The organism is Pseudomonas sp. Irchel s3h9, from assembly GCF_900187475.1.
In the GTDB taxonomy this organism is placed as follows: domain Bacteria; phylum Pseudomonadota; class Gammaproteobacteria; order Pseudomonadales; family Pseudomonadaceae; genus Aquipseudomonas; species Aquipseudomonas neuropathica.
Map to the genome: position 1 here is coordinate 56,141 of NZ_FYDH01000018.1, position 90,659 is coordinate 146,799.

The following is a 90,659-nucleotide window of genomic DNA, read 5'->3' on the forward strand; positions in this document are numbered from 1 at the left end:
GCTTGCTCGACATGCGCCCGCCGCTGCCGCGACTTTTATCGAACAATTGCACGGTATGCCCGGTCTCTGTCAGAGCCTGGGCGGCGGAAAGTCCGGCGATGCCGGTGCCGATGATTGCGATAGGTACAGTCATAGGGGCCTCGTTTACCTTTCTGTACAGACTACGCCGTGGATGAAACCTGTACAATTTTGTTTTTTGGTATAACTTCTAGCGTTCTCGATCTGACAGCTTGGCCTATGGTTAAACAATAGAGCCTGCCCGATAGAAAAGATCCCTGCTTTTAAAAATAGACTAGTGATCCGGGTTAAACGCCACGCGAGGAAGATGTCATGCGCATATTGCTGACCGGCGGTACTGGTTTGATCGGACGTGCGCTCTGCCGATACTGGTTGGAGCAGGGGCATCGCTTGACGGTGTGGAGCCGCAAACCGGAGAAAGTCGCGAAAATCTGTGGTGCGCAGGTGCGGGGTATTGCGCGTCTGGAAGACCTTGGCGAAGAGCCTGTGGACGCGATCATCAATCTTGCCGGTGCGCCGATTGCCGATCGGCCGTGGACCCATCGACGCAAAGCGTTGCTGTGGAGCAGCCGTATCACGCTCACGGAAACCCTGTTGACCTGGCTCGACACGCGCGCGCAGAAACCAGCGTTGCTGATCTCCGGATCAGCCATTGGCTGGTATGGCGATGGCGGTGAGCGCGAATTGACTGAAGATTCGCCGCCGGTGATCGACGACTTCGCCAGTCAGTTGTGTATTGCCTGGGAGGAAACCGCACAGCGTGCCGAGACACAAGGCATTCGCGTGGTGCTGGTGCGAACGGGTCTGGTGCTGTCGGCCGAGGGCGGCTTTTTGTCGCGCTTGCTGTTGCCGTTCAAACTCGGGCTCGGCGGGCCTTTGGGCAATGGCCGGCAGTGGATGCCGTGGATTCATATCAACGATCAAATCGCCCTGATTGATTTTCTTCTGCATCGTGATCAGGCCAGTGGTCCTTATAATGCGTGCGCGCCGAAACCTGTGCGCAATCGCGAATTTGCCAAGACGCTGGGCAGCGTGTTGCACCGCCCGGCGTTCATGCCGATGCCGACCCTGGCGCTGAAGGTCGGCCTCGGTGAGATGTCATTGCTGTTGCTCGGCGGCCAGAAGGCTATGCCGGCACGCTTGCTGGAAGCGGGTTTCACTTTCCAGTTCACGGATTTACGCGCGGCCCTGGACGATCTTTCCAGCCGCCTCTGAAATAGGACGTTGCATGACCGATCACGCCTTGCTTCTGGTCAACCTGGGTTCCCCGGCCTCAACCTCAGTGGCCGATGTGCGCCGCTACCTCAATCAATTCCTGATGGACCCGTACGTGATCGACCTGCCGTGGCCGGTGCGGCGTTTGCTGGTGTCGCTGATCCTGATCAAGCGCCCGGAGCAGTCGGCCCACGCCTATGCGTCGATCTGGTGGGACGAAGGTTCACCGCTGGTGGTGCTCAGCCGGCGCCTGCAAGAGCAGATGAAGGCGCAATGGAAGCAGGGGCCAGTGGAGCTGGCGATGCGTTATGGTGAGCCGTCGATTGAAACCTGCCTGCTGAAACTGGTTGCGGCGGGGCACAAGCGCATCACGCTGGCACCGCTGTATCCACAGTTCGCCGACAGCACCACGACCACAGTGATCGAAGAAGCCAAGCGGGTGATCCGCGAAAAGAAACTCGACGTGCAACTGTCGGTGCTGCAGCCGTTCTACGATCAGCCGGAATACCTGGATGCGCTGGTCGAAAGCGCCCGGCCGCATCTGCAGCAGGATTACGATCACTTGCTGCTGAGCTTCCACGGTCTGCCTGAGCGGCACCTGACCAAACTCGATCCGACCGGCAATCATTGCTTCAAGAATGAAGACTGCTGCAAGAACGCCTCGCCTGCGGTATTGGCGACCTGTTATCGCGCGCAATGCCTGCGTACTGCGGCGTTGTTCGCTGAGCGCATGGGCCTGCCGGATGGCAAATGGTCGGTATCGTTTCAGTCGCGTCTGGGCCGGGCCAAGTGGATCGAACCCTACACCGAGGCACGGCTGGATGAGCTGGCGAAAAGCGGCGTGAAGAAAATACTGGTGATGTGCCCGGCGTTTGTCGCCGATTGCATCGAGACGCTGGAAGAGATTGGTGATCGCGGCAAGGAACAGTTCCGCGAAGCGGGGGGCGAAGAGTTGGTGCTGGTGCCGTGCCTGAATGACGACCGGCAATGGGCTAAGGCGTTGGCAACCCTCTGCGAAAGAGCGCCGCTGGCCCTGTGATGATCGTTCCCACGCTCCGCGTGGGAATGCAGCCCGTGACGCTCCGCGTCACTGGACGCAGAGCGTCCCTAGAGGCATTCCCACGCAGAGCGTGGGAACGATCAGATCTAAAGGCTTAGATCAGCGGCTCATCCGCCTTCTTGTTCTTCCAGCCATCATTGCCCGGCAGAATCAGGTTCAGCGCAATCGCCACCACCGCGCACAACGCGATGCCTTTGAGGCCGAAGTCGTCTGGACCGGTGCCGGTGCCGACCAGCACACCGCCAATGCCGAACACCAGCGTCACCGACACGATCACCAGATTGCGCGCCTCGCCCAGATCGATCTTGTGACGGATCAGGGTGTTCATCCCCACCGCCGCGATCGAGCCGAACAGCAAGCACAGAATCCCGCCCATCACCGGCACCGGAATGCTCTGCAGCAGCGCGCCGAACTTGCCAATGAACGCCAGGCTGATAGCGAAGATCGCCGCCCAGGTCATGATTTTCGGGTTGTAGTTCTTGGTCAGCATCACTGCGCCAGTCACTTCCGCGTAGGTGGTGTTTGGCGGGCCGCCGAACAGACCGGCGGCGGTGGTGGCAATGCCGTCACCGAGCAGGGTGCGATGCAGGCCGGGCTTCTTCAGATAGTCGCGACCGGTCACGCTACCGACGGCAATCACGCCACCGATGTGTTCAATGGCCGGAGCCAATGCCACTGGAACGATGAACAGAATCGCCTGCCAGTTGAATTCCGGCGCGGTGAAGTGCGGGATCGCAAACCATGGCGCTGCGGCAATCTTCGCGGTATCAACGACACCGAAATAGAACGCCATGGCAAAACCGACCAGCACGCCGGAAATGATCGGCACCAGACGGAAAATGCCTTTACCGAACACAGCGACGATCAGCGTGGTCAGCAGCGCCGGCATCGAGATCATCATTGCGGTCTGGTAGTGGATCAGTTCCGAACCGTCGCCAGCCTTGCCCATCGCCATGTTCGCGGCAATCGGCGCCATGGCCAGGCCGATGGAAATGATCACTGGACCAATCACCACCGGTGGCAGCAAGCGGTCGATAAATCCGGTGCCTTTGATCTTCACGGCAAGACCGAGGAAGGTGTAGACGAAACCGGCTGCCATCACACCGCCCATGGTCGCAGCAAGGCCGAACTGGCCCTTGGCGAGAATGATCGGGGTGATGAAAGCGAAGCTCGACGCCAAAAACACCGGCACCTGACGCCCGGTGACGATCTGGAACAGGATCGTCCCAAGACCTGCGGTAAACAGTGCCACGTTCGGGTCCAGGCCCGTGATCAGCGGCATCAGCACCAGGGCGCCGAAAGCCACGAACAGCATCTGGGCGCCGGACAACACCGTACGCCAGAGCGGATCGTTGAACTCTTGCTGCATGGTCACGCGTCCTTCTGCTTGGTGCCGAAGATCTTGTCACCGGCGTCGCCAAGTCCTGGGATGATGTAACCGTGCTCGTTCAAGCGCTCATCGATGGACGCGGTGTAGATGGTCACGTCCGGGTGAGCCTTTTCTACAGCGGCAATACCTTCCGGCGCGGCCACCAGCACCATGGCGCGGATGTCTTTGCAGCCGGCTTTCTTCAACAGATCAATGGTCGCCACCATCGAGCTGCCGGTAGCGAGCATCGGGTCGATGATCATCGCCAACCGTTCGTCGATTTCCGGAACCAGTTTTTCCAGATAAGTGTGCGCTTGCAGGGTTTCTTCGTTGCGGGCAACGCCCACAGCGGAAACCTTGGCACCCGGGATCAGGCTCAGCACGCCTTCGAGCATGCCGATGCCGGCGCGCAGGATCGGCACGACGGTGATCTTCTTGCCGGCGATCTTCTCGACCGACACGGTGCCGCACCAGCCTGCAATATCGTAGGACTCCAGCGGCAAATCTTTTGTAGCTTCATAGGTCAACAGGGCGCCGACTTCCTGAGCGAGCTCACGGAAGTTCTTGGTGCTGATATCGGCGCGGCGCATCAGGCCGAGTTTATGACGGATCAGCGGATGGCGGATCTCGAGGATGGGCATGGAAAAACTCCGGCGGCGGGCAAAAAAACCGGCCTAGATTAATCTATCCGAGGGTGATGTCCTATAGGACATTCTGTACGTTAGTCCATAAAGGCTTGATTCGGCCTCAATGGATGCGTACCTTTGCCCGCTTTTCCGAAAACATCCCCCCCTGGAGAGCGCCATGTCCGCTGATCTCGAGCATATCCGTCAAATCATGCGAGAGGCTGACTGCCTGTACACCGAAGCTGAAGTCGAGGCCGCCATCGCCCGCGTCGGTGCACAAATCAACGAACAACTGGCTGACAGCAATCCGGTAGTGTTCTGCGTGATGAACGGCGGGCTGATTTTCTCCGGCAAACTGCTGACGCATCTGCAGTTCCCGCTGGAAGCCTCCTACCTGCACGCGACCCGTTATCGCAACGAAACCAGCGGCGGCGACCTGTTCTGGAAAGCCAAGCCGGAAGTTTCGTTCATCGACCGCGACGTGCTGATCATCGACGACATCCTCGATGAAGGTCACACCCTCGGCGCGATCATCGACTTTTGCAAACACGCCGGTGCGCGCAAAGTGCACACCGCCGTGCTGATCGACAAGGATCACGACCGCAAGGCGCGTCCAGACCTGAAAGCCGATTTCGTCGGCCTGCCGTGCATCGACCGCTACATCTTCGGTTACGGCATGGACTACAAAGGCTACTGGCGCAACGCCAACGGGATCTTTGCCGTTAAAGGCATGTAAGAACCCAGCACTACCCCCTGTAGGAGTGAGCCTGCTCGCGATAGCGTCGTATCAGCCAACATCAACGTTGCTGACAGACCGCTATCGCGAGCAGGCTCACTCCTACATTTGTTTGCACGATACCCATGCTAGAGTGCTCGGCCCCGCCTTCCGGAGCCTGTCATGCGCCTCTTGATCCGCAGCCTCGCCGCGTTTTCCTTGATCCTCTGCCTGCCTCTTTCCGCCGCGCCGATGCACAGTCAATTCCTGCCGCCGGACGATCTGACCGTGCGCGATGCCGAGCCCGAGCAGCAGCAATTGCTGCAGGTCACTGATTATTCCGTGGTCGTCGGCGCGCAACGCCAGTCCAATCAACAACCGATTCCGGTCACGTCTCCATTGATGATTCGCCTCAAGGGCAAATCCCTCAACAAAGGCGCGACCATTACTCAGGTGTTGGTCAATTTCGACGGTGAAAGCAAAAGCCTGAAAAAGCCGGTTTATGACGACAAGAGCAAAACCCTCACACTGTTTTATCCACAGGCCCAATACCGCGTGATCATCGATCTGCTGCGCAACGACACTGTGTATGTGCAGTTCCTCAGTTACGCCAATGGCCATATCTGGGCCGATTTGCACACCGGGGCGGTGCGATCGCGTTGAGCCGGGCGGCCGGGCAGGGGTAAACTGCCCGCCCCGTGTAATGTCTGCGAGCTGGAGTCGGCAATGCGTAAAGATAAAAAACAAGTGATTGGTGACGAGATCGGCGATGAGCAGATCAAGCTGTTCCTCGATTTTGAGCCGGTCGACGCCACTTCGCCGTCGCTGCACAAACTGATCAAGGCTTACCGTGGCCTGCGCATTGATGATTTCGAGCGGTTTCTGACGTTCTTCGTTGCCGCCGGTTATGACGTGGATGGCAAGGACGAGCACGGTCAGACGTTCGTTGCTCAGATCAAGGATCAGCGCAACGCGGCCGAGTACATCGGGCTGATCGACAAGGCCCGCAGCTAAGATCAAAAGATCGCAGCCTGCGGCAACTCCTACAGAGAGTTTGTGTTTACCCTGTAGGAGCTGCCGAAGGCTCGGGCCGCGATCGGACGATCTTTTGCTTTTCAAGGCCATAAAAAAACGCCCCGCACTCACTGAGTACGGGGCGTTTTTTTATGCGGCAAGATCAAGCGTAGCTTGGGGTTTCGCTGCTTTCTTCAACCAGTTCCAGCGCGATGTTGTTCTGCGTGTTGATCTTGCGATACAGCGCAGCATCAGTTTCCAGGACCTTTTCACGGGCCGGGAAGATCTCCGCCAGTTTGCCAGCCCACTCACCCTTGGCCTTGGCCGGGAAGCACTTCTCGATCAGTTCCAGCATGATCGAAACGGTCACCGACGCGCCTGGCGAAGCGCCGAGCAGGGCGGCGAGGGAGCCGTCCTTGGCCGACACCAGTTCGGTACCGAACTGCAGGATGCCGCCCTTTTTCGGGTCTTTCTTGATGATCTGTACCCGTTGGCCGGCCACTTCCAGGCGCCAGTCTTCGGCTTTCGCCTCAGGGTAGAAGCGGCGCAGGGAATCCAGACGCTGCTCCATCGATTGCATCACTTCGCTGACCAGGTACTTGGTCAGGTCCATGTTGTTTTTCGCCACGGCCAGCATCGGCCCGATGTTGCCGGCGCGAACCGACAGCGGCAGGTCCATGAAGGAGCCGTGCTTGAGGAACTTGGTGGTGAAACCGGCGTATGGCCCGAACAGCAGGGATTTCTTGCCGTCGACCACGCGGGTGTCCAGGTGCGGCACCGACATCGGTGGCGAACCCACCGCGGCCTGGCTGTACACCTTGGCCTGGTGATGCTTGACCACTTCCGGGTTGTCGCAACGCAGCCACTGGCCGCTGATCGGGAAGCCGCCGAAGCCTTTGCTTTCTTCGATGCCCGAGGCCTGCAGCAACGGCAGCGCCGCGCCACCCGCGCCGAGGAAAACGAACTTGGCGTCGACTTCACGGCTGCTGCCGCTGTTGACGTCCTTGATGCTGACGGTCCAGCCAGCGCCGTTACGCTTGAGGCCGGTAACGCGCTTGCAGTATTTGACTTGAGTGTCGGGAGCGCTGGTCAGGTGCTTGAGCAACTGATTGGTCAGGGCGCCGAAGTTGACGTCGGTACCGTTCATCACGCGAGTGGCAGCGAGGACTTCGTCCGGCGAGCGGCCCGGCATCATCAGCGGCATCCACTCGGCCATCTTGGCCTTGTCCTCGGTGTACTCCATGTCGGAGAAGGCGTGATGCTTGTGCAGGACGTCGAAACGTTCCTTGAGGAAGGAAACGCCTTTGTCGCCCTGAACGAAACTCAGGTGCGGCACCGGGCTGATAAAGGATTTGCACGAGCCGAACGTGCCTTTCTTGGTCAGGTACGACCAGAACTGCTTCGACACCTCAAACTGGGTGTTGATGTGCACGGCTTTCTTGATGTCGACGGTGCCATCGGCGGCTTGCGGCGTGTAGTTCAGCTCGCAAAGGCCAGCGTGACCGGTGCCGGCGTTGTTCCATGGGTTGGAACTCTCGGCAGCACCGGAATCCATCAGCTCGACGACTTCCAGCTTGATCGCGGGGTCGAGCTCTTTGAGCAGCACGGCCAGGGTGGCACTCATGATGCCCGCCCCAACCAGAACTACGTCGACTGCTTCGTTATGCGCCATTTAACGCGTCTCCAAAATCTGCAGCACCAAATTGTCGGCATGGCTGCCAGGCGTTCCGGGACAGATCAGTTGTGCCCCAGCTATCCGTGGTCAGGTCGCCATGTCCGAATCTTCGCAATTTTTCGCAACTTCGACGGATGTATGCGGCTTGGCTTTCAAGAGCTCCATGAACTCATTTCAGCACGCAGCTGGCAATTCGACTTATGGTCGAGACATCCGTTTTTGTGCAACCAAATCCGTAGCGGACAGGCTTCAGGCTCCGATATTCGAGGTATACCCGGTCCTGTGTCGTTGGGCTGTTTCAGACGCTAATGGTGCATGTTCAGACGCAAAACTTTTCATTTGCTCGCCACACTCTTGTGAAGTTGTGAAAACCCGTTTTTTTCACGCTCTTTTGAAGACGTGAACCTCAAAAAAGGGCTGTCCAGGCCTGGCACCTTGCCCGCAAAGGCAAAACAACGCGGTGGCCGAGCGTCATGACAGCTCTGCAGATTCGCGAAAAGCGGGGTTTTTGCCGGAAGAACAGGCAAGCGCGCCAACTTCACTCGATCTGTGTGGGCGGCTCTCTGTGGGCGATTTTGGGTGTCGATGCATGCGCATTGACGCTGTTGCGGGGCCCGATCAGGAGACGTCCTTATAATCGGGGGGAGATTGTATCGAAGAAATGCGGGCAGTTGCTCGTGTTTAATGACTTTTATTAGGCATCCGGTCAGATGCTCAACATCGCTTGCACCCGTGCACGGGGCTGCGACGCTATGACGCGGGCGCTGGCGGGCAGTGGCTGGTGCAACCAGTTGAGGCGGATTTCTTCGATTTCCACCCAACCGTCGCCCATCGGCTGCAGGCTGCACTGCTTGAATGCCTGGCAATGGCCATTGCGGTCGAGCAGGGCGAAGCTGCGGTGCAACGGGCGTGGCGCGAACAACGAGATCAGATAACGCATGATTGAGTACCTTGTGGGGGACTGATTGCAAGGTTGCCAAGGCGCCGTGACGTGAACGTGTATGCCGGGTGAATAATCTGTGACAGGAACCGCTTTCCCACGGGTTTGTCAGACATTTCAGTATTCGCTGCCGGGCGCTGGTTACCCGCAGTGGCCCACCGCTATACTGCCGGCCTGTTTGTGCCTGATTCTGGAGAGAAGAGCATGTTGCAACGCCTGTTGTTCGGTTTGATCACTGTGGCCGGTTTGACCCTGGCCGGCTGCGCCCACAGCCCGCAACAACTGAGCCCGGAGCCGAAGCTGACCACTCAGCTGCCAGCGGTCGGCCGTGGCCAGCCAGTCGTCGTGCGTGTGGTTGACGGTCGTCCGTCGCCAACTTTGGGCACCCGTGGCGGCCTGTACCCGGAAACCAGCGCCATCACCGTGCAGCGCGAGCAGATCCTGCCGAAGTTGCAGGCTCAGGCTGAAGCCGCCGTGCGTTTGCTCGGCTTCACCCCGACCAACAACGCACCCAACGCTCCGCAGTTGACCGTGACCCTGGCCGAGCTGAAGTATCAGTCGCCGAAAGAAGGTATGTACGTGACCGAAGCGACCATTGGCGCAACCTTCCGCTCCGATGTGCAGAACGCCAACCGCCGTTATAGCGGCCGTTACGGTGCCTCGCTGGACCAGCGTTTCGGGATGGCGCCAAACCAGGAAACCAACACCAAACTGGTCAGCGATGTCTTGAGCGATGCGCTGACGCGTCTGTTCAAGGACCCGACGGTGGGTCAGGTTCTGGCTGAGTAAGTTTTCGGCGGATGTGAAAAAGCCCGGGGCCAGTGATGGTTTCGGGCTTTTTTGTGGGTGTCAGGTTTGGGATTTGTATCGTATGGGAGATCGATCCCCCTCACCCCAGCCCTCTCCCCCAAGGGGGCGAGGGGGAAAGGGAGCCGATCTGTGTTGTGCCTGGGATCTGCATTCATCTCGGAGTTTCAGGTCGATTTGCGTTGTTCTTGAGATCTACATTCACCTCGGACTTTCAGGTCGATGTACCTCGACAAAACACCTCGGTCAGTCCCCTCTCCCTCGGGGAGAGGGCTAGGGTGAGGGTGCTTTTGCTTTTAGGCAGCCTGGGAATAAAAGTCGAGAACGCTGACACCCGTCAACAAATCCGTCTCCGGCAAATCCGCATGCTGATGCCCGCCCAGCGCGCAATACACCAGCCAATGGCGATCCTGGACATTGAAGGCGAGGCTGCCGACAAGGCTTTGTTGCTCGTCGTAAGGGCTAATGAGGTACAGACGATCCTGGTTTTCAGCGTGAAGCATGTCGCGTTCCATGTGCGTTTCGAGGCGCGCATCTTGGTGTATCCACATGACGATGCCGTGACACAGGACAGCCATCGGTCGATTGTCAGGTTATTTGTCGCAAAGACTGGGGGTGAACCGGCAGGTTTGGTTAGAATCCGCGCCGCAGTCGTCGATCTGGCGTCTGCCACACCGGTTCAGATAGAGGTCTGTGATGTCGCTGCACTTGATGACGCTGTTTACCGCCCATCCCGCCAAGTTGATCAACTTGCTCGCGTTGTTGTTGGCGTTTCCGGGGAGTTGGCTGCTGCACGCCACTCGTCGCCGTGAACAACGTGCGATGGCCAGCATTGCCGCTCAGCGCCAGGCGCAACCGAATGCCGAACCAATCCTTGATTGGGCGACCTTGCGCATGAACCGGTTTTTCTATCGTTTTGGTTTTGCTTGCCTCGGGCTGGCCCTGATCGTCTCCTGGATCAGCACGCGCTATTAAAAGCAAAAGATCGCCGCCTGCGGCAGCTCCTACACGAATCCCCTGTAGGAGCTGCCGCAGGCGGCGATCTTTTGATCTTGCCGTTGCTTTACAACGGCAACCCAGCCTTGACCCGGTATTGATTACGCACCGGCGTCGCATATTGCAGCACCAGATACGGACGATGCTCCTCAGGGCACGCATCCAAGCGTTCCTGCCACTCTTGCTGCGCCTTGGCCAGCTCATCCGCCGGGAACACCTCGGCAGCTTTCGGCACATTCAACTGCGGATCGGCATCGGCCCACTGGGCGTACGCCAGGTAGTGCACCGGGAACAACCGGTAGCCACCGAGAATTTGTTTGTCCATCTCGATCGCCAATTGCTTGGTGTCTTCGAACAGCTCGGTAATCGGCGCGGCAAAGTTCACGTGCACCCGGCCCTTGTAGCCAGTGATGCCTTTGGCGATGCTCACGTCATCTTCGCCCGGCGCTTTCGCGTAAGTGCCGGTGGTGGCGCGGATGTACAACTCGCGAGCCTTGGCCTGGTCGCACGGGTCATATTCGTAGCTGATCGACACCGGGGTAACGTTCAGCGAGCGGATGACTTCGCCGAACGGCTCGTCCTTGCGGCTCATGTGGAACATCTTGAGGATCGCCGACTCGGTGCGGTCGTCGCCGTCCTTCGCCCGGCCTTCAGCCTGAGCGATCCAGATCGACGCGCAATCGTTGCGGATCGAGTGGTTGATGTACGCCGACAGCAACTGATAAGCAGCCATTTTCTCGCGACGGCCGGTGATCGAACGGTGGACGATGAAGCTCTTGTTCAGACGCATCAGATCGCTGACAAACGGCTTCTGCAGCAGGTTGTCGCCGATCGCGATGCGCGGCGTCGGCAGGCCGGCGTGGTACACGGCGTAGTTGACGAAGGCCGGGTCCATCACGATGTCGCGGTGGTTGGCGATGAACAGATAAGCGCTGCCGGACTTGAATTGCTCGACACCGGTGTAGGTCACGCCGTCGGTGGCGCGCTCGATGGTGTGGTCGACGTAGGACTCGACCTTGTCCTGCAACGTCGCCACCGAAGTCACGTCGGCGAACTCACGACGCAGCCGATGGGCTATAAGTGGTTTGAGTATCCAGCCGAAGGCACCGGCAAAACGCGGGAAGCGGAAGTGGGTGAGGATATCTAGAAACGCCTTGTCGCCGAGCAGTCTTGCCAGTACCACAGGTACTTCGCTGTCGTCGTAAGGTCGGATGGCATCGAATTCGCCCATCATGCTCTCTTGTTGGAAACGGCTAGGGTAAGTAAAGGTTTTGATCGAAAACCCGCGGGGCACGGTCTGAAAAAGTAGCCAGACAAAAATAGCCCTGCAAATAGACCGGCGATTATACGCACAAGTCACTTGGGAGACCGCGATGCTGGAAACCGCTGAATACGAATGTCCTTATTGTGGGGAGCTTGTTGAGACGTCGGTGGACTTGTCCGCCGGCGATCAGACCTATATCGAGGACTGTCAGGTGTGTTGTCGGCCAATAACGTTCGTATTGCAGGTCCATGGAGAGGACTGGTTTCTGGAAGTTTTCAGTGAGAACGAATAAGGGGCGCCCATGCAGCGAATCTACGAGCCGGAAAATCTGATGGAAGGTGAAATGCTCAAGGGCATGCTCGCCAGCGAAGGCATCGAGGCGCATTTGATTGGCCGCGATTTGCTCGGTGGAACGGGCGAGCTGCCGATCTTCGGTCTGTTGGGCTTATCTGTGGATAACGATCAGGCCGAATACGCCCGTGAGCTGATCACCGCGTACAATGCCGCGCTGCCGCTGCCCGGCGATGAACCGGAGAGCTTCCCCGGGACGCTGGTCTGTTAGGCTGAGCTTCGTATTACTTCAGAGTCGTGTTGCCCCATGTGTGGACGTTATGCCCTGTTTCGCTGGAACCGCGACTTCGCGGCCCTGCCTGGTTTTCCCGCCGATCAGCAGGCGCAGTGGAACATTTCCCCCAATGATTCGGTGCTGATGCTGCGTGCCAGTGAAGATGGCCAGCGCAGCCTGGCCCGCGCCCGTTGGGGATTAACGCCGCCGTGGCTGACCGATCTGTCGAAAACCCCGGCACATGCCCGGGCGGAAACCGTGGCTGAGCAGCCGATGTTTCGTGAGGCGCTGCGCCAGCGTCGTTGCCTGCTACCGGCGAATGGTTTTTACGAATGGCGCGGGACCCAGCGCAAGCGGCCGTTCTGGCTGACGCCGGGGGAGGGTTCTTCGCTGTTTTTCGCGGCGATCTGGGAGGCTTATCCGGTGCAGGAACAGGTGTGGTTGAGTACGGCGGTGATTACTCAGCCGGCGTCGAGTCAGCGCCGGCCGTTGATTCTCGATGAGGCGGGGCAGGCGGCGTGGCTCGATCCCGAGACGCCGTTGCATGTGTTGCAGGGGTTGCTGGCCAGTGAACCCGCGGCGCTGCGTGAGCGGGTGTTGGCGAATCTGATCAATGATCCGAAGCTCAACGGGCCGGAGTGTTTGACCCCGGGCTAAAGCCTGCAGATCAAAAGCCCCTCACCCTAGCCCTCTCCCAGAGGGAGAGGGGACTGACCGCGGGATATTGACGAAACACACCGACTTGAAAGCTTTTCACCGAATCCATAATCGCCACGATTTTTCAGGTCGATGTATGACGGGAGACAACTCGGTCGGCCCCCTCTCCCTCCGGGAGAGGGCTGGGGTGAGGGGCTTTTCGCTTTTCAGACCTTGAACTGATTGATCAACCGCCGCTGCTGCTCTGCCAGTTTGGTCAAATCGGCACTTGCCGAACTCGACTCATCCGCGCCCCCCGCCACTTCATTGGCCACTTGCCCGATGTTGATCACATTGCGGTTGATGTCATCGGCCACCGCACTCTGCTCTTCCGCCGCACTGGCAATCTGCGTGTTCATGTCGTTGATCACCGAAACCGCCTGGGTGATCGTTTCCAGCGCCTCAGCCGCTTTCGCCGCATGCTGCACGCTTTCATCGGTGCGGTTCTGGCTGTCTTCCATGACCCGCACGACATCGCGGGTGCCTTGTTGCAGTTGCTGGATCATGCTCTGGATTTCTTCAGTGGCTTTCTGGGTTTTCTGCGCCAGATTGCGCACCTCGTCGGCCACCACGGCAAACCCACGACCCTGTTCACCGGCACGCGCCGCCTCGATCGCCGCGTTCAGGGCCAGCAGGTTGGTCTGCTCGGCGATGCCGCGAATGGCGGTGAGAATGGCGTTGATGTTCTCGCTGTCCTTGGCCAGGGTCTGTACCACATCCACCGCTTTGCCGATTTCCACTGCCAATACGCCAATCGAATTGGACGTATCGCGGACAATCTGCATGCCCTGGCTGGCGGCCTGGTCGGCATGACTGGCCGCTTGTGCCGCCTGCGTCGCGTTCCGCGCGACATCCTGCGCGGTGGCGGTCATTTCCTGCACCGCCGTGGCGACCTGATCGATCTCGGCCATTTGTTTTTGAATGCCGATGTTGGTGCGAATGGCGATGTCAGCGGTGTGTTCCGAGGAATCGCTGACGCTCTGTACCGACGTCACCACCTGCGTGATCATCGCCTGCAACTTGGCCAAAAAGGTGTTGAAGCCCTTGGCGATCGAGCCCAGTTCATCACTGCGATCGCTGCTCAAGCGTCGGGTCAGATCACCTTCACCCTGAGCGATGTCATTGAGCATCGCGACCATCTGTTTCAGCGGTCGGGCGATGCCGTGGCCGACCAGCCAGATCACCAGCAGGCCGAGGCCGGCGATCAGCAGACCGACCATGGCCATGCCGAAGGTGTCGGATTTGCGTTGAGCATCGAGGTCGGCCTGCAGTTTTTGCAGATCCGCCATCACGGCGTTGAGCGGCAGTTGCAGCATCAGCGTCCAGCTCGCGTCGGTCTGACCGATGCCGAACGGCAGGTACAACTCGATGCGGCCCTTGTCCTTGTTGACCGAGTAAGTCACTTCGCCGCGTTTGAGATTGGCCAGGTTGGCGGTCTGCCCGGCGTCGAGGATGTCGCTGACTTTCTCGCCGAATTTGCTCGGGTCTTGGGTGTACGCGACGATCCGGCCGTTGCCGCCGATCAGGGCCATTTGCCCGGCGCCGCTGTACAGCTTTTGGTTGGCGCCGAGGAGCATTTCCTGAATGAAGTTCACCGACAGGTCGGCGCCGACAATGCCCTGGAAGGCACCGTTAAGCATGATCGGCTCGATAAAGGAGGCGAGCATGACGATCTTGTCGCCGACCTTGTACGGCGCCGGATCGATCACGCAGGCTTTCTTCGTTTCCTTCGAGCACAAGTAGTACTCGCTGGCGCGCACGCCGGTGGACAGGGTTTTCTGGTCGTCGACGTCGACCAGTTTGTCCAGGCCGAGGGTGCCGTCATCGTTGCGGAACCACCACGGCAGGAAGCGCCCGTTGGCGGCATCGATGCCAACGACGCTGGTGCCGACGTAGGCCGCGTCATTGTGGTCCAGGGCGTTCTTTTCCCAGCCGATGTAAGTGCCGAGAATCTTCGGGTTCTTCTCGACGTTTTCTTTGATCAGGCTGATCAGTTGCTCGCGGCTGACGCTCAGGCGTGGCTGGCCATCGGCGCCCGGCGTGCCGAGCAGGGCGTTGACTCGCACCAGGCCGCCGGCAATCAGCAGCGGCGCCTCGAGCTCGCGCTGGATCTGGCTGACCTGGGTTTGCGCCAGCGAGGTCAGGCGCTGTTCGATGACTTGCTCGAACTGCGCCTGGGTGCGTTGTTGCACCATCTCTTGCGTGCGCGCACCGGAGAACAGCGCATACAGCACCAGTGCGGCGACCACACTGAGCACGATGGCGCCGGCCAGGGCGGCGACGGAAAACTGGATCGACTTGAACTTCATGGGAGCTCCGCACGCAAGAGGACGTCTGCGCTGATGTATCGGCAGCGGGCATTGGGCCATGAGTGCGAGCCGGAGCAATTGAAAGCTAATGTCGCAAATGGATCAGTGCGCGACGCAGTTGCACGGGACTTGGCGGTCGCTGTGAATTTTTTGCGACAGCTCTGGTGGGAAACGTCTGAAAGTCGCTGCAACACGTCCGTTGTATCTGGCGTCGATACAATTACCCGCCTAGGATACGCGCAGGTTTTCAGGGAGCTTTTGAATGAACAAGACATTGGTTGTAAGTGCACTGAGCGCAGCGCTGTTGCTGGTCGGTTGTCAGTCGGTCAACACCACCAGCGGCGGCGCCGTGGGTGTGGAGCGCAAGCAGTACATGTTCAGCATGCTGTCCTCGCAAGAGGTCGACCAGATGTATGCGCAGTCGTATCAGAAGACCGTCGGCGAGGCGTCCAGCAAAGGTGTGCTGGACAAGACCAGTCCCGAGGCCAAGCGGGTTCAGGCGATTGCCAACCGTCTGATTGCCCAGGCGCCGAACTTCCGTCCGGACGCGGCGCAATGGCAGTGGGAAGTCAATCTGATCAAGAGCGATGAGCTCAACGCCAACTGCGGTCCTGGCGGCAAGATCATTTTCTATACCGGGCTGATCGACAGCCTGAAACTCACCGACGATGAAATCGCTGCGGTCATGGGCCATGAAATCGCGCATGCCCTGCGCGAACACGGTCGTGAAGCGATGTCCAAGGCGTACGGGATTGAAATGGCCAAGCAGGGCGCAGGTGCATTGCTCGGTCTGGGTCAGGACAGTCTGGCGCTGGCCGACACCGTGGCCAACTACGGCATGACCCTGCCGAACAGCCGTGCCAACGAAAACGAAGCCGACCTGATCGGTCTGGAACTGGCCGCACGCGCCGGTTACAACCCGAACGCCGCGATCACTTTGTGGAACAAGATGAGCAAGGCATCGGAAGGTTCGCCGCCGGAGTTCATGAGCACTCACCCGGCTTCGACCAGCCGGATTGCCTCGTTGCAGGCGGCAATTCCGAAGGTTATGCCGTTGTACGAAAAAGCTCCTAAATCCTGAGTCGGTGATCGTTCCCACGCTCTGCGTGGGAATGCCTCAAGGGACGCTCCGCGTTCCAAGCGGGACGCAGAGCGTCCCCGGCTGCATTCCCACGCAGAGCGTGGGAACGATCCTTCACTGAGGATTAAACCCAGCCACTGCTCTGCATCGCCTTGTACACCGCAACAATCGCCAAAATCATGAATGCCGAAGCGGCGAGGCGACGGATCAAGGTCAGTGGCAGTTTGTCTGCGGCGAAGTTACCTGCCAGCACCACCGGCACGTTGGCAATCAACATGCCCGCCGTGGTACCGATAATCACCAGCCACAGTTCCGGATATTGCGCGGCGAGCATCACCGTCGCGACCTGAGTCTTGTCACCCATTTCTGCGAGGAAAAACGCAATCAGCGTGGTCAAGAACGGCCCGAACTTGCGTGCGGTGCTGGTTTCATCGTCATCCATTTTGTCCGGGACCAGTGTCCACAGCGCAGTGGCCGTAAAGCTTGCGGCGAGAATCCAGTGCAGCGTGGCATTCGAGAAGAAGCTGCCAAACCAGGCGCCTACCGCACCGGCTGCTGCGTGGTTGGCCAGGGTCGCGGCGACAATACCGGCAATGATCGGCCAGGGTTTGCGGAAGCGAGCGGCGAGAATCAGCGCGAGCAGTTGCGTCTTGTCGCCGATTTCGGCCAAGGCAACGATTGCGGTGGGAACGAGTAACGAGTCCAGCATCAGGATTTCCTAAGGGGCGGGTCGACACGGCTATGACACGTACAGCCTTCCCGCCCCGGGTAAGGTGTGCGTGTCATAGGTCTTGTCAAACCCTGCGATCCGTCTGCTGCGGACGCTTGGGTCGCATACGCCATGATCTGAGGATCAAGTATGTTGACGTATGCCGGACGAGCTTGGCGCTCGTGGGAGACTACTCCCCTAGGACGGAGCGGATTCTGCCTTCGCAAATCCGATTGAGCAAGAACAAATTTTCAGCCGCGCTTGGCCCGGTAAATCCGGAAACCATTGCCTTCGGCCTTGATTGCACAGACGCCCAGATGCTCTTCGATCAGCGGTTGATACTTGAGGAAGCTGTTCGCCACCAAGCGCAGTTCGCCGCCATTTTTCAGGTGTTTGGCCGCTTTTCGCAGCAAGTTCTCGGTTGCGAAATAATCGGTGTGCACGCCGACATGGAACGGTGGATTGCTCAGAATCGCACTCAAACCCATCGGCGCGGCATCGATACCGTCGCCAGTCAGCACTTCAGCTTCCAGACCATTGGCCGCCAATGTCAGGCGACTGCTGGCGGCGGCGAACGCATCGACATCAAGCAGGGTCACCTGATTGTGTGGGTAGCGACGCTTGACCGCAGCGCCCAGAACACCGGCACCGCAACCGAAGTCGAGCAGATGGCCGCTCGGCAATTTGTCCAGATGCTCCAGCAGCAGGGCGCTGCCGCGATCCAGGCGACCGTGGCTGAACACGCCCGGCAGGCTGATAACTTTCAGCGGACCCTCGGCCAAAGGCAATTCATAGGTCTGCGCCAGGCTTTCCAGGGATTTCACTTCAGGGGCGTTAGCCACGGTGACTTGCCAGAGCTGGCAATGACGCGCGCTGTCGAGTTTGCGCGGCTTGCCGAACGGGTTGAGCTGCTTGGATGCGCCTTCGATGCCGCTGCGCTTTTCCCCGACCAGAAATACTTCACGCCCGGCCAGACGCGAAGCCAGGGCGTTGAGGATGTAGTCGGTGAGGTCTTTGGACTTGGGCAGAAACACCACGGCGCTGTCGAATTCTCGCTCGGGTATGTTCACGCCAAAATGGCTACGGCCTTCAAAGCGTGCGTCCAGCGCGGCCTGGTCGCCGGCATGCCAGCACCAGCCAAATGCGTTGGGCAGGCGCCCGAGCAAATCGTCGGCAGGCAAACCGGCCAACAACAGCGAACCTTGAAATAACTCGGGCTGACGAAGCAGTACTTCACTGCGCGGATCCATAACTGCTCCTCAAAAAAAAGTGCCGCAGTTTATCAACTGACGACCCGCAGCGCCTTACCGCTGAAGAACGCCTGAGCGTTTTCGGTCAATTGGCCGACGATGCGCTGCCGAGCCTCGCGGCTGCCCCAGGCGTTGTGTGGCGTAACGATCAGGCGTGGGATGTCCGCCGCGAGCAACGGATTGCCTTGGGTCGGCGGCTCTACACTCAACACATCGGTGGCCGCGCCGCCAAGGTGACCATTGCGCAGGGCTTCGGCCAGCGCCTGTTCATCGATCAGACCGCCACGCGCGGTGTTTACCACGAACGCACCGGGCTTCATCGACGCCAACTCGCGAGCACCGATGAAATGGCGAGTGTGTTCGTTCAGCGGGCAGTGCAGGGTGAGGGCGTCGATCTGCGGCAACAGTTCATCCAGCGGCAAACGATCCGGACGAGCAGGGCGCCCGGGAATCTGCCCGAGCAACACGCGCATGCCGAACGCTTCGGCCAATCGCGCCACAGCGCCGCCGAGTTCGCCATGACCGAGCAGGCCGAGGGTTTTGCCTTCCAGCTCGACAATCGGATAGTCGAGCAGGCAGAACTGTTTGGCTTGCTGCCAGCGACCTTCGCCAACGGCTTTTTGATAATCGGCCAGACGCGTGGCGAGGTTGAGCAACAGCATGATCGTGTGTTGCGCCACCGACGGCGTGCCGTAACCCTGGCAGTTGCACACGGTGATGCCCTGAGCACGAGCGGCGACGAGGTCGACGTTGTTGGTGCCCGTGGCGGTGATCAGGATCAGTTTCAGAGCGGGGTTGGCGGCCATGGCGGCAGCGTTGATCATGATCTTGTTGGTGATCGCCACCGTCGCCCCTTGCAGGCGCTCGGCAACCTGCTCGGGCAAGGTCTGGGCGAAAAGCTGCAGATCGCTGAAACACTCACGCAGCGGACTGAGGTCGAGGTCGCCGAGATCCAGCGAAGGGTGATCAAGGAATACCGCGCGGTGCGTGTTGGTCATCAACTGTACCTTTCGTGCTGTGAGCGTAGGGCGTAATCTGCCGAGCCTACCAGATGAAACAAATTGATACGCTTGGCCGAAAGGAGCCCCCATGTACTGGACCGAGTTCTTGACCGTTGCACTGATCCACTTGCTGGCCGTCGCCAGCCCCGGCCCGGACTTCGCCGTGGTGGTGCGCGAGAGCGTGACCCACGGTCGCCGCGCCGGCACCTGGACCGCGCTGGGCGTGGGCACGGCGATTTTCCTGCACGTTGGTTATTCGCTGCTCGGTATCGGCCTGATCGTGTCGCAATCGATCGTGTTGTTCAACGCGTTGAAATGGGCGGCGGCGGCTTACTTGCTGTACATCGGCTTCAAGGCATTGCGCGCGCAACCAGCGAAAGCCGTGGCCGATGACTTGCACAAAGAGGCCGGCGTACGCACGGCGCGCGGCGCGTTCACGTCAGGCTTCGTGACCAATGGTCTGAATCCGAAAGCCACGCTGTTCTTCCTGTCGCTATTCACCGTGGTGATCAACCCGCACACGCCACTGGCGGTGCAGGCCGGTTACGGGATTTACCTGGCGGTCGCGACTGCGTTTTGGTTCTGTCTGGTGGCGATGTTGTTTAGTCAGCAGCGGGTGCGTGCCGGTTTTGCCCGCATGGGCCACTGGTTCGACCGCACCATGGGCGCGGTGCTGATCGCTCTCGGCGTGAAAATCGCGTTCACCGAGATGCACTGATCTCAGAACCGCGACTTAAATCTGTGGGAGCGAGGCTGCTCGCGAAGGCGTTGGGTCAGTCGACATTATTGGTGGCTGAAAGACCGCTTTCGCGAGCAGGCTCGCTCCCAAAGGGCCTTACACAAGTTCGCTGAGTTTGCTCAGGGTGTTCAGGTAGTCGCGGGGATTCTCTCCCAGCAAACGGCGAAACATCGCGCTGAACGCCCGTGCGCTGCCGTAACCCAAGTCCTGCGCCACACGCTGCACGCTGTCCCCAGCGAGCAGGCGCGGCAGGGCTTCCATCAGGCGCAGTTGCTGACGCCAGGCGTTGAAACTCATCTGCACTTGTTGCTGAAACAGCCGCGACAGCGTGCGTGAGCTGGCGCCGACCTGCTGCGCCCAGTCTTCCAGCGTATTGGTGTGATCGGGGGTGTGCAGCAGTGCCAGACAAATGTTTTGCAGACGCCGGTCGGTTGGCATCGGAATGTGCAGCGGCAGGTTTTCCAGACCGGCGAGCTCTTCCAGCATCAACTGCTGAATCAGCGGATTGTCGGCATGCGGCGGCCCTTGCACGGCACGCAGGATCAGCTCGCGCAGCAGCGGCGTCACCGCCAATACGCAGCACTGTTGCAGGCTGGCGGGTGACAGTTCTGGGGCGATGAACAGGGAGCGCATCTGCACGTCGCCGCTCATGAAAATCTCGTGCGCCACTTCTGGCGGAATCCACACCGCGCGACTTGGCGGAATCACCCATGCACCCGAGTCCGTGACCACGCGCATGATCCCGCTGACGGCATACAACAACTGCGCCTCACGATGCAGGTGCAGCGGCTGGTGCGCGCCATCCAGATAATCCCGGGGGTAGGCGCTCACCGGGCCGTGTTCGAAATGGCTGATCAACATGTCTGATTCGATGACTTGTCTGGCAGGAATGCGCTTTGTGGCCAACTTAGCATAGCGCCACACAACAACGTAAAGCGTGCCGCCATGAATCAATCCAGAAACGTCATTCGCTATATCAACGCCGCCCATGTGATCGATCACATGTTCATGCTGATATTTCCCGCCGCCGTGCTCGGTATGACGCAAGCCTTCGGTCTCGACTACGCCACGCTAATCGGCCTGTCACTGGGCGGCTTCATTGCCTTCGGCGCGTGTTCGCTACCCGCTGGTTGGCTGGGCGATCACTGGAGTCGGCGGCAGATGATGCTGGTATTTTTCTTCGGCATCGGCGCTTCAGCGATTTTCGCTGGCCTGAGCAGCAGCCCGGCCATGCTGGTGATCGGTCTGACCCTGATCGGTATTTTTGCGGCGATTTATCACCCGGTCGGCACGGCGATGTTGGTCGCTTATGCACAAAATCGCGGCCGGGAAATCGGCATCAACGGTATGTGGGGGAATCTGGGTGTGGCGTTTTCGGCGCTGATCACCGGTTTGCTGGTGGCGCAATTCGGCTGGCGCTCGGCGTTTCTGATACCGGGCGCAGTGGCGATTGTGCTGGGGGTTGGCTTCGCCTTGCACGTGCGTGAAGAGCCGATTCCGAAGCGTGCGCACACGCCACTCAAGGGGGCCGCTGGCCAGCGTATTTCCATGCTCATGGTGTTCGGCGTGCTGGCGCTGGCGACGGCCACTGGCGGCGTGGTGTTCAACGCCACCACCATGACCTATCCGAAGCTGTTTCAGGAGCGTTTGCATGAGCTGTTTGCCTCGCCGCAAACCCTTGGTGTGGTGGTCAGTCTGGCCTATGCCTTTGGTGCAGTTGCACAGTTGAGCATTGGTCGGGTGTTGCATCGGCTCAGCCTGAAATGGCCGTTCATTGTCCTGACGCTGTGCCAGGCACCGCTGCTGTTTGCGCTGGCCTATGCCGACGGCTGGGCGGTGATCGCCCTCGGCGCAGCGTTCATGTTCGTGGTCTTCGGTCAGGTCACCGTCAACGATGCGATGGTCGCCAACTTCGTCGCCCCGCAATGGCAATCACGGGTGTTCGCCCTGCGTTACTGTTTATCGTTCGGTGCCAGTGCGACGGCGATTCCGCTGATTTCCTATGTCGAACCGCGCCATGGTTTTGTAGGCCTGTACTTGATTCTTGCGGGTTTCGGCGCTTTGACCTTCCTTGCAGCAGTCGTATTCCCACGGACGCCTTCCGAGGAGGCTGTAGGGCAAACAGCCTGATCAATAGCGAAAACCGGCAAATGCTGGCGCAAAGCTAGCATTTGTACGGCTTTGCAAATCATTCCTTTGGCTGATTTGGCTGGCGTATAAGGGTTCTAGAGTACCGATCTCTACGCCAACACCGTGCAGTCAGAAAAGGGATTCTTATGTTGCAGACTCGCGTCATTCCCACGGCCGATGGGGCCTACCAGTATCCATTGCTGATCAAACGGCTGCTGATGTCCGGCGCCCGTTACGAGAAAACCCGCGAGATCATTTACCGTGACCAGATCCGCTATAGCTACCCGACCCTGATCGAGCGTGTGGCGCGGTTGGCCAACGTGCTCACGGCGGCCGGTGTGAAGGCCGGTGACACCGTGGCGGTGATGGACTGGGACAGCCATCGTTACCTGGAATGCATGTTTGCGATCCCGATGATTGGCGCGGTGATTCATACCATCAACGTGCGCCTGTCGCCGGAACAGATCCTCTACACCATGAACCACGCCGAGGACCGCTTTGTGCTGGTCAACAGCGAGTTCGTCGGTCTTTACCAGGCAATCGCACCGCACCTGAGCACGGTCGAGAAAACCCTGCTGCTGACTGATCTGCCGGAAAAAACCGCCGAGCTGCCGAACCTGGTCGGTGAGTACGAACAACTGCTGGCCGCCGCGAGCCCGCAGTACGACTTCCAGGACTTCGACGAAAACTCGGTCGCCACCACCTTCTACACCACTGGCACCACCGGCAACCCGAAAGGCGTGTATTTCACCCATCGGCAACTGGTCCTCCACACCATGGGTGTGTCGACGATCATGGGCGCGATCGACAGCGTGCGCCTGCTCGGCACCAACGACGTGTACATGCCGATCACACCGATGTTCCATGTACACGCCTGGGGCCTGCCGTATGTGGCGACCATGCTTGGCCTCAAACAGGTTTATCCGGGGCGCTACGATCCGGAGTTTCTCGTCGAGTTGTGGCGCAAGGAGAAGGTTACCTTCTCCCACTGCGTGCCGACCATCCTGCAAATGCTGCTCAACGCCAAAGGCGCGCAGGGCACCGATTTCGGCGGCTGGAAAATTGTCATCGGCGGCAGCGCGCTCAATCGCACCTTGTATGAAACCGCCAAGGCGCGGGGTATTCAGCTCACCGCTGCGTACGGCATGTCGGAAACCGGGCCGCTTGTATCCTGTGCGCACCTCAATGATGAGTTGATGGCCGGCACTGAAGACGAACGCACCACCTACCGGATCAAGGCCGGCGTGCCGGGGCCGCTGGTGGAAGCGGCGATTGTCGATGCCGAGGGTAACTTTCTCCCGGCCGACGGCGAGACCCAGGGCGAACTGGTGCTGCGTGCGCCATGGCTCACCGAAGGCTATTTCAACGAACCGCAGAAGGGCGCCGAGCTCTGGGCTGGTGGCTGGTTGCACACCGGCGACGTTGCCACACTCGACAGCATGGGCGTGATCGACATCCGCGACCGCATCAAGGATGTGATCAAGACCGGCGGCGAATGGATCTCCTCGCTGGACCTCGAAGACCTGATCAGCCGTCACGTTGCGGTACGCGAAGTAGCAGTGGTGGGCATCGCCGATCCGCAGTGGGGCGAGCGTCCGTTTGCCTTGCTGGTAATCCGTGAAGGGCATGTGATCGGGGCACGCGAGCTCAAGGAACACCTCAAGCCGTTCGTGGAATTGGGGCACCTGAGCAAGTGGGCGATCCCGAGTCAGATCGCCCTTGTTACCGAAATTCCCAAGACCAGTGTCGGCAAGCTCGACAAGAAGCGCATCCGCCTCGACATCACCGAATGGCAGGCCAACAACAGCACCTTCCTCTCGACACTTTGAGTGTCTGCTGGCGCGCCGAAACCGGCGCGCCAGACCCACCAAGCAAGCGCTTGGCTTGTGAAATCGAAAAAATCAGCCATCCTTGCCGTGCCGACATGCGTCGGACTGGCGAAAGGACTGTTCCAGAGTGGTTGGCAGCTGCAAATCACACTTTAGAGGGATCAAGCAGTACCACCTGCTGGCTATAGTCCGCTCAAGGATTTTTAAGAACGGGGCACACGCACAAAACGGGGCGATGCATTTTTGGAGTGATTTCGGGTTGTCTCTGGCACCCGGTCCTTCAGGCGTTTTTAAAAGTACTCACTGCCATAACAATAATGCACATGGAGTAGCGTCGATGACCTCAGTAAACCAGTTCTGGCGCCGGGCGAAACTGCCTCTGGCAGTCAGTCTTGCCTCTTCGCTCGCCGGGCCCGCATTCGGCGTCAGTTTCAACGTCGGTGAAATCGAAGGCCAGTTCGACTCATCCCTGTCGATCGGTGCCAGTTGGTCTACTCAGAGCCCGAACAAGAACCTCATCGGCGTCAACAACGGCGGCCACGGCCTGTCGCAAACGTCCGATGACGGTCACGCCAACTTCAAGAGCGGTGAAACCTTTTCGAAAATCTTCAAGGGCATTCATGACCTTGAACTGAAGTACGGCGACACCGGCGTGTTTGTCCGTGGCAAATACTGGTACGACTTCGAACTCAAGGACGAAAGCCGCGAGTTCAAGGACATCAGCGATTCGGGCCGCAAAGAGGGCGCCAAGTCGTCCGGCGGGCAGATCCTCGACGCCTTTGTCTACCACAACTACGCGATCGCCGATCAGCCGGGCTCCGTGCGTTTGGGCAAGCAGGTGGTGAGCTGGGGTGAAAGTACCTTCATCGGTGGCGGCATCAACTCGATCAACCCGATCGACGTTTCCGCGTTCCGTCGTCCGGGCGCCGAGATCAAGGAAGGCCTGATCCCGGTCAACATGTTCTACGTGTCCCAGAGCCTGACCGAAAACCTTTCGGCCGAAGCGTTCTATCAGCTGGAATGGGACCAGACCGTCGTCGATAACTGCGGCACGTTCTTCTCGCAGCCAGACATCGTTGCCGACGGTTGCAACGACAACCTGCGCGTGCTGAACAAGCGTTCGCAAATCCCGGCCATCGCCCTGGGGCCGTTGGCGGCCAACGGTGTCAACGTCAACGAAGAAGGCGTTCTGGTGCGCCGCGGTCCGGATCGTGATGCCCGTGACAGCGGCCAGTGGGGCGCGTCCTTCAAGTACATGTACGAACCGCTGGACACCGAGTTCGGCGCCTACTTCATGAACTACCACAGCCGTGCGCCGATCTTCAGCGCCACCGGTGCTCCGCAATCGGTCTACAACACCGCGCGCGCGCTGCCGGGGCCGTTTGCGGCACTTGCGCCATTGCTGGTCGCGGGCAACTCGAATTACTTCATTGAGTACCCTGAAGACATTCGCCTCTACGGTCTGAGCTTCTCCACCACCCTGCCTACCGGTACCGCGTGGAGCGGTGAGATCAGCTACCGTCCGAACGCGCCGGTACAACTGAACTCCACCGACATCCTGTTCGCCGGTGTGCGTCCGATCGGCGGGGCACTGACCAACGCTTCGATCCTCAATGGCGTGCCGGGTCAGGATCTGCACGGTTACGAGCGCAAGGAAATCACCCAGATCCAGACCACGTTCACGCACTTCTTCGATCAGGTCATGGGCGCCAGCCGTCTGACCCTCGTCGGCGAAGTCGGCGCGACCTACGTCGGCGGGCTGGAAAGCCGTTCCGACAAGCGCTATGGCCGCGATCCGGTGTACGGCCCGGGTGAGTTGCCGGCCACTGGCGGTGTGAATACCTGCGCCAATATTCTCAACGCCAGCACCATCAATGGTGCCGGGCCGGGCTCACCGCAGAACAACCGCAGCCGCAATTGCGACAACGACGGCTTCACCACCTCGATGTCGTGGGGCTACCGCGGTCGCGCCATCTGGGAATACAACGACGTCTTCGCCGGTGTGAACCTCAAGCCGAACGTGGCCTGGTCCCACGACGTCAGCGGTTACTCGCCAGGCCCTGGCGGCAACTTCGAGGAAGGTCGCAAAGCGGTCAGCCTGGGCGTCGATGCCGAATACCAGAACACCTACACCGCGAGCCTGGCGTACACCAACTTCTTCGACGGCAAGTACACCACTGTGGATGACCGCGACTTTGTTGCGCTCAGCTTCGGCGTGAACTTCTAAGCACTGCATTTCAGGACGAACGAATTTATGAAAATAACAAAGAGTCTGTTCCACGCCGGTGTTCTGGGCCTGTCGCTGCTGGCGACCGGCGTCATGGCCGCCGTGCCTGCTGCCGAAGCCGACAAACTGGGCAAGAGCCTGACGCCGATGGGCGCGGAAATGGCCGGTAACGCCGACGGTTCGATCCCGGCGTGGAAGCCGCTGCCGAAGAATGCCGGCTCGGTCGACAGCAAGGGTTTCCTGTCCAATCCATACGCCAGTGAGCAACCGCTGTTCACCATCACTGCGAAAGATGTCGACAAGTACAAGGACAAGCTGGCGCCAGGTCAGTACGCGATGTTCAAGCGTTACCCGGACACCTTCAAGATGCCGGTCTACCCGTCCCATCGTGGTGCGACCGTGCCGGATGACGTGTTCGCAGCGATCAAGAAAAACGCCACCACCACCAACCTGGTGTCCGGCGGCAACGGTCTGGAAAACTTCGATACCGCTGTACCGTTCCCGATTCCAAAAACCGGTGTGGAAGTCATCTGGAACCACATCACCCGCTATCGCGGCGGCAGCGTGACTCGTCTGGTGACTCAGGCCACGCCGCAACCGAACGGCTCGTACAGCCTGGTGTACTTCCAGGATCAGTTCGTGTTCCGCGACAAGATGAAGGACTACGATCCGGCGAACCCGGGCAACATCCTGTTCTACTTCAAGCAGAAAGTGACCGCGCCGGCACGTCTGGCCGGTGGTGTGCTGCTGGTGCACGAAACTCTCGATCAGGTGAAGGAACCACGTTCGGCGTGGGTCTACAACGCCGGCCAGCGTCGTGTGCGTCGTGCGCCACAAGTGTCCTATGACGGTCCGGGTACTGCGGCGGATGGCCTGCGTACCTCCGACAACCTCGACATGTTCAACGGTGCGCCGGATCGCTACGACTGGAAGCTCGAAGGCAAGAAAGAGATGTACATCGCCTCCGACAGCTACAAGCTCGACGATCCGAAACTGAAGTACGCCGACATCATCAAGGCCGGTCACATCAACCAGGATCTGGCGCGTTACGAGCTGCGCCGCGTCTGGCATGTGGTTGCCACCCTGAAAGAAGGTCAGCGTCACATCTACGCCAAACGTGACTTCTACATCGATGAAGACACCTGGCAAGCAGCGGTGATCGACCACTACGACGGTCGCGGCCAACTGTGGCGCGTCGCCGAAGCGCATGCCGAGAACTACTACGACAAGCAAGTGCCGTGGTATGCCCTGGAAACCCTCTACGACTTGCAGTCCGGCCGCTATCTGGCACTGGGCATGAAGAACGAAGAGAAGAGTGCGTATGACTTCGGTTTCACCGCCACCACCAGCGACTTCACCCCGGCCGCACTGCGTCAGGATGGCGTTCGCTAACCCGCTGTAACCCGAGGCCGCATCCTCGTGAAAACGCCCCGACTGGTTCGGGGCGTTTTTTTGCGTGTAGCCTTTTTGTAGCCATTTGTAGCAGCAACCTTCATAACCGGTTCGTTTAAGGCTAGTCTGCGGACATCTGCAATGCCGCCAACAGCAATTCGAACAAGAGCCGGCCATGACTGATCTGTCCCCACTTCCGGGTCCCGCAAGTGTTGCCGTCGCGGCACTGGACGGGCGTTTTTTCCGCCCGCCGCTGCCCGACGGCTACGTCTTGCGACCACGCCTTTGCGAGCGCCTGCAGGCCGGGCTCGGTGGGCGTCTGTTGCTGGTCAGTGCCCCTGCCGGGTTTGGCAAGAGTTCGCTGGCGGTGGAGTTCTGTCAGAGTCTGCCGGCACACTGGCAAAGCCTTTGGCTGGGCCTGAGTCCTCGCGACAGCGACCCGGGGCGCTTTCTCGAACGTCTGCTCGAAGGCTTGCAGGACTACTTTCCGCAACTGGGCAGTCGCGCACTCGGCCTGCTGAAAATGCGCCAACGCCATCAGCCCTTCGCCTTCGAAGAATGGCTCGACGGCCTGCTCGATGAACTGACCCTGCACCTCAATCCCGATGCGCCGCTGCTGTTGGTGCTCGACGATTACCATCTTGCGCAAGGCCCGGTGCTCGATCGCTGCCTGCAGTTTTTCCTCAACCATTTGCCCGATGGCTTGCTGGTGATGGTCACCAGTCGCCAGCGTCCGGACTGGCATCTGGCGCGCTTGCGTCTGTCACGGCAGTTGCTGGAGTTACATGAAGCGGATCTGCGCCTGACTCACGACGAAGCCCTGACCTTGCTCGATCGCTACAGCAGTTCGCTGCGCGGTGAAGCGCTGGAAAACCTGATCCAACGCAGCGAAGGCTGGGTCGCCGGTTTGCGGTTCTGGCTGCTCGCGGTGTCTGAGGCCGGCAGCGATGCGGCGCTACCGCAAGCGTTGAACGGGGGGGAAGGGCTGATCCGCGACTATCTGCTGGAAGAGGTCATCGACTGCCTGCCGGCCGAGGTGCAAGCCTTTCTGTACGACACCGCCCCCCAGGAACGCTTTTGCAGCGAGTTGTGCGACGCCGTTCGCGAAGCCCACGACAGCGCCGAGATCCTGCGTTTCCTGTTGGCCCATCAGGTCTTTCTGGTGCCGCTGGACGAGCACGGTCACTGGTATCGTTATCACCATTTATTTTCGGATTTGTTGCGCAGTCGGCCGATTGCTCAGGCGATGGTGCCGACTGCAACGCTGCACCTGCGTGCCTGTCGCTGGTTCAACGCACAAGGGCTGCTGGATGAAGCCGTGGAGCAGGCGTTGCGCGCCGGTCACCTGGATGTTGCGGCAAATCTGGTACAGAACCTCTCGGAGGAGCAACTGCTGGCCGAGCAAAACGTCGGCATGCTGCTGCGCTGGAAAATGGACCTGCCAGACAGCCTGTTGATCAGCACCCCGCGCTTGATCGTGTTGTACAGCTGGGCGCTGGGGCTGGCCTGTCAGCTCGATGCCGCCGAAGAGTTGTCCAGCCATCTGAGCCGTTTCCTGCCGGCGCCTTCCGCTACCGCGCAAAAGTCGATGCTGGCGCAATGGCTGGCGTTGAGCGGGATTATCGCTCGAGGGCGTGGGCACCGTGAGCTGACGATCAGATATTGCACCGAGGCCCTGGAAAGCCTGCCGGCCAAACGTTATGGCCAACGGCTGATGTGTCTATCGACCTTGTCCAATCTGGCCATTGCCGATGGCGATCTGTGGCGTGCACGCGGTCTTAACCGCGAATCCCTGGAGCTGGCGCAGCGGGTCGGCAATCCGTTGTTCGAAGCTTTGGCCCATTACGACCGTGCACGGGTGTTGCAATCGCGTGGCGAAATCCTGCGCGCACTCGATGAAGTCCATCAGGGCCTTGAGCGACTGCGTGGTTTGTCGCCACAACGTCTGTACGCGGTGCGCGCTCGGCTGACGTTGTATGAGGGTTTTCTGTTGGCCATGCGCTTGCAGCCTCAGGCGGCACGCGTGCGGTTGTTGGCCGGGATCAGCGAGGCACGAGCCTGTCGCGATATCAGCGTATTGATCGGCCATTGTGTCATCGCTCGTCTGGACGGCAGCAGTGGCGAATTCGCCAAGGCTTTTGCCGAACTCGCCGAAGCCGAACGCCTGATGCACATCTGGGACGTGCCGCCGATCTACTACCTGGCGATGATCACGCTGGTCAAATGTGAACTATGGCTGGCGCAGGGCCGTACTGATCTGGCCGAAGCGTGGCTGGCGCGATTGGGCCAGACCTACACCGGCGAACGCGCCGCTGCGCCGCCGGAGTTCCATCCACAACTGCCGCTGCATGTGGAACTGCAACAGGCGTTGCTGGACATTATTCAGGGGCAACCGATGCTCGCCGAAGGGCGTTTGAACGTGTTGCATGAAAACGGCCAGCAAACCGGCCGGCAGTTGCTCAGTGTGATGGCGTTGACGCAGAAGGTGGCGCTGTTGCTGGCAGGTGGCCGCGAGCCTGAAGCGCGCAAGGCATTGGGTCAGGCGCTGGAAGCAGCCGCCGGAGGCGTGCTGCAGCCGTTCGATGCTTTGATGAAGGGGCACGAGAATTGGCTGCGAAGCCAATTGCAGACTTCGCCGGCGCTCACAGGACAGCAACTGCTTGATCACTTCCCGCCAGCGACGTCTCGCCCGGTTGTGGATTGCGCAGTGGCTGAGCAACTCAGCAGCCGCGAACTGGCGGTACTACGCCTGATCGCCCAAGGCTGTTCGAATCAGGAGATCAGCGAACAGTTGTTTATCTCTTTGCATACCGTGAAAACCCACGCCAGCCACATAAACAGCAAGTTGGGGGTCGAGCGGCGCACGCAAGCGGTGGCCCGGGCGAAAGAATTGGGGGTGTTGCAGTAACCGTAGCTGGATGCCTCTGGCGCAAGGCGAACCTTGGGCCAGAGGTTGTCGATTACTTCGCTTCGTCAGCGTCCACGCCGTTTATCGACCCCTCACGTTCAAGAATCGACATCAGGCCCAAGGCGCAATCATCGCTAGTTTTGCTGGCGATGGACTGTTGCAGGTTCTCGCTCAGCACAGCTTTGAATTTTTTCCCAGGCAGCGTCGCATTCCACCCCAGCAGTGTCTTGACTGCCGGTGCAGGTAATCCGCTGGATTTTTGATAAAGGCTTTCTGCGCTGCCGTCACTCATGATCGCAAAGCCGGTTGGCGTGTCGATGTGGCCGCGGTACAACCGTAGCTTCGATATCGCTTTAGGGTCAGTCAGAAACCAGGTGGTATTGGCGTATTCACCGTTTTCTGGAGGCGAGAGAGTCTGGAGTTGCCCGTCCGAATCAATGCTTGCGATGACGCCATCGCCCAAGTGCCCGGCCATGTAGCGACCCTGCGAGTAAGCAACGAACGACAGGGTGCACGCCAGATCGTTGATGTCGCCGCCGTGCTTGGCGGATTTGCGCCTGAATGCGTCCAGACAGCGATTGACCAGACGCTGGGCTGCCTTCGCATGGATTTTTTCCATATTTTGCCAAAGGCTTTCAAAATTCTTGCAGACGTAGGCGAGTGTCGCGGTGACCGCGACCTGGGCGCCAATGTCCGACCGGGCTCTGGAGCCCGCACCGTCAGCCAGGGCTATGCAGGTCACGCCGTTGGACTCTCTTGCCGCGACATAGTCCTGGCAAGGTGTTTGAGTTTTCAGGTGCGAGCGCCCCGCGACCGACGCGAAAGCGGTTTTACAGGTGAAGTCTGGGAGGTCAGGCATGGCTCAGACCTGTCCCCAGGCTTCGATGCCTTTGATATCCAGTGGCACTGCGTCACCGGGTGTCGACTGTGAGGCACGGGAAACACTTTTGCTCAGCCAGGCAAAAAACTCGTTGAAGCGCAGGCCTTTGAGGCGCAGTGGCGGGCGTGACGGCGAGAATCGAGCCAGCGATTGTACGTTCGCGGCTTTACCGATTGCGATGGGGAACACGGTCAGTTTGCGTTTGCTGATCATGTCGCTGACGCGAGTGGCTGCTTCGCTAATGTCATCGGTCGGCTCGCCATCCGTCATGAGAACCATCCACGGCTGAAAGTAATCCACGCCAGCCTGTTGATAATCCTCTTTGCGCGCTTCCAGCAAATCCAGAGCGATGCCCACGGCGTGCCCCATCGGAGTCATGCCGGAAGCGACCAGCGGCGGTACGTCCTGACGGCTGATGGAGCCGAAATCCATGACTTTCTGCGCTGTTCCGCCAAAAGTCACGATGCAGATTTCAGCGGCATATTGCGCTATTTCATCGTCCTTGATTGCTTCGAAAAACTGCTGAACGCCCGAGTGCAGTTCTGCAATAGGTTCGCCTTCCATTGATCCGCTGACATCCAGCACGAGGCAGACGGGTACGCGTGTGGTCGGGTTCTCAGCAAGTTCTTCCTGACTGAGGAGATAGTTGTCTGGCATGGAATTGTCCTTGTGGGGTGAGCGTTACAGCCAACGCTTCAAGAGTCGTTTGAACCAGCGCAAAACGATGTTTTGCGGATTGCTCGCGTGCACTGGCAATGGTCGATAGGGTTGCGGTCGAGCGGATGTCGGTTGCTGCGGCGGCCTTGCCGCTGTCGGGCGAGCGGTTGCAGGTGCAGCCGCGGGCGCAGGACGTTTCGGTGCCGGTGCCGCCACTTTGGGAGGCGGGGGCGGCGTTGGGCGAGGCGCGATGGGCGCCGGAGGTGGCGCCGCACGCTGGCCGGCCTGCTCGATTTTCTTTTGGCTCTCACTGGCCAGTTTTTTCAGTTTCGCTGTTTTCTGGCAGTCCGAGCATATGGTCGGCTTGCCTGCCGCCTTCATTTTTTCAAACCAGTCCTTGGCCACCTTGTGGGGCTTTTTGCAACTGCCACAGAGGTCTTCAACGGGATCTTTGATATGAAACGCGGCAGGAAACAAATCATCGCAATGTTTGCCTTTGCGTAACCCTTCGCCGTACTGAGTCAGCAGTTTTAGCCAGTCATCGATGGGGCGTCGCTGATTGTCTTCGAAAGTATTGCTGAATGCCTGTTTAAGCGGATACGGCAAATGACTCCAGATATGCTGCCAGACGCCCACCGGCGCGACGCTTGCCCGGCCGATGCCGCTGCCCTTTTTGAATCGGTAGGGGAAGTTCATGTTCTTGATGTTGTCGGAAGCCGTTCCGCCACCCTGTTGAGAATAGGGTGGTTTGCCTGGCAGCAGGATCATGAACAGCATGGTGGCGATGGCGAACAGCTCGTGATTTTTTGTGCGCAGGTAGTCGCCATATTTTTCGTCCTGGATTTCCGGCGCGGTGAACGGCACCGTGCCCACTTCGCAGGGGAAATGTCCAATCTGGAAGCTGTCGGTATCGACCATCCAGACCTTGTTGCTGTCTGCCGTCACGAGCAGGTTCATCGGATTGATGTCGCCCACGATGATATTCAGCGAGTGCAGATAGTGCACCTGTTTCAAAAAGGCGGTCGCGACATTCACCAGGTCACGCCGCGTCCATTTCGCGAAGGTCTTCAGCAGTACCTGTTTGACGAATACCGTGCTGTGGAGTGTTCTGCCATCCGCGCGAGGCATGACATAACCCACGAACTCCTTTTGCGCATTGAACACCAGCTCGGTCGGCCAACAAATGCCGGGTTCGGCGATTTTACGCGTCACCATCAGACTGATTTTCTCGCGGCGCCGGGTCGTGAGTTTTTCAATGTGATAGATCTTGCAGACTTCTGCGTTGCCAGCCACGGCATGGATCGTTCCTTCTCCGCCGGCGCTGATGGCTTTATCCAGGGTCAATTGACGACCGCTCGAGGTGGTCACCACCGAGCCTTGCGCGACACGTTCACCTTGGTTGCGAATAACCATGTCGGCAGTGAGGAGCGGGGTTGCCGGCATGTCGAAAGGCACGATCGGTGCAGGTGCAGGTGCAGGTGCACTTTTAGGTGGTAGCGAGGGTGCCGGTCCGGTCCAGCGCTGGGCTCTGGCCTGCGCGGCTTTGCACTGCGCGAGCTGCGATTCGTCGCATGTCAGTAGTAGCAGATCGTAATGGCGGCACAAGTCGACGACTTCTCCCGACGGGCTTTGCTCCAGTGGCGTGGTCGTGCGTTTGAGCGCGAAGATCGCTTGGCCATTGAACGAGCATTCGGCCAGCAGATCGCCGGGATGCAGCGCTGTACCTTTAGGGAGCGCACGGTGCGGCCGAGACGGTTTGCCGATGAAGTACCGAAAAAAATCCCGTGCGTTGCGGTGGACCTGCTCTTTTCCCTCGGTCAGGGACTGAAGCTTCAGAAGATCGGAATGGGCGATAAAAGGCAAACCATTCCTGGCGCGAATGCGGTTGATAATGTCCGGGTCCAGTAAAAGGACGCTTTTATCGACGAGCACGTGTTCCATAGAGTGGGGCATTGGCTTCCTGCCGTCTTGTTTCAAAATTGGCACGGCGCGAGGATACCCCATCAATTTTGCGCATCACAACCGCAGTGGCACGCCTTGGCATCAGGATCAAAACCATGCAAACCCCGAACACAGCGCTCATCCGCGAAACCTTTCCCGTCGGTCCGCTCCAGTGCAACTGCACCATCATCGGCGACCCGATCACCAAAAAAGCCATCGTCGTCGACCCGGGTGGTAATCCTGACCTGATCATGGCACGCCTTGATGCCCATGGCCTGAAAGTCGTCAGCATCATTCACACCCACGCGCACCTCGATCACTTTCTCGCTTCCGGGCAGATGAAGGAAAAAACCGGCGCGACCCTGCATTTGCACAAGGAGGACCAATTCCTTTGGAACAACCTCGAAATGCAGTGCCAGATGTTCGGTGTGCCCTACACACCGGTGCCATCGCCAGATCGCTGGTTGAGCGACGATGAGGAACTGGCCTGCGGTTGCGGTGTTGCCCTGCACACGCCGGGACATACACCCGGTTCCATGAGCTTTTGGTTTTCCGAGGCTAAGCTGTTGATAGCCGGCGACACGTTGTTTCGTCGCGGGGTAGGGCGCACGGATTTATGGGGCGGCGATCAGGCGACCATCGTGCGTTCGATCAAGCAGCGGCTATATACGCTGGACGAGGATGCGACCGTGGTAACCGGTCACGGGCCGGATACGCGTCTGGGTGATGAAATGCGCGAAAACCCGTTTGTGCGCGCCTGAATATTTTGTCACGAGTGCTCCGCGGAATTTTTGTGCATTGTCATGATCCAACGCCCGCACAGGTCCATTACTTAGTGGCCGCTGCACCACAGAATGCAAAAAAAGTAGGAGCTCTCCATGTTCACCACGCGTCGTTTGATTATTGTCGCTACTGCCGTGGCCTTGCTGTCCGGCTGCGCCTCGCCTAACCCGTATGACAATCAGGGCCAGGCCGACGGTGGCTCGCAAGGCATGAGCAAAACCGCCAAATACGGCGGCCTCGGTGCACTCGCCGGCGCACTGGCCGGTGCCGCCATCGGTCACGACAACCGCGGCAAAGGTGCCTTGATCGGTGCGGCGGTGGTGGGTGCGTCCGCCGCCGGTTACGGTTATTACGCCGACCAGCAAGAAAAGAAACTGCGCGCGAGCATGGCCAACACTGGCGTTGAAGTGCAGCGCCAAGGCGATCAGATCAAGCTGATCATGCCGGGCAACATTACGTTCGCCACTGATTCGGCGAACATCGCGCCAAGCTTCTACCAGCCGCTGAACAACCTCGCGGGCTCGTTGAAAGAGTTCAACCAGAACCAGATCGAGATCGTTGGCTATACCGACAGCACCGGTAGCCGCCAGCACAACATGGACCTGTCCCAGCGTCGTGCGCAGAGCGTGGCGACCTACCTGACCTCGCAAGGTGTCAGCGGTGCCAACCTCTCCGCCCGTGGTGCCGGCCCGGATAACCCGGTTGCCAGTAACGGTGACGTGAATGGCCGGGCGCAGAACCGTCGCGTTGAAGTCAACCTGAAGGCGATTCCGGGTCAGCAGTATGGTGGTCAGCAGCAACAGCAGCCGGGTACGGTTCAGCAGTATCCGTAAGCGCTTGCCCGAATGAAGAAATGCCCGGTCCTGTGATCGGGCATTTTTTTGTCTGGCCTGTTATGGCCTCATCGCGAGCAGGCTCACTCCCACATTTGAAATGCATTCCCCTGTGGGAGCGAGCCTGCTCGCGAAGGGGCCGCTACAAACACCGAAGATTACAGACACAAAAAAGCCCCCGGGACACATCACTGTCCGGGGGCTTTTTGTTTTCAGCGAAGGCTGATTACTTCTTCAGACCATAGTGCTCATCGAGCATGCCCGGCGAGTTCGGGGTCTTCGGTGCGTAGTCGCGCGGTGGCTCCTGATCGCGCGGTGGCGTCAGGCGTTCACGTGGCGTGACTGCCGCGTCAGCGTGCAGGGCAGCGATCAGGCGCTGGCGGGTCTGCTCGTCCAGGGCCAGACGATTGGCACCCTCGGCGAGATGATCCTGCACTTCCTGATAGCTCTGGGTCAGCTTCTTGACCAGCATCGCGGTGCTGTTGAAGTGGGTGACCACCTCGTTTTGATAACTGTCGAAACGCTCCTGGATATCATCCAGTTGACGCTGCGTACGGCTCGGCGCGGCGTTCGGCGCAACGCGCGCGATCAGGAATCCAATGGCGACACCCACAACCAGGGCAAGAGTCGGTAACAACCAAACTAAGAGCGAGTGTTCCACGAGTCCTTCCTCTATAAACGGCTTTGCTTTACGTTAACGGCTCGAACCTGCGCTGTATACCGCGATTCACTCGCAATAGATTGGCACAGACAATTTGCTAGACGAGTCGACCCGATTCGAGGTCACGGAGTTCCTTCCTTGCTGATGCGTGAAACCCCTGTAGTGATTGACGGCCCGGTGGGTCAACTTGAGTCTCTGTACCTGGATAACGAGCAGCCAATCGGCATCGCGCTGATCTGCCATCCGAACCCGGTGCAGGGCGGCACCATGCTCAACAAGGTCGTCTCGACCCTGCAGCGCACCGCGCGCGACGCCGGCCTGATCACCTTGCGCTTCAACTATCGCGGCGTTGGCGCCAGCGAAGGTTCCCACGACATGGGCACCGGCGAGGTCGACGATGCTCAGGCTGCCGCTGCCTGGCTGCGCGAGAAACACCCGGATCTGCCACTGACCCTGTTCGGTTTCTCCTTCGGCGGATTTGTTGCAGCAAGTCTCGGCGGCCGTCTCGAAGCCCAAGGCGTGCAGCTCAAGCACCTGTTCATGGTCGCGCCAGCGGTGATGCGTCTTAGCGAACAGGATCAATTGCCACAAGATGGCGAACTCACCGTGATCCAGCCGGAAACCGACGAAGTCATCGATCCGCAACTGGTCTACGCCTGGTCGGAAAAACTCCAGCGCCCCCATGAGCTGCTGAAAGTGGCAGAATGCGGACACTTTTTTCATGGCAAGTTGACCGATCTCAAGGATCTGATCCTGCCGCGTCTCTCGAATTGATTGCAGTCTGACAAGCGATTACCCATGACGAACCGTACCCGTATCCTCACTGGCATCACCACCACCGGCACGCCGCACCTGGGCAACTACGCCGGCGCCATCCGCCCGGCGATCCTCGCCAGCCGCGACAGCAATGCCGATTCGTTCTATTTCCTGGCCGACTACCACGCCTTGATCAAATGCGATGACCCGCTGCGCATCCAGCGCTCGCGTCTGGAAATCGCTGCGACCTGGCTGGCCGGTGGCCTCGATGTCGACCGCGTGACCTTCTACCGTCAGTCCGACATCCCGGAAATCCCTGAACTGACCTGGCTGCTGACCTGCGTCGCGGCCAAGGGCCTGCTTAACCGTGCGCACGCTTACAAGGCTTCGGTGGACAAGAACGTCGAAACCGGTGAAGACCCGGACGCCGGCATCACCATGGGCCTCTACAGCTACCCGGTGTTGATGGCCGCAGACATCCTGATGTTCAACGCGCACAAGGTGCCGGTCGGTCGTGACCAGATCCAGCACGTGGAAATGGCCCGCGACATCGGCCAGCGTTTCAACCATCTGTTTGGTCAGGGCAAAGAGTTCTTCACCATGCCCGAAGCATTGATTGAAGAAAGCGTGGCGACGTTGCCAGGCCTCGACGGTCGCAAGATGTCGAAGAGCTATGACAACACCATCCCGTTGTTCTCCAGCGCCAAAGAGATGAAGGACGCGATTTCGCGGATCGTCACGGACTCCAAAGCGCCAGGCGAAGCCAAGGATCCGGACAACTCGCACCTGTTCACCCTGTTCCAGGCCTTCGCCACACCGGCGCAGGCTGATGAGTTCCGCAGCGAACTGCTCGGTGGTCTGGGTTGGGGCGAGGCGAAGAACCGTCTGTTCCAGTTGCTCGACAACGATCTCGGCGAAGCGCGCGACAAGTATCACCAGTTGATCGAGCGCCCGGCAGACCTGGAAGACATCCTGCAAATCGGCGCCAAGAAAGCCCGTGCCGTGGCAACGCCGTTCCTCAATGAACTGCGTGAAGCCGTGGGCTTGCGTTCCTTCGTCAATCAGGTGCAAGTCGCCGCGACCACGAAGAAGAAAGCCGCGAAAGCCGCGCGTTTCGTCAGTTTCCGTGAAGACGACGGTAGTTTCCGTTTCCGTCTGCTGGCAGCCGATGGCGAGCAACTGCTGCTATCGCGCAACTTCGCCGACGGCAAAGCCGCAGGCCAGGTGACCAAACAGCTGCAATCCGGCCAGCCGCTGGACGTGCGCAGCGAAGACCTGAGCTTCAGCGTCTGGCTGGAGGGCGAGTGCGTTGGCGACAGCCCGGCATTCGCTGACACTGCTGCGCGAGATGCGGCCATCGAGGCTCTGCGCGTCGCGCTGACCCCGGTTCAGGACTAATCGGCGGCACGGTCCGACCAAGGGCCGATTGCCATTCCCACGGGCCGTCGCTACAGTGACGGCCCGTTTTTGTTGCCTTGCTAACGAATTATGACGCCCCTAGAACGATACCAAGCTGATCTGAAACGCCCGGACTTCTTCCATGACGCCGCGCAGGAAACTGCCGTGCGTCATTTGCAGCGTCTGTACGAGGATCTGATCGCCGCCGATCAGAACAAGCCGGGTCTGCTGAGCAAACTGTTCGGCAAAAAGGATCAGACGCCGGTCAAGGGACTGTATTTCTGGGGCGGCGTGGGTCGCGGCAAGACTTACCTGGTCGACACCTTCTTCGAAGCGCTGCCGTTCAAGGAAAAGACCCGCACTCACTTCCACCGCTTCATGAAGCGTGTGCACGAAGAAATGAAAACCCTCGGCGGCGAGAAAAACCCGCTGACCATCATCGCCAAGCGCTTTGCGACTGAGTCGCGGGTGATCTGCTTCGATGAGTTCTTCGTCTCCGACATCACCGACGCGATGATCCTCGGCACGCTGATGGAAGAACTGTTCAAGAACGGCGTGACCCTGGTCGCGACCTCGAACATCGTTCCGGACGGCCTGTACAAGGACGGTCTGCAACGTGCGCGTTTCCTGCCGGCGATTGCGCTGATCAAGCAGAATACCGAGATCGTCAACGTCGACAGCGGCGTCGACTACCGTCTGCGTCACCTCGAACAAGCCGAGCTGTTCCACTATCCGCTCGACGAAGCTGCTCACGAAAGCCTGCGCAAGAGCTTCCGCGCGCTGACGCCGGAGTGCACCGCCGCAGTCGAGAACGATGTGCTGATCATCGAAAACCGCGAGATCCGTGCGTTGCGCACATGTGACGACGTGGCGTGGTTCGATTTCCGTGAACTGTGCGACGGCCCGCGTAGCCAGAACGACTACATCGAACTGGGCAAGATCTTCCACGCCGTGCTGCTCAGCGGTGTCGAGCAGATGAGCGTCACCACTGACGACATTGCGCGCCGCTTCATCAACATGGTCGACGAGTTCTACGACCGTAACGTGAAGCTGATCATTTCGGCTGAAGTCGAGTTGAAGGATCTGTACACCGGCGGCCGCTTGAATTTTGAATTCCAGCGCACGCTGAGTCGTCTGCTGGAGATGCAATCGCACGAATTCCTGTCACGGGCGCACAAGCCTTAAGCAGAATCGCGAAACAAAAAAGGGCCTGCAATTGCAGGCCCTTTTTTATGCGCTGAAGCAAAATTCGAGCGGACTGCGATCCCTGTGGGAGCTGGCTTGCCAGCGATGGCGTCGTGTCAGGTGATATTTATTTCACTGACAAACCGCTATCGCTGGCAAGCCAGCTCCCACAGGTTTTGTATTTGCTTCGGGGGGTTATGCCGCCTGCTGAAACTGCTGTCGATACTGATTCGGCGACAGCTCGGTGTGCTGACGGAACAGCCGCGCAAAGAAGCTCGCATCATCGTAACCGACCTCATAACTGATGGTCTTGATGCTCTTGCGGCTGCCGGACAGCAGGCCCTTGGCGGTTTCGATACGCAGGCGTTGCAGGTAATGCAGTGGCTTGTCACCGGTGGCGGTCTGGAAGCGGCGCATGAAGTTGCGGATGCTCATGCCGTGCTCGCGGGCGACGTCTTCGAAGCGGAACTTGTCGGCGAAATGCTCTTCAAGCCAGTGCTGGATCTGCAGGATGATCACGTCCTGGTGCAGCTTCTGCCCACCGAAACCGATGCGTCCTGGCGCATAGCTGCGCTGCACTTCATAGAGAATGTCGCGGGCCACGGCTTGCGCGACATTGGCCCCACAGAAACGCTCGATCAAGTAGATGTAAAGGTCGCAGGCTGACGTGGTACCGCCGGCGCAATACAAGTTGTCGGCATCGGTCAGGTGCTTGTCCTGATTGAGATAGACCTTGGGAAAGCGCTCGGCGAAAGCATTGAAGAAACGCCAGTAGGTGGTCGCTTCCTTGCCGTTGAGCAGGCCGGCCTCGGCCAGCCAGAACACCCCGGTGGCTTCACCGCACAACACCGCGCCACGGGCGTGCTGTTCACGCAGCCAGGGCAACACTTGCGGATAACGGCCGCACAACGTGTCGAAATCGTCCCAGAACGCCGGGAGGATAATGACGTCGGCGTTTTCCAGGCCACCGTCGACCGGCATTACCACGTCACTGAAGCTGTTCACCGGTTTGCCGTCGGGGCTGACCAAGCGTGTTTCGAACGCTGGAGTCAGGCCGTGGCCCAGTTGTTTGCCATAACGCAGGCTGGCCAGATGGAAGAAATCCTTGGCTTGCATGAGAGTGGAGGCGAAAACCCGGTCGATTGCCAGGATGCTGACGCGCCGCAAGGGCGTGGAGACTTGCTTGGACATAATTCAACTTTTGTTTTGTTTTTATAAGGGAAAGTGGTCACCAGACGGCTGGATCGTCTTATTTTTTGTCGGATGTGTCCAGTGTCCTGTGTCAGAGGGGAGGCTTAGTCTCTGAAGGCCATCTCCCTCCAACAACAAAGAAAGGTGCCGCATGATCCCCAGAACCTTGTTCAGCTCCGAGCACGAATTGTTTCGCGACAGCGTCCGCACCTTCCTCGAAAAAGAGGCGGTGCCGTTCCATGCGCAATGGGAGAAACAAGGCCATATCGACCGCAAACTCTGGAACAAGGCCGGGGAGGCGGGGATGCTCTGCTCGCACCTGCCGGAAGAATACGGCGGCCTGGGGGCGGACTTTCTCTACAGTGCGGTGGTGATCGAGGAGGTCGGGCGACTGGGCCTGACCGGCATCGGCTTCTCGCTGCATTCGGACATTGTCGCGCCGTACATCCTGCATTACGGCAGCGAGGCGCTGAAGCACAAATACCTGCCGAAACTGGTTTCGGGCGAGATGGTCACGGCCATCGCCATGACCGAGCCGGGGGCGGGTTCCGATCTGCAAGGTGTGAAGACCACCGCTGTGCTGGACGGTGACGAATATGTGATCAACGGTTCGAAAACCTTCATTACCAACGGCTTTCTCGCGGATCTGGTGATCGTGGTGGCCAAGACCGATCCAAAGGCCGGCGCCAAGGGCACCAGCCTGTTTCTGGTGGAAGCGGGTACGCCGGGTTTCGATAAGGGCAAGCGCCTCGAGAAGGTTGGTATGAAGGCGCAGGACACGTCGGAATTGTTTTTCCAGGACGTGCGCGTGCCGAAAGAAAACCTGCTGGGGCAGGCCGGGGCCGGGTTCGCTTATCTGATGCAGGAGTTGCCGCAAGAACGTCTGACGGTGGCGATCGGTGGCCTGGCTTCAGCTGAAGCGGCGTTGCAATGGACGCTTGATTACACCCGCGATCGCAAGGCGTTCGGCAAAGCCATTGCCGACTTCCAGAACACTCGCTTCAAGCTGGCCGAGATGGCAACTGAAATTCAGATCGGCCGAGTGTTCGTCGATAAATGTCTGGAGCTGCACCTGCAAGGCAAGCTCGACGTGCCGACGGCGGCGATGGCGAAATACTGGGGCACCGATCTGCAATGCAAGGTGCTCGACGAGTGCGTGCAGTTGCATGGCGGTTACGGCTTCATGTGGGAGTACCCGGTGGCCCGGGCGTGGGCGGATGCGCGGGTGCAGCGGATCTATGCCGGCACCAATGAAATCATGAAGGAGATCATTGCGCGGTCGCTTTGATGATCGTTCCCACGCTCTGCGTGGGAATGCCGCCGGGGACGCTCCGCGTTCCGCTTTGGTGGTGATCTGATCGGCCTCTTCGCGAGCAGGCTCGCTCCCACAGGGGATCACCGTACCTGTGGGAGCGAGCCTGCTCGCGAAGCTTTTAGCGGTAAATCAAGGCGCTGGGTTCGGGTGATCCTTGTGAATCGCCTCGATCCCTGCCAGCACTTCATCGGAAAGCTTCAGATCAAAACTGGCAATGTTGCTGTCCAGTTGCTCAAGCGTCGTCGCGCCAATGATGTTACTCGTGACGAATGGTTGCTGAGTGACGAACGCCAATGCCATCTGCGCCGGGTCCAGACCGTGCTCCCGGGCCAGCGCGACATAACGGCTGCACGCTGCTTCCGACTGCGCATTGAAATAGCGGCTGAAGCGACTGTAGAGGCTCAGGCGACCTTTCGGCGGACGAGCGCCACCTTCGTACTTACCTGACAGGAAACCAAACGCCAGCGGCGAATAGGCGAGCAGGCCGCACTGTTCGCGTATGGCGATTTCCGCCAGGCCCACTTCAAAACTGCGGTTGAGCAGGTTGTAGGGGTTCTGGATCGACACCGCGCGCGGCCAGCCACGCGCTTCGGCCAAGGCCAGAAAACGCATGGTGCCCCACGGGGTTTCGTTGGACAGGCCGATGTGGCGGATCTTGCCGGCCTTCACTTGCTCGTCGAGTGCTTCGAGAGTGTCTTCGAGCGGGGTCAGGTTGGCTTCGATCTTGTGCTTGTAACCCAGTTGTCCGAAAAAGTTGGTGCTGCGTTCCGGCCAGTGCAATTGATACAGGTCGATGTAATCGGTCTGCAGGCGCTCGAGGCTGGCGTCCACCGCTGCGGTGATGTGCTGGCGGTTATGGCGCAGGTTTTTGTCGCGGATGTAGTCGATGGTGTTGCCGGGGCCGGCGATCTTGCTGGCGAGGATCCAGTCGGCGCGGTCGCCGCGACTTTTGAAGTAATTGCCGATATAGCGCTCGGTGGTGGCGTAGGTTTCGGCTTTCGGCGGCACCGGGTACATCTCGGCGGTGTCGATGAAATTGATCCCGGCTTCTTTGGCCCGTTCAATCTGCGCGAAGGCTTCAGCTTCAGTGTTTTGCTCGCCCCAGGTCATGGTGCCGAGGCAGATTGCACTCACGTTCAGGTCGGTACGGCCTAGCTGGCGATAGTCCATCGGGTGCTCCTTGGGCAAAACAATCATAAAAGCAGGTTGAAATATTTTTCGCAATCTGCATAATTGCCGACCTCTTTCTGCAGTGGAAGTGATGCGCCGCCGCCGAAGAATCTTGCCGTTGAACGGACGCGCCGACCCGAGCCCCCGAAAGCGTCTGTATCCGGCTGCCTTTGACTTGTCAAAGTACGCACTATTCAGTAAGATCCGCCGTCTAATTTACAGGGCGGCCCCTGAGGCTATAAAGAATGAAAACTTTTACTGCTAAACCGGAAACAGTAAAGCGCGACTGGTTTGTCGTCGACGCTGCTGGTCAGACCCTGGGTCGTCTGGCCACCGAAATCGCGAGCCGTCTGCGTGGCAAGCACAAGCCTGAGTACACTCCTCACGTTGACACCGGCGACTACATCGTCGTCATCAACGCCGAGCAGATTCGTGTTACCGGCGCTAAAACCACTGACAAAATGTACTACTCCCACTCCGGTTTCCCGGGCGGCATCAAGTCGATCAACTTTGAAAAGCTGATCGCTAAAGCCCCTGAGCGCGTGATCGAGACCGCGGTTAAAGGCATGCTGCCTAAAAACCCACTGGGTCGCGACATGTACCGTAAGCTGAAAGTCTATGCGGGCGCTGCACACCCACATACTGCTCAGCAGCCCCAAGAACTGAAGTTTTAACGGAATAGTACATTATGTCGGCGACTCAAAATTACGGCACTGGCCGTCGCAAGACCGCAACCGCACGCGTTTTCCTGCGTCCGGGTACTGGTAACATCTCCATCAACAACCGTTCGCTGGAAAACTTCTTCGGCCGTGAAACTGCCCGCATGGTAGTTCGCCAGCCGCTGGAGCTGACTGAGACTGTCGAGAAGTTCGACATCTACGTCACCGTGATCGGTGGTGGTGTAAGTGGTCAAGCTGGCGCAATCCGCCACGGCATCACTCGCGCTCTGATGGACTACGACGAAACCCTGCGTGGCGCTCTGCGCAAAGCTGGCTTCGTTACTCGCGACGCCCGTGAAGTTGAACGTAAGAAAGTTGGTCTGCGTAAAGCGCGTAAGCGTCCGCAGTACTCGAAGCGTTAATTCCGCTTCCGCGTTCAAAAAGAACGCCCGCCTCCTCACGGAAGCGGGCGTTTTTTTATGCCTGTGATTTATCAAAGAATTGCGCTGCGACAACTTGCCACTTCCGTAGACCCCCTATACTGCAAGGCTTGAGGGTAAGAGCTCCGGGTAATTCCCTTGTCAGAATTGGGGCTTTTCATTACCATTCGGCAAAATTTTTATAAGTAACATTGATTTATTTAGTAGATGCCTGATTTAACAGGCCACAAAAGCTGATGGGAGAGGACTGAATGAGCAATGACGGCGTGAATGCAGGCCGGCGTCGCTTCTTGGTAGCAGCCACATCCGTGGTGGGTGCTGCAGGAGCGGTGGGGGCTGCGGTCCCGTTCGTGGGGTCATGGTTTCCCAGTGCCAAGGCGAAAGCCGCCGGTGCACCGGTGAAAGTGAATGTCAGCAAAATCGAGCCAGGACAGCAGATGATTGCTGAATGGCGCGGCCAGCCGGTGTTTATTGTCCGCCGTACTGCGGAAATCCTGGGGAATCTCAAGAAGATCGAGGGCCAGCTCTCCGATCCAACCTCCAAAAACTCCACGCAACCCACCTATGTCGACCCTGAAGTGCGTTCGATCAAGCCGGAAATTCTGCTGCTGATCGGGATCTGCACGCACCTGGGTTGCTCACCAACTTTCCGTCCCGAAGTGGCACCTGCGGATCTCGGCAAAGACTGGGTCGGTGGCTATTTCTGCCCTTGCCACGGCTCCCACTACGATCTGGCTGGCCGCGTCTACAAGTCGCAACCTGCGCCTTTGAACCTGCCAGTTCCCCCGCATTCCTATGAGACCGATGACCTGATTGTCATCGGCGTCGATACGGAGAAAGCGTGATGAGCAAGTTCATGGATTGGGTTGATGCGCGCTTTCCTGCGACCAAAATGTGGGAAGACCATCTCAGCAAGTATTACGCTCCAAAAAACTTCAACTTCTTCTATTTCTTCGGCTCTCTGGCGCTGTTGGTGCTGGTCAACCAGCTCGTCACCGGCGTCTGGCTGACGATGAGCTACACGCCATCGGCAGAAGAGGCTTTTGCGTCTGTCGAAGGCATCATGCGTGACGTCAATCACGGCTCGATTTTGCGTCTGCTGCACGCTGTCGGCGCTTCGATGTTCTTCATCGTGGTGTATCTGCACATGTTCCGCGGCCTGCTTTACGGCTCGTACCAGAAACCGCGCGAGCTGGTCTGGGTCTTCGGCATGCTGATTTATCTGGCGCTGATGGCTGAAGCGTTCATGGGTTACCTGCTGCCATGGGGTCAGATGTCCTACTGGGGTGCCCAGGTGATCATCTCGCTGTTCGGTGCGATTCCGGTGATCGGCAACGACCTGACGCAGTGGATTCGTGGTGACTATCTGATCTCCGGAATCACCCTGAACCGCTTCTTCGCCTTGCATGTCGTGGCTCTGCCGATCGTGATTCTCGGTCTGGTGGTGCTGCACATTCTGGCGTTGCACGAAGTCGGTTCGAACAACCCTGACGGCGTCGACATCAAGAAGCACAAAGATGAAAACGGCATCCCGCTGGACGGCATTGCTTTCCACCCGTACTACACCGTGAAAGACATTGTCGGTGTCGTTGTGTTCCTGTTTATCTTCTGCTTTATTGTGTTCTTCTTCCCGGAAATGGGTGGCTATTTCCTCGAAAAACCAAACTTCGAGCCGGCCAACCCGTTCAAGACGCCGGAGCATATCGCGCCGGTCTGGTACTTCACGCCGTTCTACGCGATCCTGCGAGCAATCCCTGACAAACTCATGGGCGTCATCGCCATGGGCGCTTCAATTGCTTTCCTGTTTGTCCTGCCGTGGCTCGATCGCAGTCCGGTCAAATCCATGCGCTATAAAGGCTGGATGAGCAAAGTCTGGCTCGTCATATTCTGCGTTTGCTTTGTGCTGCTTGGCTGGACTGGCGTGAAAGCTCCGACGCCGTCTCTGACGTTGCTGTCGCAGGTCTGCACCTTCCTGTACTTCGCGTACTTCATCCTGATGCCGTTCTACACCAGGCTCGAGAAGACCAAACCGGTTCCGGAAAGGGTGACTGGCTGATGAAAAAGTTATTTTTTGCTCTGATTTTTGCTGCTCTGCCTGTTCTGTCCTTCGCCGCTGAACACGGTGGTCCGGAGCTGGAAAAGGTCGACATCGACGTTTCCGACAACGCTGCGCTGCAGGATGGCGCACGTACCTTTGCCAACTATTGCATGGGTTGCCACAGTGCCAAGTTCCAGCGTTACGAGCGGGTGGCCGATGATTTGGGCATTCCTCACGAAATGATGCTGGAGAAACTGGTGTTCACTGGCGCCAAGATTGGCGATCACATGAACATCGGCATGCAGCCGGCAGACGCCAAGACCTGGTTTGGTGCCGCACCACCGGATCTGACCCTGGTCGCTCGCGTACGCGGCACCGACTGGCTCTACGGTTACCTGAAGTCGTTCTACGAAGATCCTGCACGTCCATGGGGCGTGAACAACAAGGTTTTCCCGAACGTCGGCATGCCTAACGTGCTGGTCGGCCTGCAAGGTCGTCAGGTCGTGGGTTGCAAACAGGTGCAGATCGTCGAAGACGGCAAGAAGCAATATGATCCGCTGACCGGTACGCCTCTGACTCATGAAGCGTGCGATCAACTGACCATCGTGCCGAAATCCGGTGCTCTGAACGAAGAGCAGTTCGATGAGAAGGTCAAGAATCTGGTAACCTTCCTGGCTTACTCGGCTAACCCGGTTAAGCTGCAACATCAGCGCATCGGTACTTATGTCTTGCTGTACCTGGCGTTCTTCTTTGTGTTCGCCTACCTGCTCAAGCGTGAATACTGGAAAGACGTGCACTGATACGCTTCAAGCATTGCTGTTAATCGCGCGCGCCCAAGGGCGCCTCCGATAGCGCAACGTCTGGTTTGCCAGGTGTTGCGGGAGGCGCCCTCTGGGCGCGCGCGTTTTTCCGGTTCCGACAAATTCAACAAGCGAGGAGGATCGCCATGGGCGTGACCAATCGGTTGGCCTGTTACTCCGACCCCGCCGACCACTATTCCCACCGAGTGCGCATTGTGCTTGCAGAGAAGGGTGTCAGCGCCGAGATCATTTATGTGGAAGCTGGTCGCCAGCCGCCTAAACTGATTGAGGTAAACCCTTACGGCAGTCTGCCGACGCTGGTCGATCGTGACCTGGCGTTGTGGGAGTCGACCGTGGTGATGGAATATCTGGATGAGCGTTACCCGCACCCGCCGTTGATGCCGGTTTATCCGGTGGCGCGTGCCAACAGCCGTTTGCTGATTCATCGAATTCAGCGCGACTGGTGTGGTCTGGTGGATCTTATTCTGGATCCTAAGTCCAAGGAGGCTGCGCGTGTCGTGGCGCGCAAGGAATTGCGTGAAAGCCTGACGGGCGTGTCGCCGCTGTTTGCCGACAAGCCGTTTTTCCTCAGTGAGGAACAAAGTCTGGTGGATTGCTGCCTATTGCCAATACTCTGGCGTTTGCCGATTCTGGGTATTGAACTGCCGCGGCCAGCCAAGCCGCTGCTTGATTATATGGAGCGCTCGTTTGCGCGTGAGGCATTCCAGGCGAGTCTGTCTGGTGTCGAACGCGATATGCGCTAAGGCTTAAGGAGCCGCTATGAACTCCAGTCGACCTTATCTGGTCCGCGCGCTCTACGAGTGGATTGTTGATAACGATTGCACCCCGCACATGCTGGTCAATTCCGAGTACCCGGCAGTGCAGGTGCCGCAGGGTTTCGCCAGCGACGGGCAGATTGTCCTGAACATCTCGCCGAGTGCTGTGCGTCATCTGCACATGGACAACGACGTGGTGACCTTCGAAGGTCGCTTCGGTGGCGTCCCGCACAGTCTGTACGTGCCGATCAGCGCGATCCTGGGGATCTACGCCCGGGAGAATGGTCAGGGCATGGTGTTCGATCTCGAGTCGCCAATGGATGACGAAGAAGAGATCGAGTCGGATGACGACTTGCCGCCACCGGACAGTGAACCGCCGCGCCCTAGCGGCCGGCCAAGCCTGAAAGTGGTGAAGTAATAAAAAAGGCGATCCAGATGGATCGCCTTTTTTATTACATGGGGTTGTGCGTCAGTCGATGTATTCGAACAGCTTGACGATCTTCTGCACGCCGGAAACGCCCTGAACCAGATTAGTTGCCTGAGTGGCTTCCTGTTTGGTCAGCAGGCCCAGCAGATAGACGATGCCGTTTTCGGTCACGACCTTGATGCGTGAGCCAGGAATGCTGGCGTCGGTAAGCATCTGCGTCTTGATCTTGGAGGTCAGCCAGGTGTCATTCTGGCGAGCCAGGAAGCCGGACGGCGGTATGACCTGCAGTTCGTTATGAACAGTTTTTACCCGTTGCACGGCGGCTGCCGCTTGCTCGGCTTTGGCTTTCAAATCTGCGCGAGGCGTTTGACCGGCCAGCAAGACAACACCGTTGAAACTGGTGACGACGATATGCGAGTCGTTGTCCAGTGCCGGGTCGGCCTTGGCCACATTCACACCGACTTTGGTTTCGATCAACGAGTCATCGATCTTGCTACCGAAGGTGCGCGTGCCACGGTCGTCGTCGATCGGTGCTTCACGGCTGGCGTTCACCACTGAGGTGCAGCCACTGATGCCGAGGCACAGGGTCAAGGCCAGAAGGCCAAGGCGATTAGGGGTCATTCTTCACTCCCGAACAGTTGGCTGTCGATCAGATCGCAGAGGCAATGGATCGCCAGCAAGTGGACTTCTTGAATACGTGCAGTGACATTGGCCGGTACGCGAATCTCGACGTCCTCGGGCAGCAGCAGTGACGCCATGCCGCCACCATCGCGTCCGGTCATAGCTACGACAATCATTTCGCGATCATGTGCGGCCTGGATCGCTTGAATAATGTTCGCCGAGTTGCCGCTGGTCGAAATCGCCAGCAGGACATCGCCTGGCTGACCGAGCGCGCGGATCTGTTTGGAGAACACTTCGTTGTAGCTGTAGTCGTTGGCGATCGAGGTGATCGTCGAGGTGTCGGTGGTCAGGGCGATGGCCGGCAGGCTCGGGCGCTCGCGTTCAAAGCGGTTGAGCAGCTCGGAAGAGAAATGCTGGGCATCGCCGGCCGAGCCGCCATTGCCGCAAGAAAGCATTTTGCCTTCGTTGAGCAGGGCATTGACCATGATCTGGCTGGCTTGCTCGATGTGCGGTGCAAGTACGTCCATCGCCTGTTGCTTGGTGTCGATACTGGCCTGGAAAAGCTGGCGAATTCGGGATTGCATGTCCATCTGTGTGACCTTAAGTAGCGCGGCTGTCCGGCACATGAATGTGCAGCCCGCAAAGCAAAGAGCAAAATTTGTCGGTGGGATTGTCCGGGTCGCAACGCCGGCGATCAACTGTCGAAAGCATTCTGCAACCAGTTCAGCTGACTCGGATGGCTGTCGATGGCCACCACGTCGAAGCGGCAAGGGGAATTGGCCCAGCGCGATTCGCGCTGAAGAAAATACTGTGCAGCGAAAATCAGTTTCTGCTGCTTGCGCTCATCGATGCTAGCGAGCGCGCCACCCCATTGAGTGTTTTTTCTGTAGCGAACTTCAACGAATACTACTGTATCGCCATCAAGCATGACCAGATCAAGCTCGCCGCGTTTGCATAACCAGTTCTGCGCCAGCAGGCGCAGACCTTGTTGTTGCAGATGCTCGAGCGCCTGGCGCTCGGCATCCTTGCCGCTTTGCGAGCGTGACCTGTCAGGCATCAGCGCGGGGTGTCCGGCAGGCGCTGCACCTGGCCGCTGACGAACTGTGCCCAGGGCAACTGGCGCACAACGCGTTGGGTCTGGGTCATGCCGAGGCTGCCCGACTCACCGTCGATGCGGCTGTCTGGCAGGGCCTTGAGTTGACCCAGGCGCGGAGCCAGGCGATAGGCATCCACACCCATCGCGTACAGGCGACCGAGGCTGCCGGCGGCTTGCGGCCACTGCGCAACCACTTGCTGACGCAGTGGGTCGCTGGTGTCCAACAGCCATGGGGTTTCGCAGAAGCGAATGCCGTTCATGTCGTTGTACTGGTTGACGTCGCCACTGGCGCTGTAAACGTGCGACGTCGCGTACACCGGAACGTCACCAGCGTACTGGAAGTTCAGGGTTGGCTTGATCTGCTGCGCCTGTTGCGGGGTCGCGGCGAGGAAGATGAATTCGATGTCCTGACGACGCGAAGGCTGCGCGGCTACGTTGGTGCCGGCGGCATTTTGCAGGCTCTTGGCGCGGGCTTCGCTTTGACGCAGTTGGAACATGTCGGCGATCTGCTGGGCCAGTTGCACCGGCTGATCAACCCGTTCAGTGGCGACGATGCTGCCACCGTTGGCCTGCCAGTCCTGGCTGAAAGCACGCAGTACACGGTCGCCCCATTCGCCTTTCGGCACCATGATCGCGGCGCGGTGCAGGCCATCGGCACGGGCGCGGCGCGATACTTCGCGGGCTTCGTCTTCAGCCGCCAGGCCAAACTGGAACAATTGCGCCGGGCCTTGATCACCTTCGCTGTAGTTCAGCGCGAGGGTGGTGATCGGCAGTTGCGGGCGAGTGCTCAACTGTTTGACCAGTGGTTTTTCCAGCGGGCCAACGACCAGTTGCACGCCGTCAGCCTGAGCCTTGCGGTAGAACTCGTCCATCGAAGTCAGCTTGGAACTGTCGTAGAACTCGATCGCTGGCGGCTTTTGCCCGGCCTGTTGAGCCTGGTAGTGCGCAGCCATGAAACCTTCACGCAGTGCCTTGCCGACAGCGGCCAACTGGCCGTCCTGTGGCAGCAGCAGGGCGATCTTGCTCAGGGGCTGGCTGGCCAGTTCCTTGAGTTTGGTCAGTGGCAACGGCAGGTTGATGGCGGCCGGATGCTTTGGATTTTGCGCGCGCCAGGTGTCGATCGCCGCTTGCTGCTGTTCCAGGGTGCCAGCGGATTTCACTGCCATGGCCAGCCCCATCCAGCCGCCGAGGTCGTCGGTGCTGTTCGGTTGCAGTTGATCAGTTGGCAGCGAGCCGATCAGGGTCCAGATCGCTTCGTGGTTCTTGCTCGCGGCGTCGCCTTGCAGCATCGGCGCGATGAACACGCGCTCGCGGGCAGCGGCCAGGGTCTGGCCATCGGCCTCAAGGGCGCGGGCATGTACGGTGCCGGTGCGCACTTGCTGCTCTTCAGGCATCTCGCCCAAGTGCTGCAGGCTTGGATGGCTCAGGGCAGTCAGCGCGGCTTTCGGCTGATTGCGGGTCATGGCCAGTTCAGCATTCAGCGTGCTGGCGAAAATCTGCTGGCCTGGCTTCAGTTGCTCCATTGGCACTTGTTGAAGGATCTGCGCGGACTGTCCGGCGTTACCCTGACGGTAAGCCAGATCCGCAGCGCTCAGGCGCAGCAGGGCGGCTTTTTCCGGGGTTTTCGCCTGGCTAGCCTGTTCGAGCAGTTGCTCGATGCTGGCATCCGGGGTCCGTGGAAGTTCGCCAAGGCTGGAGGAAGGGGAGCTGGCGCAAGCCGCCAACAAGGCAGCGAGGCAGAGGGCAGTGAACAGCCGCAGGCAAGCGATCATGTAAGTGTTCCTGATACTCGATCAAATTAGCGTCGAATTGTACCCAAGCACTGGCCGGGGCGCGATGTTACTGGCGTGAATCGAACGATTTAGCTGAAGTAAATGTTGCAGTGCTGCATAACCACGGACAAAACCGTGGTGGCTCGAAGCGCGTCGCAAGCCTCGTGTCGCGCTACAATGGCCGCTTTTACCGATCACGAGGTGTGCGCTTTGACTGCTCCAGGTTCCCTGAATTCCGCTGCTGGCTCGCTTTATGTGGTGGCGACGCCCATCGGCAACCTGGACGACATCAGCGCCCGGGCCCTGAAGATCCTCCGCGAAGTGGCCTTGATCGCTGCCGAAGACACTCGTCACTCGGCGCGCCTGATGCAACACTTCGGGATCGGCACGCCGCTGGCCGCGTGTCATGAACACAATGAACGAGATGAAGGTAGCCGCTTTATTACCCGCTTGCTGGCGGGTGATAACGTCGCGTTGATTTCCGATGCGGGAACGCCGCTGATTTCCGATCCGGGGTATCACCTGGTGCGTCAGGCCCGCGCGGCCGGGATCAATGTCGTGCCAGTGCCGGGCGCCTGTGCCCTTATCGCTGCGCTGTCGGCGGCCGGTCTGCCGTCTGACCGTTTCATCTTCGAAGGTTTTCTGCCGGCCAAGTCGGTCGGACGCAAGGCGCGACTGGAAGCGGTTAAAGAAGAGCCGCGTACGTTGATTTTCTACGAGGCCCCGCACCGCATTCTTGAATGTCTGCAGGATATGGAAGCCGTGTTTGGCGGTGAGCGCCAGGCATTGCTCGCCCGCGAGATCACCAAGACCTTCGAAACGCTCAAAGGTCTGCCATTGGCAGAGTTGCGCGCGTTCGTCGAATCCGATAGCAATCAGCAGCGTGGCGAATGCGTAGTGCTGGTGGCGGGCTGGACGGCACCGGAGTCCGAGGATGCCGTCAGCAGCGAGGCGATGCGTATTCTTGATCTGTTGCTCGAAGAGATGCCGCTCAAGCGTGCCGCCGCGTTGGCAGCACAAATCACTGGCGAGCGCAAAAACGTGCTGTATCAGGTCGCGCTGGAGAAACAGAAAGGCGTGTAGGCCGTCACCCATAGCGGTCTTGAGGCTTTTAGCGCTTGTTCTTCGGGCGCTCTGCCGTTAACCTTCGCGGCGGAGAGTCGATCGGACAGTCGCTGCCCTCTATGAAAATTAGGGGGGGGAGGAAAGTCCGGGCTCCATAGGGCGAAGTGCCAGGTAATGCCTGGGAGGCGTGAGCCTACGGAAAGTGCCACAGAAAATAACCGCCTAAGCGCTTCGGCGCCGGTAAGGGTGAAAAGGTGCGGTAAGAGCGCACCGCACGTCTGGCAACAGTTCGTGGCTAGGTAAACCCCACTTGGAGCAAGACCAAATAGGGTCTCAAGGCGTGGCCCGCGCTGGGACCGGGTAGGTTGCTAAAGATGTCCAGTGATGGCCATCGTAGACGAATGACTGTTCAAGACAGAACCCGGCTTACAGATCGACTCTCCACCTTTTTCTTTCCCTGCTTGAATCATTGGCAACAGGGCTGTGTAATATCAGCAGGCCTGCTCTGAAAGTCCGGCAGCGGCAAACGCAGTAATAGCCATTTCCCACCTTGCTTCAATCAACAGCAGAAGCGCTTTTGTAATACCGAAAAAATCTTACTCTTAACAAATTACTTTAACTTTCGAGCGCAGCTTTCAGTGCTGCATCAAGTTATTGGTCAAAAGTATCCGTCAGATTCTCGTTGCACCTCCTTTTATGCTCCTAAATCTCCGTTCTGTAAGGGTTTTCCTTTAATCCGCGCCTTGACGGTGTGGTGGGCGCATTCCTATAGTGTGCGCAAGTGGCGGAAAGTGGCATGAAGTGGGTTTTTTGAGCTCAAAACGATAAAAATTGGAGAAACGCAGACGTGTTTCGCGGAGCTAACGCTATCAGTCTCGATGCAAAGGGCCGTCTCGCCATGCCGAGCCGGTACCGTGACGAGCTCGATTCGCGTAGTTCTGGCCAATTGATCGTGACCATTGATGCCGTTGATCCGTGTTTGTGTGTCTATCCGCTCGACGAGTGGGAAATTATTGAAACCAAGTTGCGCGCGCTTCCTTCGCTTCGCGAAGAAAACCGTCGCCTGCAACGTTTGCTGATTGGTAATGCCGTCGACCTCGAACTCGATGGCAGCGGTCGTTTTCTGGTTCCACCGCGTCTGCGCGAATACGCCAAGCTCGATAAGCGCGCGATGCTGGTAGGCCAACTGAACAAGTTCCAATTGTGGGACGAGGATGCATGGAACGCGGTATCTGCCGCTGACCTTGCTGCTATTCAACAACCGGGCGCGATGCCTGATGAACTGCGTGATTTGATCCTGTGACTATTGATAGCGGCTTTAACCACATCACCGTACTGCTTGACGAAGCCGTCGAGGCTCTCGCCGTACGTCCTGATGGCTGCTATCTGGACGGCACGTTCGGGCGCGGCGGACACAGCCGGCTGATCCTCAGCCAGCTCGGCACGGACGGTCGGCTCATCGGGTTCGACAAAGATCCACAAGCGATTGCCACCGGGCAAACGCTAGCGGCCGAAGACGGCCGCTTTGTCGTTGTGCAGCGCAGCTTTGCCGAACTGGGTTCGGTGGTTGCCGAGCAAGGTCTGGCCGGCAAGGTCAGCGGCATTCTGCTCGACCTCGGCGTGTCTTCGCCGCAGCTCGACGACGCTGAGCGCGGCTTCAGTTTCCTCAACGACGGCCCGCTGGACATGCGCATGGATCCGTCCCGCGGCATCAGCGCTGCCGAATTCGTCAACACCGCGCCGGCTGAGGAAATCGCCCGGGTGTTCAAGGAATACGGCGAAGAACGTTTCTCCGGTCGCATGGCCCGCGCGGTCGCCGAGCGTCGCGATATCAAACCGTTCGAGCGCACTGCCGATCTGGCCGAAGTATTGAAAGTCGCCAACCCGGCATGGGAAAAGGGCAAGAACCCGGCCACCCGTGCATTCCAGGGTTTGCGCATTCACGTCAACAACGAACTGGGTGATCTGGAAGCCGGCCTCGAAGCCGCACTGGATGCTCTGGAAATTGGCGGCCGTCTGGTGGTGATCAGCTTCCACTCGCTGGAAGACCGCATCGTCAAATTGTTCATGCGCAAGCTGGTGAAAGGCGAAGCCGACAACCTGCCGCGCAACCTGCCGGTTCGCCATGTCGCGTTCGAACCGAAAATCAAAGTCCATGGCAAAGCGCAGACGGCCTCCGACGCCGAACTCAAAGCCAACCCACGTTCCCGTAGCGCCGTCATGCGCGTCGCGGAGAAGCTGCGGTGAGCAAGCTTTTCGCCAAGCCACTGCCCGGCGGCAGCTTTCTGATGCTGCTGCTGTTTATCGGCGTGCTCGTCTCGGCCATCGCCGTGTCGTACAGCGCGCACTGGAACCGGCAGTTGCTCAACACCCTTTATAACGAACTCAGCGTGCGTGATAAGGCGCAGGCCGAGTGGGGGCGTTTGATTCTTGAGCAAAGCACCTGGACCGCGCACAGCCGGATCGAAGTGCTGGCTACCGAGCAACTGAAAATGCACATTCCTGGCGCGGCTGACGTGAAGATGGTGGCGCCATGATGAAACTCGAAGGCGCACTGTTCCCATGGCGCTTCCGCCTGATGGTGGCGCTGCTCGGCATCATGGTCGCGGCGATCTGCTGGCGCATCATCGACCTGCAAGTGGTTGACCGTGACTTCCTCAAAGGTCAGGGCGACGCGCGCAGTCTGCGTCACATTCCGATTCCGGCTCACCGTGGTCTGATCACCGACCGTAACGGCGAGCCTTTGGCTGTAAGTACCCCCGTGACCACGCTGTGGGCCAACGCCAAGGAAATGCAAACCGCTAAAGAGAAGTGGCCGGCACTTGCCGCCGCGCTGGGTCAGGATCCCAAAGCCCTGACCGAGCGCCTTGAAGCCCAGGCCAACAAAGAATTCATTTATCTGGTGCGCGGGCTGACCCCCGAGCAAGGCCAGGCTGTGCTCGATCTGAAAGTCCCAGGCGTCTACGGCATCGAAGAATTCCGCCGGTTCTACCCGGCCGGTGAAGTCACCGCGCACATGGTCGGTTTTACCGACATCGATGACCACGGTCGTGAAGGTGTCGAGTTGGCTTATGACGAATGGCTCGCCGGGGTGCCGGGCAAACGACAAGTCATCAAGGATCGGCGCGGTCGGCTGATCAAGGATGTTCAGGTCACCAAAAACGCCAAGGCCGGCAAGCCCTTGGCGTTGTCCATTGACCTGCGTCTGCAATATCTGGCCAACCGCGAACTGCGCAACGCGATCATCGAGAACGGCGCCAAGGCCGGCAGCCTGGTGATCATGGACGTCAAGACCGGCGAGATTCTCGCCATGGTCAACCAGCCGACCTACAACCCGAACAACCGCCGCAATCTGCAACCGGCCATGATGCGTAACCGCGCGATGATCGACGTGTTCGAACCGGGTTCGACCATGAAAGCCATCTCGATGGCCGCTGCAATCGAAACCGGGCGCTGGAAACCGAGCGACACCGTCGAGGTGTATCCGGGCTCCCTGCAGATCGGCAAATACACGATCAAGGACGTTTCCAAGAGCGAAGGTCCGGTGCTCGACTTGACCGGCATCCTGATCAATTCCAGTAACGTCGGCATGAGTAAGGTCGCGTTCGATATCGGCGGTGAAACGATTTTCCGCCTCGCGCAGAAAGTCGGTCTCGGCCAGGACACCGGCCTCGGCTTCCCGGGCGAACGTGTCGGTAATCTGCCGAACTACCGCGATTGGCGCAAGGCTGAAACTGCGACCCTGTCCTACGGCTACGGTATTTCCGTGACCGCGATTCAGTTGGTGCACGCGTTCTCGGCGCTGGCCAACAACGGTCGTCTCGCGCCGTTGACCCTGATCAAAACCGACAAGCCGCCGCAGACCACGCAAGTGCTGCCGGAAGCCGTGGCGAAAACCTTGCAAGGCATGCTCACCCAGGTGATCGAAGCGCCGCGCGGCGTGTTCCGTGCGCAGGTGCCGGCGTATCACGTAGCGGGCAAGTCGGGTACCGCGCGCAAGACCTCGGTGGGCACCAAAGGCTACGCGGAAAACTCTTACCGCTCGCTGTTCGCCGGTTTCGGCCCGATGAGCGATCCGCGTTACGCCATCGTTGTCGTGATCGATGAGCCAAGCAAGGCCGGTTACTTCGGTGGTCTGGTTTCCGCGCCGGTGTTCAGCCGTGTGATGTCCGGCACCCTGCGCCTGATGAACGTAACGCCGGACAACTTGCCGACGACACAGCAGGCCAACGCCACCCCGGTCATACCGCTGAAAGCCAATGGAGGGCGCGGCTGATGTCATTAAGTCTGAACAAGATATTCCCCCACGCCGGCCACGATCTGTTGATCCGTGAACTGGCGCTGGACAGCCGCAACGTGCGCGCGGGCGATTTGTTCCTCGCCGTGCCGGGCGGCAAATTCGATGGCCGTGCGCACATCGCCGATGCCTTGCAGCGTGGCGCTGCGGCTGTAGCCTATGAAGTGGAAGGCGCCACCGTTCTGCCGATCACTGACGTGCCGCTGATTCCGGTCAAAGGCCTGGCAGCGCAGCTGTCGGACATCGCCGGGCGTTTTTACGGTGAGCCAAGTCATCACCTGAACCTGATTGGCGTGACCGGCACCAATGGTAAAACCAGCGTGACCCAATTGGTCGCGCAGGCGCTGGATTTGCTCGGCCAGCATTGCGGCATCGTCGGGACCTTGGGTTCCGGCTTCTATGGCGCACTGCAAAGCGGTCTGCACACCACGCCGAATCCGATCGCGGTGCAAGCGACCTTGGGCGACCTGAAAAAGGCCGGCGCCAAAGCCGTGGCCATGGAAGTGTCGTCCCACGGTCTGGATCAGGGCCGCGTGACGGCGCTGGCGTTCGACGTCGCGGTGATGACCAACCTGTCCCGCGATCATCTGGATTATCACGGCACTATGGAGGCGTACGCCGAGGCCAAGGCCAAGCTGTTCGCCTGGAATGATCTGAAGTGCCGCGTGGTCAACCTCGACGACGATTTCGGCCGGCAACTGGCCGCGGAAAAACGTGAATCGCGCTTGATCACCTACAGCCTGCTCGACAGCAGCGCTTACCTGTTCTGCCGCGAAGCGCAGTTCGACGATCACGGCGTGCGCGCCACACTGGTCACGCCGCAGGGTGAACATCATCTGCGTAGCACCCTGCTCGGTCGTTTCAATCTGAGCAACGTACTGGCAGCGGTCGGTGCCTTGCTCGGTCTGGATTACGCGCTCGACGAAATTCTCAAAGTACTGCCGAAACTCGAGGGCCCGGCCGGTCGCATGCAGCGCCTGGGTGGCGGCACGCAGCCGTTGGTGGTGGTCGATTACGCCCACACCCCGGATGCACTGGAGAAAGTACTGACCGCGCTGCGCCCGCACGTCAAAGGTCAACTGCTGTGCCTGTTCGGCTGCGGCGGTGACCGTGATCGCGGCAAGCGTCCGTTGATGGCCGAAGTGGTCGAGCGTCTGGCCGATCAGGTGCTGGTCACCGACGACAACCCGCGCACTGAAGATCCGGCAGTGATTTTCGATGACATCCGCGCCGGTTTCACGGCTGTGGATAAAGTCACTTTCGTTGCCGGCCGTGGTCAGGCGATTGCACAACTGATTGCCGGCGCCTCGGCCGATGACGTGATTGTTCTGGCCGGTAAAGGTCACGAGGACTATCAGGAAATCAACGGCGAGCGCCATGCCTTCTCTGATCTGGTCGAGGCTGATCACGCCCTGACCGCGTGGGAGGTGGCCCATGCTTAAGGCCCTCAAACTCAGCGAACTGACCAACGCGCTCGACGCACGTTTGATCGCCGCCGATGCCAGTTTCGACGGCGTCAGCATCGACAGCCGTGCGATCCAGCCGGGTCAACTGTTTATTGCGTTGACCGGCCCGCGTTTCGACGGTCATGACTACTTGAACGATGTCGCCGCCAAAGGCGCCGTCGCTGCACTGGTCGAACGTGAAGTTGCCGACAGCACGCTGCCGCAACTGCTGGTCAAAGACACCCGTCAGGCCCTCGGCCAATTGGGTGCGCTGAACCGTGCTGCATTCACCCAGCCAGTCGCTGCCATCACTGGCTCCAGCGGCAAGACCACGGTCAAGGAAATGCTCGCGAGCATCCTGCGCACGCGCGGTCCGGTATTGGCGACCCGTGGCAATCTGAACAACGACCTCGGCGCGCCGCTGACCCTGCTCGAATTGGCCCCGGAACACACTTCGGCGGTGATCGAACTGGGCGCCTCGCGTCTCGGCGAAATCGCTTACACCGTTGGCTTGACCAAGCCTCACGTGGCGATCCTCAACAATGCCGGCACCGCGCACGTTGGTGAGTTTGGCGGCCCGGAAAAAATCGTCGAAGCCAAAGGCGAAATCATCGACGGGCTGGCGGCCGACGGCGTCGCCGTGCTCAACCTCGATGACAAAGCCTTCGGCATCTGGAAGACCCGTGCGGGCGTGCGCAAAGTGCTGACCTTCGCCCTGAGCAACACTCAGGCTGACTTCTACGCCAGCGACCTGACCACTGATGCCCGTGGTTGCCCGGCCTTCAATCTGCACACACCTGAAGGTGTCGAGCACGTTCAACTGAACCTGCTCGGCACCCATAACGTCGCCAATTCCATGGCTGCCGCCGCTGCCGCTCACGCCTTGGGCGTGTCGCTGTTCGGCATCGCCACCGGGCTTGGCGCCGTGCAACCGGTCAAGGGTCGCACCGTCGCGCAACTGGCGAAAAACGGTATGCGCGTGATCGATGACACTTACAACGCAAACCCCACCTCGATGTGCGCGGCCGTTGATATACTCGCCGGCTTTTCCGGCCGCACCGTCCTGGTGCTCGGAGATATCGGCGAGTTGGGCGATTGGGCGGAGCAGGGGCACCGCGACGTGGGCGAGTACGCCCGGGGCAAGGTTTCCGCGCTTTATGCCGTTGGGCCAAACATGGTTCACGCCGTAAACGCTTTCGGTGAACAGGCCTATCACTTCGGCAGCCAAGCCGAACTGATTCAGGCCCTCGACGCCGAGCAGGACACAAACACCACCATTTTGATCAAGGGTTCGCGCAGTGCAGCGATGGAAAACATCGTTGCGGCTCTGTGCGGGCCCAGTCTGGAGAAACATTAATGCTGCTGCTGCTAGCGGAGTATCTGCAACAGTTCTACAAAGGCTTCGCGGTCTTTCAGTACCTGACCCTGCGCGGGATCCTCGGTGTGCTGACCGCGCTGGTTTTGTCGCTGTGCTATGGCCCGTGGATGATCCGCACCCTGCAGAACCGTCAGATCGGTCAATCCGTGCGTAACGACGGTCCGCAATCGCACCTGTCCAAGTCGGGCACCCCGACCATGGGCGGCGCGCTGATTCTGTCTTCGATCGGCGTCAGCACCCTGCTTTGGGCTGACCTGAGCAACCGCTACGTCTGGACTGTTTTGCTGGTGACTCTGCTGTTCGGCGCCATCGGTTGGGTCGACGATTACCGCAAGGTCATCGAGAAGAACTCCCGTGGCTTGCCGAGCCGCTGGAAGTATTTCTGGCAGTCGGTGTTCGGCCTCGGCGCGGCGATCTTCCTTTATATGACCGCCTCCACCCCGGTGGAAACCACGCTGATCCTGCCGATGCTCAAGGACTACAGCATTCCGCTGGGCCTCGGTTTCATCGTGCTGACTTACTTCGTGATCGTCGGTTCGAGCAACGCAGTCAACCTGACTGACGGCCTCGACGGTCTGGCGATCATGCCAACCGTGATGGTCGGCGGTGGCCTCGGCATCTTCTGCTACCTGTCGGGTAACGTGAAATTCGCTGAGTACCTGCTGATCCCTTACGTGCCGGGCGCGGGTGAACTGATCGTGTTCTGCGGTGCGCTGATCGGTGCCGGCCTCGGCTTTCTCTGGTTTAACACCTATCCGGCGCAAGTGTTCATGGGCGACGTCGGTGCACTGGCACTCGGCGCGGCACTGGGCACCATCGCGGTGATCGTCCGTCAGGAAATCGTCCTGTTCATCATGGGCGGTGTGTTCGTGATGGAAACCCTGTCAGTCGTCATTCAGGTTGCGTCCTTTAAGCTGACCGGTCGCCGTGTGTTCCGCATGGCACCGATTCACCACCATTTTGAACTCAAGGGCTGGCCCGAGCCGCGCGTGATCGTCCGTTTCTGGATCATCACCGTGATTCTCGTGCTGATCGGCCTTGCCACCCTGAAGCTGAGGTAGAACGAGTGTCTCTGATCGCTTCTGACCACTTCCGCATCGTTGTCGGCCTCGGCAAGAGCGGCATGTCCCTGGTTCGCTTCCTGGCGAACCGGGGCACGTCGTTTGCCGTCGCCGATACGCGGGAAAATCCACCGGAACTGGCCACGCTCAAGCGTGACTATCCGCACGTGGAAGTGCGTTGTGGCGAGCTGGACGTCGAATTCCTCTGCCGTGCCGACGAGCTCTACGTGAGCCCCGGCCTGGCGTTGGCGACCCCGGCCCTGCAAGCCGCTGCGGCCCGTGGCGTGAAACTGTCCGGCGACATCGAGCTGTTCGCGCGTAACGCGCGGGCGCCGATCGTGGCCATCAGCGGTTCCAACGCGAAAAGCACCGTCACCACCCTGGTCGGCGAAATGGCGGCTGCGGCCGGCAAGCGCGTTGCCGTCGGTGGCAACCTCGGCACCCCGGCGCTGGACCTGCTCAGCGACGACGTCGAGCTGTACGTCATGGAACTGTCGAGCTTCCAGCTGGAAACCACCGACCAGCTCAATGCCGAAGTGGCCACCGTGCTGAACATCAGCGAAGACCACATGGATCGCTACAGCGGTCTGCCGGCGTACCACCTGGCCAAGCACCGGATCTTCCGTGGCGCGAAGCAGTTCGTGGTCAATCGCCAGGATGCGCTGAGCCGTCCGTTGATGGGCGAGGGTCAGCCATGCTGGACCTTCGGCCTGACCAAACCGGATTTCAAGGCATTCGGTATCCGCGAAGAAGATGGCGAGAAGTATCTGGCCTTCGAATTCCAGAACCTGATGCCGGTGCGTGAGCTGAAAATTCGCGGCGCACACAACCAGTCCAACGCCCTCGCGGCGCTGGCGCTCGGTCATGCCGTGGGCTTGCCGTTCGAGGCCATGCTCTCGGCGCTGCGCAACTTCGCCGGTCTCGAACACCGTTGCCAGTGGGTGCGTGATCTCGACGGCGTGGCGTATTACAACGATTCGAAAGCCACCAACGTCGGCGCCGCTCTGGCCGCCATCGAAGGCTTGGGCGCGGATATCGACGGCAAGGTCATCCTGATCGCCGGTGGCGATGGCAAGGGTGCCGAATTCAACGATCTGCGTGATCCGGTAGCGGTCAACTGCCGTGCCGTGATCCTGATGGGCCGCGACTCCGACAAGATCGGTGAAGCCATCGGTGATGCCGTGCCACTGATTCGCGCGACCTCGCTGGTTGACGCCGTCGCGCAATGCCGCGCCGCCGCCCAACCGGGTGACGTGGTGCTGCTGTCGCCGGCCTGCGCCAGTTTCGACATGTTCAAGAACTATGAAGACCGTGGTCACCAGTTCGTCCGCGCTGTGGAGGAACTGGCATGAGTCTGTTCAATATCATCAAGCCGTACCCGTCGCCGATTATTACCGGGCGCGGCATCGACCTCGATTTTCCGATGCTCGCCGGTTGCCTGGCTTTGCTCGGTCTCGGTTTGATCATGATCGCTTCGGCGTCCACTGAGGTGGCAGCCGCGCAGTCGGGCAGTCCGCTGTATTACATGATTCGCCACCTTATTTATGTGGTGCTGGGCCTGGGCGCCTGCATCGTCACCATGATGATTCCGATCGCCACCTGGCAACGCCTCGGCTGGTTGATGCTGATCGGTGCGTTCGGCTTGCTGGTGATGGTGATCATTCCCGGCATCGGTCGCGAAGTGAACGGTTCGATGCGCTGGATCGGTTTCAGCTTCTTCAACGTGCAGCCGTCCGAGATCGCCAAAGTGTTCGTGGTGATCTACCTCGCCGGTTATCTGGTGCGGCGTCAGAAGGAAGTGCGCGAGAGCTGGATGGGCTTCTTCAAGCCGTTCATCGTGCTGCTGCCGATGGCCGGCCTGCTGCTGATGGAGCCAGACTTCGGCGCCACCGTGGTGATGATGGGCGCTGCGGCGGCGATGCTCTTTCTCGGCGGGGTCGGACTGTTCCGTTTCTCGCTGATGGTGGTGTTGGCGGTCGGAGCGGTGGTCTTGCTGATTCAAATGCAGCCGTATCGTATGGCGCGTCTGACCAACTTCGCTGACCCGTGGGCCGACCAGTTCGGCGCCGGCTACCAATTGTCCCAAGCGCTGATCGCGTTCGGTCGTGGCGAATGGCTGGGTGTGGGCCTGGGCAACAGCGTGCAGAAGCAGTTCTACCTGCCGGAAGCGCACACCGACTTCGTGTTCTCGGTATTGGCTGAAGAACTCGGCGCGGTGGGTTCGCTGTGCACCGTGGCGCTGTTCGTGTTCGTGTGTATTCGTGGCATGTACATCGGCTTGTGGGCCGAGAAAGCCAAGCAGTTCTTTGCCGCTTATGTGGCCTACGGCCTGTCGTTCCTGTGGATTGGTCAGTTCCTGATCAACATCGGGGTGAACGTCGGCCTGCTGCCAACCAAAGGTCTGACCTTGCCGTTCCTCAGTTATGGCGGCAGCTCGTTGGTGATCTGCTGTGCCTGCCTCGGTTTGTTATTGAGGATTGAGTGGGAGAGTCGAACCCACCTGGGCAGTGAAGAGATGGAATTCCATGAGAGCGACTTCGCCGAGGAGCCGAATCATGGGCGCTAACGTATTGATCATGGCCGGCGGAACCGGCGGCCACGTGTTCCCGGCGCTGGCCTGTGCTCGCGAGTTTCAGGCGCGCGGCTACACCGTGCACTGGCTCGGCACGCCACGCGGAATTGAAAACGAACTGGTGCCCGCGGCAGGTCTTGAACTGCACCGCATCAACGCCACCGGCCTGCGCGGCAAGGGCAAGCTGTCGCTGCTCAAGGCGCCGTTCATGCTGCTGAAATCGGTATGGCAGGCGCGGGCAATCATTCGTCGCTTGAAGCCGGTGTGTGTGGTCGGCTTCGGTGGTTATGTGACTGGCCCGGGTGGTCTTGCCGCGAAACTGGCCGGTGTGCCGGTGATCGTTCACGAGCAGAACGCTGTGGCCGGCACCGCCAATCGGTTGCTGGTGCCGTTCGCCGCTCGGGTGTGTGAAGCGTTCCCCGACACCTTTACTCTGTCGGACACCCGCCGTACCACCGGAAACCCGGTGCGCAGCGAGCTGTTCCTCGACACATCGCGACCTGCTCTGGCCGGCCGCAAAGCGCGTTTGCTGATCCTTGGCGGAAGCCTGGGCGCAGAACCGTTGAACAAATTGCTGCCTGAAGCCCTGGCCCAAGTCGCTGCCGATTTGCGCCCGGAAGTGTTTCATCAGGCCGGCAAAAACCACGATGAAGTGACTGCAGAGCGCTACCGCGCCGCCGGCGTGGATGCGCAGGTGCAGCCGTTCATCAAAGACATGGCCCAGGCCTATGGCTGGGCTGACCTGGTGGTGTGCCGCGCAGGCGCGTTGACCATCAGTGAGCTGGCTGCCGCCGGTCTGCCCTCGATGCTGGTGCCTTTGCCCCACGCGATCGACGATCACCAGACCCGCAACGCCGATTATTTGGCCCGTGAAGGCGCTGCCTTCCTGATGCCACAAAGAACGACTGGTGCCGCGGACCTTGCCGCGCGCCTGACAGAGGTCTTGATGCAACCGCAACGACTCGAAGATATGGCCCAAGCGGCCCGCCGTCTGGCGAAACCCGATGCCACCCGTAGCGTGGTCGATACCTGTCTGGAGGTGGCTCATGGTTGAGAATCAGAAAGCCATGCCGCAACCGGAAATGCGCCGCATCCGTCGCATCCACTTCGTCGGCATCGGCGGCGTGGGCATGTGCGGCATCGCCGAAGTGTTGTTGAACCTGGGCTACCAAGTGTCCGGTTCCGACCTGAAAGCTTCGCCGGTGACCGAGCGTCTGGAGTCGTTCGGCGCGCAGATTTTCATCGGCCACCGTGCCGAGAACGCCGCTGCTGCCGATGTGCTGGTGGTGTCGAGCGCGGTAAATACCTCGAACCCGGAAGTGGCGAACGCGCTTGAGCGTCGTATCCCGGTGGTGCCGCGTGCAGAAATGCTCGCCGAGCTGATGCGCTATCGCCACGGCATCGCCGTCGCCGGTACCCACGGCAAAACCACCACCACCAGCCTGATCGCTTCGGTGTTCGCGGCCGGAGGCCTGGACCCGACGTTCGTCATCGGTGGTCGTCTGAATGCGGCGGGCACCAATGCCCAGCTCGGCACCAGCCGGTACCTGATCGCCGAAGCCGATGAAAGCGATGCGAGTTTTCTGCACCTGCAACCGCTGGTGGCCGTGGTTACCAACATCGACGCCGACCACATGGCGACCTACGACGGTGACTTCAACAAGCTGAAGAAAACCTTCGTCGAGTTCCTGCACAACCTGCCGTTCTACGGTTTGGCGGTCATGTGCCTGGACGATCCGGTGGTGCGTGAAATCCTGCCGCTGGTGAAACGTCCGACCGTGACTTACGGCTTCAGTGAAGACGCTGACGTGCGCGCGATCAATATTCGCCAGCAAGGCATGCAGACCTTCTTCACCGTGCTGCGCCCGGATCGCGAGCCGCTGGACGTGTCGGTGAACATGCCCGGCAACCACAACGTACTCAACTCGCTGGCAACCATCTGTATTGCCACCGACGAAGGCGTCAGCGATGAAGCCATCGTCCAGGGCCTGTCGGGCTTCCAGGGCGTTGGTCGACGCTTCCAGGTTTACGGCGAACTGCCAGTGGACGGGGGCAACGTGATGCTGGTCGACGATTACGGTCACCACCCGACCGAAGTCGCCGCAGTGATCAAAGCCGTGCGCGGTGGCTGGCCGGAGCGCCGTCTGGTGATGGTTTACCAGCCGCACCGTTATAGCCGCACCCGTGACCTGTACGACGATTTCGTCAATGTACTGGCCGACGCCAACGTGCTGCTGCTGATGGAAGTCTATCCGGCCGGCGAAGAGCCGATCCCGGGCGCCGACAGCCGCAAGCTGTGCAACAGCATCCGTCAGCGCGGTCAGCTCGACCCGATCTACATCGAGCGTGGCGTCGATCTGGCGCCGCTGGTCAAGCCGCTGCTGCGTGCCGGCGACATCCTGCTGTGCCAGGGCGCCGGTGATATCGGCGGTCTCGCGCCGAAGCTGTTGAAAAGTGAATTGTTCGCTGGCGCCGTGGCGGCGCCGGTCGAGGGGAAGTTGAAATGACTGCTGCCTACGCCAAGCTGTTTTCCACTATCGCGCCGAAAGACTTCGGCCGTGTCGCCGTGCTCTTCGGTGGCCTGAGTGCCGAGCGTGAGGTGTCGCTGAAATCCGGTAACGCCGTACTCGACGCGCTGCAAAGCGCTGGCGTGGACGCGTTCGGCATCGACGTTGGCGAAGACATTCTGCAACGGCTGCTCAGCGAAAAGATCGACCGCGCGTTCATCATTCTTCACGGCCGTGGCGGTGAAGACGGCTCCATGCAGGGCCTGCTCGAAGTGGCGGGCATTCCGTACACCGGCAGCGGCATTCTCGCTTCGGCACTGGCGATGGACAAACTGCGCACCAAGCAGGTCTGGCACAGCCTCGGGATTCCGACGCCGCGTCACGCCGTGCTGTGCAGCGAAGCCGATTGTATTTCGGCGGCGACGGAACTGGGCTTCCCTTTGATCGTCAAACCGGCGCATGAAGGTTCAAGTATCGGGATGGCCAAAGTGAGTTCTGCGTCCGAGTTGATCGACGCATGGAAAGCGGCCAGTACCTACGATTCGCAAGTCTTGGTTGAGCAATGGATTCAAGGTCCGGAGTTCACCATCGCCACCCTGCGTGACCAGGTGTTGCCTCCGATTGCCCTGGGTACACCGCACACGTTCTACGACTACGACGCCAAGTACATCGCCAACGATACCCAGTACCGCATTCCGTGCGGGCTGGATGCCGCCAAGGAACAGGAACTCATGGATCTCACGGCCAAGGCCTGTGAGGCGCTGGGTATTGCCGGTTGGGGCAGGGCGGACGTGATGCAGGACGCCGACGGGCAGTTCTGGTTCCTGGAAGTGAACACCGCACCGGGCATGACCGATCACAGTCTGGTACCGATGGCGGCCCGTGCGGCTGGCCTGGATTTCCAGCAACTGGTTCTGGCCATTCTGGCCGCCAGTGTTGAAGACGCTCGAGGTTAAGACGATGCAAGGCGCTCAGCTCCGACATCAGCCTCCCGCACCCGGCCGCAAGCCGGTGCCACGGGGTGCCAGCCGAATGGTGGCGAAAGAGCCGATGTCCGCGCGCCTGCCGAAAGCCAATTTCGGCTTTCTGAAAAGTCTGTTCTGGCCAGTGCTGCTGGTGGTGCTGGGCTTTGGTACTTACGAAGGTGCAACGCGTTTGCTGCCGTACGCCGACCGGCCGATCACCAAGATCGCCGTGCAAGGCGACCTGAGCTACATCAGCCAGCAAGCGGTGCAGCAGCGGATCGCCCCGTACGTGGCGTCGAGCTTCTTCACCATCGACCTGGCCGGTATGCGCACCGAGCTTGAGCAGATGCCGTGGATTGCCCACGCCGAAGTACGTCGGGTGTGGCCGGACCAGGTGGTGATCCGCCTCGAAGAGCAGCTGCCGGTGGCGCGTTGGGGGGATGAGTCATTGCTGAACAACCAGGGCCAGGCGTTTACGCCCAAGGAACTGGCGAACTACGAACATCTGCCACAGCTGTTCGGCCCACAACGGGCTCAGCAGCAAGTGATGCAGCAGTATCAGGTGCTGAGCCAGATGCTGCGGCCGTTGGGCTTTTCGATTGCACGCCTGGAACTGCGTGAACGCGGGAGTTGGTTCCTGACCACCGGTGCCGGCAGTTCTGGCCCCGGCATCGAGTTGCTGCTGGGACGCGGCAACCTGGTGGAAAAGATGCGCCGTTTTATCGCCATCTATGACAAGACGCTTAAAGACCAGATTACGAACATCGCGCGCATCGATCTGCGCTACGCCAACGGCCTCGCTGTTGGCTGGCGGGAACCAGTAGCGCCGACGACAGCCCAACCCGCTGTCGCGAAGAATTAAGAAGAGGCAGGACCCATGGCAAACGTGCAAAGCGGCAAAATGATCGTCGGTCTCGATATCGGCACCTCCAAGGTGGTGGCGCTGGTCGGCGAGGTCTCCGACGACGGCTCGCTGGAAATCGTCGGGATCGGTACCCATCCGTCCCGTGGCCTGAAGAAGGGCGTGGTGGTCAACATCGAGTCCACCGTGCAATCGATCCAGCGCGCGATCGAAGAAGCCCAACTGATGGCGGGCTGCCGCATTCACTCGGCGTTCGTCGGTGTGGCGGGCAATCACATCCGCAGCCTGAACTCCCACGGCATCGTCGCGATCCGCGATCGTGAAGTCAGCTCGGCCGACCTTGAGCGCGTGCTCGACGCTGCTCAGGCTGTGGCGATTCCGGCAGACCAGCGCGTGCTGCACACCCTGCCGCAGGATTACGTGATCGATAACCAGGAAGGCGTTCGCGAACCACTGGGCATGTCCGGCGTACGTCTGGAAGCCAAGGTTCACGTGGTCACCTGCGCCGTCAACGCCGCCCAGAACATTGAAAAATGCGTGCGTCGCTGCGGTCTGGAAATCGACGACATCATTCTTGAGCAACTGGCCTCGGCCTACTCGGTACTGACCGACGACGAGAAAGAACTGGGCGTGTGCCTGGTCGACATCGGCGGCGGCACCACTGACATCGCGATCTTCACCGAAGGCGCGATCCGCCACACCGCAGTGATCCCGATTGCCGGTGATCAGGTGACCAACGACATCGCCATGGCGTTGCGCACCCCGACCCAGTACGCCGAAGAAATCAAGATCCGCTACGCCTGCGCCCTGGCCAAGCTGGCCGGTGCCGGTGAAACCATCAAGGTGCCGAGCGTTGGCGACCGTCCACCACGCGAACTGTCGCGTCAGGCCCTGGCCGAAGTGGTCGAGCCGCGTTACGACGAACTGTTCACGCTGATTCAGGCCGAGCTGCGTCGCAGCGGCTACGAAGACCTGATCCCGGCGGGCATCGTCCTCACCGGCGGTACTTCGAAGATGGAAGGCGCCACTGAACTGGCCGAAGAAATCTTCCACATGCCGGTGCGCCTCGGCGTGCCGCATGGCGTGAAGGGCCTGGATGACGTGGTGCGCAACCCGATTTATTCCACTGGCGTTGGTTTGTTGATGTACGGCCTGCAAAAGCAGTCCGACGGGGTTTCGTTCTCCGGCATCGGCAGCCGCGACAGCTACAGCAACGAAGAGCCACAGGCGCCGTTGCTGGACCGATTGAAGAAGTGGGTTCAAGGCAACTTCTAAAGCTTTACCGCAACACCGCAACAAAAAAGCAGTAGGCGAAAAAACTAGAGAATGTAAGGAGAGGGAAAATGTTCGAACTCGTAGACAACATCCCCGCAAGCCCGGTAATCAAAGTTATCGGTGTTGGCGGTGGCGGCGGCAACGCTGTCAATCACATGGTCAAGAGCAACATCGAAGGCGTTGAATTCATCTGCGCCAACACTGATGCTCAAGCGCTGAAAAACATCGGTGCGCGTACCATTCTGCAACTGGGTACCGGCGTGACCAAAGGTCTGGGCGCTGGCGCCAACCCTGAAGTAGGTCGTCAGGCCGCTCTCGAAGACCGTGAGCGCATTGCCGAAGTCCTGCAGGGCACCAACATGGTGTTCATCACCACTGGCATGGGCGGCGGTACCGGTACCGGTGCTGCGCCGATCATCGCCGAAGTGGCCAAGGAAATGGGCATTCTGACCGTTGCTGTCGTAACGCGTCCGTTCCCGTTCGAAGGCCGCAAGCGTATGCAGATCGCCGATGAAGGCATCCGCATGCTCTCGGAAAGCGTTGACTCGTTGATCACCATTCCTAACGAGAAGCTGCTGACCATCCTCGGTAAAGACGCCAGCCTGCTGTCGGCTTTCGCCAAGGCTGACGATGTACTGGCCGGTGCCGTTCGCGGTATCTCCGACATCATCAAGCGTCCGGGTATGATCAACGTCGACTTCGCCGACGTACGTACCGTGATGAGCGAAATGGGCATGGCGATGATGGGCACTGGCTGCGCCAGCGGTCCGAACCGTGCACGTGAAGCCACCGAAGCGGCGATCCGCAACCCGCTGCTGGAAGACGTGAACCTGCAAGGCGCACGCGGCATCCTGGTGAACATCACCGCCGGTCCTGACCTGTCCCTGGGTGAGTACTCCGACGTGGGTAGCATCATCGAAGCCTTCGCTTCCGAACACGCGATGGTCAAGGTCGGTACCGTTATCGATCCGGACATGCGCGACGAACTGCACGTGACTGTGGTTGCCACTGGTCTGGGCGCGAAAATCGAGAAGCCTGTGAAGGTCATCGACAACACCGTTCACACCTCCATGGCTTCTGCCCAGGTACAACAACCGGCTGCGGCCCGTCAGGAAGCGCCAGCGGTCAACTACCGTGATCTGGATCGTCCGACCGTCATGCGCAACCAAGCTCAGGCCGGTGCTGCGGCTGCCGCGAAGATGAATCCGCAAGATGATCTGGACTACCTGGACATCCCGGCATTCCTGCGTCGTCAGGCCGATTGATGGAATGTATCAGGGCTATGAAGGTGATTGGTGTTCAGCAAAGGCATGGTCTGCTATCATCGCCAGCCTTTGTTGATACCAGTTCGCAATTTGCGCTGAAGCGGCCCAAGCCATGATTAAACAACGCACACTGAAAAATATTATCCGTGCCACAGGTGTAGGCCTGCACTCCGGTGAGAAGGTCTATCTGACCCTCAAGCCTGCGCCTGTCGACACTGGCATTGTGTTTTGTCGCGCTGACCTCGACCCTGTGGTGCAGATTCCTGCCCGCGCGGAAAACGTCGGTGAAACCACTATGTCGACGACGCTGATTAACGGCGACGTGAAAGTGGACACGGTAGAGCACTTGCTCTCGGCCATGGCTGGCCTGGGCATCGATAACGCCTACGTCGAGCTCTCCGCGTCCGAAGTCCCGATCATGGATGGCAGCGCTGGACCCTTCGTATTCCTGATTCAATCGGCAGGCCTGGAAGAACAGGACGCCGCCAAGAAATTCATCCGCATCCTGCGTGAAGTGACAGTGGAAGACGGCGACAAGCGCGCCACTTTCGTCCCTTTCGAAGGGTTCAAAGTGAGCTTCGAGATCGATTTCGATCACCCGGTATTCCGGGACCGCACCCAAAGTGCAAGCGTGGATTTTTCCAGCACTTCGTTCGTAAAAGAAGTCAGCCGCGCCCGTACCTTTGGTTTCATGAGTGATATCGAGTACCTGCGCAAGCACAACCTCGCACTCGGCGGCAGCGTTGAAAACGCAATCGTGGTCGATGCCGATGGCGTACTGAACGAAGACGGCCTTCGCTATGAAGACGAATTCGTGAAGCACAAGATCCTCGATGCCATTGGCGACCTGTATCTGCTGGGTAACAGCCTGATTGGTGAGTTCAAGGGCTTCAAGTCCGGCCACGCACTGAACAACCAGCTGCTGCGCAAGTTGATTGAGCAGACAGACGCTTGGGAAGTGGTGACGTTCGAAGACGCCAGCACCGCACCAATCTCTTACATGCGCCCGGTTGCGGCGGTGTAAGTAAAAAACCTCTCTAGTTTTTTGAAGGCCATCCTCGGATGGCCTTTTTTTATGCCCTTTTAAAATCAAAAGATCGCAGCCTTCGGCAGCTCCTACAGGGTGATCGCATTCTCATGTAGGAGCTGCCGAAGGCTGCGATCTTTTGATCTTAATAGCTGACGACGCGGTTACGCCCACTTTCCTTGGCCTGATAAAGCGCCTTGTCCGCCGCAAACAACAACTGCTCCAGCGTCATTTCACTCGCCGCCGTCCACGTCGCGATGCCAATACTCACCGTCATCGGCCGCTCGGCCCCGTCGACCAACGGCAACTGCTCCACCGCCTGACGAATATGCTCGGCAATCTGCTGTGCGCCTTGACCATCGGTCTCGGCGAGAATCACCGAAAACTCCTCACCCCCATAACGCGCCACCAGATCCGCCGGTCGCCGCACGTTTTCCGTGATGACCCTGGCCAGCGTCTTCAGCGCCAGGTCGCCGGCCTGATGCCCATGTCGATCATTGAAAGCCTTGAAGTGATCGGCATCGATCATCATCACCGACATCGGTTTGCCCGAGCGCTGGGCGCGGAACCACTCATGGCGTAGTGCCTGATCGAGCATCCGCCGATTGGCCACGCCCGTCAGCGCATCGGTAGCGGCCAGTTGGGCCAACTCGCGCTCGGCCCGTTGGCGCAGGCGCAACTCGCGGGCCAACAGCCAGGTCAGCCACAGCAAACCCATACACAACACGCCCGTGGCACCACTGATCAGCATCGCGGTGCGCCGCCAGGTGCCAAATACTTCATCGCTGGACAGCGCGACCATCACCGTCAGTGGCAGATTGCCGACCCGCGAATAGGTATAGAGGCGTTGTTGATGGTCCATGCTCGAGGTGCTGGTAAAACTGCCATTGCCATCCTTGTCTCCCAGAATACGCACGACATTCGGTCGGTTGCCGTAGCTCTTGCCGATGGAATCGCTTTGCAGATACGGCTTCTGCGCCAGCAGGACGCCGTCGTTGTTGATGATGTTCAACGTGCTGTCTTTGCCAATGTCGAGGCTGTTGAACAACTGATCGAAGTAATCGAGTTTCATCGACGCCACGGCTACCCCGGCGAACTCGCCGGTTTGCGAGGAAATCCGTCGACTGAAGCTGATTCGCCACTGATTGGCCTCCTCACAGTCGCAACGGGTCTTGAACGGGCGGCTGATGAACATGCCGACGTCGTGATTGAAAGCGTGGGCAAGGAAGTATTCGCGGTCGGCAAAGTTGCCCGGTTTTGGCTCGATCCGTGAGGAGTCGGCAATCACATCTCCGTGCTTGTCGAGGAGCAGTATGTCGCCCTTGAAGCGCGCGGCGGTCGAGCGGTCGAACAACGCCAGATGGCGGATCTGCGGTGAGACATCTTGCAGGTCGTCGCGCTGGGCGGCGGCGATCAGGCCTTGCAGGGTCAAGTCGTACAACTCGACGGTGCGCAGGACATCGGCGTCGATCAGTTGCGCGATGGTGGTGGCACTGCGGGTAGCCGACTCCTGAGCGTTGGCGTGCTCGCGGATCAGCAGGAACGTGACGATGCACAGAATCGCGATCACGGTCAGCGAACTGCCGCAGATCAGCAGCAACTCGGGGCGTCCGGTCTTGCCCGCAACGGGTGGGGTACGGCTCGCGATCATGATTGGGCTGTCGGTTGGGGAGAAGTCTTATAAGCGTAGTAGGCCAAAAACCACAGCCGAAGCCAGAAACCATTTCCAATGTGGGAGCAGGCTCGCTCCCACAGGGTGCATCACTGAATTCAAGACGGTGTTATGGCGCCGATCTTAGAAGACGTTGATCGGGTAGTCGATGATCACGCGGTATTCATCTGTATCCGAATCAATCACGCCGTAGCCGTTGCCGCCACGGTTGGTCGCCCATTGCAGGTGGAGCGCCAGATCCTTGGCCTGACCGCTCTGCACCACGTACTTCAAGTCGAGATCGCGTTCCCAATGCTTGGCGTTGCGGCCATCGGCGCTGTACCAGTTGGAATAGCCTTTGCTGTCGGGGTCGACCTTGGTCAGGTCCACCTTGCCGCGCGAATACGACACCGCCGTGGTCAGCCCCGGCACGCCGACACCGGCGAAGTCATAGGCGTACTTGAGCTTCCACGAGCGTTCGTTCGGGCCGTTGAAGTCGGAGTATTGCTGGGAGTTGTCGAGGTAAACGCTGTCGCCTTGGCTGATGTAGTCGAACGGCGTGTTGCCGTTGACCCGCTGATACGCGGCGGTAACGCTGTGATTACCGACGCCAACGGTGAAATGCAGGCTGTAGGTGTTGTTGTCGATGTTGCCCAGCAGCGCATCACCGGTGTCTTGCGTGTGATAGAAGTGCAAGCCCGGGTTGAGGCTGACCAGATCGTTCAACTGCCAGGTGTAGTCGAGGTCGTAGTAGTACTGGTTCCAGATGTCCTTCAACTCAGAGGCATAAAGGCTGCTGGTCAGGCCTTCGACACCGCTCCACGCCACGCCGGCCCAGTTCAGGTGCTGGCTCTCATCACCGTCGGCAAGAGTGCCGTAGGAAGTGCCGATGCGCGTGTGGCCACTCTGGTTGTAAGGCTTGTTGAAACTCGCCTGGCCGCCTTCGATCAACCAGCCATCGAAGCTGTGGTTGGTCAGGCTCACACCACGAAAAGTCTGCGGCAGCATGCGCGTTTCACCGCCGGCAATCACCGGGTTGGTGAGGAACAGATCACCGGCCTTCAACTCGGTATCGAACGCGCGCATTTTCAACGTGCCGCCCGCCGTGGAGAACGCCCCCGGCGCTTTGCCGCCATTCTCTCTGACCGGCAGGATGCTCGAGCCGTCGGTGCCGCCACCGCCATCGAGCTTCAACCCGAGCATGGCGTGGGCATCAATGCCGAAACCGACCGTACCTTCGGTGTAGCCCGACTTGAAGACCCCGAGAAAGCCCTGGCCCCACTCGATGTTGTCGTCCGCTTTCTGCAAGCGGTTGCGATTCATGTAGTAGTTGCGGGCGTTGAGGTTGAGGCTCGAACCCTCGACAAAGCCTTCTTTGGCTAGCTCGTCGGCGTGAGCGGCGGGAGCAATCGTTGCGGCAATTGCAATGAACAACGGAGTGAAGCGGACTGGGTAACGCACGTGCAATGGAGCTCCTTGGGTCAACTGGCGCCTCTATATTTTGAGGCGCTCGATGTTTCTTGTTGTTACAGACGAACCAAACGGCTTTCAGACCACAACGAAAAAAGGCCGCTGAAAGGCAGCGGCCTGGAATGACGACGGTTGAACGGGAAGAGCCAAACAACCGCGTCGAGGGAAACGTTGGCGCGGTGCGCGACTCAGCTGTCTTTCTCGGATGCTTGAGCCTGGGAAGTGGCAGCCTGTGGGGCTTGCGAGGCGTCCTGAGCCTTGGCCATCACTTCGGCCTGATGCTGATCGAAGGCCTGAGCGCGAGCGATATTTTGCGCTACGAACGACTGCGATTCTTCAGCCATCGCCATCGGCGACAGGATCAATGAGGACAAAACGAAAGCGCTGGCAATACCCATACTGTTGGACATCTTGAAAACCTTCTCGCTTGGCGAGTGCTGTTTGGTGCGGGCAAAGATAAGGTCGCCGGGCGTTGGGAAACAGCGTGATTTTCATAAATGACTGTTGCGCAGGAGGTAAAAGTCGAAGTTCGCGGTGTAGCCAAGAGCAACCCCCTCACCCCAACCCTCTCCCCCAAGGGGGCGAGGGGGAAGGGAGCAGATTGGGGGCTTTTCAAAGCCTGAGTTCGACTGGATATTTCAGGTCGGTGTAACTCGAGAGAACAACTCGGTCAGTCCCCTCTCCCTCCGGGCGGTCCGACGTTTCGGGAGGGTTAGGGTGAGGGGCTTTTCAGACCGGCAAATAAATCCCGAAGGTATTCATCCCCCGATCACTGCGCACAAACACATCGCCGCCATGCATCAGCGCAATCGCCTTGACGATCGCCAGCCCCAAGCCATGGTTATTGCCACTGTTGCTGCGCGAGGCATCCACCCGATAAAAGCGCTCGAACAAGCGCGGCAAATGCTCGCTGGCAATCGGCGAACCGGGGTTGGCCACGCCGATACTCACCTGATGCGCTTCAACCTCAATCCGCACCTCGATCACCTGACCCGCGGCGGTGTGCTGCACCGCATTACTCAACAGATTGATCAACGCCCGGCGCAAATGCGCGACCTCGATCTGCACCAGCGCATCGCCGCTGACCTGCACCTGAACCTGCGCATCTTCAAGAATGAAATCCAGATATTCCAGCGTCGTCGCCACCTCATCCGCCAGCGACGTCGAGGTCAGTTTGGTCGCCTTGTTACCCTGATCGGCACTGGCCAGAAACAACATGTCGTTGATTATCGAACGCAGCCGTTCCAACTCTTCCAGGTTCGATTGCAGCACTTCGAAATAATGTTCGGCAGAACGCCCACGGGTCAGCGCCACCTGAGTCTGGCCAATCAGATTGGTCAGCGGCGAACGCAGCTCATGAGCGACATCGGCGTTGAACGATTCCAGCCGCGAGTAGGCCTGTTCAACCCGTTCCAGCGTCGAGTTGAAGGAGTCGACAAACTGCTCAAGTTCCGGTGGCAGCGGCGACAGACGCAAGCGCCCGGCCCGTAGCGGAGGCGCCAGTCGTTGAGCTTCATGGGACAGTTTGATCAGCGGTTTGAGACCAATTCGCGCGACCCAATAGCCCAGCGCCGAAGCCATCAGCACACCGACAATCGCCAGCCCGATCAAGGCAATCAGCAAGTTGTGCTGAGTCTCATGAAAGGTCTCGGTATCGATGCCGATCATGAAGCGCAGCGGCGGACGCTGATCCTTGGCCGGCAACTCGGTCAGCAGCACTTTCAGTGGATAAGGCTGGCCGGGCAACTGCAAGTCATGCATGCCCAGCGGGCCTTTGGCAAAAGTACGGATCGCCGCATCGGGCTGACCGTATTCGTAACCCGGATCACCGCTCACCACCCAGAAACGAATGCGTTTGTCCTCTTCACCCAGCAGCTTCAACTTGGCGTTGATCTTCACCCAATGCTCGGGTGTGCCGAAGCGATTGAGCGCCGATTCGAGCACGCTGTAACGCGCATCCAGCTCGGCTTCCGGCAGCAGCCCGAGGCCTTTATCAACCTGTTGATACAACGCGCCGCCGATCAACAGAAACACCAGCAGCGCCACCAGCGTGAACATGCCGCTCAGGCGCAGCGCGATGGAATTACTGGACACCACGGCTCTCCAGCACATAACCCATGCCACGAATGGTGTGCAGCAGTTTCTCGTCGAACGGCCCGTCGAGCTTGGCACGCAGGCGTTTGATCGCGACTTCGACGACGTTAGCATCGCTGTCGAAATTGATGTCCCAGACCATTTCGGCGATGGCGGTTTTCGAAAGGATTTCACCTTGGCGACGGGCGAGGACGCTCAACAACGAAAACTCCTTGGCGGTCAGATCCAGTCGGGTTCCGGCGCGAGTCGCCTTGCGGCTGATCAAATCTATCCACAGGTCGGCGATGCTCACTTGCACCGGTTCATGCCCGCCGCTGCGGCGGGTCAGCGCTTGCAGGCGCGCGACCAGTTCAAGGAAGGAAAACGGTTTGCCGAGGTAATCGTCGGCACCGTCGCGCAGGCCTTTGATGCGGTCTTCGACGCGCTCGCGGGCGGTGAGCATGATCACCGGGGTTTGCTTACGCGCACGCAACGCGCGCAGCACGCCGAAGCCATCGAGGCCCGGCAACATGACGTCGAGGACGATCACCGCGTAGTCGCTTTCCAGCGCCAGATGCAGACCCTCGACGCCGTCGCGGGCCAGGTCCACGGTGTAACCCTGTTCCGTCAGACCGCGGTGCAGATAGTCCGCGGTTTTTTCCTCGTCTTCGATAATCAGAACGCGCATGACCCGCCTCAGTCTGTGGTCGCCAGCGCCGCTACGGGCGCAGGTTTGGGCCTGTGGAACAGCCGCTCAAGCCACAAGTATATGACCGGAGTGGTAAACAACGTCAGCATCTGGCTGACCAGCAAACCGCCGACCACCGCGATCCCCAGCGGCTGACGCAGTTCGGCGCCAGTGCCGTAGCCGAGCATCAGCGGCAGCGCGCCGAGCAGGGCGGCGAGGGTGGTCATGATGATCGGCCGGAACCGCGTGATGCATGCTTCGAAAATCGCATCCTGCGGTGACAGGCCTCGGTGGCGCTGCGCTTCGAGCGCAAAGTCGATCATCAGGATGCCGTTCTTCTTGACGATACCGATCAGCAACACCAGGCCGATCAAGGCCATGATCGAAAAGTCCTGGCCGCAGATCCACAGCATGATCACCGCACCCAAACCTGCCGCCGGCAGCGTCGAAATAATCGTCAGCGGGTGCACGAAGCTTTCATAAAGCACACCGAGAATGATGTACACCGCCACCAGCGCCGCAAGAATCAGCCACGGTTGACTGGCCAGCGAACTCTGGAACGCCTGCGCCGCGCCCTGGAAATTGCCGCTGATCGTCGTCGGCATGCCGATCTCGGCCTTGGCCTGATTGAGCAGAATCACCGCATCACCCAGCGCAACGCCGGGCGCCAGGTTGAACGACAAGTTGGCGGCCGGGAACATGCCGTCGTGGGCAATCGACAACGGGCCAATGGTCGGCGCATCGAACTTGGCCAGCGCCGACAGCGGCACCATCTCGCCACTCAGCGGCGAACGCAGGTAGAAATAGTTGAGGCTTTCGGCCTTGCCGCGTTGCTTGGTGTCCAGTTCCAGAATCACGTTGTACTGGTTGACCTGAGTCTGGAATTCATTGATCTGCCGTTGCCCGAAGGCATCGTACAGCGCCTCGTCGACATCGCTGGCGGTCAGGCCGAAACGGGCGGCGGCGCTGCGGTCGATGCTGATGTGAGTGATGCTGCCGCCCAGTTGCAGGTCGTTGGAAATATCGCGGAACGCCGGGTTGCTGCGCAGTTTTTCCGTCAGGCGTTGCGTCCATGTCGCGAGGGTCGCGCCGTCGTTGCTCTTGAGTACGTATTGATACTGCGCGCGGCTCGGGCCGGAGCTGAGGTTGATGTCTTGGCCGGCGCGCAGATAGAGGACGATGCCGGGGACTTTCATCAGTTGCGGACGGATGCGGTCGATGAACTGGCTGGCGCTGACGTCACGGTCGCCGCGTTTTTTCAGGGCGATCCAGAAACGGCCGTTGGCGATGGTCTGGTTGCTGCCGGAGACACCCACCGAGTGGGAAAACGCCTGCACGGCCGGATCGGCGGCGACGATTTCGGCCATCGCCAGGTGTTTTTTCACCATGTCGCCGTAGGAAATATCCGCAGCGGCTTCGGTGGTGCCGAGGACGAAACCGGTGTCCTGTACCGGGAAGAAACCTTTCGGGATAAAGATGTAACCGCCGATGGCCAGCGCCAGCGACAGACCGAACACGCCGATCATCAATTTCTGATGGGCGAGGGCGCGGCGCAGGCCTTTCTCGTACCAGCCGAGCAAGCGTTCGCTGAAGCCCGGTTTGGCGTGGGCGTGATGCACCGGTTTGCGCATGAACAACGCCGCCAGCGTCGGCGCCAGGGTCAGCGACACCACCACGGAAATCATGATGGTCGAGGTCGCGGTCAGGGCGAATTCCTTGAACAGGCGCCCGACCACACCGCCCATGAACAGCAGCGGAATAAACGCCGCCACCAGCGAGAAACTGATCGAGACCACGGTGAAGCCGATCTCGCCCGCACCCTTGATCGCGGCCTCGCGCATGTCGTCGCCGGCCTCCAGATGCCGGTGGATGTTTTCCACCACGACAATCGCGTCGTCGACGACGAAGCCGACCGCGACGACGATCGCCACCAGCGTCAGGTTGTTCAGGCTGAAACCGAGGAGGTACATCAAAGCGAAACTGGCGATCAGCGAAACACCCAGAACCGCCGAGACAATCAGGGTCGCCGACAACTGACGCAGGAACAGCGCCATCACCGCGACCACCAGCAGGATCGCGATCAACAGGGTGATTTCGACTTCATGCAGGGAGGCGCGAATGGTCTGGGTGCGGTCGATCAGGGTTTTCACTTGCACCGAGGCCGGCAGCATGGCTTCGAGGCCGGGCAGGGCGGCTTGAATGCGGTCAACGGTTTCAACGATGTTCGCGCCGGGTTGGCGCGAGATCACCAGGTTCACGCCAGGTTGATCTCCGGCCCAGGCTTGCACGTAGGCATCTTCCGAACCGCTGACCACTTTGGCGACATCACGCAGGTGAACCGGGGCGCCATCCTTGTAGGAAACGATGAGTTGGCTGTAGTCCTCAGGGTGGAACAACTGGTCGTTGGTCGACAACGTCGAGATGCTTGATTCGCCGTACAGCGCCCCTTTGGCCAGGTTGAGGCTGGTTTGCTGAATCGCCAGTCGGATGTCGGCGAGGGTCAGGCCGATCGCCGCGAGTTTGTCCGCCGAAGCTTGCACGCGGATCGCCGGACGTTGCTGACCGGTGATGTTGATTTGGCCTACGCCGTCGATCTGACTGATCTGACGCGAGAGCAGGGTTTCCACCAGGTCGCTGAGTTCGGTGCCGGGCATTTGCGTCGAGCTGACGCTGAGAATCAGCACCGGGCTGTCGGCCGGGTTGACCTTCTTCCAGGTCGGTAGCGTCGGCATGTCCTTGGGCAGTTTACCGGCGGCGGTGTTGATCGCCGCTTGGACTTCCTGAGCGGCAGTGTCGATGCTTTTATCGAGGGTGAATTGCAGGGTCAAAAGGCTGGAGCCCAAGGCACTGCTGGAGGTCATCTGGGTCATGCCGGGGATGGCGCTGAATTGCACCTCAAGCGGCGTGGCCACGGATGAGGCCATGGTGTCGGGGCTGGCGCCGGGCAACTGCGCGGAAACCTGAATCGTAGGAAATTCCGCTTCCGGCAGTGGGGCGATTGGCAAGCGCGGGAAGGCAATCAAACCGACCAGCACCAAAGCGATGGTCAGCAGGATTGTGGCGACCGGGTGATCGATGCACCACGTCGAAACACCTTTATGCGCCTTCATGGCTTCGGCTCCGCCTGCACCACTTGCGGCGGCTCGCTCATGACTTGCACGGTCGAACCGGGTTTAAGCCGCGACTGGCCGTCGGTGACCAGCACGTCACCGGCCTTCACGCCTTTGATGATGTCCTGGCCGCTGCCCTGGTAAACCATTTGCACCTGCACCGCTTCGACCTTGTCGCCATTCACCCGGTAAACGAAGTGTTGGTCGAGGCCGCGTTGTACGACGGTGGGCGGGACGACCAGCGCATCTTTGTCGAGGGCTGTCTGAATTTTTACCGTGACCAGCAGGCCAGGCCAGAGCTTCTGGCTGGCGTTGTCGAATTCGGCCTTGGCGCGGATGGTGCCGGTGTTGGCGTTGATCTGGTTGTCGATGAGGGTCAGGTGACCTTCGCCGAGCAGGTTGCCGGTTTCGCCATCGGTGTCGGCGCCTATGTAGGCCTTGACCTGCGCGCGTTGCGGGTCGTTGATCAAGCCTTGCAGGGTCGGCAGCATTTGCTGGGGCAGGGAGAATTCGACGGCGATCGGGTCGATCTGGGTGACGGTGAACAGGCCGGCGGTGTCGGTCATGCGCAGGAAGTTGCCTTCGTCGACTGTGCGAATACCGACGCGGCCGGTGACGGGGGAGCGGATTTGCGTGTAGGACAGCTGAACTTGGGCGGCGTCGATTGAGGCTTGGTTGCCTTGGGCGGTGGCTTTCAATTGGTTGACCAGGGCTTGTTGCTGGTCGTAGGTCTGTTTCGAGATGCCGTCGTCGACGGTGAGCAGTTTGTAGCGTTTGAGGTTGACCAGGGCGACTTGCAGTTGCGCCTGGCTTTCGCCCAGTTGCGCCCGGGCCTGGTCGAGGCTGGCGCGGATGGAGCGGTCGTCGATGGTGGCCAGCAGGTCGCCTGCTTTGACGAGTTGGCCTTCTTTGACGAGGATTTTGGTGAGGATGCCGTCGATCTGGGGGCGCACTACGACGCTGTGTAATGAGAGTACGGAGCCGATGCCGCTGGTGTAGCGGGGGACGTCTTTTTCGCTGACCGCTATGACTCGCACCGGGATGGCGGTGGGGGTGGCGAGTTTGGTGGGGGCGGGTTTCATTGCCCACCATGTACCTGCGGCGGCCAGGACGATCACTAGGGCTAGCAGGGCTTTGTTTTTTTGGATTCGCATGCGGGGTGGGCGCCGGACGGAGTTTGGGCAGGGTTAGGGTCTTTATAAACTTGTTTGGGGGTCAGGAGGGTGACGGCTAGCTGTCGGCGCTGTCAGTTTTCTTTGCGGTGGATCCGTTGCTGCGGTAACGGCGGCTTAGGGTTTCGCCCTTACGGCGACTCACTTTTTTACAAGCGCCTAAAAAAGTAAGCAAAAAACGCTTGCTCCTACGTACGGCCCGCTCGCTGGGGCTCGGGGTTCCTTCGCTCCGGGATCGATCCGGGCGCAGCGCCTACGGTTTGCTTCGCTGCACCTCCTCTCGCTGTGTTTGGCTGCGCCAAACGGTCGCTGCGCTCCCACGCCCGGATCAATCCCTCCACTCAGCCTTCCGACGTCGCCCGTGGATCAAGATCAAGAGCAGGCGAGCTGACACTCGGCCTATTGAGTGGTGAAGAGCGGGGCGTGGTCGGCTTTGGATTTGTGGTGGTGCTTCCCCTCACCCCAGCCCTCTCCCGAGGGAGAGGGGGCCGATCTGTGGGCTTTTCAAAACCTGAGTTCAACGCGGTATTGCACGTCGGCGTAGTTCTGCCAAACACCACGGTCAGTCCCCTCTCCCTACGGGCGGTCCGACGTTTCGGGAGGGCTAGGGTGAGGGGCTTTTGATCTGTTTCAGAATCTGAGTTCGGCTCGGTATTTCACGTCGGCGTACTTCGCCCAAACACCTCAATCAGTCCCCTCTCCCTCCGGGAGAGGGCTAGGGTGAGGGGCTTTTGATCTGTTTCAAAACCTGAGCTCGACTCGGTATTTCACGTCGGCGTACATCTCTCAAACACCTCGGTCAGTCCCCTCTCCCTACGGGCGGTCCGACGTTTCGGGAGGGCCAGGGTGAGGCGCTTTTGATCTGTTTCAAAACCTGAGCTCGACTCGGTATCGCACGTCGGCGTAGCTCTGCCAAACACCACGGTCAGTTCCCTCTCCCTCTGGGAGAGGGCTAGGGTGAGGGTTGGCTTTTGGCTGTTTAAATTTGTGTCAAATAACCAGAACCTTCCCACAAGGTTTTCAGGTTGTCCGTCGGACGTGCGCTCTCTAGTCTTTGGTTGTCGCCGAAAACTCGGCGATCGGGTGTGAGAACCCGGGCTAAGTATTATTCCAATACCAGTACCGTCATAATCGGCGCCAGCTGATTGCTGCCTGCATTTTTATGGCGGCTATGTACGGGCGGACTTCGGTCCGGCCGGAGGTTGTACTGGTCCTTGCCCGGTTTCTCACCCCGTACGTAGCTGCCACCCAATTCGCCGCGTGAGAAACGGTAATTGTTGGCTCCAATCAGTGAGGACTGAGTAAATGACTAAGCCCGTACCCGATCCACCCATCGATCCCACCACCCCACTCGAAGACGCCATCCGCGCCGACGACCAGATCAAAACCCGCGAAGCCATCAAGCGCGCCCTCGATTTCTACCTTTGCCCCGAACCAGTCAAACCACGTCAGCCCAGTACGATGTTCCTCATCCACCCGAACATCGACACCGAAAGCCTGCTCGCCCACGCCTGCGAATCGCTGGCTTCAGCCAATGTCATGGCCGGTGATCTGGCCGATCAGCTCAGTCGCCCGCAGCGCAGTACGGCGCTGGCGATCCAGCAGATCGTCATGCTCGCCGAGCTGGCGGTAAACCGGGCGCTGGATCGGGTTGATCCTCAGGGTTGAACGCCGCGTCATCGTTCATCGCCAGCAGGCTGGCTCCCACAGTTAAAACGCATTCCAATTGTAGGAGTGAGCCTGCTCGCGATGGCGGTATAACGGTCCCAAAAAGGGACCGATCAGTCCCTATTCGGGACCCATTTGCCAACTATGCTTCTCAAGATCCGTCCCAGCACGCGGATAACATTGTGTAGCCCGGGTTCTCTGGGCCGTTCACCCCCGGGAGTGTCTTGAAATGAAGCTGAAAACCGCTCTGCCGTATGTGCTTCTCTTGCTTCCACTCACAGCGTTCGCCGCGCCGGCCAGTCAATCCGGCGAGATCCGCTTTACCGGGCAAATCGTTGATTCGGGCTGTCAGGTCGGACTGGTCGGGGCGTTTGCTGATCGTGAGTCTCGCCAGATTGAAATCAAGCCCGGCGTGAAAGTCGATGTCGACACTGAGCGCAACGCCTGTAGCCATCAGTCGCTGCCGATTTCCATGCGCTACGAAGCGCTGAAGACCTCGACCGACAAAGGCATCGTCACCATCACCTACCTGTAAACCGTTCGGCGTGCGCTGCAAATCTTCAGGTGCCGAGCCATGGCGCACAGGTATACTGCGCGCCTTCGCGGCTCACTGATCGGGCCCGACTTTTTGCTTTCCGGAGCTTTTATGACTTCCCCGACCCTGCCGCCGGTTGACGACGCCGTGAGCGATGTCCCGGCTGAACTGGCCGATACCAGCGAAACCAAAGCCGAAATCCCGGCGTTCAAATTTCCGTTCAAACCGGGCGAACTGGCTTCTGCCAAAGGCTCGAACCAGCCGTGGTACAAGAACGGCGCCAAGAACGGCCACACCAAGACCCCGGGCATGGCGCCGCCGGGCACCCGTCGTTCGATGGGCAAGCGCTGAGTTTTATTCCCGCCTGCGTTCAACGCGGCGATTGATACTGCCTGTGCCGGACCTTTCGCTGGCAAGCCAGCTCCCACAGGGTTCTGTGTCGTACACAAATTACGTGAACGCCCGAGATACCTGTGGGAGCTGGCTTGCCAGCGATGAGGCCAGTTCGGTCTTTGCAAAATCCCGATCAAGCCGCCCGTAGCGAGATAAACGCATACGTCTGCGCCGGCTCCGTCACCACCTGCGCCCCGGCCGCCAAAATCTGCGCGGCAACATCATCGCCCGATAGATGAAACACCCACTCACTGGGTGCAGTCATCAACGGCTGCGCGGTCACCTGATCAATCACCGCCGCAAACGCATCCATGTTCGGCAAGTACGCAGTAAAGCCGTCCCCTTTCAGTGCTGTGGTGCGAATCCCGAGCATCGCGCAAATCGCGTCCTTGATGCCGATGTCATCCCGATCGGCCTGGCGCGAGCGCTGAATCAACTCCACCAGTTCCTGATCGACCAACTCACCGCCGGCAATCAACACCGGCCCCTGTTGCCAGGACTCCGGCGGACAATCCTTGGCGGCAGGGTTGAGCGGGATATGCGGATTGATTTCTGCCGGATAAATGCGGCACACCAACGGCCGTCGCTCGTAGATCCGGCACAGCTTGTCTTCGTCAAGATTCCGACAGGGGCCGACGTTGTACGCGGCGAAAGTGATCGCCACATGGGCGTCTGCCGCGCCGCTGCGAACGAGCGCTGAGCGTCGTTCGGCATGTTCCCGCTGCTGCGCCGGCAAACCCAGGCCATTACCGAGAAATGCCTCCACCAGCACGATCACCTGACCGCCATCCGCCGCCCACATGCGGGCTTCGGCCAAGGTCAGCGGGACATGGTGGTCGGTGCAGCATTTGCCACAGCCTACGCAGGAAAACGTCGTATTCATTGAGCGATCTGTCTTCAATCAGGGTGTGAAACGGTGGCGGAAAACCACCGCACAGGCGCGGATCGAAGCAAGTTATGCGCCACTCACTGGGATTTGGCTGTCGGGCGGATCGAGTCCCACTCGGTGACGAAGGCGATTTTCGATTTTTTGTTGTAGAGGCAAAGCTCGGTGCCTTGCTGGCCTTTCATGTGTTTTTGCGGGTATTGGCCTTGCAGCAGAACGGCGGTGTAGCCGACGCGGTCATCGAATTGTGCGGGGGTGCCGACTGGTTTGGCGTTTTTCAGGCCGCTGGCCTTGGTGCAACTGGCGAGCACGGTTTTGTCGTAGGCGGCCCAGGCATCGGGGCTGGAGGCTTGAGCCTGGGAGGTTAGGGCGGTGAGGCAGAGCAGGCTTGCGGTGAAGGTTTTCATGGTGGGCGTCCTTGGTCGTGGGTGGCCAAGGTTTGAGTCTGTCTGAGAAGGGAAGTTGCCTGTGCTGGCATCTTCGCGAGCAGGCTCGCTCCCACAGTTTGAAATGCATTCCAGGGTGGGAGCGAGCCTGCTCGCGAAGACGGTCGATCAGTCCGGCACCAGCTCGCGGCGGACCACATACATCCCGGCACTTTCATACAAGCGCTGCGCCCGCTGGTTGTCCTCCAGCACTTTCAGATCAACAAACCCTTCACGGCGCTGCTTAAACACCTTGAATGCATTGAGCAACAACGCCCGGCCCAAACCGCGGCCCTGCATGCGCGGATGCACCACCAGATTCTTGATATACGAACTGGTCCAGCATTGCGCCACGCCGACCACGCCTTCGCCATCACGGGCAATCAAACACAGGCTCGGATCGTATTCAGGATCGGTTTCGAACTGCTGCTGCCAAACGTCCAGCGCCGGCACTCGGCCGCCACCTTCGCGATAACCGAGTTGCATCAAGTCATGCACATCCGCCGCCAGTTCGACGGAGTACGTGCACAGTTCAATGTCTTGTGGCCAAGGGGCATCCGGCGCGTCCTTGCCCAGGTCGCGCCGCATCAAAAAACAATGCCTCTGGGCCAAGACTCAGTGCCCGTGGGCGGCGACGTGTTTGGCCGCTTCGATCAGGCAGTGGGTCAGTTCTGGAGAGGAGAACTTGGTCAGCACACCGTTCGCCCCGGCCAGCCGCGCTTTTTCGCTGTTCATCGCGCTGTCCAGCGAGGTGTGCAGCAGCACGTACAAATGGGCGAAGTCCGGGGTCTCGCGCAGGGTACGGGTGAAGGCGTAGCCGTCCATCTCGGACATTTCGATGTCGGAGACGATCAGGTTGATCTGCTGCGCCGTGCCTTGCAGGTCGAGCAGGCAGTCGATGGCTTCCTTGGCGCTGCGTGCGGTATGGCATTGCAGGCCGAGGTTGCGCAGAGTGTGCACCGATTGCTGCAGCGCCACTTGGCTGTCGTCGACCACCAGGATGCGTGCGTTGCCGAGCACCTCGGCGTCTTCCATGGTCAGGTCGGTCGGAGCCATTTCGATCTGCGCCGGGGCGATGCTGTGGATAACCTTTTCGATATCCAACACCTGCACCAGCGTGCCGTCAACCGAAGTCACGCCGGTGATGTAAGCGCGCGAACCGCCCGAGCCGAAGGGCGGGGGCTTGATGTCGGTGGTCAGGCAGTGGACGATTTTGCTCACAGCCTGAACGTGCAGGCCCTGCTTGGAGCGGCTGACGTCGGTGACGATCAGGCAGCCGCCGTTCGGGTCTTCCAGCGGGCGTTCGCCGATGGCGCGGCTGAGGTCGATCACCGACAGCGAAGCACCGCGCAGGGTGGCGATGCCTTTCACGTGCGGGTGCGACTCCGGCAGCTTGGTCAGCGGCGGGCAGGGGATGATTTCACTGACTTTCAGCAGGTTGATCGCCATCAGCTTGCCGCTGCGCAAGGTAAATAGCAGAAGCGAAAGTGAGTCTGCGCGGGCTTTGGTGGAGGACATATGAACCTTCTGTGGAAAAGGTGGTGGGCGAGGGTGCAAATCGCCAGAAACTATTGATGCCGGGTTATCGGCGTTAAAAGGTTGGGCTTTAGGTTAGTTGTCGGGTGGCGTGCAGATCAAAAGCCAAAGCCCCTCACCCTAGCCCTCTCCCGGAGGGAGAGGGGGCCGACCGAGGTGTCTGGCGTTGTACATCGACCTGAATGACCGAGTCGATTATGGATTCGGTAAAGATCGATCACGTCGGCGGAGTTCTCCAATATCCCCCAATCAGTCCCCTCTCCCTTTGGGAGAGGGCTAGGGTGAGGGTGTGCTTTTAGCTCTTCATGCCTAGTCGTTTGGCCATGCGGCCGAGGTTGGCTCGGTCCAGCCCCAACTCCCGCGCCGCACTCGCCCAGTTATCTTGATTACGCTCCAGCGCCGCACTGATCAAACGCCGCTGATATTGCTCGGTCGCACTGCGCAGATCCCCGCTAATCAGCGGCATCTCAGCCACAACTCCGGCAACCGCCTCAACCGAGTTATCCACAACCTCGCGCGGCAAATCCAGATCCGCCGCGCTCAAACTGAGAATCTTCGGCCGCACCTTGCAGTTGCCCAGCGCCTTCAACGCACTGCGCCCGATCAAGTGTTCCAGTTCACGCACATTGCCCGGCCACGTGTAGGCGAGCAACGCCTCCTGGGCGTCGCTGCTCAGGCGCAGGCTGTTGAGACCCATGCGTGAACGGTTCTGCTCAAGAAAGAAGCCGCTGAGCAACAACACATCGCGACCGCGCTCACGCAGCGCCGGTACGCGCAGCGGGTACACGCTCAGGCGATGGTAGAAGTCGGCGCGATAGCGACCGCTGCGTACTTCTTCGGCCAGGTCACGGTTGGTCGCGGCAATCAGGCGCACATCGACCTGATGCTCCTTGTCCGAGCCCAAACGTTGCAACTGGCCGCTCTGCAAAACGCGGAGCAATTTCGCCTGCACGGTCAGCGACAATTCACCGACTTCATCGAGAAACAACGTACCGCCATTGGCCAGTTCGAACTTGCCGCGTCGGTCGCTGGTGGCGCCGGTGAAGGCGCCGCGCACGTGGCCGAACAGTTCGCTTTCTACCAGCGTGTCGGGCAGGGCGGCGCAGTTGAGGCTGATGATTGGTTTTTCGGCGCGGGGAGAGGCGGCGTGAATCGCTTGGGCGACCAGTTCTTTGCCGACGCCGGTTTCCCCGGTGATCAACACCGTCAGATCGCTGCCGCCGACCAGATTGATTTCCTCCACCAGTTTTTTCAGCGCCTTGCTCTGGCCGATCATTTCGCGGTTCTGCTGGCCGCTGGCCTGACGATAAACTTCGGCGCGCTGGTGCTCGTCTTCTGCGCGATTGGCCAGACGTTCTATACGTTCGGCGGCGTTGACCGTGGCCGAGGCGAGGCTGGCGAAGGCTTGCAGGGCGTCGAGTTCGATCGGTTCGAAACGCTCGGGGTCGAGAGCGTCGAGGGTGATCAGGCCCCAGAGTTTTTCATCGACAAATAAAGGACAGCCGAGGCAATCGTGAACCTCCAGATGCTCGTCGAGTCCGTCGACGAGACCGTCATAAGGATCGGGCAAGTCGCTGTCGGCGGCGAAGCGCGTGGGTCCGGCTCCGCTGAGGAGCATTTCGAAACGCGGGTGCTCGCTGACTTTGAAGCGCCGACCGAGGGTGTCCGTACTTAAACCGTCCACGGCCAGCGGCACCAGCGATTCACCATCGAGACGCAACAACGCTGCTGCATCACAGGGCAGCAGGGCGCGCATGGCTTCGAGCAGGCGTCGATAACGCTCGCCCTCGGGCAGTTCGCGGGACAAATCGGAAACTAAAGGCAGCAGGGCGGTGAGCAGGGATTTGGCGGTCATGGTCTTGTAGTCAAAGAGACAAGATGTAGTCGGGATGACTATAAAGGCCTTTGGGTCGTTATGACTACATCGTTATTAAGTTATTGATTTATATGAAAAAATAAGTTGGCACGGAATCTGATAACCCTAAGGTAACTTTTCAAAGAAGCTCAGGAGTCAACCTTATGCTTAGCGTTCAGGATCGTGCCATCGTCAAATCCACCGTGCCTCTGTTGGAAAGCGGCGGTGAAGCGCTGATCACGCACTTCTACCGCATGATGCTCGCCGAATACCCTGAAGTCCGCCCGCTGTTCAACCAGGCGCACCAGGCCAGCGGTGATCAACCGCGCGCCTTGGCCAACGGCGTGTTGATGTACGCGCGGCACATCGATCAGCTCGACCAGTTGGGTGATCTGGTGGCGAAGATCATCAACAAGCATGTTGCACTGCAGATCCTCCCTGAACATTATCCGATTGTCGGTGCCTGTCTGCTCCGCGCTATTTCCGAAGTGCTCGGCGAAGAGATCGCCACGCCAGAAGTGATGAGCGCGTGGGGCGCGGCGTACGGTCAACTGGCGGACATTCTGATCGGCGCCGAAACCGCGATCTATGACCAGAAAGAACAAGCCGTCGGCGGCTGGCGCGGAGCGCGTGAATTCATCGTCGCGGCCAAGGTCGAGGAGAGCGCGGAAATCATTTCGTTCTACTTTGAGCCGGCAGACAAAGGCCCGATTCTCGCGGCCGAACCGGGTCAATACATCGGCATGAAGCTGATCCTTGATGGCGAGGAGATCCGCCGCAACTATTCGCTGTCGGCACTGGCGAACAACGGTCAGTACCGCATCAGCGTCAAACGCGAACCGGGTGGCCGTGCCTCCAACCACTTGCACGATCAACTGCAGGTTGGCGCCAGCATTCAGCTGTTCCCACCATCGGGTGAGTTCACTTTGACCGCGAGCGACAAGCCGTTGGTGTTGATCAGCGGCGGCGTCGGCATCACGCCAACTCTGGCGATGCTTGAAGCCGCGCTGGAAACCGAGCGTCCGGTGCACTTTATCCACTGCGCGCGCAATGGCAGCGTGCATGCGTTCCGCGACTGGATTGATGAGTTGGCTGAGCGTCATCCGCAACTCAAGCGTTTTTATTGCTACGCCGAGGATGACGGTGTGAGTCCGGCGGCGGATAAGGTCGGGATGTTGAGTCAGGAGTTGCTGGGCGAGTGGTTGCCGGCTCAGCGTGATGTCGACGCCTACTTCCTTGGGCCGAAGGGTTTCATGGGGGCGATCAAGCGGCATTTGAAAGCGCTGGGTGTGCCGGAGCAGCAGAGCCGTTATGAGTTTTTTGGGCCGGCTGCGGCTTTGGAATAATCCAGAACCGAGTCACCTTCATTCGCGAGCAGGCTCGCTCCCACAGGATTTGTGTTCGACGCAGATCCAATGTGGGAGATTCTATGGTTGAGGGGAAGCCCTCAACTGACTTTTGTCTGGTATTCGCTTTGCCCTTTCAGCAAGGCGAATACCACCCGAGCAAGTTTGCGAGCCAGCATCACCAACGCCTGCGTGGTG

The 90,659-nt window shown here is 59.5% G+C and carries 85 protein-coding genes, 1 other RNA gene, 2 pseudogenes and 1 riboswitch (1 of these 89 cut by a window edge); of the genes and pseudogenes, 52 read left to right on the forward strand and 36 right to left on the reverse strand.

All coding sequences use genetic code 11. From position 1 onward, the window contains the following. Positions 1–133: the 5' portion of an NAD(P)/FAD-dependent oxidoreductase gene (locus CKW26_RS25490; protein WP_095050619.1), read on the reverse strand. It extends 854 nt beyond the left edge of the window; the window shows 133 of its 987 coding nt (coding positions 1–133); its start codon is at positions 131–133; its stop codon lies beyond the left edge, outside the window. Positions 134–330: 197 nt separating this feature from the next. Between CKW26_RS25490 and CKW26_RS25495 the strand changes: the two genes are divergently transcribed. Then, positions 331–1,233, forward strand: coding sequence for a TIGR01777 family oxidoreductase (locus CKW26_RS25495; RefSeq protein WP_095050620.1), 903 nt, complete (start codon positions 331–333; stop codon positions 1,231–1,233). A gap of 13 nt (positions 1,234–1,246) precedes the next feature. Continuing rightward, positions 1,247–2,272, forward strand: coding sequence for a ferrochelatase (hemH, locus tag CKW26_RS25500; RefSeq protein WP_095050621.1), 1,026 nt, complete (start codon positions 1,247–1,249; stop codon positions 2,270–2,272). A 115-nt stretch (positions 2,273–2,387) separates the two neighbouring features. On the opposite strand, the gene CKW26_RS25505 is transcribed toward hemH, so the two are convergent. Both CKW26_RS25505 and upp read right to left on the reverse strand, forming a co-directional pair. After that, on the reverse strand, positions 2,388–3,662 hold the full coding sequence (locus CKW26_RS25505) for a uracil-xanthine permease family protein (protein ID WP_007912843.1): 1,275 nt from the start codon (positions 3,660–3,662) through the stop codon (positions 2,388–2,390). A gap of 2 nt (positions 3,663–3,664) precedes the next feature. Further along, a complete protein-coding gene (gene upp, locus CKW26_RS25510) occupies positions 3,665–4,303 on the reverse strand; it encodes a uracil phosphoribosyltransferase (protein ID WP_007912842.1) in 639 nt (212 codons plus the stop codon). A gap of 163 nt (positions 4,304–4,466) precedes the next feature. On the opposite strand from upp, the gene CKW26_RS25515 reads away from it, so the two are divergent. The 3 genes from CKW26_RS25515 (at position 4,467) to CKW26_RS25525 (ending at position 6,017) form a co-directional block, all read left to right on the forward strand. Further along, positions 4,467–5,024 carry a hypoxanthine-guanine phosphoribosyltransferase gene (locus CKW26_RS25515; protein WP_008086142.1) on the forward strand — a complete coding sequence of 186 codons (558 nt, stop codon included), beginning with the start codon at positions 4,467–4,469 and terminating at the stop codon, positions 5,022–5,024. Between the two features lie 162 nt (positions 5,025–5,186). Then, on the forward strand, positions 5,187–5,666 hold the full coding sequence (locus tag CKW26_RS25520; RefSeq protein ID WP_095050622.1) for a hypothetical protein: 480 nt from the start codon (positions 5,187–5,189) through the stop codon (positions 5,664–5,666). A 63-nt stretch (positions 5,667–5,729) separates the two neighbouring features. Further along, a complete protein-coding gene (locus CKW26_RS25525; RefSeq protein WP_095050623.1) occupies positions 5,730–6,017 on the forward strand; it encodes a PA4642 family protein in 288 nt (95 codons plus the stop codon). 163 nt (positions 6,018–6,180) lie between these two features. Here the strand turns inward: CKW26_RS25525 and mqo are convergent, their stop codons facing one another. Together mqo and CKW26_RS25535 are read right to left on the reverse strand one after the other, a co-directional pair. Beyond that, positions 6,181–7,689, reverse strand: coding sequence for a malate dehydrogenase (quinone) (gene mqo, locus CKW26_RS25530; protein ID WP_095050624.1), 1,509 nt, complete (start codon positions 7,687–7,689; stop codon positions 6,181–6,183). Positions 7,690–8,398: 709 nt separating this feature from the next. Then, entirely contained in the window at positions 8,399–8,632 is a 234-nt protein-coding gene (locus tag CKW26_RS25535; RefSeq protein WP_007912834.1) for a hypothetical protein, read from the reverse strand. 204 nt (positions 8,633–8,836) lie between these two features. Between CKW26_RS25535 and CKW26_RS25540 the strand changes: the two genes are divergently transcribed. Beyond that, entirely contained in the window at positions 8,837–9,421 is a 585-nt protein-coding gene (locus CKW26_RS25540) for a YajG family lipoprotein (RefSeq protein WP_007912832.1), read from the forward strand. 314 nt (positions 9,422–9,735) lie between these two features. Here CKW26_RS25540 and CKW26_RS25545 read toward each other — a convergent pair whose 3' ends face one another. Beyond that, a complete protein-coding gene (locus tag CKW26_RS25545; protein WP_095050666.1) occupies positions 9,736–9,942 on the reverse strand; it encodes a hypothetical protein in 207 nt (68 codons plus the stop codon). Positions 9,943–10,135: 193 nt separating this feature from the next. Here CKW26_RS25545 and CKW26_RS25550 point away from each other — a divergent pair, with 193 nt between their 5' ends. Continuing rightward, positions 10,136–10,414: a hypothetical protein gene (locus CKW26_RS25550; RefSeq protein ID WP_093441332.1), complete on the forward strand. Its 279-nt coding sequence runs from the start codon at positions 10,136–10,138 to the stop codon at positions 10,412–10,414. Between the two features lie 88 nt (positions 10,415–10,502). On the opposite strand, the gene CKW26_RS25555 is transcribed toward CKW26_RS25550, so the two are convergent. Next, the gene (locus CKW26_RS25555; protein ID WP_177409288.1) at positions 10,503–11,666 is read right to left on the reverse strand and encodes a 1-acyl-sn-glycerol-3-phosphate acyltransferase; all 1,164 of its coding nucleotides are present in this window, start codon (positions 11,664–11,666) and stop codon (positions 10,503–10,505) included. A 142-nt stretch (positions 11,667–11,808) separates the two neighbouring features. On the opposite strand from CKW26_RS25555, the gene CKW26_RS25560 reads away from it, so the two are divergent. From CKW26_RS25560 to CKW26_RS25570, 3 genes are read left to right on the forward strand one after another with little or no spacing between them, the layout of a single operon-like run. Then, positions 11,809–11,991, forward strand: coding sequence for a CPXCG motif-containing cysteine-rich protein (locus tag CKW26_RS25560; protein WP_095050626.1), 183 nt, complete (start codon positions 11,809–11,811; stop codon positions 11,989–11,991). Positions 11,992–12,000: 9 nt separating this feature from the next. Next, on the forward strand, positions 12,001–12,261 hold the full coding sequence (locus CKW26_RS25565; protein WP_007912819.1) for a putative signal transducing protein: 261 nt from the start codon (positions 12,001–12,003) through the stop codon (positions 12,259–12,261). A gap of 36 nt (positions 12,262–12,297) precedes the next feature. Then, complete coding sequence (locus tag CKW26_RS25570; protein WP_095050627.1) at positions 12,298–12,921, forward strand: SOS response-associated peptidase; 624 nt, start codon at positions 12,298–12,300, stop codon at positions 12,919–12,921. A 206-nt stretch (positions 12,922–13,127) separates the two neighbouring features. On the opposite strand, the gene CKW26_RS30580 is transcribed toward CKW26_RS25570, so the two are convergent. Together CKW26_RS30580 and CKW26_RS30585 are read right to left on the reverse strand one after the other, a co-directional pair. Further along, positions 13,128–13,970, reverse strand: a complete 843-nt coding sequence (locus CKW26_RS30580) for a methyl-accepting chemotaxis protein (RefSeq protein WP_371850969.1) — start codon at positions 13,968–13,970, stop codon at positions 13,128–13,130. Positions 13,971–13,982: 12 nt separating this feature from the next. Then, positions 13,983–15,329, reverse strand: a pseudogene (locus CKW26_RS30585) (HAMP domain-containing protein); the annotation flags it as partial. Positions 15,330–15,531: 202 nt separating this feature from the next. On the opposite strand from CKW26_RS30585, the gene CKW26_RS25580 reads away from it, so the two are divergent. Further along, positions 15,532–16,350 carry a M48 family metallopeptidase gene (locus tag CKW26_RS25580; protein ID WP_095050629.1) on the forward strand — a complete coding sequence of 273 codons (819 nt, stop codon included), beginning with the start codon at positions 15,532–15,534 and terminating at the stop codon, positions 16,348–16,350. Positions 16,351–16,474: 124 nt separating this feature from the next. On the opposite strand, the gene CKW26_RS25585 is transcribed toward CKW26_RS25580, so the two are convergent. From CKW26_RS25585 to CKW26_RS25595, 3 genes are all read right to left on the reverse strand, one after another. Next, the gene (locus CKW26_RS25585) at positions 16,475–17,059 is read right to left on the reverse strand and encodes a TMEM165/GDT1 family protein (protein WP_077574495.1); all 585 of its coding nucleotides are present in this window, start codon (positions 17,057–17,059) and stop codon (positions 16,475–16,477) included. An 88-nt stretch (positions 17,060–17,147) separates the two neighbouring features. Then, a riboswitch (yybP-ykoY riboswitch) is annotated at positions 17,148–17,270 on the reverse strand. Between the two features lie 40 nt (positions 17,271–17,310). Further along, positions 17,311–18,309: a class I SAM-dependent methyltransferase gene (locus CKW26_RS25590; RefSeq protein ID WP_095050630.1), complete on the reverse strand. Its 999-nt coding sequence runs from the start codon at positions 18,307–18,309 to the stop codon at positions 17,311–17,313. 32 nt (positions 18,310–18,341) lie between these two features. Next, positions 18,342–19,307, reverse strand: a complete 966-nt coding sequence (locus CKW26_RS25595; RefSeq protein WP_095050631.1) for a 2-hydroxyacid dehydrogenase — start codon at positions 19,305–19,307, stop codon at positions 18,342–18,344. 91 nt (positions 19,308–19,398) lie between these two features. Here CKW26_RS25595 and CKW26_RS25600 point away from each other — a divergent pair, with 91 nt between their 5' ends. Next, the gene (locus CKW26_RS25600) at positions 19,399–20,028 is read left to right on the forward strand and encodes a LysE family translocator (RefSeq protein WP_093441294.1); all 630 of its coding nucleotides are present in this window, start codon (positions 19,399–19,401) and stop codon (positions 20,026–20,028) included. 117 nt (positions 20,029–20,145) lie between these two features. On the opposite strand, the gene CKW26_RS25605 is transcribed toward CKW26_RS25600, so the two are convergent. Beyond that, positions 20,146–20,910, reverse strand: coding sequence for a helix-turn-helix domain-containing protein (locus tag CKW26_RS25605; RefSeq protein WP_095050632.1), 765 nt, complete (start codon positions 20,908–20,910; stop codon positions 20,146–20,148). 84 nt (positions 20,911–20,994) lie between these two features. Between CKW26_RS25605 and CKW26_RS25610 the strand changes: the two genes are divergently transcribed. The 5 genes from CKW26_RS25610 to CKW26_RS25630 all read left to right on the forward strand — a co-directional run bounded on the left by CKW26_RS25610 (position 20,995) and on the right by CKW26_RS25630 (position 30,535). Continuing rightward, on the forward strand, positions 20,995–22,179 hold the full coding sequence (locus tag CKW26_RS25610; protein WP_095050633.1) for an MFS transporter: 1,185 nt from the start codon (positions 20,995–20,997) through the stop codon (positions 22,177–22,179). 146 nt (positions 22,180–22,325) lie between these two features. After that, a complete protein-coding gene (locus CKW26_RS25615; RefSeq protein ID WP_095050634.1) occupies positions 22,326–24,008 on the forward strand; it encodes a fatty acid--CoA ligase in 1,683 nt (560 codons plus the stop codon). Positions 24,009–24,345: 337 nt separating this feature from the next. Continuing rightward, positions 24,346–26,235: a DUF1302 domain-containing protein gene (locus CKW26_RS25620; RefSeq protein ID WP_016985157.1), complete on the forward strand. Its 1,890-nt coding sequence runs from the start codon at positions 24,346–24,348 to the stop codon at positions 26,233–26,235. Positions 26,236–26,262: 27 nt separating this feature from the next. After that, positions 26,263–27,627 (forward strand): DUF1329 domain-containing protein, encoded by a 1,365-nt coding sequence (locus tag CKW26_RS25625; RefSeq protein ID WP_095050635.1) that lies wholly within the window; start codon positions 26,263–26,265, stop codon positions 27,625–27,627. A gap of 175 nt (positions 27,628–27,802) precedes the next feature. Further along, a complete protein-coding gene (locus tag CKW26_RS25630; protein WP_095050636.1) occupies positions 27,803–30,535 on the forward strand; it encodes a LuxR C-terminal-related transcriptional regulator in 2,733 nt (910 codons plus the stop codon). A 52-nt stretch (positions 30,536–30,587) separates the two neighbouring features. Here the strand turns inward: CKW26_RS25630 and CKW26_RS25635 are convergent, their stop codons facing one another. From CKW26_RS25635 to CKW26_RS25645, 3 genes are read right to left on the reverse strand one after another with little or no spacing between them, the layout of a single operon-like run. Continuing rightward, positions 30,588–31,394 carry a PP2C family serine/threonine-protein phosphatase gene (locus CKW26_RS25635; protein ID WP_095050637.1) on the reverse strand — a complete coding sequence of 269 codons (807 nt, stop codon included), beginning with the start codon at positions 31,392–31,394 and terminating at the stop codon, positions 30,588–30,590. A gap of 3 nt (positions 31,395–31,397) precedes the next feature. Continuing rightward, the gene (locus CKW26_RS25640; protein WP_095050638.1) at positions 31,398–32,072 is read right to left on the reverse strand and encodes a VWA domain-containing protein; all 675 of its coding nucleotides are present in this window, start codon (positions 32,070–32,072) and stop codon (positions 31,398–31,400) included. Positions 32,073–32,096: 24 nt separating this feature from the next. Continuing rightward, positions 32,097–34,013: a hypothetical protein gene (locus tag CKW26_RS25645; protein ID WP_177409289.1), complete on the reverse strand. Its 1,917-nt coding sequence runs from the start codon at positions 34,011–34,013 to the stop codon at positions 32,097–32,099. A 116-nt stretch (positions 34,014–34,129) separates the two neighbouring features. Here CKW26_RS25645 and CKW26_RS25650 point away from each other — a divergent pair, with 116 nt between their 5' ends. Together CKW26_RS25650 and CKW26_RS25655 are read left to right on the forward strand one after the other, a co-directional pair. Continuing rightward, entirely contained in the window at positions 34,130–34,774 is a 645-nt protein-coding gene (locus CKW26_RS25650) for an MBL fold metallo-hydrolase (RefSeq protein WP_095050640.1), read from the forward strand. 117 nt (positions 34,775–34,891) lie between these two features. Beyond that, positions 34,892–35,629: an OmpA family protein gene (locus CKW26_RS25655; RefSeq protein ID WP_095050641.1), complete on the forward strand. Its 738-nt coding sequence runs from the start codon at positions 34,892–34,894 to the stop codon at positions 35,627–35,629. A 226-nt stretch (positions 35,630–35,855) separates the two neighbouring features. Here the strand turns inward: CKW26_RS25655 and CKW26_RS25660 are convergent, their stop codons facing one another. Further along, positions 35,856–36,290 carry a YhcB family protein gene (locus CKW26_RS25660; protein ID WP_095050642.1) on the reverse strand — a complete coding sequence of 145 codons (435 nt, stop codon included), beginning with the start codon at positions 36,288–36,290 and terminating at the stop codon, positions 35,856–35,858. Between the two features lie 144 nt (positions 36,291–36,434). On the opposite strand from CKW26_RS25660, the gene CKW26_RS25665 reads away from it, so the two are divergent. The 3 genes from CKW26_RS25665 (at position 36,435) to zapE (ending at position 39,629) form a co-directional block, all read left to right on the forward strand. After that, on the forward strand, positions 36,435–37,064 hold the full coding sequence (locus CKW26_RS25665) for an alpha/beta hydrolase (RefSeq protein ID WP_095050667.1): 630 nt from the start codon (positions 36,435–36,437) through the stop codon (positions 37,062–37,064). Between the two features lie 24 nt (positions 37,065–37,088). Further along, positions 37,089–38,444, forward strand: a complete 1,356-nt coding sequence (locus CKW26_RS25670; protein ID WP_095050643.1) for a tryptophan--tRNA ligase — start codon at positions 37,089–37,091, stop codon at positions 38,442–38,444. A 90-nt stretch (positions 38,445–38,534) separates the two neighbouring features. Continuing rightward, the gene (gene zapE, locus CKW26_RS25675; protein WP_095050644.1) at positions 38,535–39,629 is read left to right on the forward strand and encodes a cell division protein ZapE; all 1,095 of its coding nucleotides are present in this window, start codon (positions 38,535–38,537) and stop codon (positions 39,627–39,629) included. Between the two features lie 195 nt (positions 39,630–39,824). Here the strand turns inward: zapE and CKW26_RS25680 are convergent, their stop codons facing one another. Next, positions 39,825–40,721, reverse strand: coding sequence for a GlxA family transcriptional regulator (locus CKW26_RS25680; RefSeq protein ID WP_175555647.1), 897 nt, complete (start codon positions 40,719–40,721; stop codon positions 39,825–39,827). A 250-nt stretch (positions 40,722–40,971) separates the two neighbouring features. Between CKW26_RS25680 and CKW26_RS25685 the strand changes: the two genes are divergently transcribed. Beyond that, positions 40,972–42,108 carry an acyl-CoA dehydrogenase family protein gene (locus tag CKW26_RS25685; protein ID WP_095050645.1) on the forward strand — a complete coding sequence of 379 codons (1,137 nt, stop codon included), beginning with the start codon at positions 40,972–40,974 and terminating at the stop codon, positions 42,106–42,108. A gap of 156 nt (positions 42,109–42,264) precedes the next feature. On the opposite strand, the gene CKW26_RS25690 is transcribed toward CKW26_RS25685, so the two are convergent. Then, positions 42,265–43,305, reverse strand: coding sequence for an NADP(H)-dependent aldo-keto reductase (locus CKW26_RS25690; RefSeq protein ID WP_007917033.1), 1,041 nt, complete (start codon positions 43,303–43,305; stop codon positions 42,265–42,267). A 245-nt stretch (positions 43,306–43,550) separates the two neighbouring features. On the opposite strand from CKW26_RS25690, the gene rplM reads away from it, so the two are divergent. The 7 genes from rplM (at position 43,551) to CKW26_RS25725 (ending at position 48,436) form a co-directional block, all read left to right on the forward strand. After that, a complete protein-coding gene (gene rplM, locus CKW26_RS25695; protein WP_007917032.1) occupies positions 43,551–43,979 on the forward strand; it encodes a 50S ribosomal protein L13 in 429 nt (142 codons plus the stop codon). Between the two features lie 14 nt (positions 43,980–43,993). After that, positions 43,994–44,386: a 30S ribosomal protein S9 gene (gene rpsI / locus CKW26_RS25700; protein WP_008080273.1), complete on the forward strand. Its 393-nt coding sequence runs from the start codon at positions 43,994–43,996 to the stop codon at positions 44,384–44,386. A 269-nt stretch (positions 44,387–44,655) separates the two neighbouring features. Beyond that, complete coding sequence (gene petA, locus CKW26_RS25705) at positions 44,656–45,249, forward strand: ubiquinol-cytochrome c reductase iron-sulfur subunit (protein ID WP_003228055.1); 594 nt, start codon at positions 44,656–44,658, stop codon at positions 45,247–45,249. Beyond that, positions 45,249–46,460 carry a cytochrome bc complex cytochrome b subunit gene (locus CKW26_RS25710; RefSeq protein WP_093430693.1) on the forward strand — a complete coding sequence of 404 codons (1,212 nt, stop codon included), beginning with the start codon at positions 45,249–45,251 and terminating at the stop codon, positions 46,458–46,460. The genes petA and CKW26_RS25710 overlap by 1 nt, the downstream gene beginning before the upstream one ends. Continuing rightward, positions 46,460–47,242: a cytochrome c1 gene (locus CKW26_RS25715; RefSeq protein WP_095050646.1), complete on the forward strand. Its 783-nt coding sequence runs from the start codon at positions 46,460–46,462 to the stop codon at positions 47,240–47,242. Before CKW26_RS25710 ends, CKW26_RS25715 begins: the two co-directional genes overlap by 1 nt. A 146-nt stretch (positions 47,243–47,388) precedes the next feature. Further along, on the forward strand, positions 47,389–48,006 hold the full coding sequence (locus CKW26_RS25720; RefSeq protein WP_007917025.1) for a glutathione S-transferase N-terminal domain-containing protein: 618 nt from the start codon (positions 47,389–47,391) through the stop codon (positions 48,004–48,006). 16 nt (positions 48,007–48,022) lie between these two features. Beyond that, complete coding sequence (locus tag CKW26_RS25725; RefSeq protein ID WP_007917024.1) at positions 48,023–48,436, forward strand: ClpXP protease specificity-enhancing factor; 414 nt, start codon at positions 48,023–48,025, stop codon at positions 48,434–48,436. A gap of 51 nt (positions 48,437–48,487) precedes the next feature. On the opposite strand, the gene CKW26_RS25730 is transcribed toward CKW26_RS25725, so the two are convergent. The 4 genes from CKW26_RS25730 to CKW26_RS25745 all read right to left on the reverse strand — a co-directional run bounded on the left by CKW26_RS25730 (position 48,488) and on the right by CKW26_RS25745 (position 51,934). Next, a complete protein-coding gene (locus CKW26_RS25730; RefSeq protein ID WP_007917023.1) occupies positions 48,488–49,066 on the reverse strand; it encodes a BON domain-containing protein in 579 nt (192 codons plus the stop codon). Then, positions 49,063–49,656 (reverse strand): phosphoheptose isomerase, encoded by a 594-nt coding sequence (locus tag CKW26_RS25735; protein WP_007917022.1) that lies wholly within the window; start codon positions 49,654–49,656, stop codon positions 49,063–49,065. Before CKW26_RS25735 ends, CKW26_RS25730 begins: the two co-directional genes overlap by 4 nt. A gap of 104 nt (positions 49,657–49,760) precedes the next feature. After that, on the reverse strand, positions 49,761–50,123 hold the full coding sequence (locus CKW26_RS25740) for a YraN family protein (protein ID WP_095050647.1): 363 nt from the start codon (positions 50,121–50,123) through the stop codon (positions 49,761–49,763). Then, complete coding sequence (locus CKW26_RS25745; protein ID WP_095050648.1) at positions 50,123–51,934, reverse strand: penicillin-binding protein activator; 1,812 nt, start codon at positions 51,932–51,934, stop codon at positions 50,123–50,125. The genes CKW26_RS25740 and CKW26_RS25745 overlap by 1 nt, the downstream gene beginning before the upstream one ends. A gap of 177 nt (positions 51,935–52,111) precedes the next feature. On the opposite strand from CKW26_RS25745, the gene rsmI reads away from it, so the two are divergent. The 18 genes from rsmI to lpxC all read left to right on the forward strand — a co-directional run bounded on the left by rsmI (position 52,112) and on the right by lpxC (position 71,650). Beyond that, a complete protein-coding gene (gene rsmI, locus CKW26_RS25750) occupies positions 52,112–53,017 on the forward strand; it encodes a 16S rRNA (cytidine(1402)-2'-O)-methyltransferase (RefSeq protein ID WP_093430688.1) in 906 nt (301 codons plus the stop codon). A gap of 73 nt (positions 53,018–53,090) precedes the next feature. Continuing rightward, an RNA gene (gene rnpB / locus CKW26_RS25755) (RNase P RNA component class A) lies at positions 53,091–53,444 on the forward strand. Between the two features lie 402 nt (positions 53,445–53,846). Beyond that, positions 53,847–54,302, forward strand: coding sequence for a division/cell wall cluster transcriptional repressor MraZ (gene mraZ, locus CKW26_RS25760; protein ID WP_007917012.1), 456 nt, complete (start codon positions 53,847–53,849; stop codon positions 54,300–54,302). Beyond that, a complete protein-coding gene (gene rsmH, locus CKW26_RS25765; protein ID WP_371748248.1) occupies positions 54,299–55,246 on the forward strand; it encodes a 16S rRNA (cytosine(1402)-N(4))-methyltransferase RsmH in 948 nt (315 codons plus the stop codon). The genes mraZ and rsmH overlap by 4 nt, the downstream gene beginning before the upstream one ends. After that, complete coding sequence (ftsL, locus tag CKW26_RS25770; protein ID WP_007917008.1) at positions 55,243–55,536, forward strand: cell division protein FtsL; 294 nt, start codon at positions 55,243–55,245, stop codon at positions 55,534–55,536. The genes rsmH and ftsL overlap by 4 nt, the downstream gene beginning before the upstream one ends. Then, the gene (locus tag CKW26_RS25775) at positions 55,536–57,275 is read left to right on the forward strand and encodes a penicillin-binding protein 2 (RefSeq protein ID WP_176471303.1); all 1,740 of its coding nucleotides are present in this window, start codon (positions 55,536–55,538) and stop codon (positions 57,273–57,275) included. Before ftsL ends, CKW26_RS25775 begins: the two co-directional genes overlap by 1 nt. Continuing rightward, positions 57,275–58,738, forward strand: a complete 1,464-nt coding sequence (locus CKW26_RS25780; RefSeq protein ID WP_095050650.1) for a UDP-N-acetylmuramoyl-L-alanyl-D-glutamate--2,6-diaminopimelate ligase — start codon at positions 57,275–57,277, stop codon at positions 58,736–58,738. The genes CKW26_RS25775 and CKW26_RS25780 overlap by 1 nt, the downstream gene beginning before the upstream one ends. Next, positions 58,731–60,098 carry a UDP-N-acetylmuramoyl-tripeptide--D-alanyl-D-alanine ligase gene (gene murF, locus CKW26_RS25785; protein ID WP_095050651.1) on the forward strand — a complete coding sequence of 456 codons (1,368 nt, stop codon included), beginning with the start codon at positions 58,731–58,733 and terminating at the stop codon, positions 60,096–60,098. The genes CKW26_RS25780 and murF overlap by 8 nt, the downstream gene beginning before the upstream one ends. After that, a complete protein-coding gene (gene mraY / locus CKW26_RS25790) occupies positions 60,098–61,180 on the forward strand; it encodes a phospho-N-acetylmuramoyl-pentapeptide-transferase (protein ID WP_007917000.1) in 1,083 nt (360 codons plus the stop codon). The genes murF and mraY overlap by 1 nt, the downstream gene beginning before the upstream one ends. Positions 61,181–61,185: 5 nt before the next feature. Continuing rightward, on the forward strand, positions 61,186–62,532 hold the full coding sequence (gene murD / locus CKW26_RS25795) for a UDP-N-acetylmuramoyl-L-alanine--D-glutamate ligase (RefSeq protein WP_095050652.1): 1,347 nt from the start codon (positions 61,186–61,188) through the stop codon (positions 62,530–62,532). After that, positions 62,529–63,746, forward strand: coding sequence for a putative lipid II flippase FtsW (ftsW, locus tag CKW26_RS25800; protein ID WP_016987575.1), 1,218 nt, complete (start codon positions 62,529–62,531; stop codon positions 63,744–63,746). The genes murD and ftsW overlap by 4 nt, the downstream gene beginning before the upstream one ends. Next, a complete protein-coding gene (gene murG, locus CKW26_RS25805; RefSeq protein WP_064392864.1) occupies positions 63,736–64,806 on the forward strand; it encodes an undecaprenyldiphospho-muramoylpentapeptide beta-N-acetylglucosaminyltransferase in 1,071 nt (356 codons plus the stop codon). Before ftsW ends, murG begins: the two co-directional genes overlap by 11 nt. Further along, on the forward strand, positions 64,799–66,259 hold the full coding sequence (gene murC, locus CKW26_RS25810) for a UDP-N-acetylmuramate--L-alanine ligase (protein ID WP_095050653.1): 1,461 nt from the start codon (positions 64,799–64,801) through the stop codon (positions 66,257–66,259). The genes murG and murC overlap by 8 nt, the downstream gene beginning before the upstream one ends. After that, positions 66,256–67,215 (forward strand): D-alanine--D-alanine ligase, encoded by a 960-nt coding sequence (locus CKW26_RS25815; protein ID WP_093430684.1) that lies wholly within the window; start codon positions 66,256–66,258, stop codon positions 67,213–67,215. Before murC ends, CKW26_RS25815 begins: the two co-directional genes overlap by 4 nt. A gap of 4 nt (positions 67,216–67,219) precedes the next feature. After that, the gene (locus tag CKW26_RS25820) at positions 67,220–68,086 is read left to right on the forward strand and encodes a cell division protein FtsQ/DivIB (protein WP_053123632.1); all 867 of its coding nucleotides are present in this window, start codon (positions 67,220–67,222) and stop codon (positions 68,084–68,086) included. A 15-nt stretch (positions 68,087–68,101) separates the two neighbouring features. Next, positions 68,102–69,361, forward strand: a complete 1,260-nt coding sequence (ftsA, locus tag CKW26_RS25825) for a cell division protein FtsA (RefSeq protein WP_007916987.1) — start codon at positions 68,102–68,104, stop codon at positions 69,359–69,361. Between the two features lie 68 nt (positions 69,362–69,429). After that, complete coding sequence (ftsZ, locus tag CKW26_RS25830; protein ID WP_007916986.1) at positions 69,430–70,626, forward strand: cell division protein FtsZ; 1,197 nt, start codon at positions 69,430–69,432, stop codon at positions 70,624–70,626. 112 nt (positions 70,627–70,738) lie between these two features. Beyond that, positions 70,739–71,650 (forward strand): UDP-3-O-acyl-N-acetylglucosamine deacetylase, encoded by a 912-nt coding sequence (lpxC, locus tag CKW26_RS25835; protein ID WP_007916984.1) that lies wholly within the window; start codon positions 70,739–70,741, stop codon positions 71,648–71,650. A gap of 148 nt (positions 71,651–71,798) precedes the next feature. Here the strand turns inward: lpxC and CKW26_RS25840 are convergent, their stop codons facing one another. The 7 genes from CKW26_RS25840 to CKW26_RS25870 all read right to left on the reverse strand — a co-directional run bounded on the left by CKW26_RS25840 (position 71,799) and on the right by CKW26_RS25870 (position 81,799). After that, positions 71,799–73,304, reverse strand: a complete 1,506-nt coding sequence (locus tag CKW26_RS25840) for a sensor domain-containing diguanylate cyclase (RefSeq protein ID WP_095050654.1) — start codon at positions 73,302–73,304, stop codon at positions 71,799–71,801. Between the two features lie 144 nt (positions 73,305–73,448). Continuing rightward, entirely contained in the window at positions 73,449–74,765 is a 1,317-nt protein-coding gene (locus CKW26_RS25845; RefSeq protein ID WP_095050668.1) for an OprD family porin, read from the reverse strand. 197 nt (positions 74,766–74,962) lie between these two features. Then, a complete protein-coding gene (locus CKW26_RS25850) occupies positions 74,963–75,184 on the reverse strand; it encodes a hypothetical protein (protein WP_095050655.1) in 222 nt (73 codons plus the stop codon). Between the two features lie 319 nt (positions 75,185–75,503). Then, positions 75,504–76,868, reverse strand: coding sequence for a heavy metal sensor histidine kinase (locus tag CKW26_RS25855; protein ID WP_095050656.1), 1,365 nt, complete (start codon positions 76,866–76,868; stop codon positions 75,504–75,506). Then, on the reverse strand, positions 76,858–77,535 hold the full coding sequence (locus CKW26_RS25860; protein ID WP_007916978.1) for a heavy metal response regulator transcription factor: 678 nt from the start codon (positions 77,533–77,535) through the stop codon (positions 76,858–76,860). The genes CKW26_RS25855 and CKW26_RS25860 overlap by 11 nt, the downstream gene beginning before the upstream one ends. Positions 77,536–77,543: 8 nt before the next feature. Beyond that, on the reverse strand, positions 77,544–80,645 hold the full coding sequence (locus tag CKW26_RS25865; protein ID WP_095050657.1) for a multidrug efflux RND transporter permease subunit: 3,102 nt from the start codon (positions 80,643–80,645) through the stop codon (positions 77,544–77,546). Then, positions 80,642–81,799 (reverse strand): efflux RND transporter periplasmic adaptor subunit, encoded by a 1,158-nt coding sequence (locus CKW26_RS25870; RefSeq protein WP_095050658.1) that lies wholly within the window; start codon positions 81,797–81,799, stop codon positions 80,642–80,644. Before CKW26_RS25870 ends, CKW26_RS25865 begins: the two co-directional genes overlap by 4 nt. Before the next feature lie 1,323 nt (positions 81,800–83,122). Here CKW26_RS25870 and CKW26_RS25875 point away from each other — a divergent pair. From CKW26_RS25875 to CKW26_RS25885, 3 genes are all read left to right on the forward strand, one after another. Further along, complete coding sequence (locus CKW26_RS25875) at positions 83,123–83,485, forward strand: DUF6124 family protein (protein ID WP_093430677.1); 363 nt, start codon at positions 83,123–83,125, stop codon at positions 83,483–83,485. Positions 83,486–83,714: 229 nt separating this feature from the next. After that, complete coding sequence (locus tag CKW26_RS25880) at positions 83,715–84,020, forward strand: hypothetical protein (RefSeq protein ID WP_095050659.1); 306 nt, start codon at positions 83,715–83,717, stop codon at positions 84,018–84,020. A 111-nt stretch (positions 84,021–84,131) separates the two neighbouring features. Continuing rightward, positions 84,132–84,371 carry a hypothetical protein gene (locus CKW26_RS25885; protein WP_095050660.1) on the forward strand — a complete coding sequence of 80 codons (240 nt, stop codon included), beginning with the start codon at positions 84,132–84,134 and terminating at the stop codon, positions 84,369–84,371. Positions 84,372–84,546: 175 nt separating this feature from the next. Here CKW26_RS25885 and CKW26_RS25890 read toward each other — a convergent pair whose 3' ends face one another. The 5 genes from CKW26_RS25890 to norR all read right to left on the reverse strand — a co-directional run bounded on the left by CKW26_RS25890 (position 84,547) and on the right by norR (position 89,115). After that, entirely contained in the window at positions 84,547–85,296 is a 750-nt protein-coding gene (locus CKW26_RS25890; RefSeq protein WP_095050661.1) for a YkgJ family cysteine cluster protein, read from the reverse strand. An 83-nt stretch (positions 85,297–85,379) separates the two neighbouring features. Continuing rightward, complete coding sequence (locus tag CKW26_RS25895) at positions 85,380–85,706, reverse strand: hypothetical protein (RefSeq protein WP_095050662.1); 327 nt, start codon at positions 85,704–85,706, stop codon at positions 85,380–85,382. A 147-nt stretch (positions 85,707–85,853) separates the two neighbouring features. Next, positions 85,854–86,312, reverse strand: coding sequence for a GNAT family N-acetyltransferase (locus CKW26_RS25900; protein ID WP_095050663.1), 459 nt, complete (start codon positions 86,310–86,312; stop codon positions 85,854–85,856). A 27-nt stretch (positions 86,313–86,339) separates the two neighbouring features. Next, positions 86,340–87,242, reverse strand: coding sequence for a chemotaxis protein CheV (locus CKW26_RS25905; RefSeq protein WP_008084803.1), 903 nt, complete (start codon positions 87,240–87,242; stop codon positions 86,340–86,342). Between the two features lie 313 nt (positions 87,243–87,555). Further along, the gene (norR, locus tag CKW26_RS25910) at positions 87,556–89,115 is read right to left on the reverse strand and encodes a nitric oxide reductase transcriptional regulator NorR (protein WP_095050664.1); all 1,560 of its coding nucleotides are present in this window, start codon (positions 89,113–89,115) and stop codon (positions 87,556–87,558) included. Between the two features lie 164 nt (positions 89,116–89,279). Between norR and hmpA the strand changes: the two genes are divergently transcribed. Further along, positions 89,280–90,461 carry an NO-inducible flavohemoprotein gene (gene hmpA, locus CKW26_RS25915; protein WP_095050665.1) on the forward strand — a complete coding sequence of 394 codons (1,182 nt, stop codon included), beginning with the start codon at positions 89,280–89,282 and terminating at the stop codon, positions 90,459–90,461. 101 nt (positions 90,462–90,562) lie between these two features. Here the strand turns inward: hmpA and CKW26_RS25920 are convergent. Next, positions 90,563–90,659, reverse strand: a pseudogene (locus CKW26_RS25920) (IS110 family transposase); the annotation flags it as partial.

What these genes read in the sequence shown, in the direction of transcription:
- rsmI (WP_093430688.1), top strand. Translation starts at nt 52,112, where the DNA reads ATGGCCGCTTTTACCGATCACGAGGTGTGCGCTTTGACTGCTCCAGGT.
- CKW26_RS25690 (WP_007917033.1), bottom strand. Translation starts at nt 43,305, where the DNA reads ATGGACTATCGCCAGCTAGGCCGTACCGACCTGAACGTGAGTGCAATC.
- CKW26_RS25775 (WP_176471303.1), top strand. Translation starts at nt 55,536, where the DNA reads ATGAAACTCGAAGGCGCACTGTTCCCATGGCGCTTCCGCCTGATGGTG.
- murG (WP_064392864.1), top strand. Translation starts at nt 63,736, where the DNA reads ATGGGCGCTAACGTATTGATCATGGCCGGCGGAACCGGCGGCCACGTG.
- CKW26_RS25875 (WP_093430677.1), top strand. Translation starts at nt 83,123, where the DNA reads ATGACTAAGCCCGTACCCGATCCACCCATCGATCCCACCACCCCACTC.
- CKW26_RS25905 (WP_008084803.1), bottom strand. Translation starts at nt 87,242, where the DNA reads ATGTCCTCCACCAAAGCCCGCGCAGACTCACTTTCGCTTCTGCTATTT.
- ftsA (WP_007916987.1), top strand. Translation starts at nt 68,102, where the DNA reads ATGGCAAACGTGCAAAGCGGCAAAATGATCGTCGGTCTCGATATCGGC.
- mraY (WP_007917000.1), top strand. Translation starts at nt 60,098, where the DNA reads ATGCTGCTGCTGCTAGCGGAGTATCTGCAACAGTTCTACAAAGGCTTC.
- zapE (WP_095050644.1), top strand. Translation starts at nt 38,535, where the DNA reads ATGACGCCCCTAGAACGATACCAAGCTGATCTGAAACGCCCGGACTTC.
- CKW26_RS25525 (WP_095050623.1), top strand. Translation starts at nt 5,730, where the DNA reads ATGCGTAAAGATAAAAAACAAGTGATTGGTGACGAGATCGGCGATGAG.
- CKW26_RS25495 (WP_095050620.1), top strand. Translation starts at nt 331, where the DNA reads ATGCGCATATTGCTGACCGGCGGTACTGGTTTGATCGGACGTGCGCTC.
- CKW26_RS25780 (WP_095050650.1), top strand. Translation starts at nt 57,275, where the DNA reads ATGTCATTAAGTCTGAACAAGATATTCCCCCACGCCGGCCACGATCTG.
- petA (WP_003228055.1), top strand. Translation starts at nt 44,656, where the DNA reads ATGAGCAATGACGGCGTGAATGCAGGCCGGCGTCGCTTCTTGGTAGCA.
- CKW26_RS25745 (WP_095050648.1), bottom strand. Translation starts at nt 51,934, where the DNA reads ATGATCGCTTGCCTGCGGCTGTTCACTGCCCTCTGCCTCGCTGCCTTG.
- CKW26_RS25560 (WP_095050626.1), top strand. Translation starts at nt 11,809, where the DNA reads ATGCTGGAAACCGCTGAATACGAATGTCCTTATTGTGGGGAGCTTGTT.
- CKW26_RS25670 (WP_095050643.1), top strand. Translation starts at nt 37,089, where the DNA reads ATGACGAACCGTACCCGTATCCTCACTGGCATCACCACCACCGGCACG.
- CKW26_RS25650 (WP_095050640.1), top strand. Translation starts at nt 34,130, where the DNA reads ATGCAAACCCCGAACACAGCGCTCATCCGCGAAACCTTTCCCGTCGGT.
- CKW26_RS25820 (WP_053123632.1), top strand. Translation starts at nt 67,220, where the DNA reads ATGCAAGGCGCTCAGCTCCGACATCAGCCTCCCGCACCCGGCCGCAAG.
- CKW26_RS25615 (WP_095050634.1), top strand. Translation starts at nt 22,326, where the DNA reads ATGTTGCAGACTCGCGTCATTCCCACGGCCGATGGGGCCTACCAGTAT.
- CKW26_RS25860 (WP_007916978.1), bottom strand. Translation starts at nt 77,535, where the DNA reads ATGCGCGTTCTGATTATCGAAGACGAGGAAAAAACCGCGGACTATCTG.
- CKW26_RS25730 (WP_007917023.1), bottom strand. Translation starts at nt 49,066, where the DNA reads ATGACCCCTAATCGCCTTGGCCTTCTGGCCTTGACCCTGTGCCTCGGC.
- CKW26_RS25880 (WP_095050659.1), top strand. Translation starts at nt 83,715, where the DNA reads ATGAAGCTGAAAACCGCTCTGCCGTATGTGCTTCTCTTGCTTCCACTC.
- CKW26_RS25840 (WP_095050654.1), bottom strand. Translation starts at nt 73,304, where the DNA reads ATGATCGCGAGCCGTACCCCACCCGTTGCGGGCAAGACCGGACGCCCC.
- CKW26_RS25605 (WP_095050632.1), bottom strand. Translation starts at nt 20,910, where the DNA reads ATGTTGATCAGCCATTTCGAACACGGCCCGGTGAGCGCCTACCCCCGG.
- CKW26_RS25555 (WP_177409288.1), bottom strand. Translation starts at nt 11,666, where the DNA reads ATGGGCGAATTCGATGCCATCCGACCTTACGACGACAGCGAAGTACCT.
- ftsW (WP_016987575.1), top strand. Translation starts at nt 62,529, where the DNA reads ATGAGTCTGTTCAATATCATCAAGCCGTACCCGTCGCCGATTATTACC.
- CKW26_RS25895 (WP_095050662.1), bottom strand. Translation starts at nt 85,706, where the DNA reads ATGAAAACCTTCACCGCAAGCCTGCTCTGCCTCACCGCCCTAACCTCC.
- CKW26_RS25625 (WP_095050635.1), top strand. Translation starts at nt 26,263, where the DNA reads ATGAAAATAACAAAGAGTCTGTTCCACGCCGGTGTTCTGGGCCTGTCG.
- CKW26_RS25635 (WP_095050637.1), bottom strand. Translation starts at nt 31,394, where the DNA reads ATGCCTGACCTCCCAGACTTCACCTGTAAAACCGCTTTCGCGTCGGTC.
- CKW26_RS25610 (WP_095050633.1), top strand. Translation starts at nt 20,995, where the DNA reads ATGAATCAATCCAGAAACGTCATTCGCTATATCAACGCCGCCCATGTG.
- CKW26_RS25630 (WP_095050636.1), top strand. Translation starts at nt 27,803, where the DNA reads ATGACTGATCTGTCCCCACTTCCGGGTCCCGCAAGTGTTGCCGTCGCG.
- CKW26_RS25740 (WP_095050647.1), bottom strand. Translation starts at nt 50,123, where the DNA reads ATGCCTGACAGGTCACGCTCGCAAAGCGGCAAGGATGCCGAGCGCCAG.
- CKW26_RS25520 (WP_095050622.1), top strand. Translation starts at nt 5,187, where the DNA reads ATGCGCCTCTTGATCCGCAGCCTCGCCGCGTTTTCCTTGATCCTCTGC.
- CKW26_RS25720 (WP_007917025.1), top strand. Translation starts at nt 47,389, where the DNA reads ATGGGCGTGACCAATCGGTTGGCCTGTTACTCCGACCCCGCCGACCAC.
- rplM (WP_007917032.1), top strand. Translation starts at nt 43,551, where the DNA reads ATGAAAACTTTTACTGCTAAACCGGAAACAGTAAAGCGCGACTGGTTT.
- CKW26_RS25885 (WP_095050660.1), top strand. Translation starts at nt 84,132, where the DNA reads ATGACTTCCCCGACCCTGCCGCCGGTTGACGACGCCGTGAGCGATGTC.
- CKW26_RS25815 (WP_093430684.1), top strand. Translation starts at nt 66,256, where the DNA reads ATGACTGCTGCCTACGCCAAGCTGTTTTCCACTATCGCGCCGAAAGAC.
- CKW26_RS25600 (WP_093441294.1), top strand. Translation starts at nt 19,399, where the DNA reads ATGTACTGGACCGAGTTCTTGACCGTTGCACTGATCCACTTGCTGGCC.
- CKW26_RS25725 (WP_007917024.1), top strand. Translation starts at nt 48,023, where the DNA reads ATGAACTCCAGTCGACCTTATCTGGTCCGCGCGCTCTACGAGTGGATT.
- CKW26_RS25550 (WP_093441332.1), top strand. Translation starts at nt 10,136, where the DNA reads ATGTCGCTGCACTTGATGACGCTGTTTACCGCCCATCCCGCCAAGTTG.
- hmpA (WP_095050665.1), top strand. Translation starts at nt 89,280, where the DNA reads ATGCTTAGCGTTCAGGATCGTGCCATCGTCAAATCCACCGTGCCTCTG.
- mqo (WP_095050624.1), bottom strand. Translation starts at nt 7,689, where the DNA reads ATGGCGCATAACGAAGCAGTCGACGTAGTTCTGGTTGGGGCGGGCATC.
- CKW26_RS25620 (WP_016985157.1), top strand. Translation starts at nt 24,346, where the DNA reads ATGACCTCAGTAAACCAGTTCTGGCGCCGGGCGAAACTGCCTCTGGCA.
- CKW26_RS25535 (WP_007912834.1), bottom strand. Translation starts at nt 8,632, where the DNA reads ATGCGTTATCTGATCTCGTTGTTCGCGCCACGCCCGTTGCACCGCAGC.
- CKW26_RS25865 (WP_095050657.1), bottom strand. Translation starts at nt 80,645, where the DNA reads ATGAAGGCGCATAAAGGTGTTTCGACGTGGTGCATCGATCACCCGGTC.
- CKW26_RS25640 (WP_095050638.1), bottom strand. Translation starts at nt 32,072, where the DNA reads ATGCCAGACAACTATCTCCTCAGTCAGGAAGAACTTGCTGAGAACCCG.
- lpxC (WP_007916984.1), top strand. Translation starts at nt 70,739, where the DNA reads ATGATTAAACAACGCACACTGAAAAATATTATCCGTGCCACAGGTGTA.
- CKW26_RS25685 (WP_095050645.1), top strand. Translation starts at nt 40,972, where the DNA reads ATGATCCCCAGAACCTTGTTCAGCTCCGAGCACGAATTGTTTCGCGAC.
- norR (WP_095050664.1), bottom strand. Translation starts at nt 89,115, where the DNA reads ATGACCGCCAAATCCCTGCTCACCGCCCTGCTGCCTTTAGTTTCCGAT.
- CKW26_RS25565 (WP_007912819.1), top strand. Translation starts at nt 12,001, where the DNA reads ATGCAGCGAATCTACGAGCCGGAAAATCTGATGGAAGGTGAAATGCTC.
- CKW26_RS25850 (WP_095050655.1), bottom strand. Translation starts at nt 75,184, where the DNA reads ATGTCCAACAGTATGGGTATTGCCAGCGCTTTCGTTTTGTCCTCATTG.
- CKW26_RS25570 (WP_095050627.1), top strand. Translation starts at nt 12,298, where the DNA reads ATGTGTGGACGTTATGCCCTGTTTCGCTGGAACCGCGACTTCGCGGCC.
- CKW26_RS25735 (WP_007917022.1), bottom strand. Translation starts at nt 49,656, where the DNA reads ATGGACATGCAATCCCGAATTCGCCAGCTTTTCCAGGCCAGTATCGAC.
- CKW26_RS25505 (WP_007912843.1), bottom strand. Translation starts at nt 3,662, where the DNA reads ATGCAGCAAGAGTTCAACGATCCGCTCTGGCGTACGGTGTTGTCCGGC.
- CKW26_RS25595 (WP_095050631.1), bottom strand. Translation starts at nt 19,307, where the DNA reads ATGACCAACACGCACCGCGCGGTATTCCTTGATCACCCTTCGCTGGAT.
- hemH (WP_095050621.1), top strand. Translation starts at nt 1,247, where the DNA reads ATGACCGATCACGCCTTGCTTCTGGTCAACCTGGGTTCCCCGGCCTCA.
- murF (WP_095050651.1), top strand. Translation starts at nt 58,731, where the DNA reads ATGCTTAAGGCCCTCAAACTCAGCGAACTGACCAACGCGCTCGACGCA.
- CKW26_RS25655 (WP_095050641.1), top strand. Translation starts at nt 34,892, where the DNA reads ATGTTCACCACGCGTCGTTTGATTATTGTCGCTACTGCCGTGGCCTTG.
- CKW26_RS25900 (WP_095050663.1), bottom strand. Translation starts at nt 86,312, where the DNA reads ATGCGGCGCGACCTGGGCAAGGACGCGCCGGATGCCCCTTGGCCACAA.
- CKW26_RS25580 (WP_095050629.1), top strand. Translation starts at nt 15,532, where the DNA reads ATGAACAAGACATTGGTTGTAAGTGCACTGAGCGCAGCGCTGTTGCTG.
- CKW26_RS25645 (WP_177409289.1), bottom strand. Translation starts at nt 34,013, where the DNA reads ATGGAACACGTGCTCGTCGATAAAAGCGTCCTTTTACTGGACCCGGAC.
- CKW26_RS25540 (WP_007912832.1), top strand. Translation starts at nt 8,837, where the DNA reads ATGTTGCAACGCCTGTTGTTCGGTTTGATCACTGTGGCCGGTTTGACC.
- CKW26_RS25870 (WP_095050658.1), bottom strand. Translation starts at nt 81,799, where the DNA reads ATGCGAATCCAAAAAAACAAAGCCCTGCTAGCCCTAGTGATCGTCCTG.
- CKW26_RS25715 (WP_095050646.1), top strand. Translation starts at nt 46,460, where the DNA reads ATGAAAAAGTTATTTTTTGCTCTGATTTTTGCTGCTCTGCCTGTTCTG.
- upp (WP_007912842.1), bottom strand. Translation starts at nt 4,303, where the DNA reads ATGCCCATCCTCGAGATCCGCCATCCGCTGATCCGTCATAAACTCGGC.
- CKW26_RS30580 (WP_371850969.1), bottom strand. Translation starts at nt 13,970, where the DNA reads ATGATCACGCAGGTGGTGACGTCGGTACAGAGCGTCAGCGATTCCTCG.
- CKW26_RS25710 (WP_093430693.1), top strand. Translation starts at nt 45,249, where the DNA reads ATGAGCAAGTTCATGGATTGGGTTGATGCGCGCTTTCCTGCGACCAAA.
- murC (WP_095050653.1), top strand. Translation starts at nt 64,799, where the DNA reads ATGGTTGAGAATCAGAAAGCCATGCCGCAACCGGAAATGCGCCGCATC.
- ftsZ (WP_007916986.1), top strand. Translation starts at nt 69,430, where the DNA reads ATGTTCGAACTCGTAGACAACATCCCCGCAAGCCCGGTAATCAAAGTT.
- CKW26_RS25585 (WP_077574495.1), bottom strand. Translation starts at nt 17,059, where the DNA reads ATGCTGGACTCGTTACTCGTTCCCACCGCAATCGTTGCCTTGGCCGAA.
- CKW26_RS25890 (WP_095050661.1), bottom strand. Translation starts at nt 85,296, where the DNA reads ATGAATACGACGTTTTCCTGCGTAGGCTGTGGCAAATGCTGCACCGAC.
- CKW26_RS25665 (WP_095050667.1), top strand. Translation starts at nt 36,435, where the DNA reads ATGCGTGAAACCCCTGTAGTGATTGACGGCCCGGTGGGTCAACTTGAG.
- rpsI (WP_008080273.1), top strand. Translation starts at nt 43,994, where the DNA reads ATGTCGGCGACTCAAAATTACGGCACTGGCCGTCGCAAGACCGCAACC.
- CKW26_RS25515 (WP_008086142.1), top strand. Translation starts at nt 4,467, where the DNA reads ATGTCCGCTGATCTCGAGCATATCCGTCAAATCATGCGAGAGGCTGAC.
- CKW26_RS25590 (WP_095050630.1), bottom strand. Translation starts at nt 18,309, where the DNA reads ATGGATCCGCGCAGTGAAGTACTGCTTCGTCAGCCCGAGTTATTTCAA.
- CKW26_RS25545 (WP_095050666.1), bottom strand. Translation starts at nt 9,942, where the DNA reads ATGCTTCACGCTGAAAACCAGGATCGTCTGTACCTCATTAGCCCTTAC.